Source organism: Bdellovibrio bacteriovorus str. Tiberius (assembly GCF_000317895.1).
Classification (GTDB): domain Bacteria; phylum Bdellovibrionota; class Bdellovibrionia; order Bdellovibrionales; family Bdellovibrionaceae; genus Bdellovibrio; species Bdellovibrio bacteriovorus_F.
On record NC_019567.1, the window covers coordinates 2,467,784 to 2,583,126 of the forward strand.

At 50.7% G+C, this 115,343-nt stretch carries 96 protein-coding genes and 1 riboswitch (2 of these 97 running past the window's edge); of the genes, 42 read left to right on the forward strand and 54 right to left on the reverse strand.

Features of this window, described 5'->3' with window-relative positions; genetic code table 11:
• From BDT_RS11790 to BDT_RS11805, 4 genes are all read right to left on the reverse strand, one after another.
• Positions 1-351 carry the 5' portion of a PKD domain-containing protein gene (locus BDT_RS11790; protein ID WP_041577764.1) on the reverse strand. The gene continues 2,391 nt to the left of window position 1, outside the view, so the window shows 351 of its 2,742 coding nt (coding positions 1-351); it begins with the start codon at positions 349-351; its stop codon lies off the left edge, out of view.
• Positions 352-793: 442 nt separating this feature from the next.
• Positions 794-2,722, reverse strand: a complete 1,929-nt coding sequence (locus BDT_RS11795; protein ID WP_041577765.1) for a response regulator — start codon at positions 2,720-2,722, stop codon at positions 794-796.
• Between the two features lie 100 nt (positions 2,723-2,822).
• A complete protein-coding gene (locus BDT_RS11800) occupies positions 2,823-3,293 on the reverse strand; it encodes a hypothetical protein (protein WP_015091474.1) in 471 nt (156 codons plus the stop codon).
• A 32-nt stretch (positions 3,294-3,325) separates the two neighbouring features.
• A complete protein-coding gene (locus tag BDT_RS11805) occupies positions 3,326-5,077 on the reverse strand; it encodes a SpoIIE family protein phosphatase (RefSeq protein ID WP_235046104.1) in 1,752 nt (583 codons plus the stop codon).
• A 199-nt stretch (positions 5,078-5,276) separates the two neighbouring features.
• Between BDT_RS11805 and BDT_RS11810 the strand changes: the two genes are divergently transcribed.
• The 3 genes from BDT_RS11810 to BDT_RS11820 all read left to right on the forward strand — a co-directional run bounded on the left by BDT_RS11810 (position 5,277) and on the right by BDT_RS11820 (position 10,150).
• Positions 5,277-7,445 carry a FecR domain-containing protein gene (locus BDT_RS11810; protein WP_015091476.1) on the forward strand — a complete coding sequence of 723 codons (2,169 nt, stop codon included), beginning with the start codon at positions 5,277-5,279 and terminating at the stop codon, positions 7,443-7,445.
• Positions 7,442-9,391, forward strand: coding sequence for an ATP-binding protein (locus tag BDT_RS11815; protein WP_015091477.1), 1,950 nt, complete (start codon positions 7,442-7,444; stop codon positions 9,389-9,391). Before BDT_RS11810 ends, BDT_RS11815 begins: the two co-directional genes overlap by 4 nt.
• Positions 9,392-9,568: 177 nt before the next feature.
• Positions 9,569-10,150, forward strand: coding sequence for a superoxide dismutase (locus BDT_RS11820; protein WP_041578349.1), 582 nt, complete (start codon positions 9,569-9,571; stop codon positions 10,148-10,150).
• Here BDT_RS11820 and BDT_RS11825 read toward each other — a convergent pair.
• The 3 genes from BDT_RS11825 to BDT_RS11835 all read right to left on the reverse strand — a co-directional run bounded on the left by BDT_RS11825 (position 10,147) and on the right by BDT_RS11835 (position 12,138).
• Positions 10,147-10,713, reverse strand: a complete 567-nt coding sequence (locus BDT_RS11825) for a helix-turn-helix domain-containing protein (RefSeq protein WP_011164827.1) — start codon at positions 10,711-10,713, stop codon at positions 10,147-10,149. The genes BDT_RS11820 and BDT_RS11825 overlap by 4 nt on opposite strands.
• A 62-nt stretch (positions 10,714-10,775) precedes the next feature.
• Positions 10,776-11,180, reverse strand: coding sequence for a response regulator (locus BDT_RS11830; protein ID WP_011164828.1), 405 nt, complete (start codon positions 11,178-11,180; stop codon positions 10,776-10,778).
• A 76-nt stretch (positions 11,181-11,256) separates the two neighbouring features.
• Complete coding sequence (locus BDT_RS11835) at positions 11,257-12,138, reverse strand: ChaN family lipoprotein (RefSeq protein WP_235046105.1); 882 nt, start codon at positions 12,136-12,138, stop codon at positions 11,257-11,259.
• Between the two features lie 137 nt (positions 12,139-12,275).
• Here BDT_RS11835 and rpmG point away from each other — a divergent pair, with 137 nt between their 5' ends.
• Genes rpmG through BDT_RS11850 form a run of 3 tightly spaced genes read left to right on the forward strand, consistent with a single transcriptional unit; the run spans position 12,276 to position 13,627 of the window.
• On the forward strand, positions 12,276-12,455 hold the full coding sequence (gene rpmG, locus BDT_RS11840; protein WP_011164830.1) for a 50S ribosomal protein L33: 180 nt from the start codon (positions 12,276-12,278) through the stop codon (positions 12,453-12,455).
• A 6-nt stretch (positions 12,456-12,461) separates the two neighbouring features.
• A complete protein-coding gene (gene dcd, locus BDT_RS11845) occupies positions 12,462-12,998 on the forward strand; it encodes a dCTP deaminase (RefSeq protein ID WP_015091481.1) in 537 nt (178 codons plus the stop codon).
• Positions 12,980-13,627 carry a hypothetical protein gene (locus BDT_RS11850; RefSeq protein ID WP_041577767.1) on the forward strand — a complete coding sequence of 216 codons (648 nt, stop codon included), beginning with the start codon at positions 12,980-12,982 and terminating at the stop codon, positions 13,625-13,627. The genes dcd and BDT_RS11850 overlap by 19 nt, the downstream gene beginning before the upstream one ends.
• Before the next feature lie 75 nt (positions 13,628-13,702).
• Here BDT_RS11850 and BDT_RS11855 read toward each other — a convergent pair whose 3' ends face one another.
• The 4 genes from BDT_RS11855 to BDT_RS11870 all read right to left on the reverse strand — a co-directional run bounded on the left by BDT_RS11855 (position 13,703) and on the right by BDT_RS11870 (position 20,100).
• Complete coding sequence (locus BDT_RS11855) at positions 13,703-16,762, reverse strand: hypothetical protein (RefSeq protein ID WP_015091483.1); 3,060 nt, start codon at positions 16,760-16,762, stop codon at positions 13,703-13,705.
• Positions 16,752-18,188: a transposase gene (locus BDT_RS11860; RefSeq protein WP_148278817.1), complete on the reverse strand. Its 1,437-nt coding sequence runs from the start codon at positions 18,186-18,188 to the stop codon at positions 16,752-16,754. Before BDT_RS11860 ends, BDT_RS11855 begins: the two co-directional genes overlap by 11 nt.
• 168 nt (positions 18,189-18,356) lie before the next feature.
• Positions 18,357-19,097, reverse strand: coding sequence for an alpha/beta fold hydrolase (locus tag BDT_RS11865; RefSeq protein WP_041577768.1), 741 nt, complete (start codon positions 19,095-19,097; stop codon positions 18,357-18,359).
• Positions 19,084-20,100, reverse strand: a complete 1,017-nt coding sequence (locus BDT_RS11870; protein WP_015091486.1) for a M14 family zinc carboxypeptidase — start codon at positions 20,098-20,100, stop codon at positions 19,084-19,086. The genes BDT_RS11865 and BDT_RS11870 overlap by 14 nt, the downstream gene beginning before the upstream one ends.
• A gap of 138 nt (positions 20,101-20,238) precedes the next feature.
• Here BDT_RS11870 and BDT_RS11875 point away from each other — a divergent pair, with 138 nt between their 5' ends.
• A complete protein-coding gene (locus BDT_RS11875) occupies positions 20,239-21,042 on the forward strand; it encodes a DUF1338 domain-containing protein (RefSeq protein ID WP_015091487.1) in 804 nt (267 codons plus the stop codon).
• Positions 21,043-21,076: 34 nt separating this feature from the next.
• Here BDT_RS11875 and BDT_RS11880 read toward each other — a convergent pair whose 3' ends face one another.
• Entirely contained in the window at positions 21,077-21,724 is a 648-nt protein-coding gene (locus BDT_RS11880; RefSeq protein WP_015091488.1) for an HD-GYP domain-containing protein, read from the reverse strand.
• A gap of 171 nt (positions 21,725-21,895) precedes the next feature.
• Between BDT_RS11880 and BDT_RS11885 the strand changes: the two genes are divergently transcribed.
• A complete protein-coding gene (locus BDT_RS11885; RefSeq protein WP_015091489.1) occupies positions 21,896-22,558 on the forward strand; it encodes a hypothetical protein in 663 nt (220 codons plus the stop codon).
• On the opposite strand, the gene BDT_RS11890 is transcribed toward BDT_RS11885, so the two are convergent.
• Positions 22,555-23,190 (reverse strand): hypothetical protein, encoded by a 636-nt coding sequence (locus tag BDT_RS11890; protein WP_015091490.1) that lies wholly within the window; start codon positions 23,188-23,190, stop codon positions 22,555-22,557. The genes BDT_RS11885 and BDT_RS11890 overlap by 4 nt on opposite strands.
• A 260-nt stretch (positions 23,191-23,450) precedes the next feature.
• On the opposite strand from BDT_RS11890, the gene BDT_RS11895 reads away from it, so the two are divergent.
• Both BDT_RS11895 and BDT_RS11900 read left to right on the forward strand, forming a co-directional pair.
• Positions 23,451-23,846, forward strand: coding sequence for a hypothetical protein (locus BDT_RS11895; protein WP_015091491.1), 396 nt, complete (start codon positions 23,451-23,453; stop codon positions 23,844-23,846).
• Positions 23,847-23,960: 114 nt separating this feature from the next.
• Complete coding sequence (locus BDT_RS11900) at positions 23,961-24,683, forward strand: rhomboid family intramembrane serine protease (RefSeq protein WP_080602394.1); 723 nt, start codon at positions 23,961-23,963, stop codon at positions 24,681-24,683.
• A 70-nt stretch (positions 24,684-24,753) separates the two neighbouring features.
• Here the strand turns inward: BDT_RS11900 and BDT_RS11905 are convergent, their stop codons facing one another.
• The 9 genes from BDT_RS11905 to BDT_RS11945 form a co-directional block, all read right to left on the reverse strand.
• The gene (locus BDT_RS11905; protein WP_041577769.1) at positions 24,754-25,662 is read right to left on the reverse strand and encodes a hypothetical protein; all 909 of its coding nucleotides are present in this window, start codon (positions 25,660-25,662) and stop codon (positions 24,754-24,756) included.
• Between the two features lie 55 nt (positions 25,663-25,717).
• Positions 25,718-28,819, reverse strand: a complete 3,102-nt coding sequence (locus BDT_RS11910) for a S8 family serine peptidase (protein WP_015091494.1) — start codon at positions 28,817-28,819, stop codon at positions 25,718-25,720.
• Entirely contained in the window at positions 28,816-32,217 is a 3,402-nt protein-coding gene (locus BDT_RS11915; RefSeq protein WP_041577770.1) for a hypothetical protein, read from the reverse strand. Before BDT_RS11915 ends, BDT_RS11910 begins: the two co-directional genes overlap by 4 nt.
• Positions 32,218-32,406: 189 nt before the next feature.
• Positions 32,407-33,459, reverse strand: coding sequence for a hypothetical protein (locus BDT_RS11920; RefSeq protein ID WP_015091496.1), 1,053 nt, complete (start codon positions 33,457-33,459; stop codon positions 32,407-32,409).
• 123 nt (positions 33,460-33,582) lie between these two features.
• Positions 33,583-34,284: a phosphatase PAP2 family protein gene (locus tag BDT_RS11925; RefSeq protein WP_015091497.1), complete on the reverse strand. Its 702-nt coding sequence runs from the start codon at positions 34,282-34,284 to the stop codon at positions 33,583-33,585.
• Complete coding sequence (locus BDT_RS11930; RefSeq protein ID WP_015091498.1) at positions 34,281-34,847, reverse strand: phosphatase PAP2 family protein; 567 nt, start codon at positions 34,845-34,847, stop codon at positions 34,281-34,283. Before BDT_RS11930 ends, BDT_RS11925 begins: the two co-directional genes overlap by 4 nt.
• Before the next feature lie 12 nt (positions 34,848-34,859).
• The gene (locus tag BDT_RS11935) at positions 34,860-35,519 is read right to left on the reverse strand and encodes a hypothetical protein (RefSeq protein WP_015091499.1); all 660 of its coding nucleotides are present in this window, start codon (positions 35,517-35,519) and stop codon (positions 34,860-34,862) included.
• 1 nt (position 35,520) lies between these two features.
• On the reverse strand, positions 35,521-36,129 hold the full coding sequence (locus tag BDT_RS11940; RefSeq protein WP_015091500.1) for a DUF3943 domain-containing protein: 609 nt from the start codon (positions 36,127-36,129) through the stop codon (positions 35,521-35,523).
• Positions 36,130-36,395: 266 nt separating this feature from the next.
• A complete protein-coding gene (locus BDT_RS11945; protein WP_235046106.1) occupies positions 36,396-38,468 on the reverse strand; it encodes a hypothetical protein in 2,073 nt (690 codons plus the stop codon).
• A 120-nt stretch (positions 38,469-38,588) separates the two neighbouring features.
• Between BDT_RS11945 and BDT_RS11950 the strand changes: the two genes are divergently transcribed.
• Positions 38,589-39,311, forward strand: a complete 723-nt coding sequence (locus BDT_RS11950; protein ID WP_015091503.1) for an FAD-binding oxidoreductase — start codon at positions 38,589-38,591, stop codon at positions 39,309-39,311.
• Positions 39,304-40,194, forward strand: coding sequence for a DMT family transporter (locus BDT_RS11955; RefSeq protein WP_015091504.1), 891 nt, complete (start codon positions 39,304-39,306; stop codon positions 40,192-40,194). The genes BDT_RS11950 and BDT_RS11955 overlap by 8 nt, the downstream gene beginning before the upstream one ends.
• 34 nt (positions 40,195-40,228) lie before the next feature.
• On the opposite strand, the gene BDT_RS11960 is transcribed toward BDT_RS11955, so the two are convergent.
• From BDT_RS11960 to folE2, 5 genes are all read right to left on the reverse strand, one after another.
• The gene (locus tag BDT_RS11960) at positions 40,229-41,260 is read right to left on the reverse strand and encodes a DUF475 domain-containing protein (RefSeq protein WP_041578352.1); all 1,032 of its coding nucleotides are present in this window, start codon (positions 41,258-41,260) and stop codon (positions 40,229-40,231) included.
• A 98-nt stretch (positions 41,261-41,358) separates the two neighbouring features.
• Entirely contained in the window at positions 41,359-43,959 is a 2,601-nt protein-coding gene (gene uvrA, locus BDT_RS11965) for an excinuclease ABC subunit UvrA (RefSeq protein ID WP_015091506.1), read from the reverse strand.
• A 108-nt stretch (positions 43,960-44,067) separates the two neighbouring features.
• Positions 44,068-45,333, reverse strand: a complete 1,266-nt coding sequence (locus BDT_RS11970) for a hypothetical protein (RefSeq protein ID WP_015091507.1) — start codon at positions 45,331-45,333, stop codon at positions 44,068-44,070.
• A 399-nt stretch (positions 45,334-45,732) separates the two neighbouring features.
• The gene (locus BDT_RS11980; protein WP_051026306.1) at positions 45,733-46,230 is read right to left on the reverse strand and encodes a Fur family transcriptional regulator; all 498 of its coding nucleotides are present in this window, start codon (positions 46,228-46,230) and stop codon (positions 45,733-45,735) included.
• Between the two features lie 97 nt (positions 46,231-46,327).
• Positions 46,328-47,242 carry a GTP cyclohydrolase FolE2 gene (folE2, locus tag BDT_RS11985; protein WP_015091509.1) on the reverse strand — a complete coding sequence of 305 codons (915 nt, stop codon included), beginning with the start codon at positions 47,240-47,242 and terminating at the stop codon, positions 46,328-46,330.
• Positions 47,243-47,415: 173 nt separating this feature from the next.
• Between folE2 and BDT_RS11990 the strand changes: the two genes are divergently transcribed.
• The 3 genes from BDT_RS11990 to BDT_RS12000 are packed head-to-tail and all read left to right on the forward strand — an operon-like array spanning position 47,416 to position 49,127.
• The gene (locus tag BDT_RS11990) at positions 47,416-47,985 is read left to right on the forward strand and encodes a Maf family protein (RefSeq protein WP_015091510.1); all 570 of its coding nucleotides are present in this window, start codon (positions 47,416-47,418) and stop codon (positions 47,983-47,985) included.
• Positions 47,982-48,386 (forward strand): cytidine deaminase, encoded by a 405-nt coding sequence (locus BDT_RS11995; RefSeq protein ID WP_015091511.1) that lies wholly within the window; start codon positions 47,982-47,984, stop codon positions 48,384-48,386. Before BDT_RS11990 ends, BDT_RS11995 begins: the two co-directional genes overlap by 4 nt.
• Positions 48,387-48,410: 24 nt before the next feature.
• Positions 48,411-49,127 (forward strand): substrate-binding periplasmic protein, encoded by a 717-nt coding sequence (locus BDT_RS12000; protein ID WP_015091512.1) that lies wholly within the window; start codon positions 48,411-48,413, stop codon positions 49,125-49,127.
• Here BDT_RS12000 and BDT_RS12005 read toward each other — a convergent pair.
• Positions 49,124-50,203, reverse strand: coding sequence for an endonuclease/exonuclease/phosphatase family protein (locus BDT_RS12005; RefSeq protein WP_015091513.1), 1,080 nt, complete (start codon positions 50,201-50,203; stop codon positions 49,124-49,126). The two genes, BDT_RS12000 and BDT_RS12005, sit on opposite strands and share 4 nt — an antisense overlap.
• A 177-nt stretch (positions 50,204-50,380) precedes the next feature.
• Positions 50,381-51,187 carry a substrate-binding periplasmic protein gene (locus BDT_RS12010; RefSeq protein ID WP_158320236.1) on the reverse strand — a complete coding sequence of 269 codons (807 nt, stop codon included), beginning with the start codon at positions 51,185-51,187 and terminating at the stop codon, positions 50,381-50,383.
• A 212-nt stretch (positions 51,188-51,399) separates the two neighbouring features.
• On the opposite strand from BDT_RS12010, the gene BDT_RS12015 reads away from it, so the two are divergent.
• A complete protein-coding gene (locus tag BDT_RS12015; protein ID WP_080602397.1) occupies positions 51,400-52,152 on the forward strand; it encodes a substrate-binding periplasmic protein in 753 nt (250 codons plus the stop codon).
• Between the two features lie 15 nt (positions 52,153-52,167).
• Here BDT_RS12015 and BDT_RS12020 read toward each other — a convergent pair whose 3' ends face one another.
• Positions 52,168-52,740, reverse strand: a complete 573-nt coding sequence (locus BDT_RS12020; RefSeq protein WP_235046107.1) for a hypothetical protein — start codon at positions 52,738-52,740, stop codon at positions 52,168-52,170.
• A 71-nt stretch (positions 52,741-52,811) separates the two neighbouring features.
• Positions 52,812-53,852 (reverse strand): SurA N-terminal domain-containing protein, encoded by a 1,041-nt coding sequence (locus BDT_RS12025; RefSeq protein WP_041577772.1) that lies wholly within the window; start codon positions 53,850-53,852, stop codon positions 52,812-52,814.
• Positions 53,853-54,067: 215 nt separating this feature from the next.
• On the opposite strand from BDT_RS12025, the gene mreC reads away from it, so the two are divergent.
• From mreC to rodA, 4 genes are read left to right on the forward strand one after another with little or no spacing between them, the layout of a single operon-like run.
• Entirely contained in the window at positions 54,068-55,084 is a 1,017-nt protein-coding gene (mreC, locus tag BDT_RS12030; protein ID WP_015091518.1) for a rod shape-determining protein MreC, read from the forward strand.
• Positions 55,081-55,617: a hypothetical protein gene (locus BDT_RS12035; protein WP_015091519.1), complete on the forward strand. Its 537-nt coding sequence runs from the start codon at positions 55,081-55,083 to the stop codon at positions 55,615-55,617. The genes mreC and BDT_RS12035 overlap by 4 nt, the downstream gene beginning before the upstream one ends.
• Positions 55,614-57,599, forward strand: a complete 1,986-nt coding sequence (gene mrdA, locus BDT_RS12040) for a penicillin-binding protein 2 (RefSeq protein WP_015091520.1) — start codon at positions 55,614-55,616, stop codon at positions 57,597-57,599. Before BDT_RS12035 ends, mrdA begins: the two co-directional genes overlap by 4 nt.
• Before the next feature lie 2 nt (positions 57,600-57,601).
• Positions 57,602-58,726, forward strand: coding sequence for a rod shape-determining protein RodA (rodA, locus tag BDT_RS12045; protein ID WP_015091521.1), 1,125 nt, complete (start codon positions 57,602-57,604; stop codon positions 58,724-58,726).
• Positions 58,727-58,777: 51 nt separating this feature from the next.
• On the opposite strand, the gene BDT_RS12050 is transcribed toward rodA, so the two are convergent.
• Entirely contained in the window at positions 58,778-62,311 is a 3,534-nt protein-coding gene (locus BDT_RS12050) for a hypothetical protein (RefSeq protein WP_158320237.1), read from the reverse strand.
• A gap of 412 nt (positions 62,312-62,723) precedes the next feature.
• On the opposite strand from BDT_RS12050, the gene BDT_RS12055 reads away from it, so the two are divergent.
• Together BDT_RS12055 and BDT_RS12060 are read left to right on the forward strand one after the other, a co-directional pair.
• Entirely contained in the window at positions 62,724-63,443 is a 720-nt protein-coding gene (locus BDT_RS12055) for a lytic transglycosylase domain-containing protein (protein WP_015091523.1), read from the forward strand.
• Between the two features lie 217 nt (positions 63,444-63,660).
• The gene (locus BDT_RS12060; protein ID WP_015091524.1) at positions 63,661-64,221 is read left to right on the forward strand and encodes a hypothetical protein; all 561 of its coding nucleotides are present in this window, start codon (positions 63,661-63,663) and stop codon (positions 64,219-64,221) included.
• Between the two features lie 64 nt (positions 64,222-64,285).
• On the opposite strand, the gene BDT_RS12065 is transcribed toward BDT_RS12060, so the two are convergent.
• From BDT_RS12065 to BDT_RS12085, 5 genes are all read right to left on the reverse strand, one after another.
• Positions 64,286-64,933, reverse strand: a complete 648-nt coding sequence (locus BDT_RS12065; protein ID WP_015091525.1) for an iron-containing redox enzyme family protein — start codon at positions 64,931-64,933, stop codon at positions 64,286-64,288.
• A gap of 30 nt (positions 64,934-64,963) precedes the next feature.
• The gene (locus BDT_RS12070) at positions 64,964-65,644 is read right to left on the reverse strand and encodes a hypothetical protein (protein ID WP_080602398.1); all 681 of its coding nucleotides are present in this window, start codon (positions 65,642-65,644) and stop codon (positions 64,964-64,966) included.
• Between the two features lie 133 nt (positions 65,645-65,777).
• Positions 65,778-66,476 carry a hypothetical protein gene (locus BDT_RS12075; protein ID WP_015091527.1) on the reverse strand — a complete coding sequence of 233 codons (699 nt, stop codon included), beginning with the start codon at positions 66,474-66,476 and terminating at the stop codon, positions 65,778-65,780.
• A 121-nt stretch (positions 66,477-66,597) separates the two neighbouring features.
• Positions 66,598-66,924: a thioredoxin gene (gene trxA / locus BDT_RS12080; protein WP_011164878.1), complete on the reverse strand. Its 327-nt coding sequence runs from the start codon at positions 66,922-66,924 to the stop codon at positions 66,598-66,600.
• Positions 66,925-66,994: 70 nt separating this feature from the next.
• Complete coding sequence (locus BDT_RS12085; protein ID WP_015091529.1) at positions 66,995-68,017, reverse strand: hypothetical protein; 1,023 nt, start codon at positions 68,015-68,017, stop codon at positions 66,995-66,997.
• A 128-nt stretch (positions 68,018-68,145) separates the two neighbouring features.
• On the opposite strand from BDT_RS12085, the gene lptF reads away from it, so the two are divergent.
• Positions 68,146-69,249, forward strand: a complete 1,104-nt coding sequence (gene lptF / locus BDT_RS12090) for an LPS export ABC transporter permease LptF (protein ID WP_015091530.1) — start codon at positions 68,146-68,148, stop codon at positions 69,247-69,249.
• 172 nt (positions 69,250-69,421) lie between these two features.
• Here the strand turns inward: lptF and BDT_RS12095 are convergent, their stop codons facing one another.
• The 3 genes from BDT_RS12095 to BDT_RS12105 are packed head-to-tail and all read right to left on the reverse strand — an operon-like array spanning position 69,422 to position 72,606.
• Positions 69,422-70,369, reverse strand: a complete 948-nt coding sequence (locus tag BDT_RS12095; RefSeq protein ID WP_015091531.1) for a DNA-processing protein DprA — start codon at positions 70,367-70,369, stop codon at positions 69,422-69,424.
• 44 nt (positions 70,370-70,413) lie between these two features.
• A complete protein-coding gene (locus tag BDT_RS12100; RefSeq protein WP_235046108.1) occupies positions 70,414-72,051 on the reverse strand; it encodes a LysM peptidoglycan-binding domain-containing protein in 1,638 nt (545 codons plus the stop codon).
• A 27-nt stretch (positions 72,052-72,078) separates the two neighbouring features.
• Positions 72,079-72,606 carry a tetratricopeptide repeat protein gene (locus BDT_RS12105; RefSeq protein ID WP_015091533.1) on the reverse strand — a complete coding sequence of 176 codons (528 nt, stop codon included), beginning with the start codon at positions 72,604-72,606 and terminating at the stop codon, positions 72,079-72,081.
• Between the two features lie 315 nt (positions 72,607-72,921).
• Here BDT_RS12105 and BDT_RS12110 point away from each other — a divergent pair, with 315 nt between their 5' ends.
• From BDT_RS12110 to BDT_RS12125, 4 genes are all read left to right on the forward strand, one after another.
• Positions 72,922-73,824: a ComEC/Rec2 family competence protein gene (locus BDT_RS12110; protein ID WP_015091534.1), complete on the forward strand. Its 903-nt coding sequence runs from the start codon at positions 72,922-72,924 to the stop codon at positions 73,822-73,824.
• A complete protein-coding gene (locus BDT_RS12115) occupies positions 73,821-74,561 on the forward strand; it encodes a ComEC/Rec2 family competence protein (protein ID WP_148278821.1) in 741 nt (246 codons plus the stop codon). Before BDT_RS12110 ends, BDT_RS12115 begins: the two co-directional genes overlap by 4 nt.
• A gap of 111 nt (positions 74,562-74,672) precedes the next feature.
• On the forward strand, positions 74,673-77,864 hold the full coding sequence (locus BDT_RS12120; protein ID WP_015091536.1) for a G8 domain-containing protein: 3,192 nt from the start codon (positions 74,673-74,675) through the stop codon (positions 77,862-77,864).
• Positions 77,865-77,889: 25 nt separating this feature from the next.
• Positions 77,890-78,879, forward strand: a complete 990-nt coding sequence (locus BDT_RS12125) for an SCO family protein (RefSeq protein ID WP_015091537.1) — start codon at positions 77,890-77,892, stop codon at positions 78,877-78,879.
• A gap of 17 nt (positions 78,880-78,896) precedes the next feature.
• On the opposite strand, the gene BDT_RS12130 is transcribed toward BDT_RS12125, so the two are convergent.
• From BDT_RS12130 to BDT_RS12140, 3 genes are all read right to left on the reverse strand, one after another.
• Positions 78,897-79,169, reverse strand: a complete 273-nt coding sequence (locus BDT_RS12130) for a hypothetical protein (RefSeq protein WP_015091538.1) — start codon at positions 79,167-79,169, stop codon at positions 78,897-78,899.
• A gap of 178 nt (positions 79,170-79,347) precedes the next feature.
• A complete protein-coding gene (gene ald, locus BDT_RS12135; protein WP_015091539.1) occupies positions 79,348-80,454 on the reverse strand; it encodes an alanine dehydrogenase in 1,107 nt (368 codons plus the stop codon).
• A 163-nt stretch (positions 80,455-80,617) separates the two neighbouring features.
• On the reverse strand, positions 80,618-81,409 hold the full coding sequence (locus BDT_RS12140; protein ID WP_015091540.1) for a nitrilase-related carbon-nitrogen hydrolase: 792 nt from the start codon (positions 81,407-81,409) through the stop codon (positions 80,618-80,620).
• Between the two features lie 176 nt (positions 81,410-81,585).
• Here BDT_RS12140 and BDT_RS12145 point away from each other — a divergent pair, with 176 nt between their 5' ends.
• Together BDT_RS12145 and BDT_RS12150 are read left to right on the forward strand one after the other, a co-directional pair.
• Positions 81,586-83,238, forward strand: coding sequence for a hypothetical protein (locus BDT_RS12145; protein WP_041577773.1), 1,653 nt, complete (start codon positions 81,586-81,588; stop codon positions 83,236-83,238).
• A 279-nt stretch (positions 83,239-83,517) separates the two neighbouring features.
• Positions 83,518-83,772, forward strand: a complete 255-nt coding sequence (locus BDT_RS12150; RefSeq protein ID WP_015091542.1) for a hypothetical protein — start codon at positions 83,518-83,520, stop codon at positions 83,770-83,772.
• A 50-nt stretch (positions 83,773-83,822) separates the two neighbouring features.
• Here BDT_RS12150 and BDT_RS12155 read toward each other — a convergent pair whose 3' ends face one another.
• The 7 genes from BDT_RS12155 to ruvC all read right to left on the reverse strand — a co-directional run bounded on the left by BDT_RS12155 (position 83,823) and on the right by ruvC (position 92,377).
• Positions 83,823-84,548, reverse strand: a complete 726-nt coding sequence (locus BDT_RS12155) for a hypothetical protein (RefSeq protein WP_235046109.1) — start codon at positions 84,546-84,548, stop codon at positions 83,823-83,825.
• Positions 84,549-84,637: 89 nt separating this feature from the next.
• On the reverse strand, positions 84,638-85,546 hold the full coding sequence (lpxC, locus tag BDT_RS12160; RefSeq protein WP_015091544.1) for a UDP-3-O-acyl-N-acetylglucosamine deacetylase: 909 nt from the start codon (positions 85,544-85,546) through the stop codon (positions 84,638-84,640).
• A gap of 21 nt (positions 85,547-85,567) precedes the next feature.
• Positions 85,568-86,572: an asparaginase gene (locus BDT_RS12165; RefSeq protein WP_015091545.1), complete on the reverse strand. Its 1,005-nt coding sequence runs from the start codon at positions 86,570-86,572 to the stop codon at positions 85,568-85,570.
• 234 nt (positions 86,573-86,806) lie between these two features.
• A complete protein-coding gene (locus BDT_RS12170; protein WP_015091546.1) occupies positions 86,807-90,193 on the reverse strand; it encodes a Calx-beta domain-containing protein in 3,387 nt (1,128 codons plus the stop codon).
• A 110-nt stretch (positions 90,194-90,303) separates the two neighbouring features.
• Positions 90,304-91,293, reverse strand: a complete 990-nt coding sequence (ruvB, locus tag BDT_RS12175) for a Holliday junction branch migration DNA helicase RuvB (RefSeq protein WP_015091547.1) — start codon at positions 91,291-91,293, stop codon at positions 90,304-90,306.
• Positions 91,290-91,880 carry a Holliday junction branch migration protein RuvA gene (ruvA, locus tag BDT_RS12180; RefSeq protein ID WP_015091548.1) on the reverse strand — a complete coding sequence of 197 codons (591 nt, stop codon included), beginning with the start codon at positions 91,878-91,880 and terminating at the stop codon, positions 91,290-91,292. Before ruvA ends, ruvB begins: the two co-directional genes overlap by 4 nt.
• Positions 91,877-92,377 (reverse strand): crossover junction endodeoxyribonuclease RuvC, encoded by a 501-nt coding sequence (gene ruvC / locus BDT_RS12185; RefSeq protein ID WP_235046110.1) that lies wholly within the window; start codon positions 92,375-92,377, stop codon positions 91,877-91,879. Before ruvC ends, ruvA begins: the two co-directional genes overlap by 4 nt.
• Positions 92,378-92,462: 85 nt before the next feature.
• Between ruvC and BDT_RS12190 the strand changes: the two genes are divergently transcribed.
• From BDT_RS12190 to BDT_RS12210, 5 genes are all read left to right on the forward strand, one after another.
• Complete coding sequence (locus BDT_RS12190) at positions 92,463-93,293, forward strand: tetratricopeptide repeat protein (protein WP_015091550.1); 831 nt, start codon at positions 92,463-92,465, stop codon at positions 93,291-93,293.
• 66 nt (positions 93,294-93,359) lie between these two features.
• Positions 93,360-93,926: an elongation factor P gene (gene efp, locus BDT_RS12195; protein WP_015091551.1), complete on the forward strand. Its 567-nt coding sequence runs from the start codon at positions 93,360-93,362 to the stop codon at positions 93,924-93,926.
• Between the two features lie 89 nt (positions 93,927-94,015).
• Positions 94,016-95,077, forward strand: coding sequence for a hypothetical protein (locus BDT_RS12200; protein ID WP_015091552.1), 1,062 nt, complete (start codon positions 94,016-94,018; stop codon positions 95,075-95,077).
• A complete protein-coding gene (locus tag BDT_RS12205) occupies positions 95,074-99,042 on the forward strand; it encodes a translocation/assembly module TamB domain-containing protein (RefSeq protein WP_015091553.1) in 3,969 nt (1,322 codons plus the stop codon). The genes BDT_RS12200 and BDT_RS12205 overlap by 4 nt, the downstream gene beginning before the upstream one ends.
• Positions 99,039-101,828 carry an outer membrane protein assembly factor gene (locus BDT_RS12210; RefSeq protein WP_015091554.1) on the forward strand — a complete coding sequence of 930 codons (2,790 nt, stop codon included), beginning with the start codon at positions 99,039-99,041 and terminating at the stop codon, positions 101,826-101,828. Before BDT_RS12205 ends, BDT_RS12210 begins: the two co-directional genes overlap by 4 nt.
• 10 nt (positions 101,829-101,838) lie before the next feature.
• Here the strand turns inward: BDT_RS12210 and BDT_RS12215 are convergent, their stop codons facing one another.
• Positions 101,839-102,507, reverse strand: coding sequence for a hypothetical protein (locus BDT_RS12215; protein WP_015091555.1), 669 nt, complete (start codon positions 102,505-102,507; stop codon positions 101,839-101,841).
• Positions 102,508-102,606: 99 nt separating this feature from the next.
• Positions 102,607-102,885 (reverse strand): helix-turn-helix domain-containing protein, encoded by a 279-nt coding sequence (locus BDT_RS12220; protein WP_011164902.1) that lies wholly within the window; start codon positions 102,883-102,885, stop codon positions 102,607-102,609.
• Between the two features lie 219 nt (positions 102,886-103,104).
• Between BDT_RS12220 and BDT_RS12225 the strand changes: the two genes are divergently transcribed.
• The 5 genes from BDT_RS12225 (at position 103,105) to BDT_RS12245 (ending at position 109,379) form a co-directional block, all read left to right on the forward strand.
• Complete coding sequence (locus BDT_RS12225; RefSeq protein ID WP_080602400.1) at positions 103,105-103,878, forward strand: acyl-[acyl-carrier-protein] thioesterase; 774 nt, start codon at positions 103,105-103,107, stop codon at positions 103,876-103,878.
• Positions 103,875-104,408 carry a DOMON-like domain-containing protein gene (locus tag BDT_RS12230; RefSeq protein ID WP_015091558.1) on the forward strand — a complete coding sequence of 178 codons (534 nt, stop codon included), beginning with the start codon at positions 103,875-103,877 and terminating at the stop codon, positions 104,406-104,408. The genes BDT_RS12225 and BDT_RS12230 overlap by 4 nt, the downstream gene beginning before the upstream one ends.
• 95 nt (positions 104,409-104,503) lie before the next feature.
• The gene (locus tag BDT_RS12235) at positions 104,504-106,012 is read left to right on the forward strand and encodes an MmgE/PrpD family protein (protein ID WP_015091559.1); all 1,509 of its coding nucleotides are present in this window, start codon (positions 104,504-104,506) and stop codon (positions 106,010-106,012) included.
• Between the two features lie 485 nt (positions 106,013-106,497).
• Complete coding sequence (gene prpB / locus BDT_RS12240; RefSeq protein ID WP_015091560.1) at positions 106,498-107,397, forward strand: methylisocitrate lyase; 900 nt, start codon at positions 106,498-106,500, stop codon at positions 107,395-107,397.
• A gap of 167 nt (positions 107,398-107,564) precedes the next feature.
• Positions 107,565-109,379 (forward strand): methyl-accepting chemotaxis protein, encoded by a 1,815-nt coding sequence (locus BDT_RS12245; RefSeq protein WP_015091561.1) that lies wholly within the window; start codon positions 107,565-107,567, stop codon positions 109,377-109,379.
• A gap of 11 nt (positions 109,380-109,390) precedes the next feature.
• Here the strand turns inward: BDT_RS12245 and BDT_RS12250 are convergent, their stop codons facing one another.
• On the reverse strand, positions 109,391-111,196 hold the full coding sequence (locus tag BDT_RS12250) for a methyl-accepting chemotaxis protein (RefSeq protein WP_015091562.1): 1,806 nt from the start codon (positions 111,194-111,196) through the stop codon (positions 109,391-109,393).
• 132 nt (positions 111,197-111,328) lie between these two features.
• Complete coding sequence (gene sugE / locus BDT_RS12255) at positions 111,329-111,664, reverse strand: quaternary ammonium compound efflux SMR transporter SugE (protein ID WP_041577774.1); 336 nt, start codon at positions 111,662-111,664, stop codon at positions 111,329-111,331.
• 23 nt (positions 111,665-111,687) lie between these two features.
• Positions 111,688-111,757: riboswitch (guanidine-III (ykkC-III) riboswitch) on the reverse strand.
• Between the two features lie 92 nt (positions 111,758-111,849).
• On the opposite strand from sugE, the gene BDT_RS12260 reads away from it, so the two are divergent.
• The 3 genes from BDT_RS12260 to BDT_RS12270 all read left to right on the forward strand — a co-directional run.
• Complete coding sequence (locus BDT_RS12260) at positions 111,850-112,869, forward strand: lipoate--protein ligase (RefSeq protein WP_015091564.1); 1,020 nt, start codon at positions 111,850-111,852, stop codon at positions 112,867-112,869.
• Positions 112,870-113,088: 219 nt separating this feature from the next.
• Positions 113,089-114,219, forward strand: a complete 1,131-nt coding sequence (locus BDT_RS12265) for a metallophosphoesterase family protein (protein ID WP_015091565.1) — start codon at positions 113,089-113,091, stop codon at positions 114,217-114,219.
• A gap of 78 nt (positions 114,220-114,297) precedes the next feature.
• Positions 114,298-115,343, forward strand: the 5' portion of a protein-coding gene (locus tag BDT_RS12270; protein ID WP_015091566.1) for a hypothetical protein. It continues 604 nt past the right edge of the window; the window shows 1,046 of its 1,650 coding nt (coding positions 1-1,046); the start codon lies at positions 114,298-114,300; the stop codon falls past the right edge of the window.

A 115,343-nucleotide genomic window follows, 5' to 3' on the forward strand; every position in this document is an offset into this window, starting at 1 on the left:
AGATCCAGCAGTTTTTTCCTGCGCCGTCACCACGTAGGTACCAGCCAACTTAAACGTCGACGTCATCCCGGACGAAGAAGTTTTAGTGCGACTGACCCCAGCCACCTTCCATGTGACATCAGAACTGCTGACGCAGTTCCCGGCCTGATCCAAGGAGTAGCTGACAGTGCTTCCTGCCTCTGTAGCTGATTTACCGACGATGCGAACGTCTTCACTGGATGCTTTTGAAAGCTGACCCGCACAATAGCTTGCCGCCTCCATAGTATCTGCTGAACCTTCACTCAAAGCGCTTTTCTGACATCCTGCTAGAACGACTAAACTCAGGGACAGTAAGACTCTTCCGTAGTTCATCGTGCGACTCCTTGCTTACGTTCATGTTTACAAGTCGCAACTAAAATCTCCATACTTTTACAACATTCGCGTCATAATGATTGAGCGTCTTATCAACGCTTTAGACACTTTAAAGAACATTTTTTGAATGTTCCTTTTTCTGTAAAATATTTGATCATTTCCCTCAGAGAAAAGCTTTAATCCCAATGCATCTTTCAACTGCGAAACCCACTGACAGAGACCTCAGTTGTTTCGGGATTCTTTAAAGAGAAAAGTCGACTGAAAACAATTGCCGGACTGAGGGCCTTAAGACTCTGCCCTTCAAAAATACATCGAAGGAAGATTGGTCAAAAGTGTCCAGGCGCAAGGCGGAGGGGTCCCTTTGAAGCGCAGGCGTGCTCCAAGCACGTCGGAGCGAAAAAGGTCCCCCGACAACGCAGTCGAATGGGCGCTTTTCACCAATCTATTTTTTCTTGAAGAAGCCTGAAACGACTTGCTTGAGGTCGACGTTGAACACGTCTTGTTTTTTATTGGCAGCCGCCAACACAGAGATTTCCCGACGAGCAGGAATGAAGGAAGGATCCAGTGCCACGCTCTTCTCGAAGGATTTGCGCGCGGCCACCATATCGCCTTTGGTTTTATTGAACAGACCAATCACAAACGGGAAAAGCGTGTCATAACGTTCATCCGGTGGAACCTGCATCAGCTCCAGTTCCACTTCTTTCAGAACGAAGTTCTTTTTGGCCACTTCGACCGAACCCAGTTTTGCCCAAGAGCTGTACAAGTGCAGCTGCTGGGTTTGAGGGTTCAGCTTACTCACCTCGGCAAGCAGCTCCAGCGCTTTCGCGAACTGGGTGTATTGCAGGGCTTTTTTAACTTCTTCCATCAAGGAATTGGCGCGAAGTTTTGCTTCAGCTTCATTTCTTTGAGTTGCCTGACGGATTTGATCGATTTTATTGGTGTCTTTGGAGGCGTTCATGGCGTCTTCCGCCAATGTGCGCACCTTTTGCCATTGGGTGTAGACTTCCGAAGCTGTATCGCCCGGCTCATCCCCCAGCAAAGTCATAAAGTCAGACAGCATGGATTCAGCAGAACCGCCCCCGGTCCCCGTTTCCATGTATGCCACGATTTCGTATGAGTTCTTGTTTTCAAGTTCAGCAGCGATCTTCTTGATGACTTTCAACTGCTCAGCCGGGCTTGCAAAGGCCGCACGCTGGGCAAAGACAATCAATCCTTTGGTTAAAAGGAAGTGGATGGCCTTATAGACCGCCACTTCATTATAACCTTTGATGTCCAGAAGCTGCGTCAGAGTGATCTGATTGTTCAGCTTCACCGGCAGGCCTTCCAGGGATTTCACCAAAGACATGCTCAGGGCCGGATGATCATCACGGAAAGTCGGACTTTTCACGATGATGTTACCGGACCACATCACATACAGGGACTTCAGCCAGTTAATAGAGATCTTGGAAGCGATCCAGTCATGCAGATAGTACGACAGACTGTCAGCATCGATACTTGGATTGCTCATCTCAACTTCCGCGGATGCAAAATTCACGCGGATTTTCTGATCAACAATCGTGCGCACCAGACGGATGTTCATTTGCTCCATCAGGATCAGATCAAAGGCATGGGGGCTTAGCTGGTTGTTCTGAATCAGATAGTCACCGATACGGCGGTTATTTTTAACACGCAGAGCCTCCTGCACGTCTTGCGGGGTCGCATAACCACTCTGGATCAGCATCTCCCCCAGGAAGGTGGTTTTGTCATCCACGTCCACACCCACGATATTCCCGTTACAGAACGAGATACCGGACACGGAACCATCGGCATTATAGATATTCAGATAACCACCGCTCTTGGTTTCCACCAGCAGAGAATACAGGAATGGCAAGTCAAAGCCGCTCACCTCTTCAATGGACTCAATCACCTTTCTTTTCTGGCGGTTGGTCACTGTTGGGTTGGCGAACATCTGATAAAGCAGCTTACGCGCGCTGGATTCTTCGCGGCGTGGAGCCTCTTCTTTTTTCACGATTTTCAGCACCTGCTCCATATCGAATGGCTTTTTCATGAAAGCCACGGCCTGGGTGCTTTGAGTCGCTTCCTGAATGAAGGATTTGTCGGTATAAATACCGCTCATCAGAACGACTTTGAATTTGGCATTGGGATAATTGGCGCGGGCTTGTTTGATGAAATCAAGGCCCGTCATCTGTGGCAGCAAGCAGTCACAGAACAGGAATTCGATATTGGAATTGCTGGCGAAAATGCTATTGGCCTCGTCCGGACGGGACGCGACAAAAACGGCGTGGCCAGCGCGGCTTAAAATTTCTTTTAAGGCCGATCTGACCGACTCGTCGTCTTCCAATATCAAGATCTTAGATTTGCCTGATTCCACGCTTCCTTGTCGGCTCTAAAGGCCCTTCCATTTAGGATAAAAGCAAAAAGCGGGGCTGTTATACAGCACCCGCCCCAAGAACTGGACCTTTGTCGGTGGATTACTTCTTAATAAATTTGAAATACTTCGACTCAATGACGTCCATTTCCATTTCGTTCCCCTCTTCATCTTTTACGGATGCTGGAGGATTCACGTTGCCTTCGCTGAACTCTGTCCCATAACGGAACAGGACGTTCTTTTCAGACCCGGAGTCATCGTTGTAATAAGGGACAAAGAATGAGCTCACTTTGCCGGAAGCTGGCAGGAAGCCATCAACCATGTTGATCTGATCCACAATCACCTTCGGGCAATTGCTGAAGCTGATTTGAGCCGGGCCCGCTGTGCCCATCCACTTGATCCATTCACGGATACCGCAGGAGTTGATGCTCTTCAGTCCGCTCAGCTCCACTTCAATCTGTGGATTGCCGCCAAGGCTGAACTGAGAAAAATCAACGTCCTCATCAATAGTGCCTGCCATCTGGACAGTCAGCTTATCTGCGGCTTTGTTCATTTTCACATCGAGTTTACCCATAGTTCCAATCTCCTCGTTCGCAAAATCTAACTTTAACTAAGACCTTCATTTTTCACTACAAAAAACGTGACGTCATCGATTAAGGGCGCGCCTTGACGATGGGCTTGGAAGCTCATCGCGAAACGCTCTACCGAGTCATTTACGCCCGGGAAATCCTTATTAGCCGCAATCAGGGCCTTGATGAATTCACGCTCGCCCCAGGCCTCTTTACCGGGGTTCTGGATATCTGGAATACCGTCTGTATAGAAGAATACCAGATCTCCCGGCTCAACCTGAATGGTTGTTTGTTCGTACACCGAATCACGGGCCTGTCCCAGTCTGGGATTGTTCACTTCATTTAATGGAACAAGGTCTTTCTTTTTAAGTGTGCCGCCCTCATTTTTCTTCATCAGGAACGGCGCCTCGTGCGAAGCATTGCAGTAAGCAAGCTCGCCTGTCTCCAGATCAAAAGACGCCAGGAAGAACGTCATCATGATGCGGCCCTTGGACACATCATAGATCGAACGATTCAACAGCTCCAGCGCTTTGGCCGGAGTGATATTCAGACGCTCGATAATTGTGGAGGCAGATTTCGCCGCACTGGTGATCAATGCTGCCGGCGCCCCGTGCCCCGTCGCATCCCCGATCCACAGGAAGATTTTGTTGCCAATCTGACAATAGTGCCACCAGTCGCCACCGCACTCACTGGCCGGTTCATAGTAACCCGCAATCGACAACGGACCGATCTTGGCCTGCGTTTCCGGGAACAGGGTTTCCTGCACGGTTTTTGCGGTTTGCAGCTCGGATTCCATTCGCGCTTTTTCTGCCGTCTGATCCAGCAGGCGGGAAACTTCCGCCGCCATGATATTGAAATTGTCAGCCAGACTTCCGACTTCATCATTGGACTTCACGTCAACGCGGATGTTGAAGTCCCCTTCCGCCACCTTTTTGGTCGCATCAAACAATTGTGTTAAAGCTTGAGTCAAACCGCTGGAAGCAAACAGACTCAAAATCACCGTCACGGAAATCAGAATACCGAAGAAGATCAAAGATTTTCGGATCAGAATCTGAACGGCCCCCAGGGCTTTTTCCTTTTCCACTGTGGTCACGACAATCAAGTCACCAAATCCCGCGCGCGAGAAAGAAACCAAAAGCTCTTTGCCATCAACCGAACGATCGGTCTCGGCCCCTTGCGCGATTTGTTTGTTGGTGCCTTCCAGGAACTGCGGACTGACGGTGGATTGAAGCTTCTGCCCCGGCATTCCATCCGGACCAAACAAAACGGTCCCGTCAGAGGAAATCAGATACATTTTCTGAGACATCGCTGCACGGAACATCTCGGACGCTTCGCTCATCTTCACGATAACCAAAAACACTGTGTTGCGGGTATTGGTTTCATCGCTGACTTTTTCCATGATGAACACACGGTCGTCACTGAATGGCACCTTCACCACACGTCGGGTGGCTTCGACTTCGGCAAAGTAGCCGGACATCTGGGCTTGCAGGCTGCTCAGCACCCCGTCTGTCTGATTCGGAACTTTCTCAAGCACCGCGGCCTTTTCATAGGCACCCGTTGCAGAAGGCTTAAAGACCACAATGGATTCCAGATTAAATTCGTTCTGGAAGATGGACTCGCCCACGGAAGAAAATTTCTGCTGACTCAGGTAATCCTGAAAGATCGGCTTGGTCGTTCCAAGCACGGCATTCAACTGTGTCTTAATTTGAGCCGCCATGGTTCCGGACATGCTGCTGGAAGAATCAAAGACGTAAGCGATCTTATCGTCTTCAAAAATTTTCAGCGCCAAAACCAAATACACTGTAAGTGTAATAAGTGGCAACGAAGTGAGTAACAGAAGAATCTTGTATCTAATTGATAATCCACGTTTTTTCACGACTCCAGTATGCCTGTTCCGTAACTGGCCGAAAACAAATTCTCACATAACTTAGCCTAAGGTCTGTAAATCTCTTGTCATTTCCAACCGATAAGGTTTGAGCAGGAGTCTTATGTCGCGCTTTGGACGAACAGAAAAAATGATCTTCACCGGAGCCCTGCTTGTGCTCATGGTCTTCTCGTACTTCCTGTACGATGACTCTTTGCTATTCCCGAAATCAAATACCGGCGAACTGGAACTGATTGGCTCCGTTGCTGTTTCTCAGAACGACGTGCGCCGAAAAAATCTGGATACTTTCAGCTGGCTTCCGGCATCGCGCAAAGACAATGTCTTCCAAAATGATTCTATTTTCACAGGTGATCGTTCCGAAGCCACTATTCAGTTGCAGGATGGAACCCAGATTCGCATCGAACCAAATTCTTTGATCACTTTGAATCTTAAAAACGGTCAGATGAATCTGGATCTGCGTTACGGAAACCTGGTCGGTGAACTGGCGCAAGGCTCGTCCCTGACAATCAAATCCGGCACCGAAGAATTCAAACTGGAAGGCTCGGCTACAAACACACAGGAAAAGCCTAAAATCAAATTCAACAAAGCCCACAGCGGCACGGTTGATTTGAAACTGCTTTCCGGTGACGTCAAGTATACGGACAAGAAAAAACAGGCCGTTAAAGAACTGCCTAAAAATGCTGTCGTCGCTGTAAAAAAAGACGGCGACATCAAACCGGTTGAAAAACCAACCTTGCTTGTGAAAACTCCGGACAACATGAATTGGCTTCGTGTGAATCCGGACGATCCACTGCCATTTGAATGGCAGGGCAAAGGTGATATCGCCCGTTATGAACTGGAAGTTTCCCCGACGGAAGACTTCAGCTCTGTGGCCCTTTCAAAAATGACCAACGAACAAAGAGTCGCGGTGACAGAACCTCTGCAACCGGGTCCTTATTTCTGGCGTTTGAAAACCTATGATCGCAATGGCGAAGTGGGCGTTGTTTCCCAAGCCCAGCGCATGAGCATCACTCACCTGGCCGGTCCACAGATTGTGACCCCGGTTCAATCCGCCCAAATCAATCTGGAACTGAAAGTGAAACCTCAGGAAGAACTGGCCTCCACCACGGAAGTTCAGTGGAAAGCCATGGCCCAGCTAAAACACTTCACCTGGCAGGTGGCAGCCGATCCGGAATTCCAGCAGATCATTAAAGATGGTCAGACGGATTCTTTGGCGGCAGTGACTCCTCGTCTGCCAAGCGGAACTTACTGGGTGCGTGTTCAGGGCCAAACAGCCGCGAACAATGTTTCCCCTTGGTCTGAGCCTGTGTCCTTCACATTGAATCTGGCCGCCCATAAAGAAGAGCGCCCAAACAAGCCAGTGCTGATCACTAAAAAGGTCGATTTCAAGGCACCCACCGGCGAAAGAAATCCAGCATCGCCGGAAGCTCCGAAGCTTGCGTGGAAGCCGGTTCTTAGAAGCAAAGGGTATCAACTGCAGATTTCCAAGGACATGAACTTTGCCGAAGCCGAAAAGTACGACATCACCCAAAATCAGGTGGCGTGGTCTCAGTTCCGCCCGGGTAAACACTATTACCGCGTTCAAGCCAAAGGCATCAACGGACTTAACAGCGACTTCAGTGAAGTGGGAACGATCGACGTCAGCGTCGGCGGCCTGACTTTGAATCCATTAAAAACCATCAACGCCATCGGCCAGGCTGCGGGACCAAAAGAAACCCCGATCAGCTGGAGCGAAGTGCCGTTTGCTAAAGCCTATTTAGTACAAGTGGACAAATCAAAAGAGTTCACGGCTCCTCAACAACTGGAATACTCCGCCACGGGTGGCAGTCTGACGCTGCAGGATCCGGGCAACTATGTGGTGCGTGTGCAGGCTTTGGATGAAGCCAACAAACCACTGACAGAGTTCTCAAATATTCAGGAAGTTCTTTACACCTTCCGCACCCCACTGGTGGCACCACCTTTGATGGAGCCATTCAACAACGCCTCTATTTTCCTGCAGACCGAGATGGAACCCTTCATCTGGCTGGAATGGAAAAAGGTGGAAGGCGCAACTTCCTATCGCATCGAGATTTCCGACAAACCGGATTTCTCGCGCACACTGATTGCAAAATCTTTGGCTGGCAACCGCTTCCTGATCAAGGAAAAGGTTCCACTGGGGAAAATCTACTGGAGAGTTCGTGCCGAAGCCAAAGGCGATGCCGAAATGTCCGAGTGGGCGGAAAAACGTGAGTTCACCCTTTATCACCAGAAGAATGAGACCTTCGTAAAATGAGAATCCAGTACTCCCTCTTCGACACCCTTTTAGAGCCCGTCTTTGTTCTGACCGCAGATCAAAAGGTTGTCTATTGCAATGAAACCGCCGCCATTGTGGCCGGCCTTTCCATCCGCAAGATCACAAGAGGCATGAAGTTCAATGAATTGTTCCAATTCAGCGAACCCATTGAAGCTCTGGACAATCTGATTGGTGTATCGGATGCGACTCCGTATAAAGAGGTTAATTTCAAAGCCCTTCACGCAGAAGAAGGAAAGGTGCAGATCACACTGCAGCCGATCTTTGATTCCATGGGTGACAAGAACTGGATTGTCTTTGTGCGTGACGTGACTTTGGAAGAACGTCTACAGAAGAAATACCGCGCTGAACTGGAACAAAAAGAAGGCGTCATTTCCGCCCTTGAAGAAGCCAAAGTTCAGCTTGAAAACTACAGTAAAAACCTGGAACAGATGGTGGCCGAGCGCACGCGCGAGTTGTCCCGTCTGAATCAAACCATGTCCGCCCTGCTGGACAGTCTGGGCCAGGGCTTCTTTATATTTAATGCTGAAGGAAAAATCCTGGATGTGTCCTCGAAGGCCTGTGAAGCCACGGTGGAATGCAAACCGGACGGTCAGCTGATCTGGGATGTGCTGAAACTTCCAGAAAACAAAGTTGAAGGCTTCAAAAAATGGATGCAGACCCTGTTCATGGAAATGCTGCCCTTTGAAGACCTGTCCTGCCTTGGACCTGAAACCTACCCGCACACCAAAGAGCGCAACATCGCCCTTGAATACCATCCCCTTCGCAGCAACGAAGGCACGATGGAAGGTGTTGTTGTTGTAGCTTCTGATATCACTTCGCTGGTCGAAGCTCAGAAACAAGCCGAACGCGAAAAAGAACACGCAAAATTGATCATCCACATGATCAAATCCAAACGTGAAATTCACCGCTTCATCCAGGAAGCTCAAGGCTTGCTGGGTGAGGTGCGTGATGAAGTCAGCAAGGACAACGGTCCTTACGACACCGAAGAGCTGTTCCGCAGCCTGCACACGCTCAAAGGCGGCGCCGCGCTGTTTTCGATCAAAGATGTTGCCGAAGCCTGCCATCAGGCCGAGGGACTGCTGGCCGAACTGAAACAGTCCTGGACTCACCCCGCCTTTATCGCCCTTCGTGGCAAATGCTTTGAAGTGGAAGAGTTCTTCCACAAGTTCCTGGATCAGACCAAAGAGATTCTGGGAAGCTCGAACCTGCCGGAAGAGCGTCAGATCGAAGTCGCTATCAGCAAACTAAACCACATCGCCCGCAAAGTGGGCTCACTGCCTGGAGGCGGTGCCGTGGCGCAGGAACTGTTGCTGGAACTTGCGATGGAGCCTGTCACTGGATTTATCGAGCCTTACAGTGATGTGATGCTGCGAGTGGCAGAACAAACAGACAAAATGGTTTCGCCACTGAAGATTCATAACGGAAACCTGATGGTCATTCCGGAAATTTACAGCGGTTTGTTCTCGACATTTGTGCATGCTTTCAGAAATGCTGTCGATCACGGTATCGAAATGCCGGATCACCGCGTGGATATCGGCAAACCTGCCGAAGGCCAGGTGGATGTTACTTTCAGTCTGAATCACAATTCCCAAGGGTCTTGGTTGCTGGTGCAAATCAAAGATGACGGCGGTGGTATTGACCCGGCCCGCATTCGCGAAAAGCTTGCCGGCAAGGGCTTGGATGTGTCCGCTGAAACCGATCAGCAGATCATTCAGCATATCTTCGACAGTCAGTTCTCGACCCGCGAACAAGTCACGGACATCTCGGGCCGAGGCGTGGGTATGGACGCCATCAAAGTCGCCGCTGAAGAGCTGGCCGGCCGCGTATGGGTTGAATCCACCGTAGGACAAGGCTCCACCCTGTTCGTCGAAGTCCCGTACATCACCGAATTCCAAAAAGACAAAAAACTCCCTTCCGCAGCCTAAAAAGGTGCCTGGTTGTTTTATCTGGCTACACAGCGTCGCCTGATGTAGGCATTTTAGCGTCATTTCCGCCAATATATCGTCCCTTTGCCAATATAAAGACCAAAGGGTTCCTCAACCCCCGCCCGACCTCTATTCTGATCATGGAATTTCAACCTGAACGACAAGGAGAACTCTATGATGAACTTCGAACTTCCAGCACTTCCCTACGCAAAAGACGCCCTGATTCCTCACATGTCCGCTGAGACATTGGAATACCACCACGGCAAACACCACAAAACGTACGTTGATAACCTGAACAAACTTGTTCCCGGCACTGAACACGAAGGCAAAACTTTAGAGCAAATCATTATGACAAGTTCTGGCGGCGTGTTTAACAACGCAGCTCAGATCTGGAACCACACGTTCTTCTGGAACTGCCTGTCCCCGAATGGCGGCGGCGAACCTGCCGGCGAGCTGGCGCAAGCCATCGTTCGCGATTTCGGTTCCATCGAAAAATTCAAAGAACTGTTTGCTGATGCCAGCATCAAACAATTCGGCTCGGGCTGGGGTTGGCTTGTAAAAAACAAAGAAGGCAAACTGGAAATTCTTAGCACCAGCAATGCTGAAACCCCAATGACCAAAGGTCATACGGCTATTTTGACTTGTGATGTGTGGGAACATGCTTACTATATCGACTATCGCAACAGCCGCCCGAATTTTCTGGCAGCGTTCTGGAAGCTGGTGAACTGGGAATTTGCCGCGAAGAACTTTAAGGCCTAATACCTTGGTGTCATCGTCACGACACTCAGGCCGATGGCTTTTGTAGCGCCCGTGTTAACATAGTTATGGGCTGAATCCCCCGGGAATGCCAAAACATCTCCGGGCTTCAGCTCAAAACTTTCCCCGCTGACCACCACGGTCATCTGCCCCTGCACACAGTGCAAATACTCTTTCGTACCGCTGGAATGCGGAATCCCACCCATACGAGCGCCCACTTCAAGCTCCATGCGATCAATGGCCATCCCCGGAATGGGATCCGGTAAAAGTTTGTAAACAGTGACGTTGCCTTTGGCTTTTTTATTGGCGGGGATTTCATCCTTGCGAATCAACTTTGTCTGGGATCTGGGCGTTGCCAGCAGCTCTTCGAATGAAACCTGCAAAGCCGCGCAAACCTTGGCCAGATTCACCAGCGAGGGATTGCCCATCCCGCTTTCCATATTGGTCAGTGTGGATCGCGGCACCCCGGCCAGTTTCGCCAAGGCAGCCTGAGTCAGTTGACGTTTTTTACGAAGTTCAGTGATTTGAGCGGCAAGGTTCTGGGCCAATACATCGAAAGAAGTCATGCCCTATGGTAGATGCTTGAACGAAAGAGTGCAACGCACGCGCGCAGCACTCTTTAAAGAATCTATTTGTTGTGTTTGCTGTAAGCAGCTTTCAATTTGTCTTCAAAGATCTTTGCCGAGAATGGCTTCACGATATACTGGGACACACCCGCAAGAACCGCTTCGGTGACCTGATCACGCTCAGACTCTGACGTCAAAAGCACGAATGGCAGATTCGCAAACTCCGCCGTGGCGCGGACTTGCTTCAAAAGTTCCAGACCCTTCATTTTCGGCATGTTCCAGTCGGAAATCACCAGTTGAATCTGAGTGCCCGGAGTGTTGTTTTGAATAAGGATTTTAAGACCGGCTTCCCCGTCTTCAGCTTCCTGCAGGTTTTTATAGCCCATGGCTTTTAACGTGTTCTTCACCAGATCACGAATGGAGGGCATGTCATCAATAACTAGGATGCGGGTCTCTGGGGGGAACATAGACGAGGTCTCCTCTATTCCCCTATTCTAGAAAACCTGTGGTGAATCTCAAAGATTCTTTACAATGCTGGACCTATTACTGGCCTGCCGCTGGACTGGCGGGTGCCAACCACAGGTAATCAGCACGGGGTCCGTCCTGAGTGCCTGGGTTGATTTCAGTCGCAATTTCGTCCTCAGTCAGACCTGAGGTATTCACTTGAGAATAGGTCAGTACTGGGAACTCGGCCCCGCGCACACGCAAACGATCCGGCAGACCACCCCCATACTGCACATGGAAATCCCCGACCACAATCACCAGAACCTGCTCGGGATGGGATCGCATGAATTCCACCGCCTGCCACGCCATCGTGTCATCCCAGATGGACTGAGACGTAAAGTAACGCTCGCCCGCTTCCGGATTCGGCAAATGCGGCATCATGGAAAGGAAACGGCGTTTGTAGCCATCATTACCCACCGTAAACTGAGGCGGCATCAACTTCAGATCATCCGGAGTCAGCGCCTGCAGGCCCCCTTTGGAAACCTTGCCCGTCAAAGAGCGCGGCGCATTCAACGCGATCGTCTTTGAACCCTCTGACAGGTTCGGGAACACGCTTTGCGCGCGATAGTAATCATAAGAGGGATTGCCCCATTTGATTTGAGAGAGGAAGTCAGCTTCGCTCAAAAGCCCCTGACGATAAGAGTCCACGGCCGGCTGATCAGTATATGTAAAAAATTCCATCCCGACAGAGACCTTCAAGCCTTTTGCCCGAAGCGCCTGCATAATAGCGACTTGCTGGTTTTGGTGTTCTTTGAAACCGTGATTTTCACCGATAACTACGATAGAACCCGGAGTGACTGGACCGACGGTTTCGGCCAAATCGACCGGTTGGAGGTCATTTCCACGCAAAATGCCACTAGTTTGAGCATGTGCGCAGGCCAACATGAGCAGGGAACTTAAAAAAAGGCCGAAAGTCTTCACGATTCCTCCTCTAGACGCGAATTTGTCTGTTGAAGTTTCCTTTTTCCTTTGATACCTTGAGCCCCTTTGAAAAGGTATTGTCATTTTTTCTATACAACGCGTGGCAGTACAAATGGTTCAATTTAAGGGGTATCGCAATGGCTAAAAAGACAGGAAGAATCATCGTAACTCTTGAGTGCACTGAAGCTCGTGCTGAAGGCAAACCTGTTTCTCGTTACACTACTACAAAAAACAAAACTAAGACTCCAAGCCGTCTTGAGAAGAAGAAATACAATCCGAATCTTAAGCGCCACACTGTCCACAGAGAAACGAAGTAATTCGTAATGATTCTGACGGATCAGCAAATTCTGGATTTCATGAAGGAAGGCTCCATTAAAGTGGAACCTTTCCGCAGAGAGTGCCTGGGTACGAACTCTTATGATGTTCACCTGGGTAAAACTCTAGCTGTCTATGAAGACAAAGTGCTGGACGCCAAGAAGCATAACAAAATTCGTACCTTTGAAATTCCAGAAGAGGGTTTCGTGCTAATGCCGGATACTCTCTATTTGGGCGTTACTTTTGAGTACACTGAGACTCTGAAGCATGTCCCATTTTTGGAAGGCAAATCGAGCGTAGGCCGTCTCGGAATCGACATCCATGCCACTGCTGGCAAAGGAGACGTCGGTTTCTGCAACTATTGGACTCTGGAAATTTCCGTGAAACAGCCTGTGCGTGTTTACACTGGAATGCCGGTTGGTCAGTTGATATACTTTGAAGTGAAGGGTGACATTTTAACTCCTTATAATGTCAAACCATCAGCAAAATATAACGACAAACAACCAATCCCGGTAGAGTCCATGATGTGGAAAAATTCATTCTAAAATCCCTACTCATACTTGGTTTCCTGGCTAGCGCCGCCTGCTCATCGGGTGGCGATGTCGAAGACATTTCTGGTTTAGACAGTTACACTGTCGTATCCGGTTCGTTCAGCCAGGCTGACTCGACTGCGCTGCATATCGCAGGCACCACCGGCGTTGTTCGCTTCACTTCTACACTGCCCGGCGTCAGATCTTCCCGCTCTATTTCTCTGAAAGCTTCTTTAAATAACGTCACTTTAAGTGATGTCAGCGCCGTTTTCTATGCGAGCGACTCCAGCGTGTCAGGTTCAACGGGTATCGTGGTGACCTTCAGTCGCACGGGCGCCAGCGTGAACGCTTCGATCACATTTAATGGCCAAACTCGCACCGTCACCAGTGCTGATATGGGCTTTTACATCCCCAACAACATTGATGTGGTGATTGACCTTCACAACGTCGGCACTAAATCCCGCGTCTATATCTGGAGACGTGATAATCTGGTCTATGCACCGACCAGCGCTGATGTGGATTCAAATTCGGATGTTTCTTCGGCACTGCCAACTGCCGTTGGCCCCGGGGTCTTTGCCGGGTTGATTCTGAACTATGCGACCGTCACGGCAGCACAAGTTTCAACACCTAAAGTGCTCGATTAAGAAATCTCACCACTGATTTAAGCAATAAAAAAGCCCCTGTTCGGGGCTTTTGTTTTTTCTGATTTTAATTCTGAATTAAAGCTGGCTTGCGGCTTTTTCAAGAGCGTCCTGGGAGGCTGGCTCTTGAATGATCTTGGCACTTGGGCTTTTAGCGACCTGTTCGGCGATATAACCCAGGATCTGAGCCAGCTGCACGCGGTCCGCCCAGACGTCCCACTTGTCTTGTTTGCCCTTCCACTTGAACATGAACCTTGCCTGCTCCATCAACGTTGTTGGCGGTTTGCCGTAACGAAGAATGAACGTGAACACATCCAGCAGGTCTTTTTCTTTCAGCACACCACTTTTCAACTGATCCGCAGCAAGTTCTTTCAACAGACCTTTAAAGGCCGGATAAGCTTTAATGGCTTCGCTGGTGGAAATAATGTTGTCTTTGTTCTTATCAAAGCGGGCAAAGACCATTTCCACGTACTGAATCACGTGCGGAGTCAGGGCAATATCGCCCATCTTCGCCAGATTCTTGTCATTCGGAACGTAACCGGCCGCCATAAAGACATTGTTCATATAATAAGCCCACTCGTCGGCCGAGGCCTTCTTCATGAACTTGATGTATTCCGGCGTCGCTGACATGATCGCAGGCATAGCGTCTTTATAAGCTGCACGAGCACAGCTTAAAGTCACCAGACTGTTGTCAGTCACTTCTTCATCACGACCGAAGCACTTTTTCACAAGCTCGGTGCGCAGACGCGTATTGATACCCACACCCGACCAGATCATGCCAATCAAATCCGTGATCTCGGCCTGAGAAGCCAGGGCATTCCCGTCAGAGTGCGGAACAAAGATATTGGCTTCACGGAAGCGCGAAGATGCAAAAGAGGTGTTCTTCGGATCCAACAAACCCATTTCCACAAAGATGGATTTCAGTTCGTTAAACGCCCCTTCCACTTCCGGTAAGGTCGCACCCTGGAACGTGTTGATACGATTCAGGTCATTAGCAAAAGAGCGAATCAGCAGTCTTGCCACCGCACGGTTGCGGTTCAGGTCACGCAAGCTCTTAAACGTGTAAAGCTGTTCAAACTTGTTCGAGATAATCACAAAACCACGATAGTCCGTGGTCATTGGAACCGGGCTTTCCACCGACAAGATCAGTTCGGTCAGCGCCGCCTGCAATGGCAGGGCGTGAGCATCCAGGTTCTTTTCAGTTTTCTTCAACACTGCCAGCAGGTCCTTGGCTGTCAAACCTTCTTCCGGTTTCCAGCCTTCGGCCATCTGGGCAAACATCAGCTCGGTGTCGATCCAGATCTGCATTTCCTGACGACCCACTTCAACCGAAGTCAAAGTCAGCGCATCAGGTTTATGACCGGACAAACGGGCCTCTGGAGCCACCAGCATGTTGTTCAGAACCACACTGATCAATTTGTCGGCGGATTGTTCATTGATTGCACCCGGTACCAGCTCCAAGCGGATCAGGTGCTTCACAATCTTGTTCAATTCCACGCGAGTGAACTGGTTTTCTTTTTTCACCAGCAACAGATCACGCAGGATGTTCAGGGTCTGATTCCCAAACACCGAGAAATAGCTCAGATTCACCGGCTGCTGCAGGGATTCACCCATCAGGAAATACTGATAGTACAGGAAATCAGAATACGCACGGGCTGCAAAGCCCAACAACACACTCCAGTTGGATTTGCGCAAAGACGAATCATTGCCGCCCAGAACGATGTTCTTGGCGTCAATCACCAGCGGCAGATAGCTTTTAATCTGATCAGCCAGGCCCCGCCCGTCTTTCGGTGGATACAGAATTTCAATTTCACGCACGATATTGTTCAGGTCATTCAGGTCGTAAGACCCTTCAAACAACACCCCGGCTTCGCGCACAGTGGCTTCCAGAACAAACTGGGATTCCATGAACAGCTTTTGCGCTTCATCCGGGTCATACATATCCGGATCCCATTCACGACCGTAAATGGAATAGAATGGCATGAAACGTTCGATCAAAGTTCTGATACGGCTGACTTTCAATCTTGCCGTTTCAAAGTCCGTCGTTGTCAGGGAATCAACACTGCCACCAAAGAACAGTTGTTTGATCTTCATACCTTCAAACACAAGACCTGAAGACACTTTAAACTCCGGCCAGACGATTTCCAGGGTTTTTAGCAGGTCAAAGACCTCGTCACGGGAAACAACACCTTCAGGCTTTTCCGCCACAAGATCCTGGAACACGGACAAAACGTCTTCCACCGTGCGGGCCAGATAACCCAGGCGATAACCAGTGCCGGTTTCGGGAACGGACTTAATGAAATAGTGATAGCGCAGGAACTGCACATAACCACGGGCACCCAACAAAGTGAAACGGCGCCATTCGTTCGGGGTGATGGAATTTTCATCTCCACCCGCCAGGGCCTTTTTCACTTTTTTGATCACCGGCATGTACGTCTGAATGACAGAGGGGAAGTCCCATTTTTCGCCGAAGAACTGCCCCATCTCCTGCATCAAAACCACAAAATCAGACAGGTTGTAGCCCTGCGCATTTTGTTCAATCAAAGATGCCAGCATGCGCGCGGCGTTTTGCAGTTCTTTATTGGCTTCTTCAAAGTGACGGACATCACTTTGCATGTTCGGACTTTCAGAAACCTCCCAGTTCAGAGAGATCACTTTCATGTACGGATTCAGATTCACCGTGATAGTACGAAGGCTTTTAACCAAAGCGATGGTTTTATCCAGTTCGCTGCGGGTCAGATACTCGCGACTGCCGCCGACGAAGACCTGCTTCAGCTTCATGAACTCGGTCTGCAGCTGCTGGGAAATAACGACGTTTTCTTTGGGATCCAGGAAGTTCTTTTCAAGGAACGTAGCCAGTTCTTGTGCGGTGTAACGGTCTGCGGTGTTTCCGCGCACATAGCGTTTGAACTTTTCAACCGCGCTGCCGATGCAGTCCCAGGCCGCTTCCAATTCTTCCTTGTTGGCGTCACCGACAACGAAGGCTTTGGCCACAGGCTTGGCTTCGGTCAGACACTGGGTGCCGCCAAATTCCTGGGATTCCGGCGGAGGTGGTTCCTCGCCGACTTTCGAGTCACAGGACGCCAGTCCCGCGACAAGACACAATGCCAGAACGGCCTTCAAACATTTAGAAAACATAAGTCATGCCCCCGTAGAAACGGTCGTTCGCGCGATATTGATTGAGGAATCCGGATGGATCGTGCTTTTCATCCTGCACGCCCAAAACGTCTCCTCCGACGACCACGGCCCACTTTTGGCTTGGGTAATATAAGAACTCGGTGTTCAGCAACGAGCCTCTTTGATCATAATCATACAAATACTTGAAGCGGGTCACGAACGGACGATTGAAGAAGCTTGCCAGCTGCCCCTCAACACGGAAAGAAAGTGCGTTCGTGAATTTCAAACGATCATCAAACATCGTGAAGTCATCCGGCTGGCCGTTGGACTGAATGTCCGTGATGCCGCCGCCTTCAATTTTCAGGTACTCGACCTGGAAGGCCAAAGTTTTTGCCAGGAAGTCCGCCAAAGAAAAATCAAACGCTGCAGAATACGCACGGATCGGTTCCAGCTTCTGGATGGACCACTCGGGATCATCCGGGCGCTTTTCAATAGGATCGTCCTCAAGATAAGAAACAGAAGCCTTCATACGGCCATGAGTGTAACCCACGTCGATGGATTTGATGATGTGATGAGTAACATCCGGAGACACCGTCACGTCCACTTGTTCTTCAGAAACGTCTTTGAAGTTTTTGCGTTTCAGAATCAGTTCATTCACCGGCAGATAACCACCGCTGACCACCACCCACGGGCCACGCTCTTTGTTGCCCAGTCGGCCCATCATCGCCGCACCACCATTGGCCGTCAGCTTCGCTGCATCCGGGATGTCGAGCTGATACTGGATGGTGTTGATGTTGTTGTTGAAGTCATAGTCCCTGGAAGGGGCACGATACCAGCGACTGTCTGAAACCAGTCCGCCACCCTCTTCACGAATATCAGGGCCCATGCTTGGAATGAACAGAGGTGAGGCAAAACCCACAATCTGCCAGCCGTTGGTGTTATAATCCAGGAACAATCCCGTCAGCCCCTGTTCTTCGGGACGAAGGGTGTCGATAGCGAACTTCGGCTGCCACAGCCCCAGCTGCCAGCGGCGGTCCATTTCACTCCAGTCGTGCTTCTTGCGACCGGCAAAGGCGCGGAAAGGCGCTTTCTTGGAAGCCACATAAGCTTCAGAAACAACGAAGTGAGATTGTCCACGGGTGAAGAAGGTCCCGCCAGAGATGTCGGCGGCAAAGTCGATCCAGGAAGTTTCCTTAAGACCGGAAAGACGAGCGGAAAGAAGCTGGCTGTATGTCAAATTCGGAGATTCAGGAATCGGGGTCAGATACTGCATCCCCTCCATCCTGATCTGGCCGTACACCGTCGCCGGTTTTGACGAGATTTGCGGCTGTTGGATAGAGCTCACCCCTTCGGCTTGAGGAATTTTCAAGCTCGTCGATTGTGCCTTGGACTTTGAAACCACCACAACGCTCAAAAGCATCGCGGCTAAATAGGTCCTACTACTCACATCCGCCTCTGGATAAAAGTCTAGGGGATAGAGAATAAGAAAAGGCTTACGGAGTCAACGGAGCCACGCGTTGATGGGCTCCAGGTCGATTATATGCGAGCTGATGGTAAAAAAACCTCGCTCTGTTTGAAAAAACTTCCTTTGAAATCCTGTGTAAAAACAGGCGTTTTAGAGCAAGTGCTCCAGCAGCCATTGCGGGTCGTCAATGGGTACATCATGCCCCGCCCATGGGTGCATTTCCGCGCGCACGCCCCACTTTTCTGCGATCTTCAAAGTGCAGGTTGGGGAAACCAGACGATCCCCGTGACTTCCCAGCAGGCGGATATCACCTGGAGCTGAATCCGGGAAGCGATAACGAGACGCCGCCAGCATCTGACGAATCACGTTCTGAGGGTTCATCGGGTGCTGTTTCGTATATTCCATCATCGCGCCGATTTCTTCTTCGCGCCGTTCGTGGCTGTTGGTGATCATTCCAAGAATCGTTTTTTCCCAGAAGGTTTCATCTTTTTCACGACCGATCAGCTTCAAACCTTTGGGAATGTTGCCGGCAATAAAGCGACGATAAAACGGAGAAAAACCGCCAGAGCTTGTGCACACCAAAGTGGCCTTGCGGATTTCATGAGGGTATTCCTTCATCCATTCCACCGTGATCATCGCCCCCAAAGAGACCGACAACACCTGAAACGGTTCGCCCTTTTGCACATAAGAACAACGTGCGCGCAGATCTTTGACGTATTCAGAAATTTTGATCGGACTGGTTTCACCGTGCCGGGAACCATTGCCCGGCAGATCCAAAAACTCGAATTTATCATTCGGGAAGTGCTGCTGAATTTTTTCAGAGAAAGATCCCCAATGCCCCACTCCGCGCGCCAGCCCGCGCAGCAATAGCCAGTTTCTAGATGTTGCCATACCAAAGCTCCCTGGCCCGGATGTCATGCTGCCGGACCTGTTCCTGATTCTGCGTTGCCCATGCTTGCGGCGAATTCACCGCGCGGATTAAAAACTCCATCAGCGTGTTATGACGGCGCAGTGTGCGTTTGTGACGATGTCCTTTCAGTGGATTGAACGGACCTTCCGCGCTGAAAATCTGCCACGGATTTTTCTTCACCCAAAGCCATGAACCCATTTCCAGACACAGCGGCACATAGAGGCCGTTGCCAGGACGGGCGCGGTGATTGTCGTACAGATAATCCCACAAATCCCCGTGCGTGGTGTAGTTCTGGGCTTGCGGTTCAAAACGATAAAAATGATGCGGATACGTGCGATCCAAAAGGTCTTTCAGCGCGTGACACAGATGCAGTTCCGGATAAGGCTGCACCGTCTTGGCATACGGGAACCACAGGCGGTCCTGCAGACCAAAACCCGAATGCAGATCCAAAGTTATCGCCAGTTTGCTTTGCGCGATTTCCTGCTGGACACAGTCCACCAGAGCTTGCGCTTCAAGCTGCATCGGCGCGCCTTCTTCACCGCGATACCAAGGCAGTTTTTTACTGTAGCGATGACCGCCCAGCAAAAACTGTGGGTTGTCAGCATCGATGGGCGCATTGCGCATCAAATCCACGCCCTGAGGATTGCAGCGGGTTTTGCGATAGATCCCGACCGGGTTCACCGTCGGAATGAAAAAGATGCGGACTTTTTCAAGGGTCTGCTGAATGCTTTCGTCCCACTGGGACAGCTCCGCCAAAGAGCTCATCAAAGCAACACAGACTTGAGCACCGATGCGTTCAAGTCCGTGCACTCCACCGACAAAACCCAGCACCGGAGCCTGCGGGTCCTGACTGCCAAAAGAAACTTTGTAAATTGGAAAGCGCAGGTCTTCGTACTGACTATGGGTCAAAATCTCCGCCCGGGCGGTGGAGCCCAGTTGCGCGATTTTTTTTTCGATTTGCTGGATCTCAGGCAATGTTGTCATTCTTTTCCCCAGAGCCCCCTATTGTTCGCGATAATTCCACCGTGTCCAACGCTTAACGCTCGCGGCCATTAAAGGATTGCACCACTCTGACAACAGGGGTAGTCTCGTCAGTGCTGAAATAATATTTAGGAGATCGCCATGATGAATCTGGACACTCTGTTGCAAAAGATGTGGGTGGATTACTGCCAACTGAATCCTGCGGCAAAACGCATTTACGACATTTTCACCTCTGAAGGTGAAACCGTGCTGAATGACCATATTGCTCTTCGCACCTTCAACCACCCGCGCCTGGGGATTGAATCCCTGGCAAAGCACTTCAAAAAACTGGGTTACGTTGAAAAAGGCGAATACACGTTCGTGGAAAAAAAGCTTTACGCCAAACACTACGAACACCCGAACATGGACAATCCAAAGATCTTCATCAGCGAACTGGAGCTTGAAAAGGTGTCCCCTTTCGTCCGTGAAACTGTGAACCAACTGGTGGCACAGGTTCCGGAATCTGTGATTGAAAGCGAAACTTTCGCCATGGCGGGACGCCCTTGGAAAGTAAACTGGGAAACTTACGCAAAACTGGCGGAAGAATCCGAATACGCTTCCTGGGTAGCGGCTTACGGCTTCCGTCCAAATCACTTCACGGTGAACGTGAACAAACTGAACAAGTTCAACGATCTGCCGACTTTGAACAAGTTCGTTCAGGACAAAGGCTATACGCTGAACAAATCCGGCGGTGAAATCAAAGGGACCAAAGCGGACTATCTGGAGCAAAGCTCCACCATGGCTTCTGAAATTCCGGTGAGCTTCGACGACGGCAGCACCCACAATATTCCGGGCTGCTACTATGAGTTCGCAAAACGCTATGCGCTGGACAACGGCCAGCTGTATCAGGGCTTTGTCGCAAAATCTGCTGACAAGATCTTTGAAAGCACGAACAAACAGAAATAGTTCAAATGAAAAAGGCCGGGAAACCGGCCTTTTTTTATGCGATTTTTTTGATCAGGTAATTCAGAGTGTCCTGATCCTGCTTCTGGTCCTTCCAGTGCTCGTGCGCCTTCAGGAAGATCTGCACCAGCTGCGGATCGAACTGCGTGCCCGAGCAACGTTTCAGTTCTTCGTACACCACTTCCATCGGCAGACCTTTGCGGTATGCGCGGGTTTCAGACATGGCATCACAGGTGTCAACCACCAGGATAATACGCGCAATCAGCGGAATCTCGTCGCCATTCTTTTTGTCCGGATAACCACGACCATCGACACGTTCGTGATGTCCGCGAATGCCCGGCAGAATCTCGGCAAAGAAATCATGGGTCGCCAACGGCTTGATGATCTCTTCACTCAGCACCGGATGGCACTTCATCAGTTCATATTCCTGATCAGTCAGTTTACCCGGCTTGGCGATGATCTCTTGAGGCACACCGATTTTGCCAATATCGTGGAAAAGGCCGGCAAATTCAGCCAGCTTCTGCTGATACTCATTCAAGCCTGCATCGCGCGCCAGTTTACGAGACATCTCCCCGACACGGCAGCAATGGGCATACGTCAAAGGGTCTACGACCTTCAATGACTGCATCAGCGCCTGGGCGGCATCGTAAGCCCAAGTTGGAATGTTTCCCCAGGAAGAAGACATGGCACTCCCTTTGTTCCCCTGTTTACCATCTTTTGTTCGGCTAAACGCGCCATTTACTTAAACTCGAGAAAGTTTTACGTCTCACTCTGAGACAACTTCTCGTTGACAGCTTTCGTGCCGATTGAAAGACTTTAGTCTTGATATCCATCCTGCATGACTTGAAGAGGTGTTATGAAAAAGTGCTTTCTTTTGATCCTGTTGCTGGCCTTCTCCAGCTCCGCCTTTGCGCAAAAAATCAAAGTACGCAAAGTGAAAGGCAGCCAGGCCATTATTGACTTCTCTGGCGGCAGCCTGGCCCCGGGACAGGTCTATGAGCTGGCACCGGATGAATTCGGCGACACCACCATGAGCCAGTCCATGCGCCGCTACCTGATCGCTGTTTCCTTTGATCTGACCAACACAAAGTCTGATGCCGCAGGCGCATCTAACGAAACAGATATTGCAATCGCGGGCCGTTTTGGCTGGAACTATGCAACCTATGAGTTCGGTCCTTTGGCGTCCTATGCAGCCGACGCCACCGGCAGCCTGACCAGCACACTGTTCAAGTTCGGCGGCTGGGCTGATTACAACATGATCGCCAATACACCGGGTGAAATCTTCATCTATGGTTTGGGTGGTTTGTTTGATATCGGTCAGCTGGATAACGGTGCCGGTTCAAAACGCGACATCATGGAATTCTTCGCAGGTCCGTTTGTGAAGTGGTTCCCGACGGGCAGCAATGTCGGTTTCCGTCTTGATGGTGGATACGTTTATCAAAAACAATCCGGCGGAGTTGCCTCTGACAACGTGGTGTCAGGCATTGCGATGCAAGCAGGCTTGATGGGCTATTTCTAAGTCTTTTGCGGGCGCACCCGGTTGGCCACCAGGAACCCCAGAATTCGGCCCTCTCTGTGCAGGGCCGAACCAAACTTCGGCTGAACCATAAAATGCCGTTTTTCCGCTGAAACACTTTCCCACACATCGTGTTCGGGCATATCAAATACCAAAGTTCCCGGCGTTCTGCCCTGCAGGGTTTGCAGACACATCGAAAAAAGTTTTTCCGTCAATCCAGGATTCCGTCCGAACAGCTTCCACCACTCGATACAATAAAGTTCTTCCACGGTATAACTGCTCAGCTCAAAGAATCTGAGATTGCGAAAGACCTGAAATCCTTCCTCAGTATACACCTCGACACAATCCCCGTTTTCCACGCCGATAAAGAAATCCGATGAAGGTGAAAGCCCCCAGCGTTCAAGAGCTTTTCGACAGAAGCGTTCAGAATCGCGCAGTGAGATATGCTCTTTCTGTGCGCCCTCGCAGATGTCCACGTAGTCCCGCAGGGTTTTAAAGGCCCGCTCCTTCTGCGCAGGCTCGAGCGAGTTGAAACTTGCCAGAGCCTCACTGCGGTAGGGCTTGATGTTGACATCTTCTCGCTGCAGAGACTGGCTGAGTCTTTCACATAGAGTTTTAAAATTCGCAGAATCCATAAATTCCTCGGTGCAACGTAAACAGGATATAGCTTTCCTGATTTCAGAATACTCCTGAGCGCTCCGGAAGGGTTCACCTGAACGGGCTATCGCTGACAAAAAATGTCGGGTTCGACAGCCGAAACCGGCTTAAAGCAATACACTCCTTACCGACACGGCATCAGACTTGCTGGATATTGGTGGCGGAACTTTGCAATTTTTTAACTGGATAGCTGAATAAATCCGCGATTTAAAAAGGCCCCTAACAAAGGATCACTCAAATGAAAAAGCTGGCTGTATTATCCCTGTCTCTGCTGTTTGCCCTGCCCGGTTTTGCCAAGGGCCTTTCTGCCGCTGAAACCAATGCAAAAGCACTGGAAATTCTGATCGACAGCGCCAGTGCAATCACTCTGGAAGGTGATGTTCGCTCTGATGAAAAACTGTCTGCCATCTTATCCCGCGCGATGATCTCTGCGGGCCAGGGTGCTGCGACTATCAAGAATAACTGCATCTTTGTCAGCTATGACGGGATCTTTGAATGCCACTTGGACATCCAGCATCTGATCGATGGTGTCAGCTATGGCGAGACTGTGATTTCCTACGAAACATTCGCGGACAAGGACGGCGCTCCTGACAAAATGCTTATCAACAAGGTTCGCGTGTCCCGCGGTCACTAATTAGCATCCGAACTTAATTGATTTTTATAAGGGGCTCCTAAGCAGAGCCCCTTCTTTTTTGACCCGCCTTGACTTCCCCGGTTCCCGACCCACCTTTGAACTTCGGAGGTTTCGATGCAGTCCACTTCACCCAATAGCTTTCTGGTCGTTCGCCGAACGTGGCTCAGCCGCCGTCCCCACTTCCGTGCAAGCCTTATAGCGGCTTGGAGTGTGTTTACGTTGATTGCCCTGTCCGTCGTCTATTGGCGCAATTGGGGCGGTATTGGGGCCCTTTTACCGGCCTCGGGTGAAGCGGTCTTTAAAAACCACGAATACTGGCGTCTGTGGACGGCCCTGTTTGCCCATGCGGATCTGGGGCATCTGGCTTCGAATTCTTTGGGGATCTTTGTATTAGGATATTTCTTAAGCGGCTATTTCAGTCTGTGGTTTTTCCCGGCGGCGGCTTTAGTTATCGGGGGCTTCACCAATTACTTAACTCTATTAAGTTATGACCCGGCGGTGAAACTGGTCGGCATCAGCGGTGTGGTTTACTGGATGGGGGCTGCGTGGTTGATTCTGTATCTGTTATTGGATCAGCAGCGAACCAAGACTCAACGAATGCTGCGCGCTTTCGGTGTGGCGTTGGGGGTGTTCTTCCCGGCTTCGGCCTTTGACCCTTCGATCAGTTATCTGGCGCACTGGTATGGATTCTTGCTGGGACTTGCCAGTGGAGCTGTTTATTATTTCGTTAACCGGAAGACTTTCCTGAAGGCTCTTATTATTGAGCAGGTTGTTGAGGACTCCCCCTCCGAAGACGGCTTGCAAGAACCAGGGAATGTCCCCCCCGAGATTCTTTAGTTCACAAAAAAGAAAGAGGCTCCTTTTGGGAGCCTCTTCTTTTACAACAACATTTAAGTTAAGAAGACAATTACCAGTTGAAGCTGGATTCGTCGTAACCCCAGTTAGCAAGAGCTTTTTTGTACATGCCCTTCATGAACTTCTGAGCCTGGTGAGGTTTCAAACCCAACGCAGCAGCAGATCTGTTAGTCAGGTCTTGCATGCCAGAGTTGTCACCGAAGGAAAGATCTTTAGCAGCAGCCAAAGCGTCAGAGAACTGAACACCGAAGACAGCTTTGAAAGTCTTGTCCATGTCTTTTTCAGAAGTAGTACCGCGTTCAGCAGCAGCAACTGCCCAAGAATTCAATGCAGAAGCAACCGCAACCGCTTTGTCTTGTTTGAACCCGTATTCTTTCATCAGACGATCAGAAGCCATTTTAACAAGCTCTTTATTGGCATCAGAGTTCAAAGCAGCAAAGTTTGTGTCTGAAGCAGAAGAAGAAGTTTTGTCATTGATAGCTTGACCGTAGTTGGATTCACCGGAGTTCGCATTGTAAAGAACGCCGTTTTTACCCAACCAGTAAGTACCACTGGAGATATCTTCCCAGTAGAAACCAGTTGTGCCCACACCGATAGTATTGCCACCAACGTAACCAGCGAATTCGCTTACGTTAGCATAGTACTGGAACACGCCAAGGTCGTTGTAAACCGCAGCTTTACCGTTGGAATCAAATTTAACATACCAAAGGTCGTCAGAACCGTAACCGCCTCTGTTGTAATCAGGATCGTCTGTTACTTTGATACGCTCGCCAGTGGATTTCAGGAAAGTACAGCCTGGAGAAGCTTCCTGAGTTTGGCACACGTCACCGTATACAGTTTCATATGGGTAGTAGATAACTGGTGCAGAGCCGCCGCCACCGCCACCACCGCCGCCGCCGCCGCAGGCAGCAAAGCTAGTCGCAACTACAGACGCAAGAACTACGCGCATAACATTTTTCATGATGGTTCCCCCTTATAGGTTTTGTTAAAAATCGAACTCTTATATTCGTTTTTGTTTAGTAAGTTAAATTAACTCTCAGCAATTTATCGCCGCAGTAGTAATCGAACGAGTGGGCTCCCCTGACCCCGTCAAAGACCGGTGTATCCATCGGACGACACCCTGTCGAAGACTTGAATCTCAAGCGCGCTGGTGACACCAGTTCGATCGCAGATCCATCCCTTGCAAAAACCGGTACCAACATTTTGACACCACGGCTGAGTTCCGAACTTTCCGTGGTAAATAGCGCTGGAATCTTCGTTGATGCGTCGCGCGCATCCTTTAAAGTCAGCGGGAAGTACAAATTCGTCATCAACATGTCGGGGAAGAACGTGTAACGCTCGAAACTTTTGCTTACTACACGGGTCCTCACGAGGTCGTGATACTGGATTTCCGAGTTCGTTAGAACAAAGGCTCCTTTACGCTGCAGCCCCGCAAACACGGCGCGCACCCACAAAGCGGAGTCAAATTGGGACCGTTCCGCCCCCAGCTGCTGGTCTAACAGTTCCCAGTTCTTGTTATCAAAGACCGACAAACGCTGTTGACGGTTCAAACCTTCACCGAACCAGAAGCTGCCCGCGAACTCGTCCTTGCCGTAATCCAGGGCATGAACCTTGTCGACACGGGTATCAAGGATGTTGCGGTAAGTGGTTTGGTGGGCAAACAGATCCAGCTCCATGAAGTTTTCGATACGGCCTTCCACCACCTCAGCGATGGCGAAATTATATAGATAGCTTGGCTTGGCTTCTGTTCCCTGATTTTTTGCCAGCAAAACAGGCACACGTCCCGCCACCATCTGTTCACGGCGCGGTTCGATCACGTCGATGATCTTGTAACCCTGATGTTCTTCCAGGGCTTTGAGTTCATTCTTTTCGTTCAGGAAATAGAAACGTGTCTGGGCCTTTTCATAGTTGTCCGGATTTTCCCAGCGCTCTTTCAAACCACGTTTTTTGGATGGATCTTTACCACCTCCCACCCACGCCGGGCGTTTGGTGCCACCAATTTTCTGCCAGTACATCTGATAAGGCGCCGGAGCCAGCTCTGCAGAATACTTGAAGGTCTCTAGCAGCTTCATGGCTTTATCAAAGATATAGAACGTCATTGGGGATGCTTCGGGTTCGTCCAACTCGGATTTGTCTTCCAGAATACCCATCACGTATTCGCTTTGACCGTCACCGTTTAGATCCAAACGGGTCAGAACCTGTTCACGCAGATTGTCGGCTTCACCTTCAGGGCGGATTTTAGTGCCACCCACAGCGGTGTAAGCGCCGTTGCCGTTGTCAGCAACCAGCCACAACTGCCAGGTGTTGTTCTGCTGACCCAAAGCCAGGTAATCACGCTGTTCCGGATGGTTGTCCAGATTTTCATCCAAAGGCAGGAAGGACACACGGGTTCTTGGCATGCCAGTGATATTAAACGTCTTCACATCGGCGGAAGCCATTTCCGGCGTCACGCTGACCACGACTTCACTTTCAAAGACATAACGGCGGGCTTCGGCATCACCAACACGCACGTCTACGGTCAAATCCAGTTCACTTGGGATGCGGGACTGGGATGGATCCTGAGAATCCACCAGACTCATCATCACCACGTACTTGCGCACTTCGTTCTGCTTCCACACACCTGGATATGGAGCCGCTTCTTTGATGGCTGTGATCCAAGGGCGAACCGCATCCACATGAGGCTTGATGAACTGAGCGTTCATTTTCACCTTGCCGATATCAATGGCCTGCCATTTGTTCACAAAAGAAATCTCGAAGCTCAAATCTTTGCTCTTACGATCCCAGTTGATTTCGACTTTTTCCTTGTCAGCAGGAACAATCAACGGCTGCACGAAAACTTTCAGGGACTGCTCAACGTCCATGTTACCGGCAACAGAATATTTTTTGTAAATTTCCCTTTCCGGGCTCAGCGCTTGTCCTTGTTCATGAGAGCCGCCAGAAACCAGAGAAAGGTTGGATTTCAAAGGACGGGCACCCAGCACAAGTCTTGCGTAAATCTCATCAGCCGGAACACCGCGAGCCATCAGCTCGGCCACCGCGGCCGCCACATAAGGCGACGCTTGAGAAGTTCCAGAAAGGTATTCATAACCCAAAGTCGAACGGAAACGCACCGGACGTTTGCTTTCAGGATAAGTGCTGAGGATATTCACACCCGGAGCCACAATATCCACACCGCTACCAAAGTTAGAGAAATGCGAGAACGCGCCATCAGGACCGGCCGCTCCCACGCAAATCACATTTGGATAAGCGCACGGACGAAGAAGCGCACGAGTCGAGTCATTGCCGGCAGCAGCCACGATGATCACACCGCGGGCTTGAGCTTCCGCAATCACTTTGCGCATGAAATCAGAATCTTTCGCCTGAGGCCAACCCATAGAGAAGTTGATCACCTTGGCGCCCGAACGCATCGCATAGATCACACCACGGCCAACCATGTCCCCCAGACTGCGGGTGACACTTTCACGGCCGGTCTCTTGCGGGGAATCATAAATAGACAAAGGCTTCATCGGTTCAGAAGGCTGAACACCGATCACCTGCACGGGCAGGATCTCGACGTTTTCGCTCAAACCACGCACACCGATATTGTTGTCGACTTCCGCCGCGATAATACCTGCGACGTGAGTCCCGTGACCCTGGTCATCGCCAAAGTCCGGACGGCCCATAATGCCGGCGGCATTCACGCCACCCAGCAAGCTCCAGCCCTGACAATCCAGTGGGTATCCGTTTTTATCCTGATCCACTTCCGGATTGCTCAGATCCATCCATTTCTTTTCACAAGTTTTGCGGTCGCTGTCGGCCACGCAGGCTTCAAACTTCACCAAAGCCCGGCACTCGGATTCATTGCGACGAATGACACCCTTCAGATCCGGGTGATTTTTGGCGATACCGGTATCCAGCACGGCCACGATGACTTTGTTTTTCGCTTTTACCGGGGATGGCAGACGCACGTCTTCCTGAACTCGGGCAGGAATTTTATAGGTGTGCAATGGATCCAGGTCGATCATTTGCGGCACCCCCTGATTGTTCAAACCCCATTGCATGTGCGCAAAAGGATCGGCAGCCACAGCGTGGCTTGCCAGGAAGCTCAAGGAGACAACAGAAAGAATCAAGGATCTCATCGGAAGCTCCCCAGGGATTTATCCAGTTCGATTGGAGAAATACGGGTTTTCGTCGCGAACATCTGAATCAGACCGTTGGCGTATTCGATGTTCTGCTTCGGATCACCCAAAGTGTTGGAGAAGTACTCAATATCCCCGTCTTCATCGCCAGCACGGAAGCCGTTGATGCGCACGAAGTAAATGTAGTTGTCCTTACCCAGGAACTTCAAAAGCTGAGGCAATGGAATCGCCTCTTCCAGAGTGTAAACAACGTTGGTCATCCACTGCGTCTGGGATTTTTTGTCTTTCGGGTAGCTGGCAGAAAGCTTCAGCAGTCTTTCCATCCACGGCAACATACAGTCGAAGTATGTCCCATTCACCCAAGAGCCCTGATAGTTCATCGTTCTTTCTTTTTTGTGGGCATCCTGTTCTTCCTGACATGCAGTGATGAACTCGGATTTACCACGTTTGAAGTCACCGTTACCCAGAACTGTGACCATATCATTGAACATCTCCTGATCGTGAGGACGGGCTTTACGGCCCATTTTCTCGCTCAGTTTCTGGAACAGACGACCGATGAACTTGGCTTTAGGAACAGACTTCCCGTCCTGATCCGGTTGCAGGATCAGGTCTTTGATCTTGTCCAAACCACCCGGAAGGATGGAAAGGTTCGCCGTGATACGATAGAAATCCACCGCCGTCACATTCGAGAACGCTTCTTTTTCAATCAGGCGGTAAGATCCGACCGGAGAACTTTTCAGTTCGCCCTGAACCTCGTCGATCAATTTCAGGAATTTCTTGCGGTTCAAGTGCCAGCCGCCCCATACACGCTGAACCACACCCACGGATGGATACTGTTTCGCATTGGTCGTCAGGTCGGATTCGGTGGTTACGGTTCTCCAGTACGCTTTACCGTACGGAGTATTGGCTGGATTTGGATCGTCAGAACGAGCCAGATCCACACGGCCTTTTGGCCACCACTTGTTCATCAGACCTTCAACCCAGTCAAAGGCAAAGCCCAGCAAATCACGACCGATCAGTTCACCGCGCTTATTAGAGAACAGCGTCACTTCTTCGTCTTTAGGATCCAGATCCGGAGCTTCTGCACTGCGCGGGTAACGAATTTTCAAAGTGTGATCTTCGTTAAAGGAATTCACACGCATCGCGAAGAACTTGTTTCGGATCTCGCGGGTTTTCAGGTTGTGGTCGATCTCGAACTTGCGGTGATTGAAGTTGGCGTACAACAACTCCGGGTCATTACTCTTAAACAATGCACGCAATGCCGGTTTCAGGTCATTACGGGTTTTGATGAAGTCTTTTACGAACTTCGCTTCCTGATTTTCAGAATCAATGTATTCCGCGTACTCAGGATTGTAATCAATCACGAACGCGTCCGTGCTTAGTTCCGCCCATGTGGTATTGGCGCGAACACGCATCACGTTGATGAAATAGTTGATGTCCAGGGTCATACCCATGGCTTTGCTGTTCTGGGAACGAACGTAAACCTGCACGCCCTCTTTGGTGCGCATGAAGCTGGTTTGTCTCAGGATCGCGCGGTTTGCATCCACACCCACAGCCACAGTGTTCAGGAAGTTCAACGGGGAAATACCCATCAAAACATCCAAAGATGAAGACGCCTGAGCGTAAGCGGACAAAGCAATAGAGTCCGTCACCGTGAACACTTCACCTTCGCGCAGTTCGCTCAGGAAAGCATCCAGAGGTTGACGAGCTGGTTTGCCCTCTTCCTGGGATTTGATAGGGTCTTTTTCGTCCAGAACCGCTGACAGTTTCGACATAAAGCGCGGAACCAGAAGATCTTTCCAGGACACTTTCGTGCCTTCCTGGATGGAGTTCAAAGGGCGTACGTGAGTGTAATCACGCATTACCATGATGTTCGCGCCGGCCATTGGCGTGATCTTAGGCACCCCGTCCAGAGTCATGAAGTAACCCAGACGACCCGCTACGGACACGTTATCCACCAACTGAATTGGCGCAGAACTGCCGAAGTAAGTGCCCGTCGTCACGTGACGAGTTGCACCCAGATTGAAGCCACCTACGGGACCGCCCCACGCTTCCACTTTTTGGTAAAGTGGCTCGTACGGACGCTCACGGATGTGCTCCAGAACTCGCTGAGTAATTTCATCACGACGGTTTTGGAACAGATCAGATGTAGAAAGCAAATCCAGCTTTTCGTTGATGTGGTTCATCACGGTGCCGATCACAGCGGATTTGGCACGGATACCCATATAACGCTCAAGGTCCCCGTCCTGGAACGGCGACTGACGGTCCCCGTGCGCAAAACGCTGAGGATAGCCCGGAACGAATTCCTGCGTGACTTTTCCGTCTTTAACCAAACCAGATCGCGAAGTGATATTCAGGTCCGGCAATGGCAACGCGGAAGTATTCTTAACGTTGAAAAGCTCCAGTGCATTGTGAGCACGGTGCAGAAGTTTTGCCACGATCAGGTCTTCAAGTTCCTGCGGGTAAGCGCCGGCACGCACGATTTCAACAAAATCACTGTGGCGAAGTTCTGCCATACGGCGAACCAACCAGCGCACGTCTTCATAGCTTGCCGCCGAGAATGATTCAGCTGAAGGATGATTGATCACCACGTGACCGGAAAGAACCGCACCGAACTTGGCACTGAATCTGTTCACGGATTCTGGCAAATCAACCAAAGCAAATGGCAGGATCAAAGCGCGGTAAGCTCTGTAACGGGAATAGCGTTGTACCGCAGGCAGTTGATTGGGATTGTTTGGATCTGGAGCATAACCCCACTGGATATCGAAATATTCCGCAACAGCCGGTTCAAGAACCGCATCCGAAAACACCACAGAGTGATTGGTTTTATTGTCTTCCGTCACCCAGCCACGGCTTTCGAAGTCAGAAATCATGGATTCCTGGGCGTTTTTCAGGAAGGATTCTTTTTCCGCTTCCGTTTTGAAGAATACACGCAGGTTGCGGTAATACTTCGGAGACGGAACATAGTAACCCAGCTTTCTTAACAAAGCCGCACGCATCAAAGTTGTATGAGTCAAACGGGACAGGCTTAGTCGATAGAACAGATTCGGATTTTCCAGCGACTGAACGCGGGACATGTAAGTGAATGGCAAGGCGGCTTCTTCAGACAGGAACTGCACCCCGCGCTGAGCAACCGGATAGCTGCCTGGAATGTCTTCCACACCCGGATAAACGCGGTTTTGCCACATCTTGTTTTCAAGAGGATTTAGCAGACTGAGATCAGCCCCCTGATTGGCAAGGGCTGCGGCCTGCCCCACATCCAAAGCCGTTCCGGAGCTGTTGACCAGATCCATCGCCGGCTTCTTTACAGAGTTCAATGGCAGGGAAACACTCTCGGCACTTGCGATGGAGAGCGCCATCAAACACAGGGCGCAGACTATAACTATTCTGAGAGACATAGCTTATCCTTATCAAAAAGGTGACAAAGTGGTGTCAAAAGGGCCTTACACGGACCCCGTTCCCGGAACAGCAAGGAACGGGCCACAAATTGTCAGTCATTTAGAAATAAATTCCCGTTTAACTGCTTCAGAAACGAAATGACCGCCTTGCACGGCGGTCATCTGAAGCTTTTACAAGCTCTGCTTAAGTTATCGGCACTTGATGCGATAGTGCGCCATCATGGCGTCTTCCAGCATTTCCCGCTCGTCTTCATCCACAACATACACGCCCAATGAGCGGCTGGTGTTTTCAAGCACGAAGCGTCCCACGATATCCGGCGCATAGAACGCGCTGTTCTTCACAGAGTAATAAAGCAGCTGATCTTTTGACGGCTGATTCGAGTCATAAACAGTAAAGGTAATGATGTCGTTAGTGACCTTGTAAGACTTCACCATCACGATGTGCTGAGCCGTGCGACCAGCACGCAGATTAATCAGCGTCAGGCGTTTGGTGTCGGCATTACGGCGCAGAATAGAAACAGACTCCTGATTTTTTTTAGCGCTGCGATCACCCGAACCCGCACCCATACCGATATTGGCGGCACGGAAGAAGTGGCGGGCCTGATTTTCTTCAATCTCTGCACGGAAATGCCTGTGAACGTTCTTGCCATCCACATTTTCAACATAGCCTTCCAGCAAACGCATCCACAAACTGTTGGTGTGCCATTTGTCTTCGCTCAAAGAATTGGATGGAACCGGGAAGATGCTGTTGGCTCTCAATGAACGCGTGATAATGCGCTCAGTGCTGGAGCTGCTGCCGCGGTTGTCGTTGTTGTGATTGTCATTGATAAGTTCAAGAGTTCCACCGCGAATCTGATTCAGCAGACCCGGTGAAATCTGGTCCATCCGCAAGCTGGTTGGCTCATTATAACGAGCCATATAAGAGATCATGCGCTGGGTGCTGCTTAAAGCCCAGCAGCCCGCGATCGTGGCTACGCCGCTGCGGAAAGGCCAATTGGTGATGGGCATATTACGGGACTCATGAAAGGCGTCAGCTTTAATTCGATAGTAAATACCATCGATGCTAAGCTTGTTACAGGTCAGATCCTGCACCAAAGAGTCCGTGACTCTTTTATTGGAGATAAATTCAGAGGCGGAAGTACTTCGTTTCTTGCCCCAGGCATAAGCGCGGTCTGCCGTCGCGGCCATAGCCGTGGCAAAGGCGCATAAAAACAGCACAGCAGTCTTTAATAGCTTCAACATACAACGTCCTTTCATTTCAACGTCGGATGCTAAAGCAATTCACAATCCACACTGGTTCCATGTTTAATTCCTGTTCAGGTGTCAAAGACCTGAACAGGTGCCCTAAAACGTAGGACATCTGGGCTAAAACTCGCGACTGAAGCTGAGACCCACGACTCCGCCCCCGACGACGGGGACTATATTATAGTCGCTCTTTCCGGTGTTCAGGGCGCTGGCGCGGCCCCAATAAATGCCCAAGGCGGCACCCGCCACCACATCGCTGGTCCAATGGATGTTTTCACTGACCCGGGAAGCAGCCACGAAGGTTGCCAAGGCAAAGGCCGGAATGCCGATCTTGTAGCCGTACGCGTAGGCCAGCGATGTGGCCGTGGCATAGGAAGAGGATGCGTGCCCCGACGGGAACGACAGATAATCTCGTCCGCTGGGGCGTTCGCGGCCTATGACAGAGGCCATGGTGATGTGACTGGCCGCTGTGAGGGCCAGAGCCATGCTATGAGCCAGGCCATTTTGCGGATCCAGCCACAGTTGCGCTAGCGCAATGGCGATCCCCGGGCCACCACTTCCCAGATACGCCCCGATATCGGCGGTGTCTTTATCCATGATCAGCTTGTCGGGATTAAGATTGTTTTTATAAACCGTTTGATCGTACTGGCGTGCCGTCACCGTGGCAGCCGTGCCCACCAGCAAAATCAGCTGTCCCCCACTGTCGAAGGAATTTGTGATGGTGGGTTTTAGTTCCTGATGCCAAAGCCACGAAAAAGTATTTTCTTCAGCCTGAGCTGCCGCAGAAAAGGCGAACAAGAAAGCGACAACAAGGCTTTTCATGACGGACCCCTTTGCCATTTCATCAGGATCTGCTTTGCGATAAGCGCCAGCACGGCCCCCAGAAGACCGCCAAGAAGCGCCCCGACGGCAACGTCTGCCGGGAAGTGCACCCCACAATACACGCGGGAATAAGCTGTTAACGACGCCAGTGCCAGCAGAGGGATTCTTGCTTTGGGATAAAACACTGCAATGAAAGCAACCAATGCAAAGGCATCCACGGCGTGACTGGAAGGGAAAGAAAACCCACCCTGCTGTGGCCCGCGTAGCATCACCAGATCGGCGATATCAGAGCGAAACGGCCTTGCCCGTTGAAACAGGGGTTTGATCAGATCTCCGGAAAGGACATCAGCAACACTTGCCACCAGCGTGGCCGAAACCACGACCAACACACCTTTCACGCGGGTTCGCGTGAACAACCAGAATAGAATAGTCGGCAGCACCATAAACAGGAACCACGGGGATTTCTGAAAGTCCGTCCACCATGGAAAAAACACATCAAACAGCGGATTGGCAGTAGTGCTGTTGATGAATAAAAATATCTGATGATCGATTTGTTCCCACATCACACACCTGCCTTAAAAGGCCAAAATCCCGAAGGTGACGGCGATACTGTAAATGCGTGCGTTGTTAGTGACCTGGTTGCGGGAAAGGACCAGGGGCACTTCACCGTCCATCATCACGTCCTCTTCACTTTCCAGGGTCTGGGCGGTGGCAGCGATTTCTGTGAACCACACTTGTCCTTTCGAATTCTTTTTCAAAATACCCCAGCCCAACCCCACAACCGGCCCGTCGAAATGAATGCGACTGGTGCTGGGATCAGAAACGCCTTTTGGAGTTTCGCCATTCAGAAATAAAACTGTCGGAGCCCGCCCCACAAAGAGCCTTGCATAAGGCGTCCCTTCCATTTCGGGATAAATCTTTGGCAACTGAGTGCGAATCCCCATGGTCAGCAGTGTGTCCCATAAAAGGAAACTGTCCTCCATGCGGTTGAATTTCACACTGGCACTCCATTCCACGGCCCATTCGGGATGAAAGACATAAAGCAGGTCGGTCTTCAGATTCACGCCCACGCCGCCATCGGAATGGTCGTCATCAGAGGTGTACAAAGCAGAATTGAATCCACCACCGGCCAGCAGATGCAGACCGTCGCTCCAATTGTCGGTCTCAAAATCTGTCGCCAGGGCACTCACCGACAGCAGCATTGAAAGCAAAAATACAGACAGTGATTCTTTCATATCAATACCTCCAGGACACATTCAGTCCCAGGGAGTCCGTTCCCACATTTGGCATCGCCGCCAGTTCCTGCGGATAGTTTGGCAACAAGGTGAAAGGATTCAGAGCGTAGCCCAAAGCGCGCATCCACGCCGAATCCTGCCCGCGCAGATGATGGCTTAAGCGTTCAAAGCCCATCCCCACAAGAGTTCCAAAGACCGGCGTCTGATAGATATCCTGAATGCTTGGAGGCTCGGTGTAGGTTTCCACCGCAAACTCGAAAGCCAGCGAAGAAAGGAATGTCCAGACAAAGGCTTCAGTTTCGGTATAACCACGATAGCGATAGAAAAGATAATAATACTGCCCGGCCAAGGCGTGTTTGAAGATGTTGTAGTCAAAGCTGTCTTTATCAAATTCAGGCTTGAACGGATAGCTGGTGAAATTGTCCCAGGAACCGTGATCGGCGACGGTCTTTTCCTGCGTGATCAGATACACGCTCCACTGTGCCACATAGACGGCACCGAAATTCAGAGCGTACTCACCTGCCGTGCGTGCTGGTGGTGTTGACGTGTCTGCCGCAATTCCTTGTGCGGCAAATAGAAGGGTTAAAAGGACGGTAACGAGGGCTTTCATGGGAAACTCCGCATATCGCGAAACACCCTGTGAGTTTGGACTCCGAAGTATCTATCTGTAATTGTTGATCAAATATCAACAAAAGCTCACTTATGTATGTACGCGATTACTTACTTATCTAAAAGCCAAACTAACGGAATCTGCATAAGTAATCAAGTAATTACTTAAAAAATGAGTATTGGGGGACGAAGCTTCGCATGAAAAGAATAAAAAAAGGAAGGCTTTGGGGGCCTTCCTTTCGCACTTTGATTTTATAATTCAACAGCTTAGAAGTTGATTCCGAGACCTACGGTTCCGTAGAACGTGTTCAGTTCGGCTTTCTGATTTACAGACCCATCAGTGAATCCGTAACGTTTCATCCCGAAACCTGCCTCCCCGAAGTATCTCTCGGACCACAACACCTTACCGTGGAAGTTCAGAGACATTGGCGCATTCAGAGTCACGTTGGAATCCATCGAGCTGACATAGTAAATGAATTCCATGTCCACCCATTTTGGATAACGCATGAATGGCAGGATATTGAAGAAGTCATCAAACACCTTCGGCATAGAGCGCGCCCAGAAGGCCCCCACCCCCAGCATCGGCGCCTTCAGTTGATCGAAGGTCACGCTCTGATAGGACACCATCGCACCAACAGATTCATCACGCCCCCACAGACCTGGTGTTGCACGGTATTTCAAGTCGACAGTCATCACACTGAGCGGAGCCGTGTTGCCCGCAGCATCGACTTTCAACTGATTGAAAGACTGGAAGTACTTCGCACTGAAGCCCCAGCGCTGACGGGACAACCAATAGTTGGTCCAGCCGAACAGATCCTCGAACCACTGATTGTAGGCCACTTCACCCATAAAGATGAATTCACCGGAAGCCTGAACCGCCGTGAAACGACCGGAAAGCTCGCGCGGATAACCTTTATAGATTTCATAGTAAGACTTGTACGTCTTGCCGTCGATATCCACATTCAAGTAAGAACGATTGATCTGACCACGCTCGGTCGCTTTGAAGTCCCACACGAAAGACGCTGGATCCTGAGAATTTTCCTTCACGGAATTCTGCTCGGAAGACACTTGAGCCACCGGCTGTTTGCGACCTTCCAGCTTGATACCATCGATGTATGTACCGGTCGGAGTTCTTTTGCTCAGGTAAACACGGGACTGAGTGCGCGGGATTTCCGACAGTTCGAATTTCTGTTTAAAGATACCGCCGCCCTGGCCTGGCAGATAAATTTTTGGATCGTCTTTCTTGATCGCGGCCGCCCAGAATTTACGTGGATCACCAATCGTGGATTCAAAGCCCAGCATCTTGGTGAAGGAACTGTACTGATCCGGATTCAAAATGACTGAACGTCCCACCGGGCGCGTGTCATAGCCGACAATTCTTAAAACACCCGGCTTCTTGGTGTCAGAAATGTCCATCAGCTCCAGCTTGTTTGGCAAAGTCACAAATTCATAGGACTCGCCGGTTCCCAATTCTGCAAAGAAAGAACTTGGCATGTCCGCCGCCACGGGAACGGAATTCTTCAATGCCGCCTCTTCGTTATTCACCAGCACTCGCGGAGTCACCGCATCCGCACGCACTTTCCCCATCACCACCGTCTTACCGCTGGATTTGGAACCGTAACGCTGAGAACACATTTTCGTGGAATTACGACCATCCGTCTGAGTCAGACAGAAGCGGAAAGATTCCTTCTGACCCCAGAATGGAGCCTTCGCAGATTCAGCATCACTGATCGCAAACTGAGAACCGAAGATGCCGGAGCGAACCACGTCTTTTGACGGAACACCTTTCGCAACCAGTTCTTTTCTCCACGTATCCAGTTGTTTTTGCCATTGGGTGCGATCCGCTTCTGTGAAGGAATAACTCCAAAGCACAGTTCCAGTACGAGAGATCATCTCGATTGTTCCGTGGCTCATCAGTTTTTCAGGCCATGCCATCACCAAAGCCACTTTACCGGCTTCACCGCTGCCAAGGATCTGATTGATTTGTGAGTGAGTTTTACCCAGTGGCAAAAGGGCGAAGAAGAAGTTCTTCTCGTTCAGTTGCACGTTCCCGATTTTCAGATTTTTCCCGCCAGCAGCGCTCAGGTCGTATTCCATCTCCAAGGGAGGCAGGATCACGCCATTATCCAGCTGATCGAAATAAAGGGGCTTATTGAAATCACGAGTCGCCGCTGTCTTTAGCAAGGAGCGTTGAGGCGCCGGAATTTCTTCCGTAGACTCAGTGGCTTCCGCCGGGGCCGGATTTGGCGCCGCTGCGGGTGTTCCCTCTGGCGTTTGAGCGTGTGCAAAGGACGCAAAAGACAATAATACGGACAATACAAGATGCTGCGCACTATTCACGATATATACCTCACTGCTGTGCTTCAATTTTATTGAATGCGAGGTTTTGTAACAAGCTAAAATATTGGACTGTCTGGGTTTTTCGGTTTATGAAGACGGGACCGATTATGAAGGAGCCTTATGTCTGCCGCTCGTACTATCTATCACATGAGAGTTGAAGAAATCATCGACCACACCCCAACGGTGCGTGAATTGGTCCTGAAGACGGAAACTCCGAATGAATTCGGCTTTAAAGCGGGCCAGTTCGTCATGCTTCACGTGCCTCAGGGCGAGGCAAAGCCCGCTTTGCGTGCTTACTCTATCGCATCTGATGACCGCACCAAAAATGGATTCCGACTGCTTTTCAAATTCGTAGAAAACGGCTTAGCCTCGACTTTCGTTTGGCAACTCAAAGGCGGCGAGCTTCTGAACTTCACCGGCCCGTTCGGTAAAGTCTTCTTCCAAGAGCCTCCAACGGAGCAAATCGTCTTCCTGAACACGGGTACCGGCTTGTCCCAACACTTGTGCTATCTGCTTTCCAAAAAAGAGCAGTACCCGAACCTTCGTTACCGCATGCTGTTTGGTGTGCGCACCGAAAAGGACATGTACTACCAAAAAGAGATCGAAGAGCTGCAAAATGCATTGCCTGACTTCAAGTTTGAATTTGTCCTGAGCCGTCCACAAGACGACTGGAAAGGCAAAAAAGGCTATGTTCAGAACTTTATCTCTGAATTTGATTACAAAAACATTCCGACGACGTTCTACCTTTGCGGTAACGGCGGCATGATCAAAGACGTGAAACACCAGCTTCTGGAAGTCGACGGCTTTGATAAAACAAAAATCTGGGCCGAGGCGTTTGACTAAAAATCGCGCGGCTCTGGAGCTGATCTTCGCCGGAGTCCTTTGGGGCTTCGGCTTTGTCGCCACCGTCTGGGCTCTGGAGGCCTTCACTCCGGTAGAGACCCTGTTCTTCCGCTTTGTCATCGCCTCTGTCATCGGCGAATTTTTATACCTGATCATCAAAGGCCCGAACTTCACCAGCTTGCGTGAGGAAATCTTTCGCGCCCTGCCCGCCGGCCTTCTTCTGGGCGGCATGCTGCTTTTGCAAACCATCGGATTGAAATACACCACCGCCACCAAGAGCGGATTTCTGACCAGTCTGTATGTGATTTTGGTGCCGCTGTTCAATGCGTGGTTCTTTAAATCTTCCGGCAACTGGAAGAACTATGCACTGACCGCCCTGGCCTTACTGGGAACTTTCATTCTGGTCGATGCCAATCTTTCCGGAATCAATTCGGGCGACCTGTGGACGCTGGGCTGTTCGGTGTTTGCGGCTTTTCATATTATCTATATCGGAAAGATTTCAAACAAAGTCGGCAACGCGTTTCGTTTCAACAATTTCCAGTCGGCGTGGTGCCTGCTGGCACTGACTCCGTTGCTGTTCACACAGGAACAAATCAGCTGGCATTTTTCAGACACAAAACCGCTTCTGGGGATTCTGTGTCTGGGCCTTGGGTCCAGCATCATCGCCTTTTACCTGCAGATACGCACGCAGAAGGTGCTTTCAGATTCCACTGCAAGCATGCTGTTTTTGCTGGAATCCCCGTTTGCGGCGCTTTTCGGGTTTATAATTTTAAGCGAGCGACTGAGCTGGTTCCAGATTTCGGGGGCGGTGATAATTATGATTGCCTCGGTTCTGCAGATCCTGACGGACACCGCGAGCAAAACCGAAAGCCCGAAGACCTAAAAAAAGCCTGCTCTTTGAAGCAGGCTTTTTATTTTTAGTGGGAAGCTTGAACATCGCCCTTTTTCAGGGACCAGATGAAGGATGTCAGGATGATCACCCCACCGCTCAAACCGGTGAACCACTCTGGGATATGCAGGAACGGATCCGCCAGCATGATCATCGCCAGCAAACCAATCGCATAGAAGGCCCCGTGCTCCAGGAACGCGAACTTGGTCAGGGCTTCTTTTTCCACGAACATGATAGTCAAGCTACGCACGAAGAACGCCCCGATGCTTAGACCGATCATGATAATGAACAGATTGTGCGTGATCGCAAACGCGCCCACAACACCGTCAAAGCTGAAGGACGCATCCAGAACTTCCAGATACAGGAACATACCGGCGCTGGCTTTGTGCACGTCTTTGATTTGATCATCAGACGCTTCCAACCACGAACCGATGCCATCCACGATCACATAAGTGATCAGGCCCGCCATACCGGCCATCAGGAACGGAAGCTGCTCGTGGCTTTTCAGGAAGTGCGTGATCAGGATCAGAATGATCAAGGTCAAGCACACTTCGATCGCTTCCACTTTGCTGCCGATGTAGCGAGTTGGCTTTTCGATGAACGGGATCCAGTGCAGATCTTTGCTGCCGTCATAGAAGTACTTCAGTGCCACCATCAACAGGAAGCTTCCACCGAAGGCGGCCACTTGCAAGTGAGCATCCAGCATCATCTTGGCGTAATCATCCGGCTTGGTCGCCGCGATCACCAGAGCTTCCCAAGGGTTGACGTCAGCCATGAAGGTCACGATCAACAACGGGAACACCAAACGCATCCCGAAGACCGCGATCAACATACCCCACGTCAGGAAGCGATGACGCCAAACCGGAGTCATCTCTTTCAAAACCACGGCATTCACGATGGCATTATCGAAAGACAAAGAGATTTCAAGAATCGCCAGAATCGTAGCGATAAACAAAGCCTGAAAACCCGCCGCGACTGTGCCGCCATAAAAATGACCCACAAAGTACGAGGCGATCAAACCAAAGAAGGTAAAGACAAAGGAACCTGTAAAGTATTTCATTCCCACAGATTTCACCGATTCAGCCCAAAGAATCAAGGACCGCTTCGGGGGACACAGGATGTCAAAAGACCCGGTTTTAGCCGGGTCTTTTTAAAGCTTTATTTTAATAAGGGCTTCAGGAATTTGCCCGTTTCACTGGCAGTGACCTTGGCCACTTTTTCAGGTGTTCCGGCGGCCACGATCTGACCTCCACCTTTGCCGCCGTCCGGCCCCAGATCAATCACATAGTCCGACGATTTGACGACTTCCATGTTGTGCTCAATGACCAGCACGGTGTTCCCTTGATCAGCCAGTTCCTGAATCAGTTCGACCAGTTTGCGGACGTCATCGAAATGCAAACCCGTGGTCGGTTCGTCCAAAATGTAAAGCGTCTTACCGGTGCCACGGCGGGAAAGCTCTTTGGAAAGCTTCACGCGCTGGGCTTCACCACCCGACAGGGTTGTCGAGCTTTGCCCCAGGGTCATGTAATCAAGCCCCACCCGGTGCAGGGTTTCAAGCTTGCGGTAAATCTGAGTGTGGTTGCGGAAGAATTCCAAGGCCTCGCCCACGCTCATTTCCAGAACGTCCGCGATGGATTTGGATTTGTACTTGATATTCAAAGTCTCGCGGTTGTAACGACGGCCCTGACAGGTGTCGCAGGTCACGAAGACGTCACTTAAGAAGTGCATCTCCATACGGATCTGCCCGTGGCCCATACAGGTTTCACAGCGCCCACCCTTGACGTTAAAACTGAAACGCCCCGGCTCGTAACCGCGCAGTTTCGAATCCGGCAGATTCGCGAATAAATCCCTAATCATCGGGAACAATCCGACATAGGTTGCCGGTGTCGAGCGCGGTGTGCGCCCGATCGGTCTTTGATTGATATCGATGACCTTGTCGATCTTATCCAGGCCTTCAATTTTCTTGTAAGGCGAAGGTTGCGCCAAAGCCTTATAAAAGTGCTGCGCTAAAATCTTGTAAAGTGTATCGATGATCAGGGTGCTTTTTCCAGAACCCGAAACTCCGGTCACGGTGGTGAAAGTCCCCAGTGGGATTTCCAGATCGACGTTTTGCAGGTTGTTCCCGGTGGCTCCGGTCAAACGCACAACCTGCCCGTTGCCTTTACGGCGTTCTTTCGGGATCGGAATGCGCATTTCACCGTTCAGATATTTTCCGGTCAAAGAATTCGGGTTGGCCGCCAGCTCATCCGGAGTCCCTTGCGCCATCATCTCGCCACCCAGAACCCCGGCACGAGGTCCCAGATCGACCACGAAGTCAGCATAACGGATGGTGTCTTCGTCGTGTTCGACCAACAAGATGGTGTTCCCACGCTCTTTCAGTTCGCCGATGATATCAAGAAGTCTATGATGATCGCGCGGATGCAAGCCGATGCTTGGTTCATCCATGACATACAGACAGCCAATCAAGGATGATCCCACTTGGGTCGCCAGACGAATGCGCTGGGCTTCGCCACCGGACAGGGTGCGCGAAGGACGACTGAGCGAAAGATACCCGGTGCCCACGCGAATCAGATAATCCAGACGCGCCAGAATTTGTTTTACAATTTTTTCAGCAATCAGCTGATCTTTGGATTTCCATTGAAGTTTGGCAACCCAGTCGCGCAGTTCGATCGCACCGAGGTCGGAAAGCTCGGCAATGGTTTTGCCACCCAGACGGATATTCAGAGCTTCATTTTTTAAACGAGCGCCGTGGCAATCCGGACAGTCGTTCAGAACCATCTCTTCGCCCTCTTCGTCCTCATCGTCCGAAGTTTTTTTGCCTTTGTATTTGTAGACGACTTTATCCAGTTTCTTGCCGCCGACTTCGCCGTCAGAGAACTGCTCTTCTTCCTCCAGATCGATCGTGCCCAACCCATGGCACGTCGGGCAAGCCCCGCGCGGATTGTTGAAACTGAACAAACGAGGTTCAATCTCGGGGAAACTGTAACCACACTCTGGACACGCCGAGTGCAAAGAATAGTTCGTGCGCTCGCCGTCCAGGGTTTCAATGATCACGCGGCCGTTGGCCATGCTAAGCGCCGTATTGATGCTTTCAGAAAGGCGCAGCTTCAGTGAATCCTTCAGAATCAACTGATCCACGACCAGATCAATATCGTGCGTTTTGGTCTTGGCAAGTTTTGTGGCCTTGTCGAGTTCAATCATCTTGCCGTCGACTTTGGCTTTCACGAATCCTTTTTTAGCCCAGCGTTGGAATTCCGCCAGGAACTCACCCTTTTTACCGGAAGCCATCGGCGCCAGAACAAAGAACTTGGTGCCGACACCTTTTTTAAAGACCTCTTCAATGATCTGCTGCGGGGTCTGGCTGCTGACCGGAATGTGGTGAGTCGGACACTCGGGAATCCCCAGCTTCGCAAAAAGCAAACGAAGATAATCATAGATCTCGGTCACCGTGCCCACTGTGGAGCGCGGATTGGTGCTGACAGATTTTTGGTCAATCGCTATGGCCGGAGAAAGCCCGGTGATGGAATCGACTTCCGGTTTTTTAAGCTGTTCAAGGAAGTTGCGCGCGTAAGCAGAAAGACTTTCCACATAACGACGCTGACCTTCAGCATACACGGTATCAAACGCCAGCGACGACTTCCCGCTGCCACTCAACCCCGTAAATACGGTGATCTTATTGCGCGGAATAGTCACACTGACATTCTTCAGATTATGCTCTTTTGCACCCTTAACTACGATTCCATCTTCAGCATGCGACATAACTCCAAAGTCTAAAACGCCCCTCGTAAAAAGGAAAGGTGCCTGGTTGTTTTTTCTGGCAATGCAGCGTTAAACGCGCCTTAGCCAGAAAAAACAACCAGGCACCTCTTAAAGGCCGAAGCCGCATTTTCTTTTAAGATATGTATCGAAATCCGAATCGGAGAAGTATTTGAAGTGCACGGGAGAGTTCTGAGCCTGATTCGGCCACAGATCGCGCACAGGGACTTTGCAGGATTTGCCTTGTTTGGTCACCGTCGCCGTGCCGTTTGCCAGCAGACGTGGTTCTTCACCTCGACGATCGACCCGGACCATGACGCCGTTACCGCGGTAAGAAACCTTGGCAGGCGCCAGAATTTTGCCTCCGCCAGTCATGGGACCGTCTTCAGAAAAGGCACCCCCGATGACTTCACGGGTTTGAGCATTGTAGGTCACCGTTTCCCCAGTGGGCAGGGTCACGATCTGACGATTTCCTTCCACACGAATATGCGGCAGGGTTTTACGCGGGAACAGCATGATGTAACTTTCCTGCGTGTGACTGACCGTCGAATTTGGAGAATCACTGATACTGATTCCAATATCCTGACGAGCCCCTGCTTCGTATTCGAAAGACCATTCACGAATGCGGTAGTCACCCTTGGAAACAACTTTGTTGGGACCCATATTTCGAAGTTTGAATTTCCCCTCGGAACTGTCCCCTTCAAAAACACAACTGTCATAAGTACCCACGGTGCGACAACGAGTCGGACGAATCCCAAACGGATTCACCGTGCGAGTCGGAGAACGCAACACCGGCGCATCCGAAGAAGCCCTCGGCGCAAAAGTGCTGACAACTTTCGCAGAATCATTCGGCACCGTATCGCGGGCTTGTTCTTTGACCACTTCACAGCCATCACAAGGCTTGGTCTCTTGAACTTTTTTATTGGCATCACGAATCTGCTGATTCAGCTCTTGAACAGCCTGTTTTTCTTCGGCCTTTTCAGCCGCCGCAGGAACACGCAAAGCCTCAGTCTTGCGTGTAGTCTCGACCGACTTGGACTTTTCAACTTCAGCAGATGCCAAAGCTTCGCCAGCAGCCTCAGAATTTTCAAAAAGCTTCATCCCGGGATTTGCTGGTTTGTAGTATACCCAAACCTTCTCTCCCTTATGCTTGCCGGAAAGCACTTCCACCTTCAGGCCATAATTACCTGAACCAAACTGTTTTGTTTCTTCAATTTTCCCCCGCGTCCCCGGAGGCATGACAAACTTGACGTTACGAGTGGATTTCAAAAAGTTAGCCGAGTAACGAGCATTAAAGTAGCCTTCGAGTTCAACAACCCCGCCACTGCTCACACCCAAAATAAGAGGAATCAGCAGGAAAACTCCCCACCGTTTCATAGCCAACTTCATAAAGAGTTTATCGGCCGTTCCAATTCAAGACTTAACAGGACGTTGAAAAAGGCCCTTCGTCTTCGTTGTCGAGCCTCATCTTCCACTCCAGCGTACATTAAGTACGCTTCCGCTACAGCTGAGACTCTCCGCCTCGCCGCTGAACCTTTTTGAACGTCCTGACCCCGACCAAAAGCAAGCGATGGCGAAGCCGAGCGATCCGGGCGGCCGCAAAGCGCAGCCATTCCCCGATCCCCGTCCCCAAAAATACCGGGAGCGAAGACCGTTCAAAAAGGTCCAGATGCAAGGCGGAGGGTTTTTCGCGAAACGGAGGCGTGCTTCAAGCACGTCGGAGAGCAGCGAAAGGCCCGACAACGAAGTCAGATGGGCCTTTTTCAACGGTCGCCTTTAAAGATTCTTGGCTTGGCAGGACGGGCAAACACCATACAACTCCAGGATGTGATGAGTCAGTTTGAATCCAAACTGATTCGCCACCTTCTCTTGAAGTCCTTCGATGGCTTTATTCTCGAACTCACAGATCTTACCGCACTTCACGCACGTCAAGTGATCGTGGTGACCTTTTGGAGTCAGCTCGTAACGAGCTGGCAAACCACCCATGCGGACTTCCGTCACAAAAGTGCCTTCAGTCAGGGTTCTTAGGAAACGATAGACAGTAGCGAAACCAATATCCGGATGTTCTTTGTTCAGTTTTTCATAAAGCTCTTGAGCGGTGACGTGACGACGGCCTTCATGCAGGGCTTTCAGGATCGCCATACGCTGGCTGGTGACCTTCAGATTCAAGGCGCGGATGATGCGCTTCAATTCGGCTTCGTCGAATTGATCGGCGTGTACGACGATGTCGTCATCATGCTGTCTTGGAAGAAATGGAACTGCGTCTTTACCCATGGTCACCTCAGGGCTTCTTTATAGGGGAAGCCCCTGGAGATGTCCACATTATTAAGAATCATTTTCAGTTGGTTTCCAGTAAGTTGACACTGGAGGACTAAAAACTACGTAGTTTCAAGCCCTTAGAGATATGAGAAACGGCATTGTGAGGGTGCAGGCTCTCAACATGGCTGAATTCAGCCACATAGTCCAAAACATCCGCCTTGGCATCCAAAGCTTCCTTCACACGGCGAGCGGCATCTTCACAGAACATCAGGTTCTGGCCGTTACGAAGTGCGAACTCCTGCTCGTCCTCGCGTTTCACTGCGCCTTGAACGGCGGTCTGCAAAGCCTCTTCAACGATGTCGATCAGATCGCCATAGTTGTAGTTCGCCCCGACTTCCGCTTTCACGCGGGCAAAACTGCGTTGCGCGTGCGGAGTCGCCACGATCCCTTGCGGAGTTCCCAACCAGGAATGAACCACATCGAAATCCAAAGGTTTGTCAGTCGAGAAATTCTGTTTGAAACCATCCTGAATCAGCTGACGGGACAAGGCCGCCGACGCGGGACAAGTGCTGGAATAAGTCACCACCACTTCAACGAAGTAACTGATCTGCCCTTCTTCGTTGAAAGCCGAAGTGATCACCGGATACGAGCGCCATGCCTGATTCGCACTTTTCAAAGCTTTGCGAATCAGAGGCGCTTCAAACTGAACCTGAACCAAAGCTTTGGTGGAAAGGTCTTCGTGCGTGCGCAGGAATTCCGTCGTTACATTGCCCAGAAGGCCCAAAGAAAGTTCAGACCTGGTCAGAAGCTCCTGGGACAAAAGATACAGGCGTGACATGTGGATGCCACGGGAGGGTTTTTTATCAAGGCTGACTTTCGCATCCACGCGCGCGGGAATGCGGTAAACCCCATCGGTCTGCTTCAGCATCACCGGCAGTTCGATAGCGCCCATGCCGACCCAGTCGATCGGGGCAAAACGTTCAGAATGGGTTTCTTTGGCTACGTCAGGAAGAGATTGTTTCGTCATAAATTTATATCCAATTCACTGCTGGTCTTATCGCAATTTCCTGTAAATGGCTCTCACTTTTACCACCCAGCGAAGCTTTTTCAGACAGGTACTGCCCAGGGGCCTTTGAAGCACCGCAAGGCAGAGCCCGAAAAGAGTGTCGCCCTCGATAAGAAGCGATATATTGAGCCCCTATGTCACAAAAGCAACTGATCCTCGCAAGCACGTCCAAATACCGCCAAGAGCTTCTTTCTCGATTGGCTTACAGCTATTCGGCCCAAGCGCCTTTGATTGACGAAGAAAAAGAAAAAGACCCGTCCCTGCCCCCCCAGGCCCTGGCTGAAAAACTGGCGGACCTGAAAGCCGCAAGCCTTAAAGCCGCCGGCAAAGTCGTCATTGGCGGAGACCAACTGGTGTCCTTCGAAGGCCGCATTATCGGCAAGGCCCACACGGCAGAAAACGCGGTGGAGCAGCTTATGTCCATGCAGGGAAAAACCCACGACCTGATCACGGCAATCTGCGTGTATGACGGCGACAAGAAAATCGCCTACACCGACATCACCCGCATGCACATGAAAAAAATGACCCGCGCCCAGATTGAACGCTATGTGCATCTGGACAATCCGATTGATTGCGCCGGCAGCTATAAAATTGAAAAACACGGCATCATGCTGTTTGATAAAATTGAAAGCCAGGATTTCACCGCGATTCAAGGTTTGCCCTTGATCGAACTTGGCAAAATATTAGAGAATGCAAACCTATGAACGATACACAGAAAAAACTATTTGAAGCCGCCTGCAAGGCACAGAAAAAAGCCCACGCCCCTTATTCCGACGCCTTGATTGGCGCAGCAGTACTGATGAGCGATGGTCAGATTTTCAATGGCTGTAATGTTGAAAACGCCTCTTACGGCGGCACCGTGTGTGCTGAACGCGTGGCCATCTTTAAAGCCGTCAGCGAAGGCGCACACAAGCTGATCAAGGAAGTGCTGGTTGTCAGCGATGCTGAAAAACCATGGCCACCGTGCGGATTCTGCCGTCAGGTGATCGCAGAATTTGCCAATGAACACACCATGATTCACACCGCGAACCTGCAAGGCAAAATCAAGACCTTCCAGTTCCCGGAAATCTTCCCCGAAGCCTTTACTCCAAAGCATTTGGATTAGACAATCAGGGAAAAGGGAAATCCAATGCCATTGCTGATGCTGGTTTTATTTCTTTTTTCCCCCTGGGCCGAGGCCAAGAAAATCATCTTCGCCTCAGATCCCTATCCGCCGTTCATCTATGAAGAAAATGGCGAAGCCAAAGGCCTGGCCCTTGAGGCCCTGGAAAAAGTTCTGGAAATTCCCCGCAAAGACATCGAAGTCCGCATCATCCCGTGGAAGCGCGCTTTAAAAGCCGCCGAACAAGGCAGCGTCGACGTTATCGGACCGATGCAGATTGATCCCAAAAAAGACTATCTGCTCTTCACCAAAAAAATCTTCCCTTCCGAAGAGGCCGTATGGACGCTGGCCTCCAGCCAGTATCTGAGCCAGCTGAACTGGAAAACCACCGAAGAGCTGCGCAATCACAACCTGGGTTTCGTGCTGGGCTATGAATACGCCGAGCCCTTCGGAAGTTACCTGAAGTCCCCGCTGGCCAAAAAAGTTGAAGTGCAGGACGTGATTCAGGGAATGCGCAAACTTTTATCCGGCGATATCAGTCTGTTTATCTGCAACACCCAGGTGCTGGAATTTTACGCCAAAAGCGAAGGCATTCCGCTGAAGACTTTCAAACGCATTGGTCCGCCGATCACAGAGGAATTCGGGGTCTTTGGGATTTCCCACAAATCAAAACTGGCGCGCGATCTTGAAAAGATCAACGCGCGCATTTCGAAACTGCCACCAACAAAGTCAGGCTTGAATTAACGGAAGCTTGAGAAATAGTTCCAGAACGCGCCGGACTTGGTCTGCAGCTGTTCTGTCATTTTGCGCAAAGCCTCAAGGTATGGTTTGAACTCGGGCTCTTTGGCCGCCGCCAGAATCTTTTCGGCTTTGGCAAAGTTGTCCAGGGCATAAGACCTGCGAAGCTCGATACCCAGCGCATTGGTTTCAGAAGTTTTCGGATCCACTGAGAACTGCACACGCACACCATAATGATCAGACAACGGTCGGCGTGGAGTCCCCTGCATATTCACCTGCCCGTCCACCACCTGAAGCGTCGTGCCGGACTGACCCACGTTAGAATAGAAGATATAATCAAAAACCTGATCGCTGAACAACCAGCCCAGCGGGTTTCTTGCGCAGTAAGTGCAATAGCCTTTTTTGGGGTATCCGCCCATGGCATCTTCCATGGCGTCTCGTGTAGCCAGAGTCGCCATCACAAAACCGCGCTCGACACTGTCGACATTGGCATTGAAATCCCCGGACAAAAGCATCTTCAGATCCTGATGATCCATGCGCCAGCGCAACAGATCCAGAACTTGAGTCAGGCGCACGGCTTCGGACGTCGGGTGCAAATGAGTATTAATAAAATAAAAATCCTCGTCGATGCCAAAGAATCCGGACTTAACGACGTGGAAGGCTTTACGCACATTGAGGGCTTCTCGAACAGTATCCAGTACTCCGCCTTCATTGTTAACCGCAAAGGCATGGGTTTCTGTGCCCTTCACATCGCCCATGAACAAAGACATCACACCGATGCGTTCGGTTTTATTGGGTGCACTGATGCTGTATTGTCTTTTCAGGTCATTTTCAATTTGATTGATTTGCGAATCATTCCAGACTTCCTGCAGGTGAACAACGTCACACTTGGGGATGCCTTGTAAGAGCGCGGTCATGCGCCCGGTGCGTTCTTCGATTCCCTTGGCGTAAACGGGACCATAAGCATTGAAGTTCTGCAGGCAGAATCTTGGCGGACGATTGTCGGGAACCCAATACTGCTCGGCAAACGCCTGAGCCGACATCAGAAGAGCACCACCCAATAGCCATGCTTTTAGTTTCATATGAAGTCCTCGCCGCCTTAAAATTTAGGGCATTCAGGAACTGATGTTTCAAGAGTCGTGCAAAGCCGAGGAAGCTTTATATTGAAGGCCGCACCGCCCGGGGTGTCCAAGAAATCGACACTGCACCCGAGTGCGGCCCTGGGGACGGGACACCTTCGTCACTGTATAGATGGAAGATCAAAGCGCTGAATAGGATTTTTTCAAGGGACTTTTTTCGCTGTTGTGTGGGAACCCACTGGCAGCAGGTGTTTCGCTGCGAAGATGCCGCAGAACAATTTTCTCATAGCTTCCGGATTTTTTAAGATCCATCAAAGACTCATTGAACTTCCTCACGAACTCTACGCCATTTGGGTGACTGCGACTGATAATAAAATACAACTGTGTTTTCGGCAGCAGGTGCGGAGTCAGACTGATGCTTTCCACAAGCCCGGTTTCACGCAATGCCGCTTCCCCTTGAGCATCATCTGTGACAAAGAAATCCGCGCGCCCGCTATTGACCATCTTTGCACAGGTGGACGTGTTCAGCGCTTCAAACACCTTCACACGTTTTTTCTGCACCAACTCCGCCAGCTCATGGGTCGCAGGAGCCCACCCCAGCGGCAGGCAATAGGTTTTGCCCTTCAGACTTTCAAGGCTGGAATAAAAACCACTTTCCCCTTTTAAGGAAAAAACGGTGTTACGGATTTCATAAAGAGGTTCAGAGAACAGGAACTCTTTTTCCCGGTCGGCGGTTTTCAAATAAGGGAAAAGGCCGTCGAACTGCGCTTGTCTGGCTTTTTCAAAACCGCGCCGCCATGGCAGCCAGGTCAAATCCACCGAGTGCCCCATGCCGGAAACCACTTCCTGCACGATCTCAGTCACCATACCACCGCGTGACAGCTTCTGTCCGGTGTAAGGCGCATAGCCATCGTCCGTGCTCAGCTTCACAGTTTTGGACCACGCGGGAGGGGTCATAAAAAGAACTGCAAGAACGATCCATCTCATGCCTTTATTATCGGCTGCTTTCTGGTTGATTTTCATTAAGGCATGGCAATGATGCGCGGAAACCAAAATGATTCATCTTGCTGTTCGCAAACTGGATACGAACACTGGGGAGAAGGCATTACTGTGAGGATTGTTCCTATTGCGTTTTGGTAATTGGCGTTCCAAGTCCCCATCTCATACAACTGGGGATTACTGAGGTCGCATTGTTTCACATGGTATTGTTCTTAATATTAGCTGTCTGTCTGTGGTCGCCACCAAGTCTTGCGGTAAACGCCGGCAAAGTCATTCATCTGCTCACCATGGAAGCGCCACCTTTTATGAGCGACTCGCTGCCGGAAAAAGGGGCCGCCGTGCATGCGCTTCGCCAGATTTTTAAAAAGAACGGCTATGATCTGAAAGTCACCTTCACCCCTTACCTGCGCGCCAAAATTCAGGCCCTGCAAAAAGACGACGTGTCGGGCTTTTTTCCCGCCGCCGAAGAAAACATCACCACCGGCTATGTGCTTTCAAAAATCATGTACGTCACACCGTGGGGCTTTGCCGAACGCAAAGACAAGCCCATCCACTGGAACCAGCCGGAGGATCTGCTGCCATATAAAATCGGAAATGTGATGGGTTATGAATTGTCCCGGGTTCTGGCGCCGGCGCAGAAAAAGAAAAAGTTCCAGATCGAAAATGTTTCCAGCGACGAGCAGAACCTGCTGAAGCTTGCCAGAAAACGTGTGGATTTGGCATTTATTGACGCCACCATGTTTGAATATCTGATGAAAAGCAGCGAAAACCTTCGCCCTTATCAGAATAAACTGCAGATCAACGCCAAAATCATTCGCATGGATGAATACGGTGTGGCCTTCAAAAACAGCGGCAAAGGCAAAGCTCACCTTGATGTCTTCAATCGACTCATTCAAAAAGAAGAATTCCACCGTCTGGTGGAACTTTACTTTAAAACTCACATGCCGGAATAGATTCTTTATCCCCGACTAAATGGTCAGACAAACTTGTTCAGACAACACATTGACACGGATTGATTCAAGATGACTTTCGGAGGAAAGCTTATGGCCTTTAAGCAATGCCATTTGTGTCAGGACATCCTCCAGGCCTGACAACTTCAGACCTTTCAGCAAGCGGAAACCTTCGTGCTGATAGTCCTCTTCACAGTCAAAAACCCGGCACCAGACAAAATCCAGACGCAAAAGCCGACTGCTCTGCCCTTGAGGCACTAATTCCAGAAAATGAGAATAAACAAAACGCTGCTGTTCCGGGGATTGCTGCGAGTTCCACTGAAAACTCCAGCCGCGCTCTTCACGGAACGTCAGACTGGTCAGTACGGCCTCTGCCTGCTCGGCGTTTTCGGCAAGCTTCAGGCGGGCCACCGCCATCACTTCAGCCAGGGCATGGTTCAGGCTGGCGCTTTTAGAAACAAACAGATCCTGTTCAAGCTCGGCCGTCAAGGCCCCCAGCCACTGATCCACGTCCATCAAATTCACGCTCATCCCCGACAATGGATCAATACGGCCGCCTTTCGGGGAAAACCCCGCAGCCAGATGAAACAAAAAACCCCGTCGTGATGACAGGGCTCCTTGCAAAGTGATTCGAATGGGAATCTCTCTTACGAATTGAAGCATTAGTTCAACTGCAGAGCCTGGGTGTTCATAGTCACGTGAGACTTGGAACGGAACATATTGATCCAAGCTTCGAACATACCGTCGCCACGGCGTTTTTGCATCATCTCTGCAGACATTGGCTCCAGAGCTGTTTTTACTTCTTCAACTTTGCTTTCTTTCAGTTTCAGAACGTATTTGCTGTTGCCGTCACGAACCAAACGCTTCAACAGCGGCTCGGTTTTGCTCAGCTCAAATACGGCTTCTGTCGCCACTGTGCTGGTGATTTTCGGGAAAGTCTCAGAACCCAATTCAACCAAACCAGTTTCTTCCCAAGTTGCTTTCAGCTCTTTCAGTTGTGCGTTAACTGCGGCTTCATCGCCTTTCACCAAAGCTTCATCCAAAGCCTTGATCGCTGCGTCGGCTTTTTCTTTGGTCATCGCTTTAGTCGCCGCTTCAGAGTCAATTTTCACGAAAAGAACATTGATCTTAGCCGCGCGCAGATCCTGGATCTTTTTCAGCTCCACAGCTGTTGGCTGAGTCGCCAGTTCGAACAATGCACGTGTGCGAACATTGGAGATGTCTTTACGGACTTTATCTTCAAAGTTAGCCGGAGTGGTGCGGGTCTGTTCGATATAACGCATGTAGAACTCTTTCTGGAACATGCCGTTTTGCTGGAAGAACGGGATGTCTTTCACGATAAAATCGCGAACTTCCGCGTCTGTAGCCAAAATGCCGTTCTTTTGAGCAGCCTGGGAAACAAGTTCCATGCGCACCAGATTCTCAAGCGCTTGTTGGCGCAGCAGCTGACGCTGAGAGCCAAAGTCCATCTGATTGCCGAACAGGTTTTGGTAGTACTGCTGAATGCGGTTTTCTTCCTGCTGGAAGTCCGCCAGAGAGATCAAAGTGTTGTTCACGCGAGCCACGGAGCCAACGCCCGCGCCCATTCTTTCGGGCATGCCGAAGAAGACGAAAACCATAATGATGGCACCGAAAATCACCATCGCTGTCACGCTCTTCGCGTTGATTCCGCGCTTCATCTTATCTGCCATATTTTCGCTCATAACTTTTCCTTCCTTAAACAAGCTTGCAAACAAACCGCTTCATTACCTTACGAATTTTATAAATATTCAAGGGGAAATTGTTGTATTCCTTAGCGGTTTTTACTAGCGTTGAGAAATATTAATACAGCGAAGCTAAAATACGCAGAACGACGCGATGCTTTTTGCTGGTTTTAGAGATGGTTTTTAAGATTGGTTTTTAAAAAGAGGAACGACCTTTGAATTTCTTCAACTTTGATCTCAAGAAACTTGTGATGATCGGGATTGTCCTGGCTCTGCCACTGATTTCCATCAACATGCAGCAGCGCCCGCAAGAATCCAACTGGCTGGCAAAACCCTTCAGCCTTCTGGGCAGCGCGGTTTCTGAATCCTTCTATGGCTTCAGCTCCGGCGTCAAAGGCACCACCGCCATGTATCTTGATCTTATCAACATCAAGAAACACAGCGAACAGCTGACCAGCACCAACAATGAACTTCAGGCGCGTCTTGAAAAAATGAACGAGCTGCTGATCGAAAACGACCGCCTGCGCGGCCTTTTGACGTTCAAAGAGCAGACCAAAATGTCCCTGATGGCAGCACAGGTCATCGGCCGTGATCTGGTGATCGATCACAACACCATCACCATCAACAAGGGCACCCAGGACGGCCTGAAAGCCGGCCAGGCCGTGATCACCACCGGCGGGGTTCTGGGTTACATCTTCAAACCGGACACCTTCACTTCCCACGTCATGCTGATCACCGACCGTTACGCAGTGGTGGATGGTATCGTGCAAAGAACCCGCGCCCACGGGATTGTCGAGGGTAAATCCCAGTACAGCAGCAGCCTGCAGCTGAAATATGTGGAAAGAACCGAAGACGTTCAGGAAGGCGACCTGGTTGTGACCGGCGGCCTGGACAACATCTTCCCGAAAGGCTTCCCGGTGGCCGTGGTTGATTCCGTTGAAAAGAAGACCTTCAGTGTTTCCTTGAAAGTCGACCTGCGCCCGGTGGTGGACCCTTACAAAGTGGAAGAGGTCTTCATCGTGCTTCAGGGCAATAACGAAGATTTCGGCGACAAGTTCGCGCCAGCTTCCGCAAAGGCGGAAACTCCGGCAGACGGTTCTGCTCCGGCTGCAGCGGCGACTCCTGCTGCGACACCGGCAGCCACTCCCGCCGCAACTCCGGCCGTGAAGCCTGCGGCGACTCCGGCAGCAAAACCAGCGGTGACTCCTAAACCTCAGGAGAACAGACAGTGAAAATCCGCTGGAATGCCCTTTTGAATTTCCTGGTTTTCCTGGCGGTGCTGATGCTGCTGGCTGGATTCCAGACAACCTTCTGGTTCCAGCTTTTCGGGAATGTTCCATCCCCGCTGCTGTGGCTGAATCTGGTTGTATATATGATCCTTTATCGCAAACCGTTCCCGGCGATCTTCACGATTTACGCCATGGGCTTCATTTTGCTCACATTCACGGCGATGCCGCTGAAGATGATGTGGATCAGCCTCATTATTCTCTTTACCTTGGTCTATACTATCAAGAGTCGCGTCTTTTGGTCGGGCTCAGGATATTATACGATTATGTGTGCATTCTCTGCCGTGGCCTATCACCTGATCTATTTCTTTGGATCGATGGTGCTGGAGAAAAACCCTGCGAGCTTTGAGATTGTCGATCGCCTTGTACAAATCATCCTGACTCCCTCCTTTGCATTCCCGATGTACTGGCTTCTGGCCAAGATCGACAAGGTCACTCAGGACGAGCTGGTTCATGAGCCCGGAGGGTTGGAGCTATGAGTACATACGTCAGTAATCCGGACGAGGCAAAAGAGTACCTGAGCCGGTACAAGATCTTTTATATCGCCATCGGCTTTGCCCTGACCATCTTCACGATGCGTCTGTGGTATCTACAGATCATTTCTGGAAATGAGCTGCGCGAGTTCTCGGAAAAAAACCGTATCAAACAAAACAAAATCACTGCTCCGCGCGGACTGATGCTGGATCGTGATGGCAAGGTGCTGGTGGAAAATCTGCCGGGCTTTGAAGCGATCCTGTCCCCGCAGTACATTGAAAGCCTTGATGAGCTGGCAAAAACCGTCGGCCCGGTTCTGGGCATGGAGCCGGACAAGGTTGTTCTGAAGGTTCAGAAAAGCCGCCGTCAAAACGGTCCGTTTGCACAGATCCGTCTGAAAGAAAACCTCAGCCGCGAAGAAGTTTTCCGTCTAAAACGCATGCGTCTGGACACTCCGGGGCTTGAAATCCGCGAATCCATCGTGCGCTTCTACCCGCTTCGTGACAACGGCGCCCAGCTGTTTGGTTACGTGGGTGAGATCTCAAAACGTCAGTTGCCGGTACTAAACGACCTGTACAAGGGCGCACTGAAATTTGATCAGGGTGACATCATCGGCAAATCGGGCCTGGAAGAAACTCTGGAAAGAGACATCCGTGGTTCTGACGGCGTCAGCTTCATCCAGGTCGATGCCCACGGGCGTGAAACTGTGACTCAGACACCGAACATTTACGGTGAGCAGATCAAGGACATGATCCCGGTTCACGGGAACAACGCCATTTTGACGATTGACCGTGATATCCAGGAAGCGGCCTTTAAATCCTTCATGAGCCTGAATCGTATCGGTGCCGTCGTAGCCATGCGAACCAACGGTGAAATTTTGGCGTGGGTCAGCACCCCGTCTTTTGATCCGAATGAGTTTTCCACCGGTATTTCGGCGCAAACCTGGTCGAAACTGATCAACGATCCGTTCAAACCACTGCGCAACAAAGTCATCCAGGATCACAATGCCCCGGGTTCGACTTTCAAACCCTTGGTGGCAGTTCCGGCTTTGCAGGAAAAAGTGATCACCCCGACAACGATTGTCTCGGCTCCGGGTGTGTTCTATTTCGGCCGTCGTCCTTATCATGACCACTTAAAAGGCGGTCACGGTAACATCACGGTGTTTGAAGCCCTGGAAAGATCCTCCAACGTGTTCTTCTATAAAATGGGTATCGCGTTGGGCGTTGATAAAATGTTCGACTATATCAGTCTGCTGGGTATCGGCCAGAAAACCGGTATCGAGCTGGCGCGTGAGGTTTCCGGAACCATGCCAAACTCGGCTTGGAAGAAATCCACGGTCGGTGAAGAATGGCAGCCGGGGGAAAATCTTTCCACGGCGATTGGTCAGGGCTTCGTGAACGTGACTCCGCTTTCCATGGCGATTGCTTACAACGCGATCGGCACCGAAGGAAAAGTCGTAAAACCATTCCTGCTTAGAAAGATCATCGATCAGGACGGAAAAGTCCTGCGCGAAAACTTCCCGCAAGTGGTTCGTGATCTGCAACAGACGCAGCCAAATGGCGTGCACATCTCTGCAGAAACGTTCAAAACGGTCAAAGAAGGCATGCGACGCGTGGCCAATGGCGAGCGCGGGACTGCAAAACGCTATAAAGTTCCGGGCGTGCAAATGGCCGGTAAAACCGGTACGGCCCAGGTCATGGGCTTCTCTGCAGATCAGATCTATGCGAAGTGCGAAAGCCGTCCGATTCATATGCGTCACCATGGTTGGTTCATTGCGTTTGCTCCGGCAGACAATCCTGAAATCACCATCGCTGCATTGGCTGAACACTCGTGCCACGGAAGTTCCGGGGCGGCACCGATTGTTCGCGACATTGTGGAGGCTTATTTCATGAAATATCACCCTGAAGTGATCGAAGCGGCGTTGAAAGCCACTGGTGGCAAACGCGCGCAAGCTCCGGCAGCCGCACCGGAAATTGAAGGAGAATAAGAGTGTTTACCTCTTTGCATGTTGAAGAAAGAACCCTCTTCAAGAAATTAGACATCAATCTGATCATCGTGATCCTGGCCCTGAATGTGATCGGTTTGATCAATCTTTGGAGCGCCACCCATGGCCCGACAACTCAGGACGTGGCGTCCTTGTTCATTTCCCAGATCATGTGGTTGATCGTGGGCTGGACGGTATTCCTGGTTGTAACCATTTTGGATTATTCTGTCGTCACCCGCATTGCGCTGATTGCCTATGTGCTGAATCTGGGCGCGATTTTGTATGTGACCTTCTTTGGTAAGGTTGCCCTGGGTGCGCAGCGCTGGATTGATCTGGGCTTCTTCCGTTACCAGCCGTCTGAAACGATGAAGTTGGCGCTCATTATGCTGATGGCTAAGATCCTTGCCACACGCAGCACTCACGGTTCGGGCATGGGCTTGAAAGAACTGGCCCTGCCACTGACCGCACTGTTGATTCCATTTGGTCTGGTTGTTGAACAACCGGATTTGGGAACGGCGATGATGCTGGCAGCGATCGGCGGATCCATGCTGATCTTTGCAAAAATCCGCAAAAGCATTCTGGCGACAATCATTGCCTTGGGAATCATCGCCATTCCCATCGCCTGGAAATTCGTTTTGCATGATTATCAGAAAAACCGCGTTTTGACGTTCCTGTCCCCGACCAGTGACCCTCGTGGTACCGGTTACAACAGCATCCAGTCAAAAATCGCCGTGGGTTCCGGCCGCTTCTTTGGAAAAGGCTTTATGAAAGGCACCCAGTCCCAGCTGGAGTTCCTGCCAGAACGTCACACGGACTTTATTTACTCGGTTCTAAGTGAAGAGCATGGCTTCGTCGGCTCGATCGCTGTGGTGGGTTTGTTCTGCTTCCTGTTCATCACCGGAATCCGCATTGCCTCCAACGCCCGCGACAAGTTCGGGGCTTTGTTAACAGTCGGAGTCCTTTGTTACATCTTCTGGCATATGTTCGTGAACATCGGGATGGTTATCGGACTTCTGCCCATCGTGGGGGTTCCGTTACCGCTGCTGTCTTACGGTGGATCCAGCATGCTGACCACCATGGCCGGTCTGGGCCTGGTGTCGAGTGTCGCTTATCGCAGATATCTGTTCTAGAGTTCATTAAAAACAGAAATAAAAAAGGCAGGTTCATCCTGCCTTTTTTATTTAGAACAATGCATGCAGCAGAACCCGGCGATTGACCCGGTCAAGCATCATCAGCCCCAAAGGACTCACTTCAAGACGGACATGGGTTAAACCCATATTCACCCCACTGACCAAGGCCGATCGCGCCGGCATGTTCAAACCTGCCGTCGAAATCTGGCGCCAGCCCAGAGTGGCGTGAGCCGCCCACACCTGCACCGTGCCTGTCGGAGACTCCGATGCCGCAGAAACAAAATACATCCAACCCGTCGATTCATCATAACGGGAATGAGTCCACAGCGTCACTGCCGCCGGGTATCCGGCCAAAGAGGCATAATCCACCACATCAAAGTAAGTCGGAGTGGCATCCAGGATTTTAAATTTTTTCAGTTTCATATCATCGACAACCCAAAGATTGCCATCGCTGGCCTTTTGCAATCCCACCACATCTTTCAGCGGGCTGCTTTGCAAGGTTGCCGGAGCCAGCTCTGTCGCTGCCGGGGCCGACTGAGGGTCCCCCATCACACCGGCAATAAAGGTCACGGTTGTGCCATTGGAGCGGAAAAGCATCAGGTTGCGCTGCGAACCAGAGTTTTCTGTACCCGTGAAGTAAAGATTTTCGTCACCACCAAAATCCATCAGGTAACGATAGTTCGAAACCAGAACATTCGCCCCCGCGCCAAATGACGAATTGTACGTCGGGAAGCTTGCCGCCCCCGAGTTGGTCCGCAAATAGCGCACGGGTGTCGTGGCTGCCGCTATTGTTCCCGCCAGGGGATCATAAGAGCCAAGATTCAAGGCGTTGATATAACGGGTGTCACCCGAAACTCCCGCCACCGTCAAAATCGTGCCGGCACCATTGACGGCGATCCCCGCTGTCGCCATGGAGTTGGCGATCGTCACGTTGTTATAACCCGTCGAAATTGTGGTGGCCACTCCAGAACCGTCAAATTCGATGCGACGCAGGTGACTGAGTGCACGCACATACAAGGTGTTGTTGCGATAAAGCAGATCGCTGATTTCTGAAAACAAGACTTTGCGCAAATCCGCTGGACTGCCATCGGTATTGTTGCCGATCGTCGTCAGCGGATTATCGGCAACAACCGTATAAGTCCAAGCCTCATCCGGGCCGCTCCACTCTTTGTATTTCAATTCAAACAATTGATTGGTGGAACTGAAAACCAGCATCGAGCTGCGGGCACTTCCCACAAAAAGACGTATGCTGGTATTGCCACGCTCAACAGGAACAACATTGGTTTTATAGGTTTCAGTGTCGGTATTAAAGACCATGGCCTGATTCCCCGTCTCTGAGGACCCATAACAGACCAGCAAAGCCGTGTCTGACGATGAGGTGTTCGGCTGGCACTGGGAAGCCTGCAACGGAAGATTTGGATTGCCGGATTCTTTCAGACGATAGCCGCCTTCCATGCTGCCTCGCAAAGACATACTCGGACCGGTCCCCGTTCCGGCGCGGGGAATAAGCCAGATTTTGGAAAGATCCGCAGAAATAATCATCCCCATCTGATTCAAGCTGCTGCAAGGTATAGGCAAATCCGCGCCCGCAGTTTCCACGGCTGGCGCGACACTGGAGCAAGTCCCCGCCACTCCCACAATTTTCTGAGGCGTGCTGGCCGGATTACTCAAATCCAAAGAATAGAAAACAAAGTTGTCATAATAGATGTAATATCGCTCCAGCACCAGGCGTTCGTACTCGATACCACTGGTGTACTTTCTTTCCGGCAAAGTCCGAATGGAAAGAAGCTGCCCGTCTGACAGACGGATGCGCAGCAAAGCCGAACACGAAACAGATTTACCTGACGCCACATAAGCAACGTCATTGGCGTCGATTCCCAAAAGCAGAGCGCCATCCAGGAAGCCGGCGGCGCATTTTTCTTCTGACAGACTTCCATAGACACGCTTCACGGAAGCCGTCTGACGGTCGATCTTCATCAATGCGCCGGATTTGATATAGTAGAAATTATTATTGCTGTCCCCGTAAAAGAAAGAACGATCCAGATCCGCTTTGGCCACGTTGACGTTTTCACTCAACGCACTTCCGCCCACCAGAATTTTCCACGGCGAGTTATACAAACCCGAAGTGGTCTGACTGATCGCCCCGCTTTGCGAACTGCAGCTGACCTTGAATTTCAATGGCAGCGACGTCGTCACAGCGACCCCCGAAGGAGTAGTCACCGGCACAGTCCATGAATAGGGTGCATTCGGCAGGTTGGTGCCGATCACATGGTAGGTTAAACCATCATCTACCGAATAAGACAGCTCGCCCACAGGCAGCGCCGGCAGAACTCCGGACGAACTGCAATTCCAGGACAGGCTGTGAGTGCTGGATGGCGCCAGAGTATTGCCCTCTGCAGGCCCGGTCCAGCTCAGTTCAGGGGGTGCTTCGGGTTGATAGTTTACGATGGCCGAAACCACATTACTTTCCAGCCCCGTCGTACTGCGCACCTTTACATAAACCGTTTTGTCGCCAGCCAGGGCACTCAGTCTAAAAGACGATTTCGCGCCGGTGTAATTCACCCACGAAGCCCCGGTGAACAGCGTACTTTCTGAAAGCATGATCTCTTTGATCGGAGCCACTTGCGAAAACACCGTCAAGGCCACGTTGATATCCGGAACAAAGACCACCGGCGCCCCCTCAGCCAGCACCAGATCCAGCACACGCAAAACCGGGGACGTCATCTCGACCGCAAAAACCTTGGAAAGCTGACGGGTCTCATTCCCCGCCTCGTCTGTCACAGAGATCCGGTACCGGGCGGTCGTGATATCTGCTGAGGGCATCGCAATTCCTGAAAGTGTGTAGGTCTGCTCATTGTTATCACCGGCATTCGCAGCGACCCGTCCGGCTTCGGACCATGCGGAGCCATCGAAAAATTCAACAATAAACTCAGCCCCGGCTTCGATGTTTTCTTCCGTCAATTTCCAGGACACCGAACCATTGGTTCCACCGCGAACTGCCGAAGGACTGGTGATCGCAATTTCCGGAGGCAAAATATCAACAGTCCAGGTCTGTTGCGGCACGGAAGACACATTCCCCGCGCGATCACGACTGCGCAATTCAAAAGTATGCTCACCATGAGACAACGCCGTCAGCACAACCGGACTCAGACAAAGTCCCCACGAACCTCCATCAGTACGGCATTCCGTGTTTTCGATGCCGGATCCCCCAGGGTTGTCACCCGATGTGAAAGTAAAATTGGCTGCGGCCCCGTCAATAGTGGCTGGTCCCGACACCACGGCCACTGTCGGAGATGTCAAATCAACCGTCCATTTCAAAGACGTGATACCAAACTTATCCGAGCCGGTGCCGCCGCGAATCTGGAACAGGCATTCGCCTTCGAAGAGATCGTTTAATTCAATGGATTTTTCGGCACTGCCACCTTCAATGCGGATCCAGCCATTGCTCATGGCAGTGGGATCGTCGGGATTGATCCGATATTCATAATATTCCGGCACAATACCACGAGGTTTGAATGTGATGGTTTTTGAAGAGCTGTTGGAAAATTCGTTTTGCGACGGGCCTTGCGAAAATTCAATATCCATACTTGTCGCTTCATAGGTCGCCGTCATCCAACCACATCCGGTTAGCCACAGTGACAGTACAAGTATAAGCAGAGGTGCAAAAAGACGACCCCGAACATCTGCTATAGATCCCATACAAGGCTTTTCGGTCTAAACATCGAAACATAGAGAGTTATCCTCTATAACAAGACCTTTTATGCTCCCATTTTTCACATTATGAAAACGTCTCACAGTGGGTGTCTCGAAACAGGATTCCATCCCATATCGACTAACCACTAATCAGACAGTGTTCATACATTGGTTGACACCCCCCTTTGCCAGCTTCAATCCATGGCATTTGAAAGGTGCTTCAAAGCAAGACCTGAAACATTCCGCACACCTGGCCGTTCGGCACGGCACTTGAACTATACCTCTGTAACAGGAGGACGCGGATATGAAAACGAAACATCTCAAAATCGGAATCGCCTTTGTCACCGCATCGCTCACGTCGGTTCTATTTAATAACTTTTCTTTCACCCAGTGGCAGCGCCCTGAGGTGCCAGCGATTGAAAGCGTGAACGAAGCTTCACGTGTTTCTCACGCGAAAGAACTGCTGGGTGGCGGCTATAAAGGCAGTGACGCCCAGAAAATTGAAGGTCAAAAGGCATTGAATCAGGCCATTCTTTCCAAAGTTCAATCTCAGTTGCCGGCAAAATTCAAAGGCCAGGCGCGTGCCATCGCCCGCACGGTGATTTCTGAAAGTGCCAAATACGGTATGGATCCGGTGTTTGTTCTGGCCGTGATCAAAACTGAATCCAAATTCAATCCATTGGTGGTGGGTCGCCATGGTGAAATCGGTCTGATGCAAATCAAACCGGACACGGCGGAATGGATCGCAAAGAAATTTGATCTGCCTTTCAACGGCAAAAAGACTTTGCAAAGCCCGTCTGCGAACATCAAGATCGGCATGGCTTACATGAACTATCTGCGTGCAAAGTTCGACAAAAAGGCGATGAAGTATGTCAGCGCTTATAATATGGGTCCGACAAATGTGCGCCGTCTGCTGGCTAAAAACGTGAAACCGGCAGAATACAATTCACGTGTGATGAAGAACTACAGCGTTCTTTACTCCAACATCAATTCCAAAAACCCGCACACCTTGGCGGCTCTGTAATACACAAGTGTTCCCGCTCGCGATTGCGATCAGCGAGCATATCGTAAGGGGCTCAATCCACAGGCACCAAACTTGGCCCGCATCCCGCGGTGGTAAGGATGCCAAAGATTGTCCCCTTTTTTGCGTTTCAGACACTCCCCTGCCTTCTACCACAATTTAATGGTTTCTCGCATTGGAACGGTTATCGCAAGAAAACCTCCTATCAGGAGAAAACCATATGAAAAAGAGTCTGACGGCCCTGGTGGCCCTGTTCCTATTAAGCAGTATCGGTCACGCAGCCCCTTATTATACTGGTATCGGGTGTAACGAAGAAGGCACGTCGTGCACCTTCGGAAAGCCCTCTAAACGCGTTCTGCAGTGGTCCCGCAAAGGTACAATTGATGAACTGGGTTCCCGTTGTGAGAAATTCTTCGACAATCTGGAACAGCGTCAGCGTGTGATCGGCACTCAGCGCGCGATCGACCTGAAGTACAAGAACTTCACCTATAACTGGGTTGCGGGCGACCTTGATCAGAATGGTCACGCCAAAATCAAATGCCATATTGAATTGCACTCTGAAATCGCTGACGTGAAAATCGTGGGCGAAAAAGTAAAAAGTCTTTACTGGGTTTGTGAAAACGAAAACAGCGGCGGCATCTGCAAAAACTACGAGTCTGATTGCGAAGCTCTTCGTCAGCAGACCCTGAAAGACCCTTCTGTTCTGGATGCAACGATCTATCGTGGCGCGTCCCTGATGCAGGGTAATATCTGCGACGTGGTGGCAGCTCGTTTCAAATAGTCCTGACTTCACTCTTCTCTAATAAAAAAGCCGGAGCATACCTCCGGCTTTTTTATTTTTACACTTAAGCGGCGCTGCGCCCCCGGGCCCGGGATATTTCACGACACTCATTCAGCATCTGGTCATAATAGCTCAAAGTCTGCCGCAGGTTCTGCATCACCACCACCTGGTCATCCGGCGACAGCGTGGCAATCTTATTCAGAGCCTCTTCGGTATGCCCCACGTCCTCTTCCGCATGCACGCGGATAAAGTGCGCGGCCTTCGGGCCCCAGGCTTTTTCAATGCGTTTGTTCATGTAATCACCAAAGTGCGCGGCCAGTGCTTCCAGCCCCAGAATGTATCCAAAGAAGGCCATCGGTGAATGGTGTTCAATATAATAGTACTGCGTCTGATAAAGCGCGCAGGTGCCCGGCATTTCCGGCCACTCGTCCATCTTGCTGCCCAGGGTTTTCAGATCATTCACCAGCAACTTGTCGTGGCCTTTTTCTTCCGCACAATGAGCCAGGAACCGGTTGTGGAACTCGGGCGCCCCAAACGGAGTGCGCGCCCCGGCCATGGCCAGCAGGCGTGTTGTGTGCCGGGCAAAATAGAAGGTCTGTGACACCCAGGCGGAATAGGCGTTTTTATCCTCCCACGGGAAAGCTTCGATCTGTTTTTTGGAGAAATTCAAAAGGGTCATCAGTTCATCGTTAACGTTCTTATTGTTAGGCATTTGTCTCTCTTTTCAGGTTTTATAAAACCATTAAGCTGCAATTTTCAGATTGTTTCTGCGAACTTCGCGCAGACAAGTCACGTGGGATTTTTTATCGGCCCACAGGCTTTCCACCAGCGCGTTGGATTTCGGATCAGGCAGAGGCACAACCTCCCCTTTTGCCGTCATCAGGATTTCGCATTCATAGTTCATCTTCATCACACTGCCAAAATAAGCGGTTCCGCTTTTTTCAGCCTTGCGCCGCACATGCAGATCCTTGCGGGCCGTGCCCACCCAGCAGTCCCATGGCGAAGACTCCATCACCTTGCTTCCCAGCGCGATGATGATTTCAGCCCAGTTCACTTCAGCACTGCGTGACCGGTATTCGGGAATCACCGTCAAATATTCCATGCTCATCAGGGTATTGATGCCGTGGCTTTTGAATTTATCAATGATCGCCTGATCAAAGGCTTTCATATAGTGGTGATCACGAAGGGCGTCCGAGCGCAGATCAAAAGCGCTGTACAAATGGAAACCGAAAACTTTTCCGTTATCGGTCAGGCAGACGACAATGTCGTTGCGATGAAAATCATCCGGGTTCAAAGGTTCGCCGACTTTGCCCAGCACCTCTGAATAGACCCGCCTCCATACCTCGTAGACGTCGTTGCTTAATTTTACTGTTTCGGGATTCAACTCGCGTGGATTGAAAAGGTGATACTGAAACTTACCCATACACTCTCCTTCCGGCAGAGTGTTTCGGATGTTCCACTTGTGAACTTGATAGTGTTTACTAATTTAAGACGTTTGATTCTGAGAACAAGTGACTTGTGTGCTGTGATTCTCAAAAAATCACATTGCAAAAAAATCAGTTGCGGAGCATTTCCACTTTTTCAAGAACGATCACGCAGTCAGGGCGCTTGTTTCGGTACACTGGAGCCATTCTGCGGATTTCGCAGTTCATCGTCAAACGCTCCGCCGAACGCGCTTCGCGCAGTTGGTGAACCGGAACATCCGGTACAAATGTACCATCCACTTCGCCGTTGAACACCAGGTTGCAGGCATCAATAATCTTCTGAGTGATGGTTTCTTCTCTTTCAAACAGGGACCACCACTCGTAGGCGTTCAGTTCTTCAAGAGTATAAGAACAGCAGTCAAAGAAATTGAAATTACGGAACAGTTGAACGTGCTCTTTGGAATAGATCTCAATGATATCTTCGTTCTGGATATGGCTGAACAAATCAGAACTTGGCACCAACCCCAGACGACGGAACGCCTTCCATGTGAAGGACAGACTGTCGTTGATTTTGTAGCCTTCAGCCAGCTGGGAATGACACAGCTCCTGATAGAAGCGCACTTTTTCAACGGCGTCTCTTTTTTTATCCAGAGGCAAACGGGAAAAATACGGAAGACCCGGAACATACGGGCGCACGGTTTTACCTTCAGCTTTCAGCATCAGGGAAATATCCGTGGTGATCGTCTTGAACTCTTCGTTCAGAACTTCGTGTTCATTGTCTCTAACGTAAATCTCTGGGTACATGATATCCTCGGTCGGCTCTTCAAACATTGTTTGGGATCCTGTGAAGTATCATAGTGAAACGCAGGACTCTTGTCCAATTCAAACAAAAAAAGGCCCCCACTTGGGAGCCTTCTTTACCTACTTCTAATAATTCTAAACAGAGACGCGATTAAACGTTCTTATTCAGGAATTCAAGAATAGCGTCTTTTGGGTGGTTGCCAACCAATTGGCCCACTTCACTGCCGCCTTTGAACAACAACATCGCAGGGATACCGCGGATGCCGTATTTGCCAGGAACGCTTGGGTTTTCGTCCACGTTCACTTTTACGATTTTTACTTTCGCACCCAACTCCTGTGCAACTTCTTCAAGCTTAGGAGCCAAAGCACGGCAAGGTCCACACCACTCGGCCCAGAAATCCACCAACACTGGGGTGGATGAATTTAGAACTTCTGCATCGAAAGACGTGTCTGTAACTGCTTTAGTAAATGTGCCCATGAATGGCCTCCGTAATATCTACACTCAATGTGATCACGGAAACCTTATCGTCAAGCCCGGTGAGGATCAATTACTTTTTAAAGAGGGCTTTTGTGAACTCTTGGCGCAACTTATCGAGTTCGTTGATGTTTTGACTATCCCAGTCAGCCTCCAGGTCTTTTTGACGACGACGCGCCTCAACCCGAGTCACGGTGCTTTTCGGAGATACCTTCACATCCTCCACAAGCTTCGCATACTTAGCCATCTTTTCTTGAAGTGCTTTATCAGCGTTTTGCAAACTTTCCTGAGCCCGCGAAACCAGCTGCGCCTGCTCGTCTTCTTCATTCCCCAGGCCCGTTCCAGGCACTGGAACTTCGACTTTTTCAACCTCGGGAGCCCCGCCACCCAAAAGCTCGCGTTCAAAAGCCTTCAGATCCACATCCGGAAAGTCCGACGCCTCTTCCGCTGCTGCGCCGCGCTCAGCATCCGCGGCAGCCATACGATCACCAAAGCGGAAAGATGGTTTTTCCCTTTGCTCTTCATCAGTTACAAGCAGGCCTTCAGAATTCTCATCAATTCTTTCAGGGCGTAAAGACTGCTCGCCATGGGCTTGCACTTCCTCCGTGGAACCCTTGATAAAAATCGCTTCATCCTCGGGGGAAAACTTTCCGCTGCCGGCCACGGTGGTGGCAGACTTTTGCGGGCTTTCAACATGCATGGCTTTGTTCAGGCGCTCCAGCAACACGGCTTCATCATGCCCCAACATGCGACCAATCACCTGCACCAGGCGCACCGGAGCCACCGGGGACTCCAACACCATGTCGACGCGGATCTTAATAAGATCCTGCGGATTGGGTTTGAAGTTTGCCGGAAAAATAAGCACCGACTTTCCCTGCCAGCGGGACATCTCTTTCAGACGCTTCCCGACCCCCAGTGAGCTGACCTTGCCGCCTTTACCAGCGCCCACAACAAGATCCGGATTGAATGCCAGCATCTGCTCGGCCACAGCGTATTCGCTGGACAGACCGATGACATCAAAGCCCACCTTTTTCAAAGTGCCTTCAACAGACATCAAGTCAGCATAATCCTCGTAAACCAAAAGAATCTTGTTCATAGTTCTATTGTCAGATAAGCAGAGTCATGGGTCAATAAGGCTTCTTCTGGACAATGGGCGCGATGACGTTGGGCCCAAGGCACTCTAGAATAGGTTCAACACACGGGCGACCAAGACGGAGACCAGATTTGAGTATTTTTAACGGAAAAAAAGCCGCACAGTACATTTTCTTTGAGATGCTCCCGAGTTTTATTTTGGGATTGCTGGTCTTTGTCTCCATTATTTTGATGTTCCAGGTTCTGCGACTTACGGAATTCGCCCTGGTGCACGGCGTGGCCATGAAAACCATCGCCGAAATCATCGGTTACGTCATTATCTCGATGCTGCCGATTCTGTTCCCCATGGCTTTGCTGTTCTCAGTTTTATTGACCTATGGGCGACTTAGTCAGGATTCTGAGATCGTCGCTATGAAAGCATCCGGCCTGCCGATGGGCACACTGCTGCTGCCCGCCCTGGTTTTGGCCACTTTGGTGGGTGTGATTTCCGCCCAGATGTCCTTCAACATCGCACCCTGGGGAAATCGTCAGTTCGAAGTTCTTTATTCCCGCCTGGCCAACACGAAGGCTGCCGCGATTATCAAGGAAGGCACTTTTGCGGAAGGCTTCTTTGACATGGTCATTTACGCCAACGAGGTCAACACCGACAAGGGCCTGCTTAAAAAGGTCTTTATCTATGACGAGAAAAACGGCGACGTGCCTTTGACCATCATCGCCAAGGCCGGAGAAATTGTTCCGGATCCCTCACGCCCGGGGCATGAGATTTTGCTGCAATTAAACCAGGGCGAAATTCACCGTCAGGCCAAAACTCACACCAAGATCAGCTTTGACACTTATGACGTGCGCTTCTCGGAACCTCAAAACATCGAGGAAAAAGCCAAGTCGCCGCCTTCATTGACGTTGGAAGAAGTCCGCAACCGCCTGAAAGAGGACATCAAAGACAAAGAGGTCCGTCGCACCTTGCAGAGTGAATACCACAAACGCTGGGCCATCTCGGTCTTGTGTATCGTCTTTGCGATGATCGGTGTGGGTTTGGGAACAACCACCAACCGTCGTGCAGCCAAAGCCGGCGGCATGATTCTTTGTATTGGTATCATCATCTTCTATTGGATTTTGTATGTGGCTGCTGAAGGTGCAGCACGAAGCGGAACTTTACCAGCGGCACTTGCCATCTGGACACCGAATGTTCTATTTGCTGCTTTGGGTGTGGAAACTTTAAGAAGAAACTGGAACTAAGATTGGGCTTGAAAAATAGAGCGATGCAGTAGCATCCTTACTACCACGGTCGTCCCTGACCACATCGCCCCTCCCTTACTTCAAATGGTAGGGGCAATACCTTGAGCTTGCAAAAGGTTTTTTTAGATCATTTCATTTTTTTCCCAAGCATTTTGGCCACTTAGCACATCCACTACAGGTAGTGTTGCAGCTCAAGTGTCTTACCTACCCCTGCTGGTGTTCTTTGTTCACCAGCATTTTCTGAATGGAAAAACATGAGCAAGTCTTGAGCATCACGAACCGCCTGTGCACCGTCCATCAACAAATCCAAAGCGCCTTGAAAATGCGGATCCAACGGATGCCCCGGAACCACCCACACAGGCCTTCCGATCTGTGCTGCTTGATGTGCGGTGATCAGCGTTCCGCTGCGACGACGAGCTTCCACCAATAAACTTGCGCGTCCCAAAGCGGCGATCAATCGGTTGCGATGATGGAACAGATGTTTGTGCATCTTTTGGTGATGATCATACTCACTTAAAAAACATCCACCCTGTTCAATCACAAGCCCCATCCACTCTTTCAAGTTCGCCGGATAGACTTCACCCAGCCCCGAGGGTAACACCACCACGGTGGGACAGAATTTGCGCAAAGCCACGCTGTGAGCCTTTTGATCCACCCCGCGCGCACCACCGCTGACAATGCAGGGCTTTTCATGCTCACAGAAATGACCCAGCTCTTTTTCCATCCATAACAATGAATCCGCCGCTGGCTCCCGACTGCCCACGACGGAAAGAGTTTTGGCATTGAGCCAAGCCGGCGAACCGCGATAACTCAGGGTCAACGGCGGGTCCGCCATCTGATAGCAAAGTTCCGGATACAAGGCCTCGCCATAAACGACAAAATTCACCCCCTGCAGTTTCAGCTGCAGACTTTCTTCGCAGTGTTTTTTGAACAGCTCATGGTTTTTCGACAAAGCCTCGGCCAGATCCGGCCACCGGGGGCGAAGTTCGACCAGCACCTGATCGGCGGCAAGCCTCCCAGCGCGGGCAAGCTCGCGATAAAGGGCATGAATACCGTCACGGTCGACGGCGTAAAGCGGATGACTTTTTATTATTTGCGAAATCGAGTAAAGATCGTTCATAAGAAAAAAGGCCCTGCAATTTGCAGAGCCTTCTTAAAAGAGTCTTAAAAATCAAGATCGGAATCATCCAGTCCGCCATCCGGCGCCGGAGTGTCTGCCGGGGTGCTCGGAGCGTTGTCAAATTCCTTTTCAAAGTCCTCGTCCGCTGCGGCGGGGGCTTCCACCACCGGAGCCTCGCGCATCGCCTGAACCACCGGTTTACCGACATAGTCGCCAACCAGGATGTTGTCCGAAGCTTTGATCACGTAGGCCGTCGCGAAGTTTGGCGATACACGCACAATTTTCACTGATCCCACCACGCGGTCGTTCATCACGGCTTCATTTTTCTTGTTACGAACGCGCTCGTCCGCAAACACCGCCAGCGTCTGACCTTCCTGCAACCCGGAAGCAGAACCGCCATCCAGGAACACCAACGTGCTATTGCCGAAGATATTACGTTTTTTGTCGAACTGCCCACCCATGATTTTTGCGCCCACACCAGACACCATGCCTGACGGAGACGGATCGATCATCGGCAGTTTTCCCGGAGTCAGGATCGCCCCCACGTCCACCGGCTGAATGGATTTTTTCACAATCGCGCGATAGATGTTTTGCTGATCGTTCACTTTTTCCAGAACTTCGATTTCACCCTGCAGTTCCACCATCTGTCCCTGACGGTCTTTCACCAGAGGATCTTTCACCATGGTCAGATTCTTCTGAGCCACGAAATCCTTGCCGCCATTGCTGTCCAGACGAACATAAATGTACTGGAATTCACCGGCCGTTTTCATGTCCATTTCAGTTGCGGTCACACGACCCACACCCTGAACCGGCGCATCCGCCAGATAGTATTCCAAAAACTCGGGCGCTGTCGGGAACTGGGTTTTCGGCAATTCGATCTGCAATTCCAACTTAGGATCGTTCATCGCACCCATGCGATAAGAAGGCAGACTGTTCGGCAGAGTCTTCAGCAGCGGTGCGCGCTTTTTTCCGCGCGGCAAAGCCACGGTGTCCGTCTTGGCGCCAGCCTCAGGCTTCACGTCCGTCACCACTGTGCCGTCCGCTTTCCCCGCGGTATCAGCCGCTGCCAGATCCAAAGTCGGCGCTTCATCGGCCGTACCCGGGAAGAACTGAATGTTCATCTTCGGGTCAATTTCGTGCGGATTGTGAACCGCACCGTTATTCAAAGACCAAATTTTCGGCCAGAAATTCGGATCGCCGAAGAACGTTGTCGAGATCCCCCACAACGTGTCCCCTTTTTGCACCTGATAGATTTCCGCTTCGCGGTTGCCTACGGCTTTTTCCCACAGCTCTACAGAGGTGGGCTGTTCATTGTAGCTTTTGTAAATGCGGTGGAATTCAGCCTCGCGGGAATAATCCGGTTCCGACCCCACGACGCCCGTTGCCGGTGCCGGGCTGAATGTTTCAACCGTCTGAGTTTCCTGAGTGGGCGCTGAAGGAGCAATGTCTTCCATCGTCGGTTCAGGGCTTGCCACTTCCGGAGCCGGAGGCGGCGGCACATCTGCGCCGGAATCATCAACGTCTTTGAACTCTGGCACGCTGGGTTCAACCACTTCCTGCTGTTGGCTTTCCAGCACGTCCAATGGATCCGACTCCCAGGTCGCATCCGGTGGGTTGTCTTGCGCCTGCGCCAGCAGTGCCGTCAGGATCAGGGCCATCATTACGGAGAACTTCTTGTTCATCACTCTTTGCATCCTTGCCGTGATTTTTTATTTCAGAATTTTCAACTCAGCATCTGCGCGGAACGATTCCGGGCTGCCCGGGTAACGGGAGCGGACGTCCAGCAGGGCTTTGCGTGAAAACTCGGGCAGATTCATTTTTTTGTAGGTCATGGCTTTGGCAAACTTGGCTGCAGCCACTTTGTTGCTGCGAGGATATTGCTTTTCAATTTGCGCAAAGTACTTGATCGCTTCAGCGTAATTGCCGTTATCCACGGCCATACGGCCCGCGACAAACAATGCATTGTCGGCGTAAGAGCTTTGCGGATAGCGGGACAGAAGGCTTTGCAAGCGGCTCTTAAAGGCGATTTCATCATTGTTCTGATAGGCGCTTACCATTTCAGCATAAAGGCCGATGTCACTTTCTTTCGAAAGGTCTTTCCCCGTCAGCTCCACAAGCAGAGCTTCTTGGCTCAGGTCACGAGAAGAGCTCTTTGCTCCACTGGTTGCAGGTTTGGCGAACGAGGCCAAAGGCAGGCTTAAAAGGACCGTTGCTGCTAATAGTCTAAGTTGCTTCATCTATCGACACCTCTTGATCTTTTACTAGTATGACACGCCTTGAGAAGTGCAAACAAGCAGGAGTTATCCACATAAAATGTTGAGTTATTGTAATGCTAGACCTTAGACCTATTTGTTTTCAAGGCTTTCAGCGATTTGCACGGATCTTAAGCAGCATGTAAACTACCGATATTACTAGAATTTATAGCATTAATGCCCTGTAATTATGCTCTGAAATTTCAGATCTTAAAATCCGTCCCCCGAAGACGCGCGGACCCAATAACAGACTATTTTAGAAATCCACTGCGTTATGAAAATTGCTAAGTGCTTAGAACCATGATCATTCTTCTAAGCCTTGCCCTTTGCTTAAGCATCGCCGCTCCAGACGGTTTGCTGATAAACACAACACATCTGTCACAGAATTTTCAGAAAAAGTGTGTTCACTTTCTGCCAAAGAATTCACTAGAACAGCAGTCTTTAGCATCTCTTCTTTGTGGTGAAAAAATCACAGACACTGATTTGCAGAAAAATCTGCAACGCACATCACTGATTCACATCTTTGTTATTTCAGGATCTCACCTGATTTTGCTTGATGAACTCTTAAGCATCTTAAGAATTCCACTCTTTGTAAGAATCCTTTTTCTGGGCTTCTATTCGCTGGTCGTAGGCTGGCAACCGCCGGCGGTGCGGGCGCTGATCGCGCTCGGAACACGTCACGGTTTCAAACATTTTCGGCTGCATCTGCCACCGGATTTGATGGTGCTGGTGGCAGGAATGGTGACGCTGACCCTGTTCCCGGCGTGGTGGGATTCCCTGTCCCTGCTGATGAGCTGGTGCGCGGCCCTGGCGCTGTGCTGGGGTTCTTTGCTGCGGGTGAAGGCAACCCTGCCCCGCCTGCTGCTGTCCCAGATCGGCATCTTTGTCTTTATGAGCGCCCCGCTGTGGGGCTTGGGAAGCCTGCACCCATTGAGTCTGATTTACAACCTGCTGCTGGCCCCGGTGGTGAGCTATATTTTACTGCCACTGGCGTTCTTCGTGACCCTGCTGCCCTCAGGGGTTTTCATCTTTGACGGCGTGATGGAGTTTTTCCGGCAGGCGCTGACAGCACTTTCTGAACCCATCGTTTTGCACAAAACCCGCCCACCTTCCGTGGCGCAACTGTGGCTGTGGATTTGTTTCTGGCAGGTGGTCATGCACTTTTTAAGACTGCATCTATGGCAGGGGCGGGATTCACGATGAATCTGTTTTTCTTTTTACTGATCACGCTCAGTACTTCACAAATTAAACACATTCTTCCCGGCCACTATTTTGTGATCTGGAATGTCGGTCAGGGCCAATGGGTCAGCGAAGTGTCCCCGCTGCGCTGTCGGCATTTTGATATGGGTGGAGAATTCTTTCCGTGGGCACGCCTGCGCTTTGCCTGTGCGGAAAAAGAAAATCAGGTGTTTTTATCCCACTGGGACTGGGATCATATCGGGGCTTTGTCGAAAGACTTTCAAATCCGGCCATTTCGCTTCTGTCTGGCATTGCCTCCATTGGGAAAATCCTCGCGCTACAAAATGCGCCTGGTGAAGGCGCTGCCACTGTGTCTGCAAAAAGATCTGCCGGTCTGGACACCCGCCTTAAACAAAGACAGCAATGCCGAAAGCCACGTGCTGCGCGCTGGCCCGGTGCTGTTACCCGGAGATTCCCCTAAATCCCAAGAGCTTTTATGGCGCCAGCAAAGCTTCGTGCGCACATCCACAGTGCTGGTGTTGGGTCACCATGGCAGTAAAACCAGCACCTCCACGGAACTACTGACGTCACTGCCGCACCTGCGACAAGCCGTCACCTCGGCGCGCTGGTCGCGCTACAAACATCCTCACCCTTCGGTCGTGCAACGACTGCAAGTGTCTCGCGTTCCCCTGCTGCGCACTGAGGACTGGGGGCACATCTGGATTGAAGGGAACACTTGGGACCACAAAAGTCCCCTGTGAAACTTTTAATCAACCTTTTCAACTTCGACAACTTTCTCCAGCAGGCCGCCCGCCAATTTCGCAATACCAAGAACGGCGTTTGCAGGTCCTTTTCCCTGGGGGACGATTCAAATGAAAATTTTCAAGACAAGCCTGATACTGACGACCTTAAGCGTTTCATCTGCGGCAGCTGATGTAACGGGCTATATTGATACAGTGAAGGAACTTGAAGACGGAACCGTGTCCATCCGTGGCTGGGCCTGCGATAGTGCGGTGAGTTCCACCATCAATGTGCATTTGTACGCCGGCGCACCGGCTGGCAATAAAGACACCCAGTTTGTCACCTCCACGGCTGCAAATCTTGCTTCCGAATCGCAGGTCAGCAGTGCCTGCCAGACCCAAAAAGTTTCTCATCGCTTTGAAGCACGCCTGCCCCGCGCCACCGCCTTGAAATATTCCTCTCAGCCTTTGTATGCCTATGGCATTTCACTTTCCAAAAAAGCCAATCTGCAACTGGCACAATCTGGAAAGCACAGCATTCCCAGCCGCCGCGAAATCGCTGGCCAGATTGACTCCGTTCAGGAACGCACGTCTGACGGTGCGGTGGTGATCCGAGGCTGGGCGTGCGATCGCTTCAACGATAAAAGCATTTCCGTGCACCTTTACGCCAATGCCGCGGCCGGTGGGGCTTCCGCCATTTTTGTGAAGTCTGCCCTAACAGGCAAATCTTCAGAATCCGCGATCAAAACCATTTGCGGCACAAAAGCCTCTGGCCACCGCTTTGAATCCGTGATCCCAAAAGGGGTGGCGTTGCGCTTTGCCGGAAGCCCCGTATTTGCTCACGGCATTTCCACTTCCGGCGGCGCCAACAGCCTGATCGGAAATGCCGGGCGTTTTTCCATCCCGAACTACCCTGCCGATCAAAAGCTGTCGCAGCTGATGCTGAACGCCGATGGCAGTTCAATCAGTGGTGATTTTGTGATTCCCGCCGGCTTTCGCGTGGAAATGGACCGCAATATCAACGTCAGAAATCTGACCATTCAGGGCCGCTTATTCTGCCCGGCAAAGGGTCATTTCACCCTGAAGGCCTCCTCCCTGCATGTGCATGGATCAGAGGCATTACTTCAGTGCGGAACCAGCATGACGCCGTTTCAAGGACAACTGAAAATCGCCATCAAAGGTGGCGTGTTTCTCAAGGACAACTGCGACGGCGCTTTGGTCCCGTGCAGTGATCGCAACATCATGGCCATGAAAGGCGGGACCATCCGTCTGATTGGCAACAAGGCAAATTCCAAATGGCTGAAACTAAATAAAACAGCCGAACCCGGTTCTGCGGAAATAGTTCTGACCGAAGCCGTGCAATGGAAAGCAGGCGACCGCATTGCCATCGCCCCCACGGCCTACCGCTATCTGGAAGCTGAAGAAGCCGTGATCAAATCCGTACAAGGCACACGCGTGATTTTGACGGCTCCGCTGAAGTATCGCCACAACGGGCAAAGTCACAGCTATAAAACCCCCACCAAAACCTGGGTTGTGGATGAACGCGCCGAAGTCGCCAACCTCACCCGCAATATTCATATCACTTCTGATGGCAACACCGAGGCCATGAACTTCAAGGGCGCACATCTGATGATCATGCCCTCTTCCTATGGTTACATCGACGGAGTGGAATTTTCCCATATGGGCCGCATGGGTGAAATGGCCCGCTATCCTTTCCACTGGCACCGCGTCGGGGATGCTGCCGGTCAGTACATCAAAAACTCCAGCATTCACCATTCTTTCCAGCGCTGTATTACGGTGCATGCCACCAACAATGCGCTGGTTGAAAATAACGTGTGCTATGATCACTACGGGCATGGCTTCTTCCTGGAAGACGGCAATGAAGTTGGCAACACCTTTGCCAAAAACCTGGGCATCCTGTCCCGCCGCCCACTGCCAGATCGCCATATCCTTCAATCAGATATTGATGTCAGCAGCCCCGGCCGCTTCCCAGGACCTGCGACTTTCTGGGTGTCCAATCCCAACAATATCTTTAAAGACAACGTGGCAGCCGGCTCCCAGGGCACAGGCTATTGGATGAGCTTTGCGCGCGGTGTTTCCTGCGAAAAATTCAACTGTTCCTTCCCGGACAGCCGCAAACCTGCCAATGTCTTCCCCCGCCTGGAAGTCACCCGTCAGTTTGATAACAATACCGCCCGCACCACCACCGTGGGCTTCACTTGGGATGGAGTGGCCGATGGGGCTCTGACAGAAAACCCCCGCAATCCTCACGATCGAAAAATCGTGACGGTTCACTATGCTCCCGCAAAAACTCCGACCATTCGCAATATGAAGGCTTTCAAAAGTGTGGAAGCCGCAATGTACACCCGCGCTCAGACCATGAACTTCGTCAATGCCCTGTTTGCCGATAACCGCTCTAATATCTGGGCAGCCTACAATCTGGTTATGCGTGACAGTGCCGTGATTGCAATCAGCGGCAATCACCAGCCCGCTGAGTTTAAGGACAATTCCCACTTCACAGGTGCGCGCATCTATGACGGTCCGATGGATCTTAGCGGCATTGATTTCATCAACTTCAATGACGTGTCATATGGAAGCACCGTCATCAAACCCACTCCCTTTCGTTCAGTGGGCGCCTCAGAACGTTTTGCCAATGTCGCGCAAAAGCTGCGCTTCTTCCCCGAGCCATCAAGGAAAATCGTCTTTGATGCAGTCAGTGGTCCCACATCATTGGGCGGCACTGAATCTGCCAGCATCCGCGACTTGGATGGCAGTCTGACCGGCACACCCCAAAGCCTGCTGGTGCCAACTCATGCCTTTAACAATGCTCCGGGATGTGCTGCTCCAACTGACGAAAGTGTTCGTGCCATGCTTTGCAACTACGAAGTCGGCAGTCTGTATTTGTTTAATCCCAATAAAGCCACAACTGCGTTTGGCACCTCACGCAGTGATGGCGTAAAGCTGACCACCAACAACTTCATGAACAAAGTGAATCTGATCTATGGTGGTAAATATGAATACAACATCCACTATAATGAAGAACTGGATCTGGAGCGGATCACCGTAGTCTTTAAAACCGCGAATCAAGGAGCCCTCAGTCCTGTTGTTGCCATCCGCGATCTGCCAGGCCGCCATTGCAAGATGTCGCAAGGTCGCTCCGTGGCGTCCTTATCCGAACTGAGAAACGCACAGGACAGCGCCTATTACAGCGCCCCAGATGTGCTCTACATCAAAAACAAAGCCACGGGTAAGGCCGGCTATGTCACGGGTACCTCTAACGCCCAGATCGGCCAGGGCGTGATGGGAAAAATTCTTTGCCAATAAGCCGGCAAAGAATTGAAAATAAGATATGAAAAAAATCCTCCTGTCAGTTCTGGTTTTGGTTCCAGTGGTGTTTTTTCTGTGGAACAAGCACGCATCGAAAACCGGCCTGAACCCCAAAGCCGTAGAATTCAAAATGCCCACCGGAGGTGATTTTCAAATCCCCTCCACTCTAGGGCTCTTTAATTCTTCGGATAAAAAAGGCAAAGTGCTGTTTGTCTTTTTTGGTTTCGCCCTCTGCCCGCATATCTGCCCGATGACGCTGACAAATCTGGACCGCATGATCCAAAGTCTGCCGGCCGACAATCAGAACAAAGTCGAGGTCCTTTTCATCTCAATTGATCCCGAGCGTGACACGCTGGAATCCCTGCAAAAACATTTAAATAATTTTAAATCCCCGATGGTTGCCGCCACGGATACCCACGAAAACCTGAAAGCCATCACGGCTCTTTTTGGCGCACGCTATTCACGCATACGAACCGGCAGTTCTTTCTTTGTGGATCATACCAGTCAGGTTTTTGTGATCAACAGTCGTGGCGAATGGGTCGAGACTCTGGATTACAATGTCCCGGCTGAAGAATATCGTCAGGCCCTGGAGACCGCGGATGACAAAAAACCTCTGGCTGAACGACAAATCTCTTTGAAAAACGTCAGCCTGCTAGGGGAAAATTTGAATTGCGATCTGGCCTCGCAAACCTTCTGCGAAATCAGCACTATTCAGAACACCTATCGCATCGAGATGACACCTCAACCGGTGCAGGAAGCACAGCCCACCACGGTCACCGTCCATATCAAAAACTCTATATCAACACCCCTGCTGCTAGATTTTGAAGGCGTTGAGCAGGACATGGGCTTTATCCGTCCGGTACTGACCGGATCCGGCAACACCTATCAGACCTCTTTTGAGCTGCCTGTTTGTGAACTCAGCGAGATGCAGTGGCGCGTGCGTCTGGTACTTGAAAGTCAGAACAGGGAAAGAGCTGCCCTTCAGTTCTATATGAAAACCAAAAGGCAGTAACTTGGCACCAGCAACGGTTAATTCCCGTCCCCGCGATCGTCGCCGATCTTTTTACAGATGACTCCGCATTTATTGAAAACATTCTTCGCGCGGTCCCAGCAGTACTTGTTGATTGGCGCGGTCCCCCGGGGGCAGGAAATGCGACTGCCACCCGAGATAGGCTCAACCACAAAGTCCTCTTGAAATTCCTGAATCAGCTGCACCTCGTGCAGGGCCTGATCATCAGCTTGTTCGTCCGCAAAGGCAGACAGACTGATAGCCACTGTAAATAAAAGAATCCATTTGATCATTGGTCCATCCTCCATGGGGCTTAATGCCCGATGAAGAATCTTAGAAATGCTTTTACTGGAATAACCACGGGAAACTTTCAGAGCTGCTACAATGCACAGGCACTGCGCCCTTTCCGGAAAACAAAAAAACCCGCATCCTTGCGAGATGCGGGTTTTAAAATTTCAGAATTTTTAAACCTTAGATTTTGTAAGGTTTGTACTCCATGTGAAGGTCTTTTGCTACGGGCTCGTAAACAACGTGGCCACCGTAGGTGTTCAGACCTTTCAACAATGCAGGGGATTTCGCAACTGCATCTTCCACACCCATAGCCGCGATCATGGAACCGTAGCGCAGAGTTACGTTCGTCAATGCGTAAGTGGATGTTCTAGGAACAACGCCTGGCATGTTTGGAACGCAATAGTGGATCACACCGTCAACTTCGTAAGTTGGGTTGGTGTGGGAAGTTGGGCGGCAAGTCTCGATACAACCACCCTGGTCAACTGCAACGTCAACAACAACAGAGCCTTTGGACATGGAAGAAACCATCTCTTTAGACACCAAAGTCGGAGCTTTGTGACCAGTGATCAGAACGCCACCAACTACCAGATCAGATTCTTTTACGGAATCTTCGATGTTTTTCGCGTTAGAGAACAAAGTCATGCAACGGCCCTGGAAGATATCATCAAGATATTCCAAACGAGCTGTGTTCACATCAAGGATAGTTACGGAAGCGCCCAAACCTACAGCCATTTTCGCTGCGTTGGTACCAACAACACCACCACCGATGATAGTGACTTTTGCTGGTTTAACACCCGTTACGCCACCCATCAGGATGCCTTTTCCACCGTGGTCTTTTTGCAGGTAGAAAGCACCGATCTGAGTCGCCATACGACCGGCAACTTCAGACATTGGAGTCAACAATGGCAAAGAGCCGTTGTCCAACTGGATAGTTTCGTAAGCGATCGCTTTCACTTTGCGTTCACAAAGAACTTTCGTCAGCTTCGCTTCTGCAGCCAAGTGAAGGTAAGTGTAAAGGATCTGATTTTCTCTCATCAGTTCGTATTCGTCTGGAAGAGGTTCTTTTACTTTTTGGATCATGTCCGCTTTTGCGTACACTTCTTTTTTGGTGTCGATGATTTTCGCACCAGCTTTTTCGTACTGCTCGTTAGAGATACCAGAGCCAACGCCCGCATCTTTTTCAACGATCACAGTGTGGCCTTCGCTCACATACTGACGCACGCCCGCTTCGGTCAAACCAACGCGGTTCTCAGAAATCTTAATCTCCTTAGGAACACCGATAATCATGATTTACTCCTGTTATTCCGGTTTTGAAACTCCGCAACTATGCCAGATCGGTAATAAAAAGCAAGCGACCCCAAGAAAGGTGCCTGGTTGTTTTTTCTGGCGCATATGCATCAAACCAGACACCCATGATGCATTGTAGCCAGAAAAAACAACCAGGCACCCTTTAGGGGTGGTTTATTTCGCTATAGAGCCAGCCGGGTTCGTTCAAGGTGCCTTTGGCTTGGATGCCGTCTTCAGGGTGGCCTTCTTCCAACGGGCTGTAGATGGCGGCGTATCCGGTGTTTTCGGTGACGGTGGCGGTCCATGGGGCTTTCCCCAGAAGCTGGCTGACGATCACGAAGGCGTTATTTTCCATGGCGCGGGCTCTGGCACCCAGATGCACGCGGTTGCAGTCGATGGGGCTTTCGCTGCGGCTTGGGGCCAGAAGAATTTTGGCGCCCTCAGCAGCCATTGAGGCCGCCGGGCCCGGATATTCGACATCGGTGCTCATGCAAACAGCCATGTCGCCAAGACGGGTTTCAAAAACATTGAAGGCATTGCCACCGCTGACGATCCCCCACAGCTCTTCTTCAAGTTTGGTGACGTTCTTTTTGTCCTGTACACCCACCCCGCCGCTGGGTCCGACAAAGTAACTGCGGTTGACGAAGGCCTCTTGTTCGTTTTTGACCGGGATGGACGGAGCCACTATCGCGCACTGGTATTTTTTGGCCAGCTCTTGATAGGTCTCAAGGAATTTGTCTTTCATTTTATCCAGCTCACGAACCTGCGCCTTGGGATCCTGCTGAGTGGTTTCCTTCATCAAAGACACTAATTCCATAGAGCCGTATTCGGGGAACACCAGCAGGGTTGCTTTATTTTCAACCGCTTCGCGCACCCAGGATTCCACCGAATGCTGCCAGCCCTCAAAGCTGGAATGCTTTTGCAACAGGTACTGAGCGGCAGCGACACGAATCATGGGGTACTCCTTAAGGGTGAGAAACCTAATCCTTCCCATATAAATTCCAAAAAAACACGCTATTTCCCGCCGTTTTTTGTCCGGTTTTCCCGGGGATCCGGAAGTTTCTACTGTACAAAATTCTGACAGGGGCGGATTTCCCGGACATCGAGTATTCTCCCCGCTCGGAGAATAATATGAAATTAGCAGTACGTGTTTCCGCTATATTACTGTTGTCCCTGAGCGCCCAGGCACAAAGCAAAGATGCCGCCACCCAGTGGCGTGTGACTCAGCCTGCGTGGACTGAATATCACGAAGAACAGTTCGGTCAGTTCGTGGCCCGTCTTGGCGACGCCGTTGAAAAACGCCAGTGCGGCAAGGTCAACACCTGTATGCTCAGCACGGCCAACATGTACTATGGCACCGACCCGTCGGGTTTGAAGTACTATTCTGATTGCGCGGATCTTCCGTATTATCTGCGTGGCTATTTCGCCTGGAAAAACGGTTTGCCGTTCTCTGTAACGGCAGAGGTTAAACCAAGTCCGCTGAACACCGACAAGGTGAAGGACGTTCGTTATTCCTCCCAAGGCAACATGGTCACCAAACGTTATGATGTCCTGACTAAAAACGGGATTTTCAAAAACACTTATCCAAATGCTTTGGAAATCCTGAATGACGTGGTTCCGGGCCTGACTTATTCCGCGACCCTGCGCATGTCCGGCAGCGAAGACGCGGAACTTTACACGGATTTCTATCCGGTGAAAATTGACCGCCAGGGCATCCGTCCCGGCACCGTGATCTATGATCCAAACGGCCACGTGGCTGTTGTCTATAAAGTCACTGATGACGGCCGTGTGTTCTATATCGATGCTCACCCGGACAATTCTTTGACGATGGGTATGTTCACGCCGAAGTTTGTGCGTTCAAACCCAAATCAGGGTGCGGGCTTTAAAAAATTCCGTCCTTTGTCGCTGGTTGATGCAAAACAGGATTCTTCGGGCGCTTATGCTGGTGGCAAAATCGTGGCAGCAAACAACTATCAACTGCGTGACTACAGCCTGGAGCAGTTCTATGGAACTCAACCGGACAGTGCCGGCTGGAGCAAAGGAAAGTTCCTGTTCCGCGGTCAGCAAGTCACTTATTACGATTATATCCGCCTAAGCCTGACAGAAGGTGAAGCCCACATCGACCCATTGAAAGACATGGCGCAACTGACTGATGATATTTGCGTCAGCCTTAAAGACCGTGTCGCAGCCGTCGATGCAGCAAGAACTTCAGGTGTGGCGGCGAAACCTCACCCAGAACGTCTGCCGGTGAATATCTTCGGTACCGAAGGCGAGTGGGAAAACTATGCGACCCCTTCCCGTGATGCCCGTTTGAAAGTGGCGTACATGGATCTGGTGACGTCGACACGCGCGAACATTGAAAAGTACAAAAAACGTGATCCATCCATCCGCTATAACGGCGGCAACCTGGCTCAGGATCTGTTCAATATCTACGCGCAAAAAGCCCAGGCTTGTCAGTTCTCTTACACCACTACCAGTGGCAAAACTGTGATGATGAATCTGGAAGCTGCAAGACAAAGACTGTTTGCCATGAGCTTTGACCCGTATCACTGTATCGAGCTTCGCTGGGGCGCTCGCATCCCGGCAGAACTTGCATCCTGCCAGGACGACGCGAACAAACGTTCCTGGTATGAGCGCGAACAATGGTTGCGCAACCAGTGGGAACGTCGTTATGACGTCCGCATGGACTACAGCCTGAATGAACTGACCGGTCCCATCCAAGGCGTTGGTATCGCGAATCCACCGGATGTAGATATCGTTGGTTACTTGAAATCCCAGAGATAATTTCCTGGCTCCCGGGCGGGAGCGGGCCCGCACTGGTCTCGCCGGCCTCCTGCCTGCGACTTCGCGACACGCCGTCCGGGCTCTGCTGTGGCCCGCGCTGCGCGCGGGTGCGCGCCATCCGGGCGCCCACAGAGGTCGCTTTCGTCACTGGCATGAGTCCGTCGTGCCCAGCGCAGCCCCACTCCCCCGATGCGATTTACGAATCAACTTGTAGAATAATTAATTTCAAAGATGTAACTGCGGATTTACGCTTTGGCGTATTTGCAGTAAAACGTTTTCATGATTTTGGCTTTAGTGACAGCACTTCAACTTCAATGCGGCATTCAACAGGCCGGCGATCAGTCGCTGAGCTACGGGACTGTCATCTATGTCACCGCAGAAAATTCAGCGCCACAACTGGCTTACTTTGAACTGACCGGCAACGATTTCACCAGCCATCCCTACTGCGAATTCATTCAAGACAAAATGAACTCAAATTCATCCTTCACGATCAAACTCGAAAAGTCCGCCAAAAAAATCCTAGGCCTCAAATAAAAAAGGGCCGGCGATGCCAACCCTTTTTTTATTCATTTTTACTGTTTTAACTAGAAGGTACGACTGGTCGAAGTGCCGCAGCGGTTATAGCCGTTGATCGTGAGCGTTTTTGAGGCCCAGTCAGACGGCCATGCGGGCGTGTTCAGACAATCCACCGATGTACCGCCGAAGCTGCATTCCAGGGAGCCCACACCGGCACCGTTATCAAAGACGATAAGAGCATCAGCTGCGGACTTACTTGGATCGTAAATGAATGTCGGCACATAGCTTCCACGACTGTCACAGATTTCGGTCGCCATGTCGGATGAATAGTGGGAACCATAGGCGGAAGAATCCACGCGAATACCCAAGCCTGTTGTATCGGCGTAGGAGTAATCAGAGATTTTCAAAATATACAGGCGCATGTTCTTGGCCGAGTTGTAAGACGCCTTCACCGTCAACGACACATAGATATAGCCGTCGATTTCAGTGAACAGACCATAATAAGAAGCCAGCGCATAATCATCCCCTGGAACCATCCAGATATAGTCGGCGGCACTTCCCATATAAGAAGGCTTTTGCAGTTTCAGTGTCACAGCCTGACCCGGAACCAGAACCACCGGTGTGCCGGAGTTTGGATAAGTTAAAATGCCGGAACCGTCAGTACTGCTTGTATTGGAATCATCCTTGGAAGCAGAGCCCGAAGAGCTCGGCGCGCAGTTTTGGAAACTAAGGGTACAAACGACAAGGACAGCAAACACAAGGGCACTGCCCCAGATTTTCTTTTGATTCTGCATACATTCCCCCACCAGAAGCACAGTATTGCTACTTTACCATTATACTGATCGGCAAATGTTGAGAAAAAATGGAATCAGTCTGATTCGTCTCAGACTGGGACAGTCCAGCCCGTATAACGGCGAACTTCGTCGGAAATATCCGCACCCAGTTCAACGTGACGATAGCTGGTCGGAGAATCCCAGATCTTGCGCACCAGTTTGTTCATGACATCATGGCCGGCCTTATAAAGAACCACATGGCCCATCAATGGCATTTCCAAAGTAACCAGATCACCCAGCGCATCCAGCAGCTTGTGACGAACGAATTCATCCGCCCAGCGCAAGCCTTCCGGATTCACCACATTTTCGCCATCAAGGACGATGCAGTTATCAAGACTGCCCCCCTTGGCAAGACCGCGGGACTTCAACGCTTCCACATCCTTCATAAAGCCAAACGTGCGGGCATTGGCCACGTCACGGCCAAAGGATTGTTCGTTGATATCCAGATCGATGGTTTGTTTTCCGATGGTGGGATTTGGAAAATCAATGGTCACTGTCAAACGCAGTCCATGATACGGAACCACGTAGGCATGCTTTTCGCCTTCACTGAAATATATCGGCTCAGTGATATAGCAATATTTGCGGGGCTGATCTTGTTCTACGATTCCAACAGCCAGCAAAGCTTCCAGGAAAACTCGGGCGCTGCCGTCTCCGATAGGAATTTCGGGACCGTCCAATTCAATGAACAGATTGTCGATACGCAAGGCTGACAAAGCAGACACGCAGTGCTCGATGGTTGCGACAGAAAAAGCCGCACCGCCAATGGTGGTCTGATGAGATGTCGCCTGCACGTTGCGGGCTGTGACTTTCAAAGAAGGACTGCCAGGCAGATCCGTGCGAATGAAGTAAACCCCCGTGTCAGCCGGAGCCGGGCGGAAGGTCAATGTACAAGGATCGCCGGAATGAATCCCGATCCCCTGAACCACAGTCTTTTTACGAATTGTTTTTTGCAAGAACATCTTGGATTCAATTTAGCCTAACTAAGAGCCCTTCGCAATGCGGATTTGCCCGACAACGTCGCCCCGCCAGTTTGTGACAGGAGACAAGGTGAATTTAGAAAGCGCCTTGAATTCGCTTTCGTTCAATCCCCCCAACTTCAACAAAAGCATGGCTGTCGCGGCCTGAGCAGCCCTTCCCGCTCCGTCCGCGGCTTTCACCGCGAAGGCCACCTTCTTTTCTGGCAGCACACCACAGAAAACACCTTCCGCCCCGCCTTTGATCACGGCGCGACCTTGTGTCTTTTCAATCACAGCTGTGGCGAAATTGTCACTGCCAGAGATATAGAACGGATTAGATCTGACCGCGTGCAAAATACGATCTGCGGCGGCTTTGCGCGCGGACGCTTCCTTCGGATTGATAAACGTCGACATCCCGATGGCCATATTCTGCAACGGAACGGCATACGTCGGAATACCACACCCATCCACCCCATACGGCAGTTTGGAATGATCAATGCGCATTGTTTCGCTCAGAACCTTGCGCAGTCTTTTCTGCGCATTGTGTTCGTACTTTTCATATCCTGTGGGATCTTCGCCCAAGTGCAGACAGGTTGAAATAATCGCAGAATGCTTCCCGGCACAGTTGTTACAAAGCACAGTGGGTTTTTGACTTTTACGAATCATATCGTGAGCACTGGCTTCATCGTAAGGCAGATGCGGCCCGCAGACATATTGAGCCTCTTTTAAACCGGCTTTTTCCAGCCATTGTGAAAGCGCTGCCAGGTGATCTTTTTCCCCGCGATGGGAGGCACAGGCCAAAGCAATGTGCTTATCTTCAAGATTGAATTTTTCTGCCGCGCCCGATTCAATCAACGGCAACGCCTGCAACATCTTGATCGCACTGCGAGGCATGGTCAGATACTGAGGATGCCCCCAGTACTGCACAAGGTTGCCGGCCTCATTCACGACAACGGCCATCACCTGATGCTGACTTTCCACCACGGGACCGCGCAACACCTCAATGATCAACGGCTGTTTTGATGCCATATACGCTCTCCAAAAGAATTAATGCCAGGATTCTCATATCAAAACGATTCCGAAAGATTGTCCCGCAGAACATCGCCCGAACATCGCAGGCGAACCGCTGATCAGTCTAGCAGGATGCAGGGGACCCCAATATAAAAACCTGCAAAAGGCTCAAAATACGACAGACGACAAAGCCGGCGGTATGCCGGCTTCGAATAGTAATCACGTTTTTAAGATATCCCTGGCCTCTTGATTCTACAGTCCCCAGACCGTGCGCGGGAATGGGAAGCGATCTGCAGTTCCAACAACACCTTTGTTATTATCACCCATGCATTTCATTTCACCCGTTTCCAGAACGAAACAGGTACTGTCACTGCCCGCAGAGACAGCACGAACACCTTCCGCAACCACGGTTGCGGGGCCGGAAGAATAACATTTATCAACCGTCGTCCCTATTCCAAGTTGCCCCTTCGGGTTCTGGCCCCAGCAAACCAAGCGGCGCTCGTCACCCACGATCGCGCACATATGGGAACGCCCCACAGAGACTTTCTTAACATCCGTCAGCAATGTTGTGGGAGTGTCGCCGTTCGTCCCCATACAAGCCAAGCCACTCCCCCAGCACTTCAAGTCCCCGTTTTTCATGACGGCACAAGAGCCCGGACTGGTTTCATGTCCCCCCATAGAGACAGAGTCAACCCCGGACAACAACGGCGTCGCTGGTATCGTTGTTCTATCAACAGTGTCTCCCAGTCCCAGTTGCTTTTGGGTGTTATCCCCCCAACAGAACAAATCATCATTGGTTGCGATATAACAGGCTGCCTGGTAAGACGTTTCAACATCCCGAACTCCGGACGACAACACCAGATTTGGAAGAGTGTTGCTGCTGGCACTTCCTGGCTTGCTCTGGCCGCTGTTATTGTCGCCCCAGCAATTCAGTCCGCCGGTAGTCAACAGCGCACACCCACCGTCATCATTCAATGCCACCTTGCTGACATCTTTACCAATCACAATCTTCGGAGTTTTAAAGCTTGTGAAGGCAGGACTGACACCCAAACTCAAGTTTGCGGAGTTATATCCCCAGCATCTCAGTTCCCCGTAGGTTGAAACTGAGCAACTGCGTTCTCGCCCTGTGGCGATCTGTCGCTGATTGCGTGACAAGGCTTGAGTCGGAACCAAGCGAGGCAACAACGTTCGATCACCCACTTGCCCCACCGAGTTTTGCCCCCAGCAAAGAACTTCGCCCGAAGACATCAAAGAACAGGCCGAATAGTAGTTTTCATGGAATACATTGCTGACCGAAACTGATTCTACACCCGCAGGAATGACCGTCACAGGCAGTGTTTTATTCACTGGCAACGGCGAGGCCATCCAACATTGAACCGAAGAATCCAGCATCAACACACACCGTGGATCCAGACCATCTGTTGGGCCATATCTATTAGACATTCGCAGCAGACTTTTCACTCCGCCGCTGATCAATTGCACCGGTGCCGAAGCCGCCACAGCCGGATTGCCCCCTGGGATTCGGCCACCCGAGCCCCATGTCCATACACTTCCGTCATTTTTCAAAGCTATGATCGACTCTTGCGATGTCATCATATCCTTGTATTCGGAACTCATCTCCACCGGAACAGTTGAACCGGCCCCGCTGGCTCCAGGGGTCAACTGACCATTACTGCCACTACCCCAACAATAGCTCTTGCGCACTGTCGGCGCACCTTCATCTTTTTGCACACAGATATTGTCATTGAAAAGGTCATAGGAAACGATATTGGTTGCCAAGGGCGTCGCGGGCACAGTGGACGTGCTTCCTGAAGAGTACCACGTCGATCTGTTACCCCAGCAGAAAAGATTTCTTTGCGACGGAGTTACGGAATCCAACTTAACCGCACACAAGGTGTTTCCGGTAACAGCCGCGATAAGACGCATTTCCTCCACCTGCCCCGTGACAAGCTGTGGAGCAGCCAGAGTGCGCGAAGCATTGGTCGATCCAGTACCAAATATACCTGAATAGTCATCGCCCCAGCACACCAGGTCTTTATTGGTTTTCAGGTAACAGAGGGCATTCGAGCTGACCGCCACCTGAGTGACTCCGGAATTCACATATTTCGTTGGCTGCAGCACTCTGCCACCGACGGATCCCGGCAGGGCACTCGCATTATCCCGTCCCCAACACCACATCTCGCCTGAAGTGTTCGCTGCGCAGACGGTGTATCCGCCCACCTCAAAATGTGCCACATTCTGCATAACAGGTGTGGCGGAAGGTTCATTCGTGTTGACCACAGTCCCATTGCCAAGCTGGCCATAGTCGTTGGCACCGAAACATTTCAGGTCATTGTTGTCATACAGTGCACAGGCAAAACCCACGCCCTGCTTGAACGACACAACCTTCGGCGCCACAACAGCGGAATCATCATCCCGGATCAATACCTCATGCACCGAGAGCATCCCCCCGTTTCCGAGAGAGTTTTTTGCCAGAATCAGACGAATCCGTTTTTCAGGCTCTGCAACAGCATCATCCAGAATGGTCAGCGGAATATATTTCGTTGTTTCATTAATGGCAAAATTAACTTCTTTGGACGCCAGGATGAAGTCCCCCGCACCAGCGTCACCCATGACCGCAATTGTAACTTTAAAGGCGATCGGAGCTGGAGTGCTCAGAACCACCGGAATATTCAACGTACCCGCATCTTCATTCACAATCTGACTGCTGGACACAAAGGATGCCGTCAAAGCCGACGTGTAAGTCAAAATCCCCGTCGTGTCTTTGGCTGGAAGATCTGTGACTGCAACCTCATTGGCAGGATTCAAAACCGTGGCACCATTCAGCTCGATTGCCGCCGGCATTTCAATTCCGTCGGTGTCATCATCCCCCGGTACAACCTCATAGCGGAAAAGCAATTCCGATGGGGAAACTTTTGTCACATAGTTGGCGATACGGTTGTTACTTCCGATACGAATGGTGATGCGCGGACTTCCCGTCACCGTCACGGGCTGATCATACTTCACAATGACTTCAAGACTGGTTCCATCCAGATACACATCCGTGTCCGGAGTGCTCAGTCTTTTTACTTCAGGAACTGTGCGAATTAAAACAGGAGTATTATTTGCCAAAGATTCATCCGAACCTGGCGCTGGCAAGGTCAAAAGATTTGCAACCTCGTCAGCAGTGCCCGTCACATCTTCAGCGGGCTCAATCGTGCCGCCGTTCAGATTCAAAGCCTGAACACCTGTGTAATCCAGTGTCAGCGCAGAATCCCCGGCCACAACTTCATATTCAAAGATCAGGATATTAGTGCCGGAACCCGAAGCATAAGTGGCCAGACGTTTCGTAGTGCCAGTCTCAAGTTCAATCGTAGGATTTCCAGTCACATTCACTGGGCCCGTGAAATGCACCTGAATAGGAACAATCCCCGCCGTTGTATAACGAGGCAACGCCAAAGTGGAAACGGAAGAAGCACCGGTGGTGTCTGCATCGACTTTCAGAATTTTTGGATATTGCAGTGGTGCCGGACCTGGCACCGACGGCGCCAGAATAGATCCCACTTTCCCAAACATTTCAGCATTCAGATTTCCGCAGCCGGCCAAAGCCAGCATCAGAAAAACTGACGCGAAAATACGGAATACATTCTGATAAACCATCGACGCCCCTTAAAATCAAAGTGTTCCTTTGAATTTATCGGCGCCAATGATGAGCTTCTGAAGCTTCAATGTGAGATTTTAATGGTTATTCCGCGAATTTCCGAAACTCGCTATTTGTCTGCGAGCACTGAGTTTTTCGCAAATTCGGTGATTACACGGCCACGCTGGGTTTTCTGGATGAACCCCTCCTGAATCAGGAAAGGTTCGTAAACCTCTTCCAGGGTGTCTCGCTCTTCACTGAGGGCCGCGGCGATCGTATCGATCCCCACCGGACCACCGGCGTATTTGTCCTGTATCAGACTGAGAATACGGCGATCCATCAGATCCAAGCCATACTGATCCACACCCAGTTGGTTCAAAGCATAGACGGCGATATCTTTAGTCACCACTCCGTTGCCTTTGACCTGAGCATAGTCACGCACACGCTTTAGAAGCCTGTTAGCTACGCGCGGAGTCCCGCGGGAACGACGGGCCACTTCTTCAGCGCCATGCTCGTCAATTTCAACTTTCAGGATTTCCGCTGACCGCATCAGAATCTGGCGAAGAGCATCTTTATCATAGAACTGCAAACGTTCGACAATGCCGAAACGGTCACGGAACGGAGGATTCAACAAACCCGCACGCGTGGTTGCGCCTACCAAAGTAAACGGCGCCAAAGTAAACTTCATGGATCGTGCGCCCAGGCCTTCACCGGTCACGATGTCGATGTAATAATCTTCCATCGCGGTGTAGAGGTATTCCTCCACGTGACGGCTTAAACGGTGAATTTCATCAATGAACAAAACTGAATGCGGTTTCAGTGACGTCAGAATCGCCGCCAAATCACCTTTTTTGTCGATCGCTGGCGCGGAAGTCATTTTGATTTCCGCACCCATGTCGTTGGCGATGATTTTGGAAAGTGTCGTTTTACCCAAGCCCGGAGGCCCGCACAACAACACGTGATCCAGGGACTCGCCACGGAATTTCGCAGCGGCCACAAAGACCTTCAGTTTTTCCTTCACATCATCCTGACCGGGAAAGTCCTCAAACTTCTGGGGACGCAGTTCGTTTTCCCAGCTTTTTTCGCCTTCAACCGGATCGCCTTCAAGAATACGACTCATGACAAGCCTCCGGAAAGGGTCTGGAAGCCTTTGCGAATACCGTCTTCAACGGACACGTCCGTTGGCAACGAAGATACAAACTGATCCACCAACTGGGACTTGTAACCCAAGTTCAAAAGTGCAGAAGTGATTTGAGTGTGCGCCACAGATTTGGCATGGCCGATAACGCCACCGTCTTCGATCGACACAAGCTTGCCTTTTAAGGTCAGAATAATTTGTTCAGCGGTTTTTTTGCCGACCTTAGGCAGACCGGACAAAGCCTTGGCATCGCCCGCTTCGATCATCTGCTGGATTTGCGCCGGACGGCCGCCGGAAAGAATGCTCAAGGCCATCTTTGGACCGACACCGTTAACTTTCAGCAAAGACAGGAACATGTTTTTTTCTTCTTTGTCGTGGAAACCGAAAAGTTGCAAAGCATCTTCGCGCACATGCGTGTGCACCCAGACGATGATGTCTTTGCCCAGAAGGGTCTGCAGGTCCCCCAGCGTGTTGCCGGAAGCAAGGATTTCATAACCCACACCACTGACATCAATCAAAGCGGAGTCATTCATCACTTCAATAATTTTACCGCGCAGATATCCAATCATAAACTCACCGCTCTTTGCATTAGGGCTTTCTTTTTCATTTCAAAGGCATGGTAACAAGCCATGGCCAGGGCGTCCGAGGCATCGATGCGGCTGATGGTTTTTAAGCTCAGCATGACTTTCAAAATGGCCTGCACGTCTTCTTTGGAGGCGCCGCCGTTGCCGGTGACACCTTTTTTTACGGACCGGGTGGCGTATTCCTGAACTTCGGCTCCGCCTAGACCGGCTTCATACATGATCACGCCGCGGGCGTGACCCAGCTTGAAGGCACTGTCGGCATTTTTACCCAGGAAGATTTTTTCGATGACGACCTGTTCAGGTTTGTACTTTTCCATGACTTCACGGAACGCAGAACCCAGTTCGGTCATCCGGCGCGGGAAAGCGTCGTCACCGTCCATGACGATCACGCCGTGATTGATATGCTCAATCTTTCCGTTCGCCACGCGAACGACACCGAAACCTGTAATGCGGGAACCGGGATCGACCCCAAGAATAATCAAAGACAACCACCCTGTTTTTAAACTCTCGCCCCTATTTGAAGCTGAAGCTATTGCTTAGTCAATCAATCTGCTTTAGTATCTGTTCATGCCCAAAATTGAAGCAAGCACCATTGAAAAGTACCAAAGCCTCCTCGAGAAAGATCCGAATTCTCAGGTTTTTGCTCCGTTGGCAGAGGCTTATCGTGAAATGGGAATGCTTCAAGAAGCCCGTAAAACCGTGACTGCCGGCGTTCAACGCCACCCGCAATTTGTGGGTGGACTGGTGACTTACGCCAAGGTGATGCGCGACTTGGGAGAGCTTGCCAAAGCTCTGGACACTCTGAAAAAAGCCACTGCTTTGTCTTCTGAAAATATTCTGGCGCACCAACTGATGGCCGAAGTTCATCTGGCGCAAAAGAATCCGAAGGATGCTTTAAAGTCCTTTAAAATGGTTTTATTCCTGAATCCAAATTCCAAAAGCGCCCAAAAGGCGGTGCAAAAACTGGAATCCCTGACGGCGGACGAGTACGACGAAGACGTCTTTGCCATGACCAAACTGCCGGAAGTAAATCTGGAAAGTTCAGCCGCCCCCCCCGTGGGGCGCGAACCGGATTTTGGCATCGAAGAAGTGGTCATCCGTCCGGCACCGATCACCACCAACAAGGCTTTGGAGCGCATGCTTTCCCTGATTGATGCCTTTATTGTGCGCAACGATCTGGAAAAAGCCCATGCCCTTTTGAAAGACACCCGCGTGGAGTTCGGCGACCATCCCGAGATCCAAAGACGCATGAAAACCCTTCAGGTCCGCTATAACGACACTGATGAGGCCATTCCACTGAAACCTATCCAACCCCGTGAGCAGTTGATCCGCGAACGAAAGCTGGAAGTCCTTGAGATGATGCTTCGCAAAATAGAAGACTACCGCGCCCAAGGTTGACCTCTGACGCCCGTTTAGGACATTATAGCTCTTCCTTGATTTATCTTATTCAGGAAGGATTTTACAATGTACGAAACGTCGGACTTTAGAAAAGGTCTAAAAATCATGCTCGAGGGCAAGCCTTACATCGTCGTGGACTTCCAACACGTGAAACCAGGCAAAGGCAATCAGTTCACTCGCACTAAGCTGAGAAACATGCTGACAGGCCAAAATCTTGAATCCACCTTCAAATCCGGTGAAAAATTCGAAGTTCCAAACGTAGAAAACAAAGAGATGTCTTTCTTGTACAAAGACGACTCTGGTTACAACTTCATGTCTCAGGAAACTTTCGAACAAATCGCCATGTCTGAAGAAGACCTGGGCGAATCCAAGTACTACCTGACTGAAAATCTGAAAGTTGTGATCTTGTTCTACAACGAAAAAGCCGTTGCTTGCGACGTGCCAAAAGCGGTGAACTTGAAAGTGGCTCAAACAGACCCAGGTATCAAAGGTGACCGTGTGACTGGCGCGACTAAGCCAGCAACTATGGAAACCGGCCTGACTGTAGGTGTTCCATTGCACATCTCCGAAGGCGATGTTCTTCGTATTGACACCTCCACAGGTGAATACGTAGAGCGCGTCAGCCAAAAGTAATTAACGCCTAGTATTAAGTCTCCGCAACCACTGAATTTTATCGCAAAATAATGAGATAAAGTTTCAGATGAATTGCGGAGGCTTTTTTCTTGTCCACATATGTTGAGTTAGAAATCCAGAATTTACTCAATCAAAGCTCAGATCAAGCTATCGATCTGGCTGAAGTGGCATCTCGTCTTGTCTCCAGCATCGAATCTTCCCCGGATCATTTTACTCTTGATAACATCACCGCTCTTTCTCGTTTTCTGATTCAATCCGGAAATGAACTGGTGCTGGTTGAATTCGTTTTGCGCCATCTTGAAAATGAATCTTTCCCGATTCCCTGGCCGTACTTTCTGGAAGCGCTGAGCGCGTTCAACCAGGAGCTGGATGAAAAATCCGTGCGCGCCCTGATTGACGGTATCGAAGAAGACGGCGCGCAGGAAGAAGCGTCCCGTTCCCTGGCTTTGCGCCAGACGATTCAAACTCTGGGCGAGTGGCGCAGCAACCGCAAATACAAAATTCACAAAGACTATCTGAACAACAAACGTCTGTTGCTGGATCAGTTGATCACGCTGCGCACTCAGCAGTTGTATGAGCAGGAAAAATCCCTGTTAGCCCGCCTGCAGAAACTTTATCCGGGCGACACTGACATCCGCCGCGAAGTGAACGAACACAAGCAGCGTTATGCACTGGAAATTCTTTCCCGCCGCACGCCACGTTCGCGTGGTGTGAAGACCGAGGATTTCTCTGTGAAAGATCCGGAAACAGAGCAGGCATTGCAGGTGCTGATGCAAAGTATGCACGAGCACGCCGAGGCCGATCCTGCCATGGCCTTTGATTTCGCCATTGCCGCTTATATGCTGGAAAGCTACGAAGACGCGCTGTCTTTGCTTTCCTTCAGTGATGAATCGGAGGCTTTGATCTGGTTCCGTCTGGAAGTACTGCTCAAGTGCCGCCGCTTTGTAGAGTTGCTGACAGATCTTGCCAAAGTCGAAGTCGTCTTTGCCCATGAACCAGAAACTTTCTTTGCCACGGCTTACCTGCGTGCCCAGGCCCTGTGGGGACTTGGCCAAAAACACACGGCCGTTGAAGTGATGGAAGGACTGCTGGCAGCCCGCCCGCACTATCGTGCGGCCAGTGCGCTGTTAAGCATCTGGGGTGGCCAGTGAGAAGGGCCTTTTGGATTTTACTGACGCCGCTGGCGTGCTTTCTGGTTTTGTGGGCCGTGGGATCAACTTACCTTGCACCCAAGCTTGAAACCTGGACGCTGAATAAAATCCACAGCTATTCCGATGAAAATCTGCCGGTCAGTATTCGTGCCAAAAAATTGTCGTTAAGATTTCTGCGCCCGTCTGTTGCCATGGAAGGAATTGAAATCCGCGGCAAAGGTGAATTGGCTGAATCCCTGCCCTTGATTGAAATCGGCAGTGTGCGCGCCTTCGTTGATGTGTTTCACCTTTTGGGGGGCCGCCTGACCTTGTCAGCGGTGGTGGCAGAATCCCCGCGCGCGCAAATCAATATTGATCCTTTCCTGAAAGATGACTCCCCGGCCAAAGAACTTCCGATGGATGAGATCTTTGCCCTGCTGGAAAAACTGCCTTTGCAGCGCGTGTTCCTGCAAAACATCCTGGTGAATGTTTCTTCCAAACAACTGAAGCTGAATGTGGATATTGAAAGCGGCGATCTGCTTTTGACCAACATGGGTAAAAACCTGACAGCGAAAGCCAACATCCCGTCCCTGCAGGTCAAACTGGGTGGTATCGGGGATTTTGCCGGATCTTTGGACACGCATCTTTATCTGACCCGCCAGTCCCTGAAAATCATCCAACTGGGTGTGCGCCTGGGCGAATCTGAGATTCTGACCCGCGGGGAGCTGACTCACTTTTCCAAGATCGCAATCAAACCTTCCGGCGTTCTGGATCTGAGTGCCAAGGTCAATCTGACTGACATCTACAACGAGATGAAGCGCCTGCGCCCCGACATCAAAATGCCGGTGATCAATGGCGAGCTGGTCACCGAAATGGATGCCAAGTTCAACGGCCTTGATGATGTCAAAGCTTCGGCCGACATCAACACCCGTTCAGTGACATTGGGCAAACTGGAACTGGGCGATGCCCGCATTCAGGGTGAATACCAAAATGGCGTGATCAGCCTTTCTGAAATGCAGGTCAATCACCCCGCGGGCGAAGCGACCCTGACCAAGTCACAACTGGAGCTTGATGGCAATTACGGCTTCAAGTCCCTGATCACGGTTCATTCCCTGGATCTGTACAAACTTTTCCAAAGCCTTGATCTGGCAAACATCCCGGTGGGCATCGGACTTGACGGCGAACTGCCGTGCGAAGGGCGCATCCGCCCGACTTTCCAAGTGACCTGCACCAACGCTTCCATCGCGGGCAAAGACCTGTGGGTGAAGACCGATCTGAAACCAAAAACAAAACCTTTGGTGAATATCGACAGCATGAAAGCCAAAGGTCAGTTCCAGGTCACCACTCAAAGCGTGACCTATGCGGCCATTCTGAACGTCGGCAGCAGTCAGGGCACCACCGATGGCGTGATTGATTTCAACAAAGGTTTTAAGATCAATTTCAAGACCGACAAGCTGGATCTTAAGAACATCCGCAATCTGGCAAATCTGAAAATGATCGGGGCCACTAGTATTTCCGGATCGACATCCGGGGATTCTGATGCCGCGATCTTCGATATGAAATTGAACGCGCGCAATTTCATCTTTGAAGACTTTGCCCTGGGAAATCTGATTGCGGATCTTAAATACCGCAAAGGTCACCTGATCTTTGAAGACATCGCCGGGGCCATCAACAAAACCCAGTATCTGGGTGATCTGAATGTGAACCTGAACAATGAAACCCTGAACGGTGATTTCAGCGTGCCGACGGCCGACATCGCTGATGTGGCCCAGGTCTTTGAGCCCATCTACAAACTGCCGATTCAGGTTCAGGGCGTGGGGGCCGCCAAAGCCCACGTTGAAGGTCCGCTGAACTTCTGGAAGCTTAACTACAAACTTGAATCCGCCTTTAAGAATGTTTTCATTGGTCTTGAAAACTTTGACTCGCTTCAGTTCAATGCTTCCGCGAATCAGGGAAACATCAAAGCTGACAAGGTTGTTTTGCAAAGAGCCAATTCCACCGTCACCCTGCAAGGGGGCATTTCTTCTGACAAGATCATGAATCTGCATGCGGATGGAAAAAACTGGCGTCTGGAAGAATCCGACATCATCAGCAAGATCAATTCCAATATCACCGGCAACCTGAATTTTGCCGCCGAACTGAAAGAATCCGTGACTCAGCCGCAGATTCTTTTGAAAGGCGCAATCACCGACACCCTGTTTGAAGATCAGGAAATTCCTAATTCAAACCTGATCCTGAAAATCAACCGCCAGAGCTTTGGCGGTCAGATGACCCTGTTTGGAAACAAGGTCAAAGCAGACTTCCAGGTGCCTATCGCCAACAGCCGCACGCCGCTGGTGATGAAGGTCAACACCAACAACTGGAACTATTCCACCCTGCTGGGGCTGATCGGTGGAGCGAATCTGGCCAACGAGTATGATTCCGCACTGACCTCAACTGTGGACCTAAGATCTGACAGCGGCGAACTGTTTAAAGCCACCGGCAAAGTTCACATTGATACGTTCACCCTGAAACGTGGTCCTTTGAGTTTTGCCAATAACGGCCCGATCGACATCACCATGGATCACGGCGTGGCCAGCATCCGAAACTTCACCCTGCAAGGCCCGAACAATCTGATCCAGATCCGCGGCACCAACTTCACGGCGGAAAATCTAAATGTGGGTGTGACTGCCAATGCGGACCTTCGCCTGCTGCAGATCTTCACCCCGTTCCTGGAAGACATGGGGGGACCGATTCATGTTTCCACCAATGTTTCCGGCTCTGTTATGAAGCCTGAAATTCTTGGTAACGCCAATGCCAAGGATACATTTGTGAAAATCAAAGGTTTCCCGCATCCACTGGAAAAAGTGTCTGCGGAAGTCGTGTTCTCGCAAAGCCGCATTTTGATTAATTCCATCAACGGTCAGATTGCCGGTGGAACTTTAACTGGTGACGGCGGCATTCAGATCAATGGCATCAAGGACATCCCGACCACCATTCGTGCCCGTTTGGAAGGTGTGACCTTCAATGTGCCGGACAAAGTGCGCAGCAGCGGCAGTGCTGATTTGCTGTTCTCGGGACGCTGGTTCCCGTTCACGCTTTCCGGCACCTATCATGTGACCAGCGCCATGGTTGAAAAAGAATTCACCGAAGATGGCGGCGGTGTTACCGGCGTTCGTCAAAGTCTGTATCTGCCAAAACTTCTGCGTGAAGGTCAGTTTGAAGCCATCCTGCTGGATCTGCAGATTCTTTTGAATCGCAATATCGTGATTAAGAATTCCCTGATTGATGGATCCGTGACCGGTCAGTTGCAAGTCAAGGGACCACCGACCAATCCGGTTTTGCTGGGTAAGATCAACATGGAAAGACGATCGAAGATCATCTTTAAAGACAAAGTCTTTGATGTTCAAAGCGGTATGATCGACTTCAATGATCCGGATGAAATCAATCCGAACCTGTACATTTCAGCCGCGTCCCGCATCAATGAATACGACATCACTCTGCTGGCGCAAGGGCCGTCCAAGAATCTGACCATCCATCTGAACAGCGTTCCACCGCTGTCAGAACAGGACATTATTTCTTTGATCGCCTTGGGGGTTACGTCTTCGGCAATGGATCAGAATCTGCAATCCCGTCAGCAGGCCGAACAATTGGGGGTTGAAATCGGTGGCGCTGTTTTGGCAAAACCAATCAACAAGCAGCTGGAAAGCACTTTGGGCCTGAATCTGGCCGTGACGTCCCAGTATGATTCCACCCGCAATATCTCGGTTCCTAAAATCACCCTGAGCCGCCGCCTTTCAGAAAAAATGAAAGTGTCTGGCAGCCGTCCGGTGGGTGACACTCAGTCTTATGACATCAAACTTGAATACTTCCTGAACAGCAACATTACGGCCATCGGTTCATTTGAAACCCGTGGTTCTGAGGAAAGCACCAACGTGCAGTCCACGCAGCAGGAATCCCAAAGCATCTTCGGTCTGGATCTGGAATTCAAAAGGGAGTTTAAATGATCTGCACACCCCTTTTGAAACCCGCATTGATTCTGGCTCTGTCCCTGGGACTTCCTGCGTGGGCGGCGAAGAAAAGCCTGAACTATTCCACCCTGCCGCAGGAACTGCAGCTGGATCTGGAAAAAAGATTCCCGGACGCCCGAAAAGAACGCCTGAGCCAGGATCAGGTCGACGAAATCCTGCGCTTTATGCAGCAAAAGCCGCAGCTGCAACGCCTTCGCGTTTTTGATGAAGGCAATGGCAGCCCTTGGCGTTTGGACTTCCAGCTGACCCGCCGTATTTCCCAGGTTCAGATTGAAGGCAATAAAACCATGTCCTCTTCTGAAGCGGAAAACCTGTTTGGCGTGAAGGCCGATGACGTCTTTGACCAGCAGAGCTTGATTGAGGGCGGTGAAAAGCTGCACCAGGCCTATCGCGACATCGGTTTTTACAATGCAGTGATTGATATCGAAATGCCGCCTGAAAGCCCGGAGTCGGTTTCGATTCTGGTGCGTGTGAATGAAAACAAAAGAACCCGCGTTCACAATATCGTGCTGCAAAGCCCGAATGATGACCTGAACAAGCGCCTGATGAAAGAAGTCGACGGCGCCCTGAATGACCCCTACACCGATGCGACCCTGTCCAAGATTCAAAAAGACGCCCGCGAGTTTTTGACCAAGAATCGCTATGTCCGTGCGGATCTGGTCGGTCCCACGGCGGACTTCAATGCCGACGAATCCCAGGTGACTTTGACCTATAGACTGGAAAAAACAGAAAAGTACAACTTTGACTATCAAGGTGTGCGTTTCCTGGCGATTCGTGGAATCGAAAACGCCCTGGATCTGGATAGCTATTATTCAGCCAGCCCGTCGGTCAGCGCCGAACTGGCCGCCAAGATTCGCGGCTATTATCTGTCCAAGGGTTACGCCCGTGCGGAAGTGAAAGCGGATGAATCCGAACTGCGCAACTTCCAGCGCAAGGTGACCTTCCACATCGAGGAAGGCCCCCAGGTCAAGGTGCAAAAGTACAACCTGACCGGCCGCTACAGTAAAAAAGACAGCTATTATATCAACTTTATCGAAGAACACAGCTCGCCCGTCGTTGACAGTGGTTACTACAACAAGGACGACATCGATGCGGGCCTGAAGAATCTGATTCTGGAGCTGCAAAACAACGGTTACCTGCAAGCCAAGATTCTTTCCACGCGCACACAGTACAATAAAGACCGCGACGCCGTCACGATTTACATCAATCTGGATGAAGGCCCGCTGACCGTGGTGGAATCCGTCACCTTCACCGGCAATCAGGCCTTTCCTGCGGAAGAGCTTTTAAAAGTCACCCGTCTGCGCCCGGGCCCGCTAAAACTGGGTCAGATCGAAGAAGCCGTGGCCCGTTTGAAAAATCATTACCGCGAGCAGGGCTATATCGAAATGCTGCTGCTGAACGAACGCGCGGATCTGGTGACCTATGATGAAACCAACACCAAGGCGACTTTGAATTTCAAAATCTTTGAAGGCCCGCAAGTCCGGGTGGCTTCAATCATTCTGGAAGGCAATACCTTTACTTCTGATTATGTGATTCACAAGGAACTGGAATTCGACAAAGGGGATCTGCTGACACCTTCCAATTTGGAAGAATCCGTCGCACGCCTGCAAAGAACCGGATTCTTTGGCTCCGTGGAAATCCGCACACTGGAAGAAAAAACCAACGTCGCCAACCGCACCGTGCTGGTGAAAGTGACCGAACGTGATCCGGGCGTCTTTACTTTGGGGGCAGGTGCCACCAATGAAAGAACCCTGACCTTGCGTGGATACACCGGGATTGCCTATCGCAACCTGTGGGGCACCGGCCGCGGGATTTCCCTGCGTCTGGAAGGAAACTATAACGTAGCTGACATCAAGTATCTGGAAAGCCGCGTGGTCCTTGGATACCTTGAGCCTTACATCTTTGATTCCCGCGTGCGTGGCCGTATCAACGTCACTCGTTCCAGCACCGTGACTGACTACGACATCAAGCAGGTGTCGGATGTTCGTTCGACCACTTATTCTCTGGAAAAAGACTTCACTTCGCGCATTCTGGGGATCTGGGATCTTTGGTCTTTGGCGACCATCCGTGACTTCGGTTTGGATGACTCTTACCCGTACGATACTCTGGAACAAAATATCGCAACCACCGGCCCCCAGCTGGATCTGGATTTCCGCGACAACCCGTTCAATCCGACTCGCGGCACGTTCACACGCTGGAACGCTGAATACTCAACTCCGGAAATTGGCTCAAGCCCCACGATTGAATACTGGCGTTCGACTTTAAGCTTTACGCATTATTGGACTGTCGGTCAGCTTTCCAAGCAGCCGGTCGTCTGGGCCAACCAGGTGCGTGGTGGTTATCTTAAAAACCTCAGCAAGGACGGCGGCGTTCCCTGGGATAAAAAAGGCTTTACGCTGGGTGGTCAGTCCACCGTGCGCGGATACGAGGCCGGAACCCAGGAAGTCTTCCCGAACCGTCAGGATCTGGGCTTAAGCGACACGGATCCGACTTACTATCTGACGACGGATTCAACCATGTATCTGATTAAGTCAGAACTGCGTTTCCCGGTTTGGGAAAGCCTGGGTGGAGCTTTATTCTATGATGGTGGCTCAGTGAAAATCCAGGATCTGCATTTCTCAGATCCGTATCGCGATTCAACGGGGTTTGGTATTCGCTACAACACTCCAGTGGGTCCTTTAAGTCTGGAGTGGGCTTGGAAGCTGGATGCGCGACCTGGTGAAGAACCATGGCGCTTCCACCTGTCCATCGGGACGTTCTAAAATTTAAAAATTAAATTGTGAAATCAGCCAGATCCCAGACACAGTCTTCGATGGCGATCAGTCCTTCGACTTTGCCATCTTTGATCAAAGGCTCAAGATACAGACGAGTCATATACATCTGCAGTCGTTCCAGCGACACCCGCTCTTGAATCTTATGAACTTCCGTGATGATCACCGGCTGATTCAGTCGACCCGACAAAACGTAGTTGGCTTGTTCCAGAATACGCAGGGTCACTTCTTCAGCGCGGGAATACAGATGAGGCCAGCTGCGACAGAAGATGTCTTCGATCGTGTAGCTGCAGAATTCAAAGAAGTTGAATGAGCGGAAGAACTGCGTGTGCTTGTGGGAATAGAATTCGACAATGCGACCGTCCAGATTCACCAACTGCTCAAGGCCCTCATCGCTGATTTTGTATCCGTAATAGTCCAACGCCGTTTTCACCAGGAACGCCATGTCCTTGATCCGGCGACCCTGACGGTGCACGGAACGGCAGACTTCCAGGTATTGATTCATCAGATCCGTGGACTGAGCCTGCTCTTCTTCGCTGAGCTGTTGAAAGTACGGCAGGGTTTCTTGGGAGTAAGGACGAACGGACCACCCCTCCAGCTCAAGCATGGAGGCCAACTCTTCACAGAGAAGTTTGAATTTTTGCAGATGCCCTTGGGTTGCTACACTCATGCCGCGCCGCTCTCGAAACAAAATCGTATTTATATCTCTTAAACAAAAAGAGCCCCCAAAGGAGCTCTTCGATAATCAAGTTTCTAAAAACTTGGTAGCTTAGCGAGCTTTGCTGCTAGCGAACTTACGGCGAAGATCCTGAGTCACCTCATGGATAGTCGCATTCAAGGTCACTTCGAAAAGATCGTCAGCTGAAACTTTGTAAAGCTCGCCCAATCTTTTTAGTGCGTTGATTGGAGGATGAGATACACCACGCTCCCAGTTAGAAATAAACTGTGGAGTGGAGTAACCCAATTTATCCGCAACGTCTCTCTGAGAAAGACCTGCCGATACACGTTTTTGCTTCAAAAAATCAGCTAACATATTTTTTTGTCTCATGTGATTTCCACCTAACGATGAATTTATTTATACACATCATGACGAGTGTGACAAGCCCTTTGCATTCAAAAAGCTTTCAAAATATCCTCATCCAGATAAATACATTATAGCTTATTTGATCTAAATTACTTCCTGTTTTTTTGCAATTTCTAATCTTTTTCGTGTTTGAGATGTGAGCCATTTCTTGTTTTGTAGCAGAAAAGATTGAAGGATATGAGCATGGTAAACATTAGCAACAACCCTTGGGTTGAGAATTTCCACATTACAAGTCTGTTGGTAAATCCCTTAGGACGCTTGGGATTGTACGGATTGTTGAACCTGCTGCAGGAAACTGCATGGATCCATGCCGAGAAAATGGGTTTTGGCATGCAGGATATGGAACAACAAGGACTGTTCTGGGTTCTGACCCGCCAAAGCCTGCAAATGAAGACCTGGCCCCGTTTTGGGGAAAACATCCAAATTCAGACCTGGTTGCGCGCTCCGGAAGGTGCTTTCGTGGCTCGGGAGTTTGCAATTCTCACCCAGTCGGGGGACGAAATCGGACTGTGTTCCACAAGTTGGCTGGCTCTGGATCGCCACAGTAAAAAGATTCTGCCGGCGGAAAACCTGCGCCCCTGGGATCAGATTGCCCATGCCCGTTCCACAGGCATCAATCCGGAAAAAATCCCGGTGACCGGCACTTACGAAAAAATCGCCAAGTACCGGGTGCGCAATTCAGATCTGGATATCAACCAGCATGTGAACAACACCAAATATGCGCAGTGGATTCTGGATGCCATTCCTTATGACCTGCATAAAAGCCTGAAGCTAAACACCTACTCCGTCAACTTCCTGGCGGAAACTCATCTGGGTGATGAAGTTGAAGTTCACCGCAACTGCTCAAGCCCCGATGTGCAACTGGCAAATCAGGGCGAAAGCGCCTACAAAGGCCTGCGTGTGGGGGATGAAAAGGTCCTCTTTACTGCCGTTCTGGGTTGGGAGAAACGCACGTGAAATCTTTGACTGCTTTTACCAAAACACCGCTGACCAACACCCTGCAGGTTCAAGGCGAAGTCACCCCGCTTTCCGACAGCCGCCTGCTGGTGGAGTTTAAAATCACCGGTTCGACCGACGCCATCAAATGGCCCGAGTCCTCCAGTTCCGAGCGCCGTGAAGACGGACTTTGGAAGCACACCTGCCTGGAAGTGTTTTTGGGAAATGGTGCGACACCGGAATCACCGTATCTGGAGATCAACTGCGCCCCGAACGGCCACTGGAATGCTTATTCCTTTAGCAAATACCGCGAAGGCATGGCTCCGGCCACCGACACCCGCGTTCGCCTGCAACCGCGAAACTCCGAAGACGCCGAGGCGCGTTTTCAGATTGAAATCGACAGCCGCAAGCCTTTGGATTTCACCTGCCTGGGCCTGACGGCGGTAATCGAATTCGTCGATGGCACCTTGAGCTATTGGTCCCTGTTCCACCCGGGACCGCAAGCCGACTTCCATAATAAAGCCGGGTGGACCGCTCTTTCGACGCATTGAGCGAACCGCCCATTCCCCGTGGTCATTCTTGACCCTTTCTGGAGCCCAAGATAGCTTGGGCTGTTTCATTTTCTTAATCCAGAAAGGACCCATTCATGAAGAAACATACAGTTCGTGTGTACCCCTCTAAAGAGAAGTTGGATCGCAAAGACCAACTGGCTTGGAAAATTGCTGAAATCGCAACTGACAACGCCCCTATCAAAGCTGACGTCACTGACATGGTTATCAACCGTATCATCGACAACGCTTCCGTAGCTATCGCAGCTGCCAACCGTCGTCCGGTGGCTTCTGCTCGTGCGATGGCGATTGCTCACCCGCGCAACGGCGGTGCGACTGTCTTCGGTATGCCGAATGATCAGAAATTTGACTGTGAATGGGCTACTTGGGCGAACGGCACTGCAGTTCGTGAGTTGGACTACCATGACACTTATCTTGCCGCAGATTATTCTCACCCGGCTGACAACATCCCTGCTATTTTGGCAGTGGCTCAGCAAATGGGTAAAAACGGTAAAGAGCTTCTTAAAGGTATCGTGACTGGTTACGAAGTTCACGTGGACCTGGTAAAAGCCATCTGCCTTCACATGCACAAAAAAGATCATATCGCTCACTTGTGCCCGGCAACGGCGGCAGGTATCGGTACTTTGTTGGCTTTGCCGACTGAGACTGTTTTCCAAGCGGTTCAACAAGCGGTTCACGTGTCCTTCACGACTCGTCAGTCCCGTAAAGGTGAAATCTCTTCCTGGAAAGCATACGCTCCGGCACACGCGGGTAAACTGGCTGTAGAAGCCGTGGACCGTGTTATGCGTGGCGAAGGCGCTCCATCTCCGATCTATGAAGGTGAAGACTCTGTTATCGCTTACATGCTTGATGGCAAAAACGGTAAATACGAAGTTCCACTTCCAGAAGTTGGCGAAGAAAAACGCGCTATCCTTGAGACTTACACTAAAGAGCACTCTGCAGAGTATCAGTCCCAGGCCCTGATCGACTTGGCTCGCAAAATGAAGCCGTTGGTTAAAAACTTCGACGATATCGAAAATATCGTGATCCACACTTCTCACCACACTCACTACGTGATTGGTACTGGTGCAAACGATCCACAAAAAATGGATCCAAATGCATCCCGTGAGACTCTGGATCACTCTATCATGTACATCTTCGCGGTGGCGTTGCAGGACGGCACTTGGCACCACGTTAACTCTTACGCTCCAGAGCGTGCGAAGCGTGCTGACACTGTGGCTTTGTGGCACAAAATCTCCACTATCGAAGACAAACAATGGACTGCTTGGTACCACGAGACAGATCCAGACAAAAAACGCTTCGGTGGCCGCGTAGAAATCACAATGAAAGACGGTTCGAAAATCGTTGATGAGCTTGGCGTAGCTGATGCTCACCCAGCGGGCGCTCGTCCATTCAAACGTGCTGACTACATCCGCAAGTTCGACATTCTGACTGAAGGTATCATCACCAAAGCAGAACGCGATCGTTTCATCGGCTTGGTTGAAAATCTGGAAAACCTGACTGCAGAACAAGTTCAGCAGTTGAACGTTCAGATCCCAATCGAAAAGCTTGTGAACAACAAGAGAGACACTAAAGGTATCTTCTAGTCGTCGCGGGAACGCATGGAGGGCGAAGCGCAGGGCCGGACCTTTACGGGACACGGCCTCGTGCCTCGCTGCTCCAGCCTCCGCTTCGCTCCGGCGGGGGCCATCCAGGCCCCGCAGAGGTCCCTTCAAGGTCCAACCCTGCACTTCACCCTCCACGCTTTTTGCTGTTCAAGAAGATCCCTTCAGCGCATATCTTGAGGTTAACTTGGAATCGCGTGTGATAGTATTAACAGCTGAACCGGCGCTGCCGGACATTGAGAGCCAAGCAAGAAACGTCGTGCTTGGCTTTGAATGAAGAAAACATAAATTAAAGACAAACGACCCAGGGGCTGCCTTGGGACAGGGGAAGGGCTGCTTGAGCCGTTCGCCGAGTTCCGCAGCAGCTCATCCCAAAGGGATGGCGTCCGCGAGGACTGTCCGAAGGCGAAAGGTTCAAGCAGCCCTTCCCCTGTCCCTAGGTGGTCGCTAGGAAAGAAGAGGCTTGTATGTTGTTTCCTGAAATTACTCCTGCGCAGAAACGTAAGAACTTTAGAGATGCTTTGAAGTCTGGCAAGCTTTTGCAGATGCCGGGGTCTTGGTCTCCGCTGGTTTCTATGGCGATTGAAAAAGCGGGATTTGATGGGGTTTATATTTCTGGGTCTGTGCTTTCTAATGATCTGGGTTACCCGGACATCGGTTTGACTTCTTTGACTGAAGTGGCTCAGCGTGGTCGTCAGATTGCCCGTACGACAAGCCTTCCGACTATTATCGATATCGACACTGGTTTTGGTGAACCGATGTCTGCAACTCGCACGGTTCAGGAAATGATCGAGATGGGTCTGGCGGGTTGCCATATCGAAGATCAGGTCAATCCGAAACGTTGTGGTCACCTTGACGGCAAATCCCTTGTGACTCGCGATGAGGCTTCCCGTAAAGTGGCGGCGGCGGCTCGTGGTAAAAAGCTGGATGAAAACTTCCTTTTGATCGCGCGCACTGATGCCCGTGCTTCTGAAGGTTTGGATGCAGCGATTGACCGTGCAAAAGCTTATATCGATGCGGGTGCGGATTGTATCTTCACTGAGGCTTTGGAAAATGAAAAAGAATTTGAAACTTTCCGTAAGGCTGTGAATGTTCCATTGCTTGCGAACATGACAGAATTCGGCAAAGGCCGCCTGTTCACTTACGAAGAGCTTTCCAACCTTGGTTACAACATCGTGATCTATCCAGTAACGACATTCCGTCTGGCGATGGGCGCGACAGTGGCGGGCTTGAACGAAATCAAAGCCAAAGGCACTCAGGAAGGCTTGCTGGATAAAATGCAGACTCGCAAAGACTTGTACGCGCTATCTCGTTATGACGAGTACAACTCTTTCGACACCAGCATCTTCAACTTCACTCTGAAGTAATAAAAAAGGGAGGCTCCGAGCCTCCCTTTCTTTTTCTGTAACAAACTTGCCTTAAGACTGAATGTCGCGGACATTTTCCGAGGCAAATTCAAACCCGGAATTTCGACCAGAGTCTTAATTGTTTTTTACCCGAAGTCAGACTGAAAAAACTCTTCTACCATAGTCCAATGAGCAAAGAGTTTTCGCTTCAAACCAAGATCGCACTTCCCATTCTGACAATCACTTTTCTGGCCCTGGGACTTCTGACCTACTTTTCCGCCTCGACAAGTTTTCAAACGGCAAAGGCCGATGCCGAATTCAAAGTATCAAAATCTGCTGAAGCCTTCGCCAATGCTTTCAAAGCCGAGCTCGACGCCAGCCTGATGGTGGCCCAGCAGATTGAAGCCTATCTGGGAACACTCAGACATCAAAGTCACAAACCGCGCGCTGACGTAAATGCCGTTCTGAAATCGATGTTAATCCAAGCCCCTTCGGTCTTCGGAGTCTGGGCCACTTTTGAACCTGATGCCTTTGACGGCAAGGACGCCCAATACCTTGGACAACCCGGATACGAAAAAATCGGAGGTTTTGGTCCCTACTGGAACCGTTCAGGCGAAAACGGCGCACTGACCTGGGAAAATGACATCAACTATGACGGTGAATTCTACGTTGCCCCGAAAAAAGCCGGGCGTCGTATTCTGACCGAGCCCTACTATGACGAGGTCAACGGAAAGAATCTTCTGATGACGTCGGCTGCGGCTCCGCTTTTTGAAAACAATCTGATGAAAGGTGTTGTCGGTGTGGATTTGCTGCTGGCGCAGCTGGAAAAACAAATTGCTGCCGTCAAACCCTATGACACTTCGGTCGGTTATCTGATCTCGGATCACTTTAACTATGTCACCAATCCCGTGCCGGATTTGGTGGGAAAACCCGTCAACCTGCCCTTTGCAAACGAGGAATTTAAAAAAGCCCTGCAGGCCGGAAGCCTGCTTTTAAAATTCGGCACCGACCCACAAACCCAGCAGGAAATTTTAAACATCCTCGTTCCCGTCTCCATTCCTTATTCAAACACTCACTGGGGTGTTCTTATCTCAACACCGGTGAAAACCGTTCTGGCCAGTGCCTATTCCCTGCTGTGGAATCAGCTGATTGTCTTTGCCATCTGCCTTCTTGTCATGGGGGCTGCGGTGTATATTATTTCCCGCCGTATTTCCCGCCGCTTCACGGGCTTAACACAAAGTCTGGAGCAATCTGAAAACGTTCTGACATCGGCAATTGATCAGCTCAGTCGCGCGGGACAGAATCTGGCCCAATCCGCCACTGAATCAGCCGCTTCCATCGAAGAAACCGTGGCCAGCCTGGAAGAAATGACATCCATGGTGCAAATGAATGCCGGCAACGCCAAAGAGGCTGCCCGTTTGTCGTCAGACTCCAATCAAAGTGCAGAACGCGGCAACACCGAAATGGGATCTTTGGTGGGTGCCATGACGGAAATCTCTGATTCATCCAGGAAAATTGCCGAAATCAACAGTGTCATTGACGACCTGGCTTTCCAGACCAATTTGCTGGCGCTGAATGCATCCGTGGAAGCCGCCCGTGCCGGTGAACATGGCAAGGGCTTCGCTGTTGTCGCAGAAGCCGTCAGAACTCTGGCGCAGAAATCAGCATCCGCAGCCAAGGACATCAATGTGCTGATCAATGACTCCATCGAAAAAGTCCAGCGCGGCAGCCAGAAAGCGGAAAGCTCCAATTCAAACTTGAAAGAAATTGTCGAATCCGTTCGCAAGGTCAGTCACCTGAACGGGGAAATCTCTTCTGCCAGCAACGAGCAATCCACGGGCATTCAGCAGATCAGCAAAGCGATGAATTCTCTGGATCAGTCGATCCAGACAAACGCCGCTTCCGCTGAAGAAATTTCAGCCACAGTTCAGGAAATCCTGAACCAGGCTCTGGTGATGAAAAAAGTTGTTACGGAGATGAACTCTGTGGTTCACGGGAACTGACGCCGAATATTTTAAGCGGCGCTTAGTACTTTCACAGTCGAATTCATGACTGCGGATTTTTCACTGATATGCGCGGCCGTGTTCACGATCTCGCCGGCTTCAGCGGCATTGCCTTGAATGACCTGATCCAGCTGGTTTATTGCCACATTGATTTGTTCAATCCCCGCCGACTGCTGTTGGCTGGCGCTGGCGATTTCAGAATTCAGCGTCGCCACTTTTTCAATACTTGAAGACATTTGCTTTAATACATCACCATTGGCACGAACCAGCACGGTCCCCTGCTTAACCTGCACCACACTGGTGGAAATCAGCTGGGTGATGTCTTTGGCGGCCACCGCAGATCTTTGCGCCAGGGAACGCACGGCTTCCGCCACAACCGCAAAACCCTTGCCATGCTCGCCTGCGCGGGCGGCCTCTACCGAAGCGTTTAAGGCCAGCAGATTCGTCTGAAAGGCAATGTCGTCAATGATGGAAATGATCTCTTCAATTTTCTGGGAAGAGGATTCAATCTGGGTCATGGTCTGCACCAGCTCCAGGATCTTTTCTTCCCCGGTTTTAGCCAGACGTGCCGAATCTCCGGAAAGCATCGCTGCATTCTGGGCGTTGCCGGTGTTCAGACGAACCATGGAAGTGATCTCTTCCAAAGACGCCACGGTTTCCTCAATCGAAGCCGCCGCGCGAGTCGATGATTCCGCCAGCTGCCCGCCCGTGGAATTCAAATGCTGAATGTCCTCGGTGATCCCGGCAGAGGATTCACTCAAACCCTGGGACAATGTTGAAATCTTTTTCTCGGAACGTTTGGCGCCAAAGTACACCACGGACATCAGCATCATAAGCCCGACCAGGGAAAACCCCAGCTGCCTCCAAAGTGATGCATAGGCTGACGCCAGAATGGTTTTTTCCGGAGTGCGAATGACCAAGGTCCACTTCTGAGAAAGATCATAGATAGATACCGGCATCACCAGGAAAAACTCTTTGCCGCGTTCGGTATTGATATCAATGCCACCAACTTCATGTTTTTGCAGCAGGGCCTGCAAAGCGCTGTCGGCCCTGAACTCCTGCATCACTTCGTCCTGATTTGGCCCTGCGACCACCATCATTTTGTCAGAGACCAGGAACGACTGGGAATCCGCAAAGGGACGGATTTCTGCCACCAGCTCTTTGATTGTATCAAGACTGATATCAATACCCACCAGGCCCTTGGCGGTTCCATTTTGCACAACGGTATAAACTGCAGACGTCATCACCAGCTCTTTGCCATTGACGGTGTCTTTGTAAGGTTCCACCAGCATGCTTTGTTTGGTTTGCATCGGCTGGAAGTACCAATCCCCCAGATCCGGGGTTTCTTCGTTCAGCAAAGTTTTATAAATGATCTGATCACCCTGGCGCACCCACCACGGGTACACGCGTCCGGTCTTTTCATGGAATTCGGTATTGGCAAACTGCGCATCTTTACCGTCATAGGCATTGGGCTCCCACGCCGACCATGTGGCTAGATACTGGGAATCACTTTTTAGAACTTCACGCAGCAACTGATAGCTTTTCTTGCGATCCTGCTGGTGAGTTTCAGCTTCCATCGCCAGATGACGGCCCACAACTTCGGCCTGCGCAAAGGATTTATCCAGATATGATTTAATCTGCTGTGCATACTTGCGGCCCATCTCTTCAGACATCGTGTGCGCTGATTTCTTGGCGTCTTTGAACGAGTCTTGCACCGCCAAGAAGGCAATGCCCCCAAGCACCAGTGTGCCTACAAGGGCGATAGGCAAAGTTAACTGTTGAGTGAACGAAAGTTTTCTGAATCCACGGATGAACATACGACAACTCCAGCTTTTTCCGAACCTTGACAGATTCGGATTAAAAACTGGCAACAGAGAGAGGGCCATAGTCCAGATCCCCTCTCAAATTTGATGTTTTTTCAGAATACTCCCCCGTTGGAATGAGGGACTTTAGTGCCCGCCCGCTGTCGCTTTCAACCCAATGATGGAAACAAGCAACAACGCTAGGAAGAACAGGCGAGCTGGGGTCGCGGCCTCATTAAACAGGAAAATCCCCAGAATCGCTGCACCCAAAGCACCGATCCCCACCCACACGCCGTAAGCTGTACCGATGGGAAGCACTGTCGCTGCCCGCGCCAGCAAAAACATACTGCCCGCCAATGCAACCAAAGTGAGAACACTGGGTACGAGTTTTGTGAAACCTTCGGTGTATTTAAGGCCGATGGCCCAACCGACTTCAAGAAGACCTGCGATTGCCAAAATGATCCATGCTACTGTGTTAGACATACCAACACTCCTTTCGTTAGAAAAAAGCGTCGTCTTGTCCTTACCGGGTACGTCGCACATCGTCCGGGCACATCAGTCGCAGAACTGAGATACAAGGCCATTAAAGCCCATATTGCGCAAAAAGTAAAGGGTCGCGCGCCGCCTCGTTCTTGACCCCTTCCGCGGGGGCGATTAGGTTCAAACCCATGCAAAAGCTTAAAGTGTTTCTGTCAGACAGTTTGAATCCTCACCTTAACCTGGCCACGGAAGAATGGATCTTTCACAATCTGGATCCATCCCAGCAGGTGCTGTTTTTGTGGCGCAATGAAGAAACCGTGGTGATCGGGCGCAATCAGAACCCTTGGTCGGAATGCAACCTCGCCAAAATGAAAGATGAAAAAGTTCATCTGGCCCGTCGCACGACCGGTGGTGGTGCCGTCTTCCATGATTTGCAAAACACCAATTTCACATTCCTGTCGCCGAAAGAATCCTATAAGCGCGAAAACAATGTTCAGATCATCTTTGATGCTTTGAAAACTTTCGGCATTCAGGGCGAAGCTTCCGGGCGCAATGACCTGCTGATCCCATTCCCGGATGGACCCCGCAAATTCAGCGGCAGTGCTTACCGCGAAAAGAAAGACCGCGCTTTCCACCACGGCACTTTGTTGCTAAATACTGATCTGACCCGTCTGGGAAATTACCTGACACCCAATCCAAAAAAACTTCAGGCCAAAGGCAAAGAATCCGTCCGTGCCCGCGTGGCGAACCTGACGGAAGTATCCCCGGGGATCAACCACGATCAGATCGTGACGACATTGGTAAAGTCCTTTGAAAACTTCTATGCCGGTAAAGCCGAAGTGGAATCCCTGACCATGGACAGCCTGAAACTGATCCCGCAGCTGAAGGAACAGTATGACCTGCTCAGCTCTTGGAACTGGCTGTATGGCAACACTCTGGAATTCAGCCACAAGATGGATGAATATCTGTCCCTGGGTTTCTTTGATTTCCATTTCAAAGTGGAAGATGGTCAGATCAAGGATTTGAAAATCTATACCGACTGCCTGTACCCGCATGTGATTGAAGATTTGACGGAGGCTTTGCGTGGCAAAGCTTATCGTGGCGACGCTGTTCGCGAAGCACTTATGAGTGTTCGTGGCAAACACAGCGAATTGAATCTGGGCCTTTCCGAAGTGGAAGAATGGCTCTGCAAAAATATTGAAATCTAAACAAACAAAAAGAATGCAAAAGCCCCGGCAGCGCTCGGTTGCTGGGGTAACACGCCGTTCATCCCGTTTATTACAATCACTCTTGTTCTCTCTGTAAATTCACAAAAACTGTCTATAGCTCCAGCAGGAAAATGAACTTAGACCTGAGTCCATTTTACATACTCACATTCAGCATTAATTTGGCTTAATAAATCAGACCTTTGTTACGATACATACTGTATGAAAACAAAAGTCACCGCCTCAAAAAATATTCTTGCGGCCTTTTTGCTCGTTTCAACTCTCGCTGCGTGTGCCCCATCAACCTCTGACGTCCTAAGCACAGCCCTTCCGGGCACGGACACAGACAATTCCCAGTCGGTACCGGGGACGGACGAGCCGTCAACACCGACACCCCCCGAGCCTGACGATGAGATCAAAGACAGCGCCAAGTCGCTGAAGATCCATGCTTTCGCTGATATGAACATCGATACCAGCGGCACTTATGCCAGCGCCACGATCTCAATTGTGAAGTCCATGATCGCGCGTCAGCCGGCGGCCATTCTTGGTGTGGGTGATTACATCGACGGCGAAAAGAAAAGCCTTTCTGACAGCACCTATGTGAACATGTGGAATCAGTTTTCGAAAAAAGTTCTGTCGTTCATGCGCGACGCGAACATTCCGTTCCTGCCGACGCCGGGCAATCACGATGCCTATTATGCGCAGGAACGCCGCCTGTATGATTCGTTCTGGGGTAACAACAAACCCAACGTGGAATACGTCGATGACGACAACTTCCCGTTCTATTATTCCTTTATCAAAGAAGACGTGTTCTTTGTTTCTTTGGATGACGCCAACTATTCCAAACTTTCCAACCGCACTGCCCAACTGGCGTGGCTGAAGGAACAGCTGTCTTCTGCTCGCGCCAAAGGGGCCCGTGCTCGCGTGGTCTATGGCCATATTCCGCTGTACTCGATCGTCAGCAGCAAAGCCAACAGCTCGACGGTTTATGAAAACGGAGTTCTGGCGGGCGAACGCCGCACTGCTGGCAGCAACACCCTGGAAGCCATCTTACTAAGTCACAATGTGGACCTGGTGATCTTTGGTCATTCCCATGGATTCTATTCCGGCCACTACACTTATCCGGATGGTAAAAAATTACAGGTTGTTTCCATGCCGTGTGCAGGAAGCTCTCCACGATATTTGGTGGGCACCAGCACTCGCACTCCGCAGGGATATGTTGAACTTGTCTTTTCTGAAACGAATCAGCTGACAATTCGCTATTACAATTCATCTGGCACTCAGCAAAGCCTCAGCTCCCTGCCGGCGTCGCTCACGCTGGATTCCAAAAACGGCGTGAAGTACGTACGCTAAACAGGCTTGCAATAAAGTAACTTGGTTTTTATTTTCACCGGCCCTAGTCTCCGTGTTTCACAATACGGAGACTTTTCCATGCTTGCTGCATTTCTATCTTTCGCGCTGATCAGTTCAAATGCCTACAGCTTTCTGGATCCTCAATTTGATAAACACGCTGTAAAAACCTACAACATCGAAGTTTCGGGAAAAGCCATTCCGGAAAAATGCTACATCCTGCAAAGATTCCCGGGGTTGGAAAACAAAATCAACAAAGATGAAGACGCTCTTTGTGCGATGAATCTGTATGCCACCCGTGGCGACCATCCCAAGACACAGATGTACTATGCCTGCCCGAAGGTGAACAGTACCTCGGTGGCGGTGGAATACTACACCATCCCCAAAGGAATGACCGAGGCGCAGTTCCAAAAAACAATCTGCCCCCTGACCCGTTCCGCGAAAAAAGCCATGAAGGACAAAACCGGCTATCCGGATAAAGAGGCGAAATTCAAATTTGCCGCTCCTGGAGTTTCCGTCGGAAGCATTCTGGGCTATTCCCGCCTGACTCAACTTTTCAAATCTGTGGACGTTCCGCCAAGTGTTCTGCGCACGGTGGATCTGGATACGGTCCTAAATCATTCCCTGGCTGGCCGCTATCTGGGTTTGCAGATGGGTAACACCTATTTGAATCAATACTGGTACGATCAGATCGGCCACCTGGTTCGCGCCAAACATGGCAACGTGTCGCAACTGCCGGATGTCTATACCAAGCCTCCGTATGGCTTGGGCATCGTACCGGCCTCTTTCTATAAAGACGGCAAACGCCGAGGACTGTCTGCCAATGCCACCGCTTATTGGACAACACGCATCCTGACTGAAGACAAACGACAGGTTTTTGGCGTGCTGGCAGAAAATCCGGGTAACGAAGAATTGTATGCGGAAGCTTTCGGTTTAAAATCGGACAAGACGCGTATTGATCAGTTCCGCAACAGCAGCGTGTTCTGGCCTTTGCTGAAAGATCCCCGTCCCATCGCGCAGGTTCTGGGCGGCACGGAAATGGCCAAAGCCGGTCAGCGCATGCTGGGCATGCAGGATTCTTCCGACATGCTGGTAATGGACTTCCTGCTGGATCAGGCCGATCGCAT

Excerpts from the sequence above, each read along its gene's own strand:
- folE2 (WP_015091509.1), bottom strand. The coding sequence starts at position 47,242 with ATGACGAAACAATCTCTTCCTGACGTAGCCAAAGAAACCCATTCTGAA.
- sugE (WP_041577774.1), bottom strand. The coding sequence starts at position 111,664 with ATGTCTAACACAGTAGCATGGATCATTTTGGCAATCGCAGGTCTTCTT.
- BDT_RS12060 (WP_015091524.1), top strand. The coding sequence starts at position 63,661 with ATGAAAAAGAGTCTGACGGCCCTGGTGGCCCTGTTCCTATTAAGCAGT.
- BDT_RS12265 (WP_015091565.1), top strand. The coding sequence starts at position 113,089 with ATGAAAACAAAAGTCACCGCCTCAAAAAATATTCTTGCGGCCTTTTTG.
- BDT_RS11855 (WP_015091483.1), bottom strand. The coding sequence starts at position 16,762 with ATGTTTTCTAAATGTTTGAAGGCCGTTCTGGCATTGTGTCTTGTCGCG.
- BDT_RS11800 (WP_015091474.1), bottom strand. The coding sequence starts at position 3,293 with ATGGGTAAACTCGATGTGAAAATGAACAAAGCCGCAGATAAGCTGACT.
- BDT_RS11900 (WP_080602394.1), top strand. The coding sequence starts at position 23,961 with ATGCAGTCCACTTCACCCAATAGCTTTCTGGTCGTTCGCCGAACGTGG.
- BDT_RS11895 (WP_015091491.1), top strand. The coding sequence starts at position 23,451 with ATGAAAAAGCTGGCTGTATTATCCCTGTCTCTGCTGTTTGCCCTGCCC.
- lpxC (WP_015091544.1), bottom strand. The coding sequence starts at position 85,546 with ATGTTCTTGCAAAAAACAATTCGTAAAAAGACTGTGGTTCAGGGGATC.
- BDT_RS12100 (WP_235046108.1), bottom strand. The coding sequence starts at position 72,051 with ATGAACAAGAAGTTCTCCGTAATGATGGCCCTGATCCTGACGGCACTG.
- BDT_RS12065 (WP_015091525.1), bottom strand. The coding sequence starts at position 64,933 with ATGCCTAACAATAAGAACGTTAACGATGAACTGATGACCCTTTTGAAT.
- BDT_RS12170 (WP_015091546.1), bottom strand. The coding sequence starts at position 90,193 with ATGGTTTATCAGAATGTATTCCGTATTTTCGCGTCAGTTTTTCTGATG.
- BDT_RS12015 (WP_080602397.1), top strand. The coding sequence starts at position 51,400 with ATGGTATTGTTCTTAATATTAGCTGTCTGTCTGTGGTCGCCACCAAGT.
- BDT_RS11935 (WP_015091499.1), bottom strand. The coding sequence starts at position 35,519 with ATGAAAGAATCACTGTCTGTATTTTTGCTTTCAATGCTGCTGTCGGTG.
- BDT_RS12145 (WP_041577773.1), top strand. The coding sequence starts at position 81,586 with ATGAAATTAGCAGTACGTGTTTCCGCTATATTACTGTTGTCCCTGAGC.
- BDT_RS11815 (WP_015091477.1), top strand. The coding sequence starts at position 7,442 with ATGAGAATCCAGTACTCCCTCTTCGACACCCTTTTAGAGCCCGTCTTT.
- BDT_RS12260 (WP_015091564.1), top strand. The coding sequence starts at position 111,850 with ATGCAAAAGCTTAAAGTGTTTCTGTCAGACAGTTTGAATCCTCACCTT.
- BDT_RS12140 (WP_015091540.1), bottom strand. The coding sequence starts at position 81,409 with ATGATTCGTGTCGCTGCCGCTCAGTACCTGTTGCAAAAGCATTCCAGC.
- BDT_RS12075 (WP_015091527.1), bottom strand. The coding sequence starts at position 66,476 with ATGTTTGAAGAGCCGACCGAGGATATCATGTACCCAGAGATTTACGTT.
- trxA (WP_011164878.1), bottom strand. The coding sequence starts at position 66,924 with ATGGGCACATTTACTAAAGCAGTTACAGACACGTCTTTCGATGCAGAA.
- BDT_RS12190 (WP_015091550.1), top strand. The coding sequence starts at position 92,463 with ATGCCCAAAATTGAAGCAAGCACCATTGAAAAGTACCAAAGCCTCCTC.
- BDT_RS12055 (WP_015091523.1), top strand. The coding sequence starts at position 62,724 with ATGAAAACGAAACATCTCAAAATCGGAATCGCCTTTGTCACCGCATCG.
- BDT_RS11990 (WP_015091510.1), top strand. The coding sequence starts at position 47,416 with ATGTCACAAAAGCAACTGATCCTCGCAAGCACGTCCAAATACCGCCAA.
- BDT_RS12245 (WP_015091561.1), top strand. The coding sequence starts at position 107,565 with ATGAGCAAAGAGTTTTCGCTTCAAACCAAGATCGCACTTCCCATTCTG.
- BDT_RS12105 (WP_015091533.1), bottom strand. The coding sequence starts at position 72,606 with ATGAAGCAACTTAGACTATTAGCAGCAACGGTCCTTTTAAGCCTGCCT.
- BDT_RS12220 (WP_011164902.1), bottom strand. The coding sequence starts at position 102,885 with ATGAGACAAAAAAATATGTTAGCTGATTTTTTGAAGCAAAAACGTGTA.
- BDT_RS12150 (WP_015091542.1), top strand. The coding sequence starts at position 83,518 with ATGATTTTGGCTTTAGTGACAGCACTTCAACTTCAATGCGGCATTCAA.
- prpB (WP_015091560.1), top strand. The coding sequence starts at position 106,498 with ATGTTGTTTCCTGAAATTACTCCTGCGCAGAAACGTAAGAACTTTAGA.
- ruvB (WP_015091547.1), bottom strand. The coding sequence starts at position 91,293 with ATGAGTCGTATTCTTGAAGGCGATCCGGTTGAAGGCGAAAAAAGCTGG.
- BDT_RS11915 (WP_041577770.1), bottom strand. The coding sequence starts at position 32,217 with ATGTCTCTCAGAATAGTTATAGTCTGCGCCCTGTGTTTGATGGCGCTC.
- ruvA (WP_015091548.1), bottom strand. The coding sequence starts at position 91,880 with ATGATTGGATATCTGCGCGGTAAAATTATTGAAGTGATGAATGACTCC.
- BDT_RS12155 (WP_235046109.1), bottom strand. The coding sequence starts at position 84,548 with ATGCAGAATCAAAAGAAAATCTGGGGCAGTGCCCTTGTGTTTGCTGTC.
- BDT_RS11980 (WP_051026306.1), bottom strand. The coding sequence starts at position 46,230 with ATGGGTAAAGACGCAGTTCCATTTCTTCCAAGACAGCATGATGACGAC.
- BDT_RS12115 (WP_148278821.1), top strand. The coding sequence starts at position 73,821 with ATGAATCTGTTTTTCTTTTTACTGATCACGCTCAGTACTTCACAAATT.
- BDT_RS11910 (WP_015091494.1), bottom strand. The coding sequence starts at position 28,819 with ATGAGATCCTTGATTCTTTCTGTTGTCTCCTTGAGCTTCCTGGCAAGC.
- BDT_RS12120 (WP_015091536.1), top strand. The coding sequence starts at position 74,673 with ATGAAAATTTTCAAGACAAGCCTGATACTGACGACCTTAAGCGTTTCA.
- BDT_RS11870 (WP_015091486.1), bottom strand. The coding sequence starts at position 20,100 with ATGACAACATTGCCTGAGATCCAGCAAATCGAAAAAAAAATCGCGCAA.
- BDT_RS11890 (WP_015091490.1), bottom strand. The coding sequence starts at position 23,190 with ATGGATTCTGCGAATTTTAAAACTCTATGTGAAAGACTCAGCCAGTCT.
- BDT_RS12235 (WP_015091559.1), top strand. The coding sequence starts at position 104,504 with ATGAAGAAACATACAGTTCGTGTGTACCCCTCTAAAGAGAAGTTGGAT.
- BDT_RS11925 (WP_015091497.1), bottom strand. The coding sequence starts at position 34,284 with ATGAAAAGCCTTGTTGTCGCTTTCTTGTTCGCCTTTTCTGCGGCAGCT.
- BDT_RS11970 (WP_015091507.1), bottom strand. The coding sequence starts at position 45,333 with ATGAAACGGTGGGGAGTTTTCCTGCTGATTCCTCTTATTTTGGGTGTG.
- BDT_RS11820 (WP_041578349.1), top strand. The coding sequence starts at position 9,569 with ATGAACTTCGAACTTCCAGCACTTCCCTACGCAAAAGACGCCCTGATT.
- BDT_RS12165 (WP_015091545.1), bottom strand. The coding sequence starts at position 86,572 with ATGGCATCAAAACAGCCGTTGATCATTGAGGTGTTGCGCGGTCCCGTG.
- BDT_RS12210 (WP_015091554.1), top strand. The coding sequence starts at position 99,039 with ATGATCTGCACACCCCTTTTGAAACCCGCATTGATTCTGGCTCTGTCC.
- BDT_RS12085 (WP_015091529.1), bottom strand. The coding sequence starts at position 68,017 with ATGAACAAGATTCTTTTGGTTTACGAGGATTATGCTGACTTGATGTCT.
- BDT_RS11810 (WP_015091476.1), top strand. The coding sequence starts at position 5,277 with ATGTCGCGCTTTGGACGAACAGAAAAAATGATCTTCACCGGAGCCCTG.
- ald (WP_015091539.1), bottom strand. The coding sequence starts at position 80,454 with ATGATTATCGGTGTTCCTAAGGAGATTAAGATTTCTGAGAACCGCGTT.
- BDT_RS12110 (WP_015091534.1), top strand. The coding sequence starts at position 72,922 with ATGATCATTCTTCTAAGCCTTGCCCTTTGCTTAAGCATCGCCGCTCCA.
- BDT_RS12215 (WP_015091555.1), bottom strand. The coding sequence starts at position 102,507 with ATGAGTGTAGCAACCCAAGGGCATCTGCAAAAATTCAAACTTCTCTGT.
- BDT_RS11880 (WP_015091488.1), bottom strand. The coding sequence starts at position 21,724 with ATGTCTTCTTCCTGGGGAAACATTCCAACTTGGGCTTACGATGCCGCC.
- BDT_RS12005 (WP_015091513.1), bottom strand. The coding sequence starts at position 50,203 with ATGAAACTAAAAGCATGGCTATTGGGTGGTGCTCTTCTGATGTCGGCT.
- uvrA (WP_015091506.1), bottom strand. The coding sequence starts at position 43,959 with ATGTCGCATGCTGAAGATGGAATCGTAGTTAAGGGTGCAAAAGAGCAT.
- BDT_RS12130 (WP_015091538.1), bottom strand. The coding sequence starts at position 79,169 with ATGATCAAATGGATTCTTTTATTTACAGTGGCTATCAGTCTGTCTGCC.
- BDT_RS12070 (WP_080602398.1), bottom strand. The coding sequence starts at position 65,644 with ATGGGTAAGTTTCAGTATCACCTTTTCAATCCACGCGAGTTGAATCCC.
- BDT_RS11825 (WP_011164827.1), bottom strand. The coding sequence starts at position 10,713 with ATGACTTCTTTCGATGTATTGGCCCAGAACCTTGCCGCTCAAATCACT.
- BDT_RS12000 (WP_015091512.1), top strand. The coding sequence starts at position 48,411 with ATGCCATTGCTGATGCTGGTTTTATTTCTTTTTTCCCCCTGGGCCGAG.
- BDT_RS11960 (WP_041578352.1), bottom strand. The coding sequence starts at position 41,260 with ATGAAATACTTTACAGGTTCCTTTGTCTTTACCTTCTTTGGTTTGATC.
- BDT_RS12010 (WP_158320236.1), bottom strand. The coding sequence starts at position 51,187 with ATGAGATGGATCGTTCTTGCAGTTCTTTTTATGACCCCTCCCGCGTGG.
- BDT_RS12025 (WP_041577772.1), bottom strand. The coding sequence starts at position 53,852 with ATGAGCGAAAATATGGCAGATAAGATGAAGCGCGGAATCAACGCGAAG.
- mrdA (WP_015091520.1), top strand. The coding sequence starts at position 55,614 with ATGAGTACATACGTCAGTAATCCGGACGAGGCAAAAGAGTACCTGAGC.
- BDT_RS11865 (WP_041577768.1), bottom strand. The coding sequence starts at position 19,097 with ATGGCAACATCTAGAAACTGGCTATTGCTGCGCGGGCTGGCGCGCGGA.
- rpmG (WP_011164830.1), top strand. The coding sequence starts at position 12,276 with ATGGCTAAAAAGACAGGAAGAATCATCGTAACTCTTGAGTGCACTGAA.
- BDT_RS11830 (WP_011164828.1), bottom strand. The coding sequence starts at position 11,180 with ATGTTCCCCCCAGAGACCCGCATCCTAGTTATTGATGACATGCCCTCC.
- BDT_RS11920 (WP_015091496.1), bottom strand. The coding sequence starts at position 33,459 with ATGTTGAAGCTATTAAAGACTGCTGTGCTGTTTTTATGCGCCTTTGCC.
- BDT_RS11885 (WP_015091489.1), top strand. The coding sequence starts at position 21,896 with ATGAAAAAGTGCTTTCTTTTGATCCTGTTGCTGGCCTTCTCCAGCTCC.
- BDT_RS12095 (WP_015091531.1), bottom strand. The coding sequence starts at position 70,369 with ATGAACGATCTTTACTCGATTTCGCAAATAATAAAAAGTCATCCGCTT.
- BDT_RS11930 (WP_015091498.1), bottom strand. The coding sequence starts at position 34,847 with ATGTGGGAACAAATCGATCATCAGATATTTTTATTCATCAACAGCACT.
- BDT_RS12125 (WP_015091537.1), top strand. The coding sequence starts at position 77,890 with ATGAAAAAAATCCTCCTGTCAGTTCTGGTTTTGGTTCCAGTGGTGTTT.
- BDT_RS11875 (WP_015091487.1), top strand. The coding sequence starts at position 20,239 with ATGATGAATCTGGACACTCTGTTGCAAAAGATGTGGGTGGATTACTGC.
- efp (WP_015091551.1), top strand. The coding sequence starts at position 93,360 with ATGTACGAAACGTCGGACTTTAGAAAAGGTCTAAAAATCATGCTCGAG.
- BDT_RS12225 (WP_080602400.1), top strand. The coding sequence starts at position 103,105 with ATGGTAAACATTAGCAACAACCCTTGGGTTGAGAATTTCCACATTACA.
- dcd (WP_015091481.1), top strand. The coding sequence starts at position 12,462 with ATGATTCTGACGGATCAGCAAATTCTGGATTTCATGAAGGAAGGCTCC.
- BDT_RS11995 (WP_015091511.1), top strand. The coding sequence starts at position 47,982 with ATGAACGATACACAGAAAAAACTATTTGAAGCCGCCTGCAAGGCACAG.
- BDT_RS11950 (WP_015091503.1), top strand. The coding sequence starts at position 38,589 with ATGTCTGCCGCTCGTACTATCTATCACATGAGAGTTGAAGAAATCATC.
- BDT_RS11905 (WP_041577769.1), bottom strand. The coding sequence starts at position 25,662 with ATGAAAAATGTTATGCGCGTAGTTCTTGCGTCTGTAGTTGCGACTAGC.
- BDT_RS12050 (WP_158320237.1), bottom strand. The coding sequence starts at position 62,311 with ATGGATATTGAATTTTCGCAAGGCCCGTCGCAAAACGAATTTTCCAAC.
- BDT_RS12250 (WP_015091562.1), bottom strand. The coding sequence starts at position 111,196 with ATGTTCATCCGTGGATTCAGAAAACTTTCGTTCACTCAACAGTTAACT.
- BDT_RS11940 (WP_015091500.1), bottom strand. The coding sequence starts at position 36,129 with ATGAAAGCCCTCGTTACCGTCCTTTTAACCCTTCTATTTGCCGCACAA.